Origin of the sequence: Bariatricus sp. HCP28S3_A7, from assembly GCF_052066375.1 — a bacterium.
GTDB lineage: Bacteria > Bacillota > Clostridia > Lachnospirales > Lachnospiraceae > Allocoprococcus.
This window is the reverse complement of record NZ_JBQHSG010000007.1, coordinates 57,672-146,798: the sequence shown is the minus strand read 5'-3', so window position 1 is coordinate 146,798 and position 89,127 is coordinate 57,672. Positions and strand designations below refer to the sequence as shown.

The window sequence follows — 89,127 nt, the reverse complement described above, 5'->3', positions numbered from 1 at the left end:
ACATTATACCAGAAAAAGGGAGGTCAATGCTCTTTTTATTTGCATTCTCCCATAAAATCAAGGTTTTTATTGAATTTTGGGACAAAAAAACAGGTAGTTTTTGACACTACCAAAATATGGAAGGAAGAATGAGAATGAAATACGATGCTACTCTAAAATTTTTTACAGATATCATGGAAAATATGCAGCTTGAAGTCAGGATTTTCAAAAAGCCGTATGGGGAAGTGGAAGAAATGGCAGGCGGAATACGCAAAATTGTGTTTCAGCTGATCGATTATGAAAAATATGCGTATCGTTTTTTCTCTTCCTGCAAGCCAAACACGATTTACAAAGTGTTTGATGAATTTCTGTTTAATTTTATCATCATGCTGCTTCCGGACACCGAAGTGCCGTCTTATATGGTCATCGGACCTTATACGATGAACCCGTGGACCGAAGATGCAATCTTAAATAAAGCGCAGGAATTTCATGTTTCATCCAGTCTCTATCCGGCATTTAAGGACTGTTATGAATCTGTTCCGATCGTGGTGGATTCCAGCACGCTTTTTATGTTGGTAAATGTGTTTGCGGAAAATATCTGGGGATCCAGGGATGCATTTACAATGCAGGAGTTAATCGGAGGAGCGGAGATCCTTCCTGAAGCCGGGAAGAGGGAGAAGGTTTTCATAGCTCCGGATGAACTGCAGATGAAAATGAAGAATCTGGAAGAAAAATATCTGTCAGAAAATGAAATGCTTCAGGCAGTTGCAAAAGGACAGCTCCATAAGATCGAGATGTATCTTGGCCGGATCAACCTGCAGACGGTAGAACAGCGGGTGGCGGACCGGACACGAAATGCCAAGAATTATGCGATCATCACAAACACGCTCTTGAGAAAAACGGTGGAAAATTGCGCGGTACATCCATTCCATATCGACAAAGTCTCAGCGGAGTTCGCAAAGAAAATCGAACTTCAGACTTCCGAAAAAGGGGTGACTTTGCTGATGAAAGAGATGGTGAGAAAATATACACTTCTTGTAAAGAATCATTCTCTTCGGGGATATTCTCCTGTTATAAGAAGGGTGATGATCAATATTGATTCCGATCTGGCCGCGGACTTAAGCCTCAGCAGGCAGGCACAGCTTCTGGAAGTGAATCCCAGTTATCTGTCAACCCTGTTTAAGAAAGAGACCGGTCTCACCCTGACAGAATACGTGACAAGAAAGAGGATTGGCCAGGCAATCTTTCTGCTTAACTCTACCAATATGCAGATTCAGACGGTGGCGGCGTATTGCGGAATTCCGGATCTTTGTTACTTTACGAAAACATTCAAAAAGCTTGTCGGAATGACTCCTACGGAGTACAGAGGGTATGTGATGCGATAGGAAAATGATTCTGGATATGATTGCTTGATCTGATTACTTGATTTGAAAAGAAAGGTTTGTTATCATGAATTTAGAGTTGCATATTCAGTGTGGAAACAGGAAGGAGGAACGTATATGCCAATCGGAATTATTGCCAATTCACTTTCTGTGATCGTTGGCGGTATTGTGGGGATGATAGCGGGAAACAGACTCTCAGCTGATTTCAAAGAAAAGTTAAATATGATCTTCGGCATTTGCGCTATGGGGATGGGCATCAGCTCAATTGCACTGATGGAGAACATGCCCGCAGTTATTTTTGCAGTGATTTTTGGAACATCGTTCGGATTGCTCATACATCTTGGAGAGAAGATTAACAAAGCGTCAAAAGGAATGGAAACGATCATCGGAAAGTTTATGAAATCCGGAAATCATGGGTTATCGGAAAAGGAATTTGAAGATACGCTTGTCACGGTAATCGTTTTGTTCTGCGCCAGCGGAACCGGTATATATGGTTCCATTATTTCAGGTATGAACGGCGATCACAGCATTTTGATAGCAAAATCGATTTTGGATTTTTTCACGGCTTTGATTTTTGCCTGCATTCTGGGAGGCGTGGTGGCCGTTATTGCAATTCCGCAGTTTCTCATTTTCTTTTTGATATTTTTGTTGGCAGGGATCATCTATCCACTGACGACGCCTGCAATGATCAATGATTTCAAGGCCTGCGGCGGATTCCTTCTTCTTGCTACAGGTTTTCGTATGATTAAAGTGAAAATGTTTCCGACAGCGGATATGATACCTGCGATGATACTTGTTATGCCCTGCAGTTGGATATGGGTTACATATATTATGCCGTTTGTCAGTTGATGGCATGGAAAGTGAGGATATGGTATGGCGTTAGCGAGTGAAAAGATCTATACGATTGAAGATATTTACAATTTACCGGAAGGGCAGAGGGCGGAATTGATTGATGGGCAGATTTATATGATGGCGCCTCCGAATAGACAACATCAGGAAATAGTCGGGGAACTATACAGAGAAATTTCAAATTATATACGTTCCAATCATGGATCATGTAAGCCATATATTGCGCCGTTTGCCGTATTTTTGAATGAAAATGATAAAAATTATGTTGAGCCGGATATTGCTGTTATCTGTGATAGAAATAAATTGAACGAAAAAGGCTGCCTGGGAGCACCGGACTGGATTATTGAAGTTGTTTCGCAAGGGAGCCAGCGTATGGATTATATGATAAAATTGTTCAAGTATCGAACGGCTGGGGTCAGGGAATATTGGATCGTTGATAGACAGAGAAACAGAATTACGGTGTACAATTTCCAGAACGATGACGTAAAAGAATTTTCTTTCTCGGATATGGTGAAGGCTGGAATATTTGAAGATTTTGAAATGGATTTTTCGAATGTTATTTGAAATTATCAAATAGGTAAGAAAAAGGGATGCTGCTTTGGGTGAAATGCATCCCTTTTTGATTGTGGTTTTTATTGAAGTTGCTATAAGTTTTTGCTTTTTAAGCCGTTCCCGTAATATGCCTTGCCACATACACCCCGCTTGCGGATGCGTGGGACAGGGAATGGGTCACACCGCTTCCGTCACCGATCACATACAGTCCTTTGTATGGCGTTTCCAGGTTTTCGTCAATATCCACTTCCATGTTATAAAACTTAACTTCTACGCCGTAGAGAAGGGTATCATCATTCGCGGTACCCGGTGCAATCTTATCCAGAGCATAGATCATCTCGATGATTCCGTCAAGGATTCGTTTCGGCAGTACCAGACTCAAATCTCCCGGAGTTGCGGCGAGTGTCGGGCGCACCAGTCCTTCTTCGATTCGTTTCTCATTGCTTCGTCTTCCTCGGATCAGATCCCCGAAACGCTGTACGATCACGCCGCCGCCCAACATATTTGACAGACGGGCAATACTTTCTCCGTATCCGTTGCTGTCTTTAAATGGCTCAGAGAAATGCTTGGAAACAAGCAGGGCGAAGTTTGTGTTCTCTGTCTGCTTTGCGGGATCTTCATAACTGTGTCCGTTTACGGTCACGATTCCTTTTGTATTTTCATTTACGACGATTCCGTTCGGATTCATGCAGAAGGTACGGACATTGTCCTCGAATTTCTCAGTGCGGTATACGATCTTGCTTTCGTAGAGTTCGTCGGTCAGGTGAGAGAAGATTTCAGCCGGAATTTCCACACGCACACCGATATCAACGCGGTTGGAGCTGGTCGGTATTTTCATTTCGCGACAGACTTTTTCCATCCATTTGCTACCGCTTCTACCTACGGATACAATACATTTTTCGCAGTCGTCAAACTGTTCGCCGCAGTATACGCGATAACCTCCGTCTGCCATCTCAAGGCGGTCAACCTGATAATTGAAGCGGAATTCAACCTTATCTTTCAGTTCAGCGTAAAGGTTTTCCAGAACCACATAATTGATGTCGGTTCCCAGATGACGGACAGAAGCATTCAGAAGATTCAGTTTGTTCTGCATGCAGAGCTTTTTGAATCGGGTTCCGGCTGTGGAGTACATACGCGTTCCCTCTCCGCCGTGTGTTACGTTGATTTCATCTACATATTCCATCAACTCGATTGCCTTTTTGCGCCCGATATGTTCGTAGAGTGTACCGCCAAAATCATTGGTAATATTGTATTTTCCATCAGAAAATGCACCTGCACCGCCAAAACCGCTCATGATTGCACACGTTTTGCAGTTTATGCAGGATTTTACTTTTTCGCCGTCGATTGGGCAGCGCCGTTTTTCGAGCGGGTTGCCCAGCTCAAATACGGCAATCTTTAAATCGGCATTCTGCTTTACTAATTCATATGCAGAAAAAATTCCCCCCGGTCCTGCGCCGATAATAATAATGTCATATTTCATAATGATCTCCTTTCGTCATGTGGTCTGTACAACATTTACAGAAGACACTTTTTTATAGGATATGCAGTTTCCCTAATAACATAAGGAACTCGCAGTCTTATTTTGGGGATAAGAATACGAGTTCCGATGTAGTCACTTCTTAACATTTCCTATTTGTCGTATATGTTTTTCTGCTCTTATCATAGCACAATTTATAGAGCGATTCCAGAGAGAAGTTTACACCATCGAAACGATATTGTAAATTGACAATTTGGAAATAAGAAAATAAAATTAAAGGAGAGAATTGCTGCAAACTATCTTAAAATAGCAAGATTAGAAGATAAGAAGAGAGGTAGAAGACGATGGAATTACTGGAACTTATGAGAACAAGACGCAGTGTCAGAAGCTACAAAGACGATGCAGTGTCAGAGGAAGATATCACAAAAATCTTACAGGCAGGTATGCTTTCCGCATCCGGTAAAGCGATCCGTCCATGGGATTTTATCGTAGTTGAAGATAAAGTAGTTCTTCAGAAAATGGCCGGATGCCGTGCAGGCTCTGTTAAAATGCTGAAAGAAGCAGCTTGCGCGATCGTTGTTGTCGGGAACGGTGATGCTTCTGATGTATGGATTGAGGACTGTTCAGCAGTCATGAGCAACATGCACTTGATGGCACATGCCCTCGGACTTGGAAGCTGTTGGGTACAGGGAAGACTCCGTAAAGCAGATGACGGAAGAGATACAGAAGAGTATGTAAGAGATATTCTCGGCTATCCGGAGAATTATAAACTCCTTGCAATCCTGACGGTAGGAGTACCGAACGAAGAAAAAGCAGCATATGAGCTGGATAAACTTCCGGTGGAGAAGATCCACAGAGAAAAATTCTAGAGAGAATATTTGGTAGATGACTTTTCAGAAGATGAGAAGAGTTTCATGAAAGTGAAGGTCTTCTCATCTTTTTTGCCATGCATACGCTAAAATGTGGTGGTAGACTGTTTTAAACGTCGAATTTTATCGAAATATCACTTTATTTATCGATTGGCAAAAGGCTATTGACATCGGTCGTTCTATTTTTTATATTGAATGTAATCAAAAAATCAGGAAAGCATTATTTTAGAGAGTGACATTGCGGAGAAACCAGTATAAAACACAAGAAAGTTTGCAATGAAAGTAACTAATTGTTTTTATTGCGCACGAAAAAAATAGTGTAATATACTGAAAGGAGAAATGGATGCAGGAAGTAAAACTGCAATGGCATTCAGCGTTTACCTCTGCGCTAAGAATTGAACTTGAGGAAAATGTGGATAATCTGCTAATAGAAGAGGAACACCTCCTGGGAAAGAAACCGATGCAGATAGATGTTCTGATTGTCAAAAAGGATGTCGGAATTCGTATTCGTAAGAATATTGGACGAATATTCAGGAAGCACAATATAATTGAATATAAATCGCCGGAAGACTATCTCAGTATTAACGATTTCTATAATGTATTTGGGTATGCCTGTCGTTATCAGGCAGATACGGATAAAGTAATGGAAATAGATCCGGAAGAAATTACAATTACATTTGTTGCCCATTCCTATCCAGGGAAGATGTTAGAACATCTGAAGAAAGTATGGCATATGCACATAGTAAAAAAGGAGGGCGGAATATATTATCTGACAGGAGCAGCGTTCCCGATTCAATTAGTGGTGACAAAGGAATTGTCCGATACAAATAATTTCTGGTTGAAAAGTATAAGGAACGATTATAAAGAAAAAGAAGAATTCATGGAGCTGCTTGACCGGTACGAGATGAAGAAGGAATCGGTTTATTATCAGGCTGTGATGGATATTATTCTTCGGGCAAACAGAAAAGTGATCGAGGAGGAACGGAAAGTTATGTGTGATGCGTTAAGAGAATTGTATGAAGAATGGTTTGCGGATGAATTGGAAATGAAGAGAAAAGCAGCAGTAGCTGAGGGACTTAAACAGGGACTTAAACAGGGAATTGAGCAGGGAATTGAGCAGGGAATTGAGCAGGGAATTGAGCAGGGAATTGAGCAGGGAATTGAGCAGGGAATTGAGCAGGGAATCGAGCAGGGAATCGAGCAGGGAATCGAGCAAGGTGCAGAACTAAGCTTACTTGAATTGATAGCTAAAAAGCTTAAAAAACATAAATCTCCGGAACAGATCGCAGAGGATTTGGAGGAAGATGTATCGGTCATTGAAAGAATTTGTAATGTAATGAAGGACTTCGCGCCGGAATATGATACGATTTCAATTTACAAACATATGCAGAAGATGTGAAATATAACAAGGGAATGCCGCTATATGCGGTGTTCCCTTTGTTATATCGTGAGGATGTACTCTCTGAGGCATGGAAACGAGTAAAAGCTAACAAAGGTTCCAGTGGTGTGGATGGTATCGAAATCGAGGATATTGAAACGATGGGAATCGAGAAATATCTAACAGAAATCAAAGAGGAACTGATGGATGGCAAATATAAACCATCCCCAGTAAGGCGGGTAATGATACCAAAACCAGACGGAAGTAAAAGACCTCTTGGAATACCAACGGTCAAAGCGCTGATATTGAGGAAGTGGAAGAAACGTCAGAAGGTGGATTTGGAGGGGCAACAACAACCATAGTCCGAACAGCCAAAACATCTTTTGAGGCAGCCAAAACAGAGAGCGTAAGCTCTCTGTTTTGCTGTCTGAACCTCACTAACCAAAGAAATTCCATAAAGTAAAAATGAAGAAAGTATCAGCCAAAACTTCCACGGTCCTGCATGGGACAAGTGGAATCTTGGGCGTCCCTTCCCCATCTGTCTAAATCGCTTCTAAAACATTCTCATATTTTTCCATAATATGTTCTTTCAAGGATATAAATGCAGGTATATAACTTTCTATAATAATCTGGACCAGGTTTCTGGCGGCTTCGCCATTATAAATATGTGTCATATCGTTACGTGACTTCAGCATAGAAAGCCATATGTCTTCATCAAGAAAATCATATATGGAATAAGCCGCCTTGATAATTTCCCTGGGTGAACCAGTGAGTGCAATGCTTTTCCCTTCATATCTCAACAGTTCTTTCAGAACTTTCCAACCCAGTTCAAATTGAATAAAGAATTTATCAATGATACCACTGATGATAAATTCATTTGTCAGGTCTTCATTCTGAGCTTTGGAAAGAATATTAAGGTTGGAAATAAAATTATCAAATTTTTTCATAAATAATCCTCCCTTCCTTTTCAATAGAATTTAGTAGTTTTTTGTCGACAGATTTATCTAGATCGACTACATCAAAATCCAACAGTGTCGAAGTCTCCTCCCTTGCTGCAAGTGTAAAACCTATAACATTTCCGCCGTGCACTGCAAGGTCAATGTCACTTGCGCGGTAAAAATCTCCACGTGCTCTGGAACCAAATAAGATGACTTGTTTTATTTGGTATTTTTGTGCAAAATTTATGATTTCTTCTAAAACAACCGGCTTAATACCTGTCTTGCCTATTTCTTTTAGATATTCCATAAAGGCTCCTCTTAATCATCATTTTTGTTATTTTACATTTTATCATTATTGCCCGGTAAAGTCATCTTATTCCGTGAAGATAAATTTCATCGAAACAAAAAAATATTTTTTTCTCACAGAGCAAGCAGAATCAGTGCCATAAAGCAACCAAAAAAGAGAGCAAACGCTCTCTTTTTCGCTGCCGAACACACACTACTATCTGAGGAAATCACAAAGCGTAAAAATGAAGAATTACCAGCCCAAGGTTCCGCCTGTCCCATGCAGGACCGTGGAAAACGCCGGCACTTGCTTGCAGAAGCCGCATTTAGCGGCGCCCCTGCAAGCGTAGTACCGCTGCGTTTTCCCCCGAGCGAAAGCGAGTCCTGCATGGGACAGGTGGAACCTTGGGCGTCCCTCCCCCATTTTCACACAAATTTCCCCTCCTTTTTTCACAAAACCACTTGCAATACCCCACCATATATGTATAATGTAATTTGTTCGGTAATTTTTAAAAAAAAGTATAGTATTATAAAACGGGAGGTATAATTTTGGATATCGGAAAGAAGCTGAAAGAGCTGCGGCTTGCGAATGACCTGACATTAGGTGATCTTGCATCGCGAAGCGAGCTGACGAAGGGATTTCTGTCCCAGGTGGAACGGAATCTTACCACGCCAAGTATCGCAACTCTTGAGGACATTCTGGAGGCGCTTGGAACCAATTTATCCGAGTTTTTTCACGAGGAAGAGGAAAAGCAGATCGTCTTTGGAACTCAGGATTTCTTTGAGGACATCCAGGATGATTACACGATAGAATGGGTTATCCCCAATGCGCTGAGAAATAAGATGGAGCCGATTTTGCTGACGCTTCATCCACATAAAAAAAGTAATGAATTACTGGCACATCAGGGCGAAGAGTTCGGTTATGTATTGAAAGGCAACGTGACGCTGGTTTGCGGTAATAAGAAATATAAGCTGAAAGCGCAGGAGACTTTCTACATGGACGGAACAAAGAGCCACTATTTGTACAATCACGGGAGTAGTGACGCGAAGGTGCTGTGGATCACAACACCACCGATGTTCTAGGAAGGAGAAGGTGATATGGAACAGAAGAAGCTGATTGAGTTTCGCAATATTGTGAAAAACTTTGATGGGCAGATTGTGTTAAAAGGAGTTAACCTTGACATTTATGAAAATGAATTTGTGACGTTATTGGGACCCAGCGGTTGTGGGAAGACGACACTTTTAAGAATCCTCGGAGGCTTTCTGGAAGCTGATGAGGGGAAAGTGATCTTTGATGGTGAGGAGATCAGCCAGAAACCGCCGTATGAACGCGAACTGAATACGGTTTTCCAGAAATACGCGCTGTTTCCACATCTCAGCGTGTATGAGAATATTGCATTTGGCTTGAAAATCAAGAAAATGAGTAAGGACGTTATTGAGCAGAAAGTCATGAAGATGCTCAAATTGATCGGTCTGGAAGGGTATGAGAACAAGAATACGACCCTTCTATCCGGAGGTCAGCAGCAGAGGGTTGCGATTGCAAGAGCGCTGGTAAATGAACCGAAGGTATTGCTTCTTGATGAGCCTCTGGCGGCTTTGGACTTAAAGCTTCGTAAGGAAATGCAGTACGAATTGAAGCGCATCCAGCAGGAAGTAGGGATTACCTTCATCTTTGTAACACATGATCAGGAAGAAGCGCTTACGATGTCGGACAAGATCGTGGTCATGAAAAACGGAGAGATCCAGCAAGTAGGCACGCCGGAAGAGATTTATAATGAACCGGCAAACCGTTATGTGGCAAATTTCATCGGAGAAAGCAATATTCTTCCGGGAGTTATGCTGGAGGATTACAAAGTTCGGTTTGATGATATCACCTTTGATTGTGTGGACTTTGGGTTCCGTGAAAACGAAAAAGTCGATGTTGTCATCCGCCCGGAAGACATTGATATCGTAGATGTAAAAGACGGTAAGATGACAGGTGAAGTCTTAAGTGTTCTCTTCAAAGGCGTACACTATGAAATCATTGTGGAAACGGTTCCGGGTACCAGTGTTACGGTCGATATGCGCGTGATCCATAACCATGATGTGACCAGTGAAGACGGAAAAGAAAAGATCAGTGCCAACAATTTCTATGTGGACGTGGAAGACGTACAGAATCTGGATGACAAGGAAATCGTCGCTCTTTCCAATGCACAGGCATGGAATCCGGAGACCGATGATTATATTTCCATTTCCAAAATTGAATACGATCTGAAAGAGGAAGAAGGACAGTATCCGGTTGTATTCTCTACCTCGAACGGAACCAGTATTGAGCGTACGATTTTCGTAGTCAATCAGCCGTTTGTTAAAAATGAAAAGGCAAATGAAGCGATCATGGCATTCAATTTCCAGAAAACGGTAGATGAGATCTTAGAGTCTCAGGCCCTGGATACGGATATTAAGACATGGGCTAATGCACAGGGCTGGAAACTGAGTGATGAAGATCAGAGCATTGACATCAGCGTGGATTATGATTTTGAACCGGAAAATGTAAAAGAAGGTATCTACAAGATTACATTCTCCACGCCGGGACGTGAATTCAAGATTCACACGACCGATTATTCGGAAGTAGGTCAGGAGGTCGGACTGACATTCTTCCCGGAAGATATTCATGTGATGTCAAGGATGGTATTTTAAATGAAACGCTTTTCACAGCTTGCAATCCCTTATATTGTGTGGGCCGCAATGATGCTGGTGCTTCCTATGGCTCTGATCGCACTTTATTCGATCACGGAACCGGGAAATTCCATCATTTCATTTTCCATCACACTGGATCACTACGTCAAATTTTTCACCGACCAGGATTTTTTGATTATACTTTGGCGTTCCATTTGGATTGCAGTTAAAACAACCATACTTTGTCTTCTTATCGGCTATCCGATTGCATATTTTATCGCGCGGAGCAGCGAAAAGGTCCAGAATATTCTGGTGCTTTGCGTAACGATTCCAATGTGGATCAACATGTTGGTAAGAACCTATGCATGGATCGGTCTTCTCAGTGAAGGTGGTCTGGTTCAGAGAATTGCGAGTTTTCTTGGATTTGGGGGAAAAGAATTGCTGTACACGGAAGGTGCCGTCCTTCTGGGCATGGTATATAACTTCCTTCCCTTCATGATTCTGCAGATCAATACGGCATTATGCAAAATGGACCATTCGCTTCTGGAGGCCAGTGCGGATCTGGGAGCGAACCCGGTACAGACCTTCCGGAGAGTGACGCTTCCGCTTTCACTTCCGGGAGTCATCAACGGAATCACACTGGTGTTTCTTCCGGCGGTCAGCTCTTTCTTTATTCCGAAGCTGCTCGGAGGCGGACAGTACTTCCTGATCGGTAATCTGATCGAGAATCAGTTTATCACCGTCGGAGAATGGAACTTCGGAAGTGCGATTTCCATGATAATGGCAGTGATCATGATGCTTCTGATGATGGTTGTGCGTAAGGTGGAAATCCGGAATCAGGGCGGAAAGGAGGAATAAGTCATCATGAAAAAGAACAACCGTATTTTCGGGAAAATACTTATGGCAGTGATGATCATTTTCTTCTATCTGCCGATCGTATATATGATTATTTTTTCCTTCAATGACGGAAAATCCCTTACTCATTTCACTGGATTTTCTTTGCGATGGTATGAGCATATGCTGGAATCCAGGGATATGATGGAGTCGCTTTATACGACATTTAGCATTGCAATAATAGCTACGGCAATATCAACGGTTGCTGGTACAATTGCAGCGATTGGGCTCAGCAAATCAAAGAAGATCGTGCGGGATGTGATGGAGCAGGTAGACAATCTCCCGCTTATGAATCCGGAGATTGTTACGGCGATTGGCTTTATGCTTTTATTTATCACGTTCAAAGTGGAAAAAGGTTATGTGACCATGCTGCTTGCACACATTGCATTTTGTATTCCCTATGTGATTCTGTCCGTTATGCCTAAGATCCGGTCGCTGGATCCGAATCTGGCAGATGCGGCCATGGATCTGGGAGCAACTCCGTGGCAGGCACTGACAAAAGTCATTGTGCCGCAGATCACACCGGGAATTGTTTCCGGAGCGCTGATTGCATTTACGATGTCTGTAGATGATTTTATCATTTCCTATTTCGTGACCGGAAGTGGTGTGAAGAACTTAAGTATTATGGTGTATACCATGAGTAAACGTGTTAATCCGAGTATCAATGCGATTTCAACATTGGTGGTTGTGATTATTACAATCGCGCTTCTCGTCATTAATGTGGTGCCGATGATTACAGCCCGCAAAGCGAAAAAGGCGGATATCGGACGAAAGAAGATGATGATTCCGGCGATCGGTGCAGTCTGTGTGATTTTGATTGCTGTGGGAATCTTCCGATTCGGCAGACAGGCAGATGCACGTCCGTTTGAAGGTCAGACTCTTTATGTGTACAATTGGGGTGAGTATACGGGCGAAAATATTCTGTCCGATTTCGAGGAAAAAACCGGTGCCAAAGTGGTTATGGAGAATTTTGATTCGAATGAACAGATGTACATCAAGGTGGCAAACGGAGAGGCTTACGATATCCTTGTTCCGAGTGATTACATGATTCAGAGACTGATTGAAGAGGATTATCTCCAGGAGCTGGATTACTCGAAATTGGATTGTCTGGATAATCTCGTTGACGATGTGAAGAATCTGCCATACGATCCGGGCAATAAGTACTCTATTCCATATTTCTGGGGAACAGTCGGCATCGTTTATGACACGACAAAAGTAGACCTGGAAGATCTGGAAAGAGAAGGCTTTAATATTTTCCTTGATGAGAAATATAAAGGAGATATTTATCTTTATGATTCAGAAAGAGATGAATTCATGATCGCTTTAAAGGCTCTCGGATATTCCATGAATACGGAAGATCCGGATGAACTTCAGAAAGCTTACGAATGGCTGGTACAGTGTGTACAGACCATGGAGCCTGAAATCGTTATGGATGAGATCATTGACAACATGGCGCAGGGCAGAAAGGCACTGGGACTTATTTATTCCGGGGATGCGACCTATATCATGTCTGAAAATGAAGATATGGGATATTACCTGCCGGAGAGTGGTACAAACCTGTGGTCTGATGCGATGGTTATCCCGAAAAATGCCAAGAACCCGGAGCTGGCACATGCATTTATCAATCATGTATGTGAGTATGAAGGTGCATATGATAACTCCAGTTATGTCGGATATACTTCGGCAAATAAGGAAGTGCTGGAAGATCTGTCCGGTGAAGGCGGAGATTTTGAAGGAATTGATGCATACATTCCAAGAAGCGGTTATGAACTGGACGAAGTATTCGTTTACAATGAGAATACGAGAAAAGAAATCAGTAATCTGTGGAGTAAGGTGAAGATTGCGGCTAGTAATGCAAATTAAGATAAGGTGTTTTGAAGAAGAGGCGGAGATGTCGCTGATAGCAGCGGCAGCTCCGCTTTTCAAGACGGGGGATACAATACAAAAGCGATTTACAAGTGATATTGGAAATGCTAAAATGTAATAAATGAATCAGATAGAAAGTGAAGTGTATAGATGGGTATATATGTGAATAGTAAAAATGCTTACGCACTATACAAAAAAGAAACGGCTAAACCATACTTTGTGGATAAAACTGTGTTGTTAAAGGAATTGTTCCCTTTAGTGGAAGAAGGAAGTCATTATTTATGCATAACGAGACCGAGGCGTTTTGGAAAAACGGTCATGGCTAATATGGTTGCTTCTTTTTTTTCAAAAGGACACAGAGCAAATGATGTTTTTCAGAATTTGCAGATTTATCAGGACAAAGATTATGAAAAATATCTTAATAAATATACGGTTATTCATATTATGTTTAATGATTTGCCACGAAATTGTAATTCATACAAACAGTATATTGATCGTATTGAAGAAACATTAATCAGGGACTTGAAAAAAGAATATCCGGATATGCCAATAGACGATCAGAATGCAGTGTGGGATACTCTTCTTGAAATATACGCCGAAAAACAAGATATAAATATTGTATTTGTTTTTGATGAGTGGGATTTTATTTTTCATCAGAAATTTGTTACGGAAGATGATAAGTTATCCTATTTACAATTCTTGAGAAATCTTTTGAAGGACAGACCGTACATTGCACTTGTATATATGACAGGAATTTTACCAATTGCCAAATATTCCAGTGGTTCTGAACTGAATATGTTTGCAGAATTTACTATGACGACGGAACAAAGATTTTCTGAATATTTTGGTTTTACAGACGAAGAAGTAGATGTGCTTTATTTGCGTTATATAGAAAATTGCGCATCAACCAAGATGGTTACAAGGGATGATTTACGGGAGTGGTATGATGGTTATCATACACGTAAAGGAGAACGATTGTATAATCCGCGTTCAATCGTGTTATCACTTTCTAATAATAATACAGGCAATTACTGGACAAGTTCAGGACCATATGATGAAATTTTTTATTATATTGAAAACAATATTGCTGATGTAAGAGAAGATTTAGCACTTATGGTATCAGGTATACCGGTACCCGCAAAAATTCAGGAATATGCAGCGACATCTATGAATTTGCAGACAAGAGATGAAATATTTTCTGCGATGGTGGTATATGGATTTTTGACATATGAAAATGGAAAAGTTATGATTCCCAACAAAGAGCTAATGGATAAATTTGCTGATATGTTAAAAAAGGAAGCTTCATTGGGTTATGTGTATCGATTGGCGAAAGAATCGGATCGAATGCTTAGAGCTACATTAGCCGGAGATACGGAAACGATGGCAGAAATTCTGGAGCTTGCACATGATACGGAAATACCGTTATTAAGCTATAATGACGAAACAGAATTAACAGCTGTTGTGAATCTTGTATATTTATCAGCAAGAGACAATTATCGTGTGGAACGAGAAGATAAGTCCGGTGTAGGATATGTGGATTTTATTTTTTATCCGGTAAATCGGGATGCGGATGGGATTATTTTGGAATTAAAGGTAGATCACAGTCCCGATGAAGCAATCAGGCAGATTAAAGATAAAAAATATATTCTACGTTTTACAGGGAAATTGGGTGAAGAACGTAAATGTGCAGGAAGAATTCTTGCGGTTGGAATTAGTTATAATAAAAAGCAGAAGAAACATGCCTGCAAAGTAGAAGTATTAAATTAGTAGGGTAGGATTCATAAGAGAATGCAGAATTAGGCTTGCATTTCCTGTGTGAGTATGATACGATGACGGTAGTTAAAGAAGAGTCCGGTCTACTGACGGAGAAAGCGTGGAGTACCACGGGGGAGCCGGATTCTGGAACGCCGACCGTCTGGGCAGCATATGTATTTTACATGTGTTGCCTTTTTTGTTCCTCTTTAACAGGACGATTTATCTAATATAACAGTAAATTTTATTTTTGGCAGCATTTACCTGCAAATGAAGAAGGGAGAAAAACATGGGATTCAAATCAGATATTGAAATCGCACAGGAATGTCAGATGTCACCGATTACTGAAATTGCAGCAAAGGCAGGCATTGATGACAAGTATTTAGAGCAGTACGGAAAATACAAAGCAAAAATTGATTACAATCTGTTAAAAGAAAGCGATAAAAAGGATGGAAAACTGATCCTTGTTACCGCAATCAACCCGACTCCGGCCGGAGAAGGAAAAACTACGACTACGATCGGACTTGCTGATGGTATGCAGAAGCTTGGCAAGAATGTTATGGTCGCACTTCGTGAGCCATCCCTTGGACCTGTATTTGGAGTAAAAGGCGGGGCAGCCGGCGGCGGATACGCGCAGGTTGTTCCGATGGAGGACATCAACCTTCATTTCACAGGAGATTTCCATGCAATCGGCGCAGCGAATAACCTTCTTGCAGCAATGATCGATAATCATATTTACCAGGGAAATGAATTGAATATTGATCCGAGAAAGATTACCTGGAAACGCTGCGTGGACATGAACGACCGTCAGCTTCGCTATGTGGTAGACGGACTTGGCGGAAAACCGAACGGAACTCCTCGTGAAGACGGATACGACATTACCGTTGCATCTGAGATCATGGCAGTTCTTTGTCTCGCAAAGGATATTACAGATTTAAAAGAACGTCTATCTCGTATCATCATCGGATACACATACGGAAAGATCGCAGACCAGAAGCCGGTAACAGCAGGCGATCTTCATGCAGAGGGAGCTATGGCTGCACTGCTTAAGGATGCTTTGAAACCGAACTTGGTACAGACACTTGAGAAAGTTCCGGCCATTGTACACGGCGGACCATTTGCAAATATTGCTCACGGATGTAACTCTGTAACTGCTACAAGAATGGCAATGAAGCTGGCTGATTATGCAATCACAGAAGCCGGATTTGGTGCGGATCTCGGAGCAGAGAAATTCCTTGATATCAAATGCCGTATGGCAGGAATCAAGCCAAATGCAGTTGTCATTGTAGCAACTGTTCGTGCTTTGAAATACAACGGCGGTGTAGCAAAAGCAGATCTCAATAACGAAAATCTGGAGGCGCTGGAAAAAGGGCTTCCGAACCTGCTGAAGCATGTAAGTAATATTAAAAATGTTTATAAGCTCCCGTGTGTTGTTGCGATCAATGCATTCCCGACCGATACAAAGGCTGAACTGGATCTGGTTGAAGCAAAATGTAAAGAGCTTGGCGTAAATGTTGCACTTTCTGAAGTATGGGCGAAAGGCGGCGAAGGCGGCGTGAAGCTTGCAGAAGAAGTGATTCGTCTCGCAGAAGAACCGAATGATTTCTCTTATTCTTATGAACTTGAGGGAAGTATTGAAGATAAATTAAATCAGATTGTTCAGAAGATTTATGGCGGCAAGCGTGTCGTACTGACGGCCCAGGCACAGAAACAGGCGAAAGAGCTGGAAGCTCTCGGCTTTGGAAACTGCCCGATCTGTGTGGCTAAGACACAGTACAGTCTGACAGATGATCCGACGAAACTTGGCGCTCCGACGGATTTTGAAGTTACGGTTCGTAACCTGAAGATTTCTGCAGGTGCAGGATTTATTGTTGCTCTTACCGGTGAGATCATGACAATGCCGGGGCTTCCGAAAGTTCCGGCAGCAGTAAGAATTGATGTGGATGAGACCGGAAAGATTACGGGGCTGTTCTAGATTAGTGTATGTTATCAAGATGAAAAACGGGCGGAAGATTGAATCTTCCGCCCGGATTTTTACTCGGCCAAAACTCCATCCATAAATGCAATGATTCCTGCTTCAACCTCGTCTTTTATATCCGCATAGTTATGGATCTCATGACGGTATCCGGAATAGAGCTTTGTCTTAACCTGATGTCCGGTTTTGACCAGCCAGTTCGAAACTTCACAGACTCCCTGACCGTATTCGCCGACAGGATCCTGATCTCCGGCGATATTGTAGATCGGGAGTGCAGTCGGTACTTTTTCTGCCCATTCGGTTCCGGTGATCACATCCATCATCTGGGTGAAGTACAGCAGAGACTGGTTATTTGTCGGTTTGGTAAAGGCATCAAACGGATCTTCCGCATGATCATGCTGTACATACGGATCAGCACAGATCCATTCATTTCCGATGCTGACTTCGCCGCATCTTTCGCACATCCATCCCAGAAGTGAACCAACAAATTCGGGGTTACAGCCTTTTCCATTTCCTTCGGCTACAATTTTTTCAAGCCCGGTCTGGGCTTCGGAAGCACCGCGGAAAATACCGGTGGTTCCGCAAATGGTTACACCTGCAAGATCGTCTCCGTATTTGGCGATGTAGTCTCTTGCGATGAAAGAGCCCATACTGTGTCCGAACAGGAAATAAGGCAGGTTCGGGTATTTCTCACAAACCAGTTCTTTCAGTGTGTGTTCATCCTCCATCATCGTGTGGACACCCTTGTCACCCCAGTCGCCCCAGGTATCATTTTCCAAAGCCGTTTTTCCGTGTCCTACATGATCGTCGGCAGCTACTATATAGCCGGCATCCAGAAACTTGACGATCATATGCAGATATCTTCTTGAATGCTCGCCAAAACCATGAATTACCTGGACAATTCCCTTTGGTTTGGCAGCCGGAACATAGATCCAGCCATAGACCTCATCGCGTTCATTGAAGGATTTGAATTTTACCTCGTGTAGTATAATAAACACCTCTTTCTTTTGAAATTATGTTGTTTCACTTATATATTTATCCAGATAACATTTCTGTATGAGTGCGACCAGTTCGGGAGCTTTTCCGCCGACAGGAGTTCCGTTCAGACTTTCTGCACTTACACAAAGCTTTGTTGAACTGGATACAAGTACTTCATCAGCTTCAAATAGCTGCTGCATAGTAAAAGAAGTTTCATCAACGGGGATGTTATTTGCCTTACAAATCTCAATGATATGTTTTCGGGTAATTCCCGGTAAAATATAATGGTCCGTGGGGTGTGTAATAAGTACTCCGTCTTTTATTATACTGATGTTGCTGTGCGCACATTCAGTAACGATATCTCCCCGGTGGAACACACATTCATCGCAACCTGCTTCTTCAGCTTTTTGAGCTGCAATACAATTGACCATCAGATTTAACGTTTTAATATTACAATGAAGAAAACGAGTATCTTCCGTTTCAGTCAAATGTAGTTTGTGTTCTTGATCTTTGAGCTTCATCGGCTTAATGGTAACCCATAAGTTCGCTTTCACATCAGCCTTTGGAAAGATGTGGTTGCGAGGAGCTGTTCCGCGTGTAACCTGCCAGTAAAGCATTTGCTCCGGAGAGTCCACTTTCCGGACTAATTCATTTAGAATTTCTGCCATTTCTGCTTTGGTATAAGGAATAGAGATACGAACCAGTCTGGCACTGTTGTAAAGTCTTTCCAAATGTTCGCTTAAAGCAAAGATTTTATGGTTATTTACCATGGTTGCTTCATAAACTCCATCACCAAAATAGCAGGCTCTGTCGTTGATGGGGATTCGCATCTCCTCGATCGCTGCGATTTCCCCGTTATAATAAGCTAAATCTTTCATTTTATTCAAATCTGCCTTTCATCAGAATTTCACCGTTCCACACGGCTGTTTTGCCTCTTGCAAAAACGCTTTCGATAGCGAGATGATCTCCGAGAACAAGAAGATCGGCGTCAGCCCCTTCCATGACACATCCTTTTTTCTCTTTCTGTCCCAGAACATTTGCCGGAGTAGTGGTAAGAAGTTTCAGTGCTTCCTCCAAAGGCAGCCCTCTGCGTACGAGACTCTGGATTGTCTGGTGCAGATATTTTGGAGAGGCATAGGTAAGTCCGATACATTCCCCGCGTTCATTAAATCTAGGCTGACTTCCAAAAGCATCGCTGGACATCGTTACGTGGTCGGCACTTACACCTTCACGTCCGAGGAGTTCCAGAATGAGTGCCGCATTCTGTTCCATTTCGTCTGGTGTACACCCTGCAGTACAATCCATATATCCACCTCGGCGCACCAGTTCGGCACCATCATCAATCAATTCCGGTGTGCGGAGCATATGGGTCGGAAGCAAGTTTTTAGGAGAAACGTCGGAGTGATCCAGTACGTAGAAAATAGGCTCCAGACGTCCTTTGCCACTTCCCATGTGCATAGTCACAATTCCGGCGGTGTTGCTCAAAAGTCCGGCTCTTCGGGCAGCGGTCGCAAGAGCAATAAGATCTTCTCCAGTCGGGTTGGAACTGCGGTGGTCTGATACAGCAACCTTAACACCAACCATAGGAGGAATCATCATAATATCCTTTTCGACACTTCCGGTCAGCGTTGTCGGCGGATAGCCATATGCACTTGTAAGAGTGTAGGCAGTGATACCTTCATCGTTCAGTGCTCTGGCCTTTGCAACCAGATTTTCAATACTTCGGGTAATACCATCGGTACCAAGAAGTCCGACTACGGTAGTAATACCATTTGTCGTAAATACACTAAGCTGTGATTCTGGAACACGTGAAGCCGGGCCCTGTTCTCCACCTCCGCCTGTAATATGAACATGAAGATCAATGTATCCCGGTGTCAGAATTTTTCCTTCCAGATCAAATGTCTCTACATCAGGAAGTCCTTCGTATCCCGTGATTTTTTCGGCAATTCGACAAATTTTCTCATCTACGATTAATAAATCTTTCTTACCAAGTGGAGTTGGTGCGTATACCTGAGCATTCTTAAATAATTTGATCATGTTTGTTTTACTCCTTTATTACTTCCCAGCCTTTGTGTTATCAAGTTTAGCAATACCGAATCCGGTGAATCCCCAAATCAGTGCAAAAATGAATCCTGTATAACAGAGAATTGCCCATGGCAGGTAGGATAATGTTTCAACTCCCAGTGTTCCCGCCATATATGCGCCTGCTGCAGACCATGGAACCAGTGGTACAAATACGGTTCCGGCATCTTCCAGTGTTCGGGAAAGATTCTTTGCTGCAAGACCACGTTCTTTGTATGCATCACGGAACATTTCACCAGGGATTAAAATGGACAAGTAGGAATTACCGGTTGTAAGTGCCATAACAATACAAGAACCTACGGTGGCTGCGATCAGTGCACCGGTACTCTTTGCGACGCTCAGGATTTTCTGAAGAACAACATCCAGACATCCTGCCCGGCTCATAATACCTGCGAAGCAGAATGCGCAGAATACCAGAAGTGTCGTACTCATAATACCATTCATACCGCCACGGTTAAGCAGCTTTGTGATTTCGGCAGAAGCGGTTGCAGAGTCGAATCCGGATTTGGTTATCATCGTTACATTGAATCCATTTACAGTCGAAGCAAAAATATTCTTCAGAGGCTGTCCCTGGAAGATAAATGCTTCAATTCCGGCAACAACAGTAGAAAGGAGCATGACCGGAAGGGTTGGCTTTTTCAAAAGAGAACCGGCAAGGATAAGTACTACCGGCAGAAGAAGCAGGAGATTCCAGTTATACATCTGATCCAACTGTGCCAACATCGTTGTTACTGCCTCTGAATTCGCTCCGGCAGAAACATTTGCATTCATTCCGGCAATAGCATATACGACCAGAGATACGATCGTAGCAGGAATGGTGGTGTAAAACATATGTCCGATATGTTCATATAATTCGCTTCCGGCTGCGATAGGAGCCAGATTCGTTGTGTCAGAAAGCGGTGACATCTTATCTCCGAAATAGGAACCGGCAATAACTGCACCTGCTGTTGCCGGAAGTGAAACACCAAGTGTACTTGCGATACCCATCAGAGCGACACCCATTGTTGCAACAGATCCCCAGGATGTACCTGTAACGATAGAAACTACTGCTGTGATTAAGAATGCAGTTACCAACAAGAATTTTGGACTTACAATCTGAACACCATAATAAATCATAAGCGGAATAGTTCCGGCAGCCATCCAGGTACCGACTAACGCGCCTACGCAGACCAAAATTAATATGGCAGGCATACCTTTGGCAATTTTGTTACAAATTTCATCCAGCATTTCATCCCAGGTAACACCTACACGGAATGCGATGAATGCAGCGACGCAGGCAACCATGATAAGAAGTGGTTCAGTATTGAATCCATAGATTCCTTTGCCGATGGTCAGGATGATCAACATCGCAATAATAGGAATGATAGATTCTGTAAACGTGGGTTTTCTTTTGAAATGACTTTTTCTCTCTTTTGTTTCTTTACTCATATTTTCTCCTCCTTTAGTTGCGAAAACAGTAAATTTTCTTTACCTGTTTTTGCGAATTGTATTGATATTCATTTTATCATAGATGGGGAATAATGGCAATGAAAGCACTTCTTGTAATGAATGATTTGTGCACAATTCATAAAAAATCCTGCGCCAGTTCTAAAAAGGCCTTCATTTCACGGGTTACCCATTTGTCTTTATGATAGACGATCTGGCGGCAGACTTGCAGATGAAAATCACGGACATCCAGCCTGCTCAGACGACCTTCATCCAGATCTTTTTTTACGATAAATCCGGGCAGAAATGATACTCCCAGATTGTGGCGAAGCTGATTGATGATAAATTCTGTATTTCCTGTTTCGAGAAATGGGTGAAGTTCATACCCTTTTTCAGCAAGTGATTCTTCAAGCAGAAGACGATAACTGGCATCCTTTTCTGTGGAAATAAATGGTTGACAGATCACCTCGTCCAGATTCAGTTCTCTGCGCTTCGAAAGCGGATTCTCAGAAGAAGATACGAAAAAAACCTCTTCCGGTTTTTCCAGTACTTTTACCCATTTTGTGTTATACACAGGTTTATCCAAAAAATAGACGATGTCCAATGTATTCTTATCCATCATATGAAGAAGGATTTCGGGAGAATCTGTGACAATTTTTATATTTACTTTGGGATAACGACGATGATATTCACGCAAAAGGACGGGGAAAACAGACGCGCAGACCGATTCTATGGTCCCCAGGCAGAGCTTTCCTGTCAGCTCATCCGGATTCGATAGAGCATCTTTAGCCTGAGAGATTTCCCTTGTGATATTAGAGGCGTAATTATAAAAAATACGTCCCTGATGTGTAAGAAGCGTCTGTTTTCCGATTCGATCAAAAAGATGAACTCCGAGTTCATTTTCCAGATTTTTAATCTGAATTGTGACGGCAGCCTGAGTATAGCCAAGCTGCTCGGCGGCGCGGGAAAAGCTTTTAAACTTTGCTACTTGCAAAAACGTTGATATTTCGCGGAATTCCATACCGGTTCCTCCTGATTATAATATAAAAAGTATTTAACGATATTATAAAAACATTAAATTTTACATTTGTGATAATTCCATGATACACTGAGATTACGAGAACAGCAAGCTCTTTCTGGGGAGAAAGAGTGGACAAAAATGCGAGAGGAAAAATAGGGATAGCGATACCTGGAGGCAAGAAGAAAAGGAGAAAAAGAAATGTACAAAAACGATGAGAAATACGGAGCCTATGTGAATATTCTGAGAGAAGAACTTGTTCCGGCGATGGGATGTACGGAACCTATTGCACTGGCTTATGCAGCAGCGACTGCTCGCAAAGTTCTGGGAGAATTACCGGACAGAGTAGTAATCGGAGCAAGTGGCAGTATTATTAAAAATGTCAAATCTGTAATCGTACCGAATACGGATCACCTCAAAGGAATTCCGGCAGCTGCTGTGGCGGGAATTATTGCGGGAAAGCCGGAAAAAGAACTTGAGGTAATTGCAGAAGTAACAGCGGAAGAAATAGCCCGGATGAAAGAATATCTGGAAAATGTAGAAATCAAAATCGAGCATATCGACAACGGACTTACATTTGAAATTATTGTGACGCTGTATAAAGGGAAAGAATATGCAAAAGTAAGAATTGCAAACTATCATACGAATATTGTTCTTATTGAGAAAAATGGTGAGGTTTTAAAAGAAGTACCAGTGGATGACGAAAGCGAAGAGGGACTTACAGACAGAAGCTTGTTGAATATGAAAGATATTTTTGATTTTGCCGAAACAGTGGAAATTGAAGATGTGAAAGGGATCCTTGACCGCCAGATTGAATATAACATGGCAATTGCAAAAGAAGGAATCCGGGGAAATTACGGAGCAAATATTGGTTCTGTCCTGCTGGATATTGGGCAAGACAATCTTATGGTAAAAGCGAAGGCAATGGCAGCGGCAGGTTCCGATGCCCGTATGAATGGATGTGAACTTCCGGTTATTATCAATTCCGGAAGCGGCAATCAGGGAATCACGGCATCTGTACCGGTTATTGTATATGCAGAAGGAACACAGTCAGGAAAGGAGAAAATGTACCGTGCGTTGGTGCTCTCTAATCTGACGGCAATTCACCAGAAGACACCGATCGGGCGGCTTTCCGCATACTGTGGAGCAGTCAGTGCAGGAGCCGGAGCAGGTGCAGGTATCGCATATTTGTGCGGCGGTGGATACGAAGAAATTATTCATACAGTAGTAAACGCATTGGCAATTGTTTCCGGGATCGTCTGCGACGGAGCAAAGGCATCCTGTGCTGCGAAGATTGCATCCGCTGTTGAAGCAGGAATTTTCGGATATCAAATGTATGTACACGGACAGGAATTTGTCGGAGGAGACGGAATCGTTACAAATGGTGTTGAAGCGACCCTTCAGAACGTCGGAAGACTTGGAAAACAAGGCATGAAAGAAACAAATGAAGAAATCATCCGGATTATGATTGGGGAGAATTGTTAATCTGTAACTGTTCAGAGCCAAGCAGATTTGTCAAAAAAGGGTGTTGAATGCTTGCATTCGTGAGCACTTTTTTGTACAAATCTATTTGGCGGATACGCCACACTGAGGAAACACGAAGTGTTTTCGAGGTTGGCTCTGAACAGTTACGTTAATCTTATCTTAAGATGAAAAATGATAAAAAGCTGTATGTAAAACAGATGGTCTATCCGTGGTTTGCATACAGCCTTTTCTAATATAAAATAGTGCTATTTCTCATTCTTATCTTTCGGATTCTTCCAGAACCAGAACGCTGCAAGAATACCGGCTATGTATAAAATATTGACAAGGATGGTAGGCACATCCTTCAATAAATAAATGACCGCAACGATTGCAGCCAGAGAGACGGAAAGCTTAAAGGCTGTAAATAACCGCTTCTCTTTTCGTTCTTTTGCTTCCTGAAGCTGTTCAAACCGTTTTTGCTCTAACTTGAGATATTCCATAAGCTGAGAATTATCAATATGAGAAAGAATCCACTCATCTCGTGAAAAATCAGATTTCTTCGAGCGGAATGGAGAAAAAAGCCGTTTCGGCGGTTCTTCCTCTGAGACTGGTTCCATTTCTTTTTCCGCTCTGATCTCAGGATCTGGTGCTTCCGCTACCGGGTCTGGATTCATAATCGTTTCTTCTGTTTCCGTTTTGGAAGTTGGTGTATATTCGGACAAAGATATCCCTCCTGTTTGGCTGTGTGAAAATGAGCTATATGCCATATCATAACAGCTTTTAAGGGGAAATTCAAGGGTGACTGGGGCGGGTGACTCTTGTAGTTTTTACATATTCGTGCTATAGTTCTTTTTAGCAAAAGTTTTGCCGGGGGAGCAAAATCAAAACGCTGACACAAAGGAGGAATGTTTATGAATTATTATGAACGTGCACTGGAATTGAAGGAGGAGACTATAGCGGACCGTCGTTATATTCATACCAATGCAGAAGTGGGGTTGCATATGCCGAAGGCAAAAGCGTATGTGTTGAAGAAACTGACGGAATATGGCCTTGATCCGAAAGAATGCGGAGAAGGTGTTACCGCTACGCTTGGAAAAGGCGGTAAAGTGATTTTGCTTCGAGCTGATATGGATGCGCTTCCGATGCCGGAAGACAGCGGGCTCCCATTTGCCTGTCCTACGGGAACAGAAGGACATTGTTGTGGACACGATCTTCATGCGGCAATGCTTCTTACTGCAGCAAGATTGTTAAAAGAGAATGAGGACGCTCTGGAAGGAACTGTTAAATTCATGTTCCAGCCGGGAGAGGAGAATTTCACGGGAGCAAACAACATGGTTGAGAACGGAATTCTGGAGAATCCGAAACCGGATATCGCGATGGCTTATCATGTCGGTCCTGGAAAGATTCCGATGGGAACTTATATGTATAATGACAGTGGTAAGGCTATTATGTTCTCCATGGACGGATTTGAGATTCATATCAAGGGACGCGGTTCACACGGAGCATATCCACATATGTCTATTGACCCGATCAACATCGGTGTGCATGTGCACCTTGCGCTTCAGGAACTGATTGCGCGTGAGTGCAATCCGAATGATGCCTGTGTTTTGACGATCGGACAGTTCCAGGCTGGTTCCGCACCGAACATTATCCCGGAGAGCGCGGTGCTCAGTGGCACGATCCGTACCAATAGTCCGGATGCACGTAATCTGCTGCTGAAACGTATGAAAGAAGTGAGTGAACGTACGGCAGAAGTTTACGGCGGTACAGCAGAAGTAGTTATGACCGGCGGAGTCGGCCCGCTGATCAGCGATGCTGCGCTGACAAAGGAAATGGTAGGCTACATGAATGAGCTGCCAATCCCCGGACTTATGGGTTATCCGGGAATTACCGCCAGCGCTTCAGAGGATTTCGCTGTAGTTGCAGAGCAGATCCCGAGCGTATTTATGTATATATCCGCAGGATTTCTGGATGAAAGAGGAGCAGTTTCCGCTCACAATCCGAAGGTGTTGTTTAATGAAGACGTGCTTCCGATCGGATCAGCCTGCCTGGCCCACTGTGCAACTGAGTGGCTGAAGAATAATAAGTAGTCTTTAGCCTAAAAAGAAACTAAAATACAACAGAAAAAAAGGAACGGCTTTCACACCACGCTGTCAAGCAGATGACATTGAGGAACAAGGCCGTTCCTCTTTTTGTGTGCAAATGTTTTTTCGCGCGAATGTGCATGTATTGATCGGACGCAAGACTGGTTTTGTCGGCAGAAGAAAAATGTTGGAAAGAACATTGACCATACAAAACATGAATGATATTGTGAATATAGTTTGAGAAAATATATTGTCAAAGATCAAAAAAAGGAAAGGTTAAGCTGAAATTTGCAAATGAACAGAGAATTTATTCAAGTATTGAATGCCTATGAAAATAATTTGAAACATATTTCGATAGATATCCCGAAATATAAGATGACGGTGTTCACCGGTGTTTCAGGTTCAGGGAAATCTTCTTTGGTATTGGATACGATCGCAGCCCAGTCCAGACGGGAGTTGAATGATACATTCCCGGGATTTGTCCAGAATTATCTGCCCAAATACGGGCGGCCGCATGTGGAACGAATCGATAATCTTCCGGTCGCGATCGTGATCGATCAGAAAAAACCGGCACCTAATATGCGCTCTACAGTCGGAACGTATACAGACACTTATACACTTTTGAGACTTCTTTTTTCAAGAGTGGGAGAACCGTTTGTCGGCTATTCGGATACATTTTCATTCAATCATCCGCAGGGAAGCTGTCCGCGCTGCGATGGAATCGGTGAGATTACGGAACTGGATGTACACAAGCTGGTCGATTTTGATAAATGTCTGAATGATCCCGGAGTGATTAATTATGTCGCATTTGAGCCGGGACAGTGGCGATGGATCCGATATGCCAACAGTGGGCTGTTTGACCTGAATAAAAAGATAAAAGATTATTCGGAAGAAGAATTGGAACTGTTTCTGTATTCGCCGCAGATTCGTTTGAAAAACCCACCGGAAGGATGGCCGAAGACGGCAAAGTATGAAGGCCTGGTTCACAGAATGTACCGCAGTGTTCTGAATTCAGAGGAAGGAAAACTGCACAAACAGATCCTGGGTCCCATGACGCACCGCGGAGTATGTCCGGATTGCGGAGGTACCCGCCTGAATCCGAAGGTGCTTTCATGCCGGATAAACGGGAAAAATATTGCCGAAGTGACTGCGATGCCGCTTAAAGAACTGAGCGTATGGTTGAATGAAATAGAGTCACCGTTGGCGGAGGATATTAAGCGAACACTTTCTGCCAGAATACAGGCGCTAATTGATATTGGACTTGATTATCTGACACTGGCGAGGGGACTCGGAACCCTGTCAGGTGGAGAAGCACAGCGATGCAAGATTGCCAAATACATGAATTCATCTCTTACGGATCTGCTGTATATTCTGGATGAACCGAGCGTAGGCCTCCACAGTCATGATATCGACCGGCTTCTGCGGGCGGTGGAAAAGTTACGGGATGCAGGCAATACCGTTCTGATGGTGGAGCACCATAAGGAAATGATCCGGGCAGCGGATCATATCGTTGACATTGGCCCCGGGGCAGGTGCGTCCGGAGGAAATATCCTGTTTCAGGGAAGCTATGCGGAACTTGTGAAAAGCAATACCCGGACAGGGGAAATGCTTCGCAGGAAAAGTGGTTTGAAAACATGTGTCAGAATACCAAAGACCTGGTATGAACTTCAAAATGTGACATACCATAATCTAAAGGATATTTCCGTAAAAATACCGTTGGGCGTGATGACTGTGATCGCAGGAGTTGCCGGATCAGGAAAGAGCTCACTGATGGAACATTTTGCAGAGACATGCCCTGAAAAACCGATTTATATCAGTCAGAAAAACATTGGAATCAGTCTGCGGTCCACTCCTGCAACATACCTTGGAGCGGCAGATGAAATCCGGAAGATTTTTGCCGGAAAATGTGGCGTCAGTGCCGGACTTTTCTCGTTTAATGGAAAAGGGAAATGTCCGGTATGCAAAGGAAAAGGAGTGGTCGTCTCGGATATGGCTTTTATGGATTCCATCGAAACAGTATGTGAAGCATGCGGTGGTCTCCGATATTCCAAAGAGGTGCTGGAATATGAGGTAGACGGATATAACATTGCCCAAGTCATGGATTTTACTGTAAGTAAAGCAGAAGAATGGTTTGCCGGAACAGAGGTGGCAAAAATGCTGCATCCGCTGACGAGGGTGGGACTCTCCTATCTTCATCTGAATCAGTCCCTGTCCACATTATCCGGTGGAGAACTTCAGCGGCTGAAGCTAGCATCGTATCTGAACAGCAGTGGAAAGATTTTTATTCTGGACGAGCCTACCGACGGACTGCACATGGAAGACATTTGTAACATTCTGGAATTGTTTGATGAAATGGTGGATGCCGGGAACTCCCTTTTCCTGATCGAACATAATCTGGAAGTCATAAAAGGATGTGATTATCTGATCGAGCTGGGGCCGGGCGGAGGAAATGAAGGAGGAAATCTGTTGTTTGCAGGTACGCCGGAAGAACTTGTAACAAGTGAAAAATCTGTAACGGCGCCGTATCTCAAAGAAGACTTATAGAATGCATAGATTTTTGTGCAAAAGACGCAGTTGTGTGTGAATTAAAATCATGTTACGATAAGTGGTGTAATAGATAATATGTGACTTAAAGGCTATGACACGTCCACATAGCATATGGAAAAGCAGGGCAAGAGAAGAATAACAGTAGGAGGAACAGGATGCGCAAAACGAAAATCATTTGTACTTTAGGACCATCAACCGATAAAGAAGGGGTACTGGAGACACTGATTCAGGAAGGGATGGATGTTGCCAGATTTAACTTTTCTCACGGAAGTCATCGGGAACAGAAGGAGCGTCTGATCAAACTTCAGGAGATCCGGGAACGGCTCGGAAGACCGGTTGCCGCTCTTCTGGATACGAAGGGACCGGAGATCCGGATTCGTACTTTTAAAGAAGGAAAGGTTGAACTGGTCGAAGGACAGGAATTTACACTGACATCGGAAGACATTGAAGGAACAAACGAAAAGGTATCCGTAACCTACGAAGATTTATATAAAGACTTAAAGCCGGGAGACAGTGTGCTGATCGACGATGGTCTGATCGGTCTGGAAGTCGTAAGTATTGAAGGAAAAGAAATCCACTGTGTTGTAAAAAACGGGGGAATGGTTTCAGACCGTAAAGGCGTGAACCTTCCGGGAGTGGATGTGAATATGCCGTTTATCAGCCCGAAGGATAAAGAAGATATTCTTTTTGGAATTCGAGAAGGATTTGATTTCATTGCAGCTTCTTTTACACGTACAGCAGAAGATGTGGCGGAGATTCGTAAGATTTTATATGAGAACGGTGGAGCTGATATCGGAATCATTGCAAAGATCGAGAACCAGCAGGGCGTGAATAATATCGATCGAATCATCGAAGCTGCCGATGGAATCATGATTGCCAGAGGTGACATGGGTGTAGAAATCCCGCTGGAAGACGTTCCTGTCATCCAGAAGGAAATCATTGCCAAAGTTTACAATGCGGGGAAACAGGTTATCACGGCAACTCAGATGCTGGATTCCATGATAAAAAATCCACGTCCAACTCGTGCGGAGACGACGGACGTGGCAAATGCGATTTACCAGGGAACCAGCGCAATCATGCTGTCCGGAGAAACTGCAGCGGGAAAATATCCGGTGGAGGCACTGAAAACAATGGTTCGTATCGCTGTGCGAACCGAAAGTGACATCCCATATAATGAACTGTTCAGTGTCCGGAAAAAAGAAGAAAAGAAAGATATGACGACGGCGATTTCCCATGCAACCTGTATGACGGCCATTGATATGGACGCCAAGGCCATCATTACCGTGACCAAGTCCGGCCATACTGCGAGAATGGTGTCCAGATTTCGACCGGGATGTCCGATCGTGGGATGTACTTCCGATATGCGTACCTGCCGGAAATTAAATCTGTCTTGGGGTATTTCACCGATTTTGATCAAAGAAGAGTACAGCATGGAGATTTTATTCCTTCATGCGACAGAAGCAGCTGAACGAGAGGGATTTGTACAGGAAGGAGATGTGGCGATCCTGACTGCCGGTGTTCCGGTAGGGCACCCAGGAAAAACGAATCTGATTAAAGCGGCGATTGTCGGAGAGTATTAGGAGGAAAATAAAGTGTTATCGAATCAGATTTTACAGAGAACGATTCATGAAATCGGGGATATTGTGGAATGTAGTTGTTCCATTTGGAATATGGAAGCGGCCATGCTGGCCGCAGTCGGAGCAAAGAAGGGCTGGATCCAGCACGCAGTAGAAGCGTTTATCTCGGAGGTTCAGGAGGTGGGCTGTACGGCAGAACTTGTGACAGATGAGATTGCGGTCTTCCCGGTTTGTGATGAACTGGAGCCGATCTATATTTTTGTGATCGAGCATGAAGACAAACTGAACGGAAGGGTCAGTGGAAAACTCTGTGTGAGTCAGCTGGAAGGCTTGATCCGCATGAACAAGGAGCGGATGGATAAGAACCGTTTCATGCAGAATCTGATTCTGGATAATCTTCTTCTGGTCGATATTTACAATCAGGCAAAGAAATTGTCCATTCCGGTGGAAAAGCGCAGAGTAGTCATTCTGATCGAACCAAAGAATCCGGAGGATACCATCGTCCTCGAGATGGTGAAAGGCATCTATACTTCGGGAACCGGTGATTATGTAACGGCGGTCGATGAAGGACATGTAATCCTGATCAAGGCGCTGGATGAAACAGACAGCACAAGAGAGATCCAGCACAATGCGAAGATGCTGGTCGATATGATCAATACAGAAGCAATGGTAAATGTCCGAGTGGCTTACGGTACCATTGTGGAGGAACTGAAGGATGTTTCCCAGTCTTATAAAGAGGCGCAGATGGCATTGGATGTCGGAAGGATTTTCTATCCGGAAAAAAATATTCTCGCCTACAAGGAACTGGGAATCGGTCGTCTGATCCATCAGCTTCCGCTGTCACTTTGTGACATGTTTCTGGAGGAAGTATTTGCTGGAAAAGCAGTGGATCAGTTTGAAGAAGAAACCTTGTCTACCGTAGACAAATTTTTTGAAAATAACCTGAATATTTCGGAGACGGCAAGGCAGCTCTTCGTACACCGCAATACATTGGTGTACCGTCTGGAGAAGATTCAAAAACAGACAGGGCTGGATGTCAGAGTATTTGAAGATGCACTTACATTTAAAATTGCATTAATGGTTGCTGACCATGTGAAATTTGTCCGCTCAAAGGAATAACAGGTTCAGATAAATACAGCATAAAAGAAAAGGAGTGTTGACAATGGTGAAATTGTATGATGGTGGTGCGTATCTTGTAAATGGTATGGAAATTATTCCGGACGCACCGGATGCTTTGGAGGCAGTAAAAAGTAAGACAGGAACTCAGATCACGAAGCAGGAAGCTGCACAGCAGACCATGGCGTATGGAATACTGAAGGCACACAATACTTCCAGAAATATGGAACGGCTTCAGATTAAGTTTGACAAGCTGACTTCCCACGATATTACATTTGTCGGAATCATTCAGACGGCGCGTGCTTCCGGCCTTGAGAAATTCCCGATTCCGTATGTTCTGACGAACTGCCATAACAGCCTGTGTGCGGTTGGAGGAACGATTAATGAAGATGACCATATGTTTGGCCTTACCTGCGCAAAGAAATACGGCGGTGTCTACGTTCCGCCTCATCAGGCCGTCATCCATCAGTATGCAAGGGAAATGCTTGCAGGCGGCGGTAAGATGATTCTTGGTTCAGACAGTCATACCCGCTACGGAGCGCTTGGTACGATGGCGATGGGCGAAGGCGGACCGGAGCTGGTAAAACAGCTGCTGAATAAGACCTATGATATCAAAATGCCGGGTGTTGTGGCGATTTATCTTGACGGGGAACCAATCAAAGGCGTAGGACCGCAGGATGTTGCACTTGCAATCATCGGCGCGACATTCGGAAATGGCTATGTTAATAATAAAGTGATGGAATTTGTGGGACCGGGAGTTAGCAAACTGAGTGCAGATTTCCGTATTGGAATCGATGTCATGACTACAGAGACCACTTGTCTGTCCTCAATCTGGAGAACCGACGAGAAGATCAAAGAATTCTACGATATTCATGGAAGAGTCGGAGAATACAAAGAACTGAACCCGGGAGCAGTGACCTACTATGACGGACTGGTTTATGTGAATCTGAGCGAAATCCGTCCGATGATCGCGATGCCGTTCCATCCATCCAATGTATATACCATTGATGAGGTCAATGCAAATCTTGCAGACGTGCTTCATGATGTAGAACAGAGAGCCCTTGTAAGTCTTGATGGTGCAGTGGATTATTCACTGCAGAGCAAAGTGGTAGACGGAAAGCTCTATGTAGATCAGGGTATTATTGCAGGATGCGCGGGCGGCGGTTTTGAAAATATCTGCGCTGCAGCAGATATCATCAAAGGAAAATATATTGGTTCTGATGAATTTACATTCAGTGTTTACCCTGCAAGTACACCAATTTACATGGAACTTGTGAAAAATGGAGCAGTTGCGACACTGATGGAAGCAGGAACGATCGTGAAGACCGCATTCTGTGGACCATGTTTCGGCGCAGGAGATACACCTGCCAATAATGCATTCTCCATCCGACACTCTACCAGAAACTTCCCGAACCGTGAAGGAAGCAAGCTGCAGAGCGGACAGATCGCATCCGTAGCACTGATGGATGCACGTTCCATTGCGGCAACCGCAGCAAATAAAGGATTCCTGACACCGGCTACCGCGATGGATGTAGAATATAAGAATCCGACCTATCATTTTGATAAAAACATTTATGCAAACCGTGTATTTGACAGTCACGGCGTTGCAGATCCGTCTGTGGAAATCAAATTCGGCCCGAATATCAAGGACTGGCCGGCGATGAGTGCTCTTCCGGAAAATCTGCTTCTCAAAGTGGTTTCTGAGATTCACGATCCGGTAACGACAACAGACGAACTGATTCCATCCGGAGAGACATCTTCTTACCGTTCTAATCCGCTTGGACTTGCAGAATTTGCACTTTCCAGAAAGGATCCGGCTTATGTGGGAAGGGCAAAAGAAGTTCAGAAGGCACAGAAAGCGATTGAAGCAGGAACCTGCCCGCTGGATGTACTTCCGGAAATGAAGTCTGTTATGGAGAAGGTAAATGTAAAATTCCCGGAGGCAGGCAGAGGAAATCTGGGTGTAGGAAGTACGATTTTTGCTGTAAAACCTGGAGACGGTTCCGCGCGTGAACAGGCGGCATCCTGTCAGAAAGTGCTTGGTGGCTGGGCAAATATCGCCAACGAATATGCTACCAAGAGATACCGCTCAAATCTGATCAACTGGGGTATGCTTCCGTTTATCACAGAAGAAGATCATACCGCACTTTCCTTCAAGAATGGCGATTACATCTTCGTACCAGATGTCAGAAAAGCTGTCGAAGAGAAAGCAGCAGTGATCAAGGCGTATGTTGTCGGTGATGAGTTGAAAGAAATCGAACTGAAGTTAGGAGATCTGACGGATGTAGAAAGAGAGATCATCCTGAAAGGATGTCTGATCAATTACTATAGAGGGTAATACAACTAAAATATAAAGTGAGAGAAGCATTCCATTTATCGGGGTGCTTCTTTTTTCGAAAAAATTTATTTTTCTTGCAACACTTGCCCCTTTTATTTACTCTAATAAATAGAAGTCGACTTTCAAGGGAGGAGGGAGCAGCGGTGATTGATGCGAAGCAATTCACTGAATTATATAAATTAGTTTACAAAGATATGTATCGTTTTGCATTGTGTATGATGAAGAATTCACATGATGCAGAAGATACAGTCAGCGAATCTGTACTTCTGGCATATGAAAACGTACATAAGCTGCGGAAAGAAGAGGCATTTCGCTCGTGGATTTTCCAAATTCTTGCCAATGTATGTAAAAAGAAATTAAAGGCAAAAGAACGTACCGAAGTGCCGATTGAGGAAGAACATGCATCGGAAGATTTTACCGATCAGATAACAGAAGACGTGAGAAAAGCTTTTTTTATACTCTCGGAAGAAGAGCAGTTTATTGTGGCACTTTCCGTTTTTGCCGGATATAACAGTGCAGAAATCGGAAAAATGTATAAACTGAATTCCAGTACGGTGCGATCCAAGAGGAAGAGAGCGCTGGAAAAGATGAGAATCGTATTATGCGGCCCGCCCGACAACAAAGACTGCGTGAAGGCATAAGAATAATAATCGAAGGGAGAAGGCATTATGACAAGACAGGAAAAAGAAATTCTTGATAAAATCAACGATGCGACGAAGGATATAGAAGTTCCGGAAAGCCTGCAGCCGGAGAATATACAAAAACTTTTGGAGAAAAAGAAGGTAAAGAGGTGGAAACGATCTTATACTTATGGACTTGCCGCAGCGAGCGTGGCACTGGTTCTGCTGGCAGGAGCAGTGGTTCATTCCCTGAGTGGATCTGAAAATGGTTTGGGAATCGTTACATCAGGAGAAAGTGCGAGAAAAAACAGTAAAGGAGAATTCCGGATCAATACTGAGATCGCATCGGCGGAAGATTACGATCAAGTGTATGAATATCTGGAGAGTTATAACACAGCTTTAAGAGAAGAAAATGGAAGGTATGATGCTGGTTTCGGTGACGGTGCCGCATGGTATGGTGCGGTCGAGAAATCGAGCAGTACGGACAGTGCAGCCAGTATGGAATCCGACAGGGCGATGCCGGGAGAAGGATACTCCGATACGAATGTGCGGACAGAAGGAGTCGGAGAAGCAGATATTGTCAAGACAGACGGAACCTATCTCTACGCTCTGAAGGACAACGCCATGGAAATAGCGATCGTTGATACCCGGAACGAACAGATGAAAATTGCCGGAACGATAAAAGCGAGAGAAAATACGCAGATCAGTGAGTTCTACGTTGACGGGAATCAGCTTTTTGTACTCGGTAATACTTACGATGTGATAATCGACACAGATGAGACGTTTTACGATACAGAAAAGGCCTATCTGGATACGTATGATATTTCTGATGTAAGCAATCCCAAGCTGAAAGCGAGCCTGGAACAGAGCGGAAGGTATCATAGTTCCAGGTATGTAGATGGCTATCTGTATATCTTCAGTAATTTCTACGCTTACACGGATGGAGGAAAAAATGATAAAGTTGCTTACGTGCCTCAGGTGAATGGAAGCTTTATTGCCGACCAAGATATTTATCTTCCTCCGGCAAAAGCGGCAACCCAGTATCTGGTCGTTTGCTCCGTCAAAGCAGATGATCCGGGAAAAATCGTGGATCAGAAAGCGGTATTGTCCGAATTCAGCGAATGCTATGTGAGCGGAAACAACATCTATGTTTATGAGAATACACGTTCAAGCGTACTTGCAAGGACTGTTTTTGAAAATGTAAATCAGACTATGATCCGAAGAATTTCATACAAAGACGGTGTACTCACCGGCGAGGCTCAGGGCAAAATCAACGGTTACTTGAATGATTCCTTCAGCATCGACGAATATAACGGTAATCTACGTATTGTTGCGACGATTGACGGTGCAACAGAGACAACGAATGCCGTCTATGTTTTAAACAATAAGTTGGAAATCATAGGACAAATTACAGATCTTGCCGAAGGAGAAACCATTTACTCCGCAAGATTCATGGGAGATACCGGATACTTCGTGACCTTCCGCCAGACCGATCCCCTCTTCAGCGTAGACCTCTCCGATCCCGAAAATCCGGAAATCATAGGAACCCTCAAAATCCCGGGATTTTCAGAATACCTGCACTTTTACGGTGACAACCTCCTCCTCGGAATCGGAATGGACGCCGACGAAGAATCCGGAACGACAAACGGCATGAAAATATCCATGTTCGACATCTCCGATCCGAAAGACGTCAAAGAAATACACAAATACACAATGAAAGAGTCCTACTATTCCGACGTCTTCTACGATTACCGCGCAGTCCTCATTGATCACAACAAAAACATGATCGGCTTCTCCGCATACGGCAACCAGGAAATGTACTACATTTTCCAATACGACAAAACCAACGGCTTCAACCTCGAAATGCAAGAAGAAGTCAACGGCAACTCCTGGATGACCGCCCGAGGCATCTACATAAACGACCGCCTCTACATTGTCAAAGGAAACGCCATAGAAAGCTACCAGATCGGAGACTACACCAAAATCGATGACCTGCTGATATAAAATCATCCGGGAGGCGCTCATCAGAGCCGCCCCCGATCACAAACACTCATAAGTCGCTCACCAGAGCCGCCCCCCAAAAATCACAACCTCAAAGTGCGCTCGAAGAGCCGCCACCAAAAAACAAAACCTCCCCCGGTGTGACGCTCGAAGAGTCGTCACACCACACCACCGCCGCGTCAAACCTCAGCCTTCCCCACACAACCCCTACCCCCCAGGGACTAAAGTTGAAAAGCGGGAGCGCAGGAGGGGATGCATTGCGGAAGTTAAGCGGCGGGCCCGGAGAATCGAGACTATCAGAATGTTAAAAAAGACAGGATGCGAGCCACATTTGGCGAACATCCTGCCTTTTTGTTACATTCTGAAGTCCCGAGTCGCAGGGACCAGAGCGTTGGAACAATGCATCCCCTCCTGCGCCCCCCGCGACCACAACCTTATTCCCGACCATCAAAACAATACGTACAAACCTTACAAGCATCCAACCCAATCGATTCGATTAGGTCATCCAGTCTATGATATCTCAGCGAAGTAAAATTCTGAATCCTACAAATCTCATCCAGCATCTTTGCATAGCGGTCACTGTTCGGATCCGCATATTCACTCAGTACATTGACATCATTGTCGCCTTCCCACTCGCGGATAATACGGCGTGTGATCAGATCAAGCTCTGATTTAGAACGTGAGAAATTCAAATATTTACATCCATACAAAAGCGGCGGACACGCCGGACGGACATGTACTTCTTTCGCACCGCTCTGATAAAGGAATTCCGTTGTTTCCCTGAGCTGCGTTCCACGGACGATCGAGTCATCGATCAGAAGTAACTTACGATCTTCGATCAGATCGTGAACCGGAATCAGTTTCATACGCGCGATCAGATCACGCTGTTTTTGATTGGTAGGCATAAAAGAACGCGGCCAAGTTGGGGTATACTTAATAAACGGTCTTGCATATGGAATGCCGGATTCATTTGCATAGCCGATCGCATGTGCAATACCGGAATCCGGAACACCGGCAACGATATCGGGTTCTACTGTTCCGGCATCACGTTTGGCAAGAAGACTTCCGCATTTATAACGCATCTGTTCTACATTTACACCTTCATAAGAAGAGGTCGGATATCCATAGTAAACCCAGAGGAAAGAGCAGATACGCATCTTATCACATGCCGGGCTTACAGTTTCCACACTCTCCGGGGTAATATAAACGATTTCACCGGGGCCTAGTTCCTTGTAATCGGTATAACCAAGATTGATATAAGCAAAACTTTCGAAAGAAACACAATATCCGTCGTCTTTTTTCCCGATTACAACCGGAGTACGTCCGTGAAGATCACGGGCGGCATAGATGCCTTCCGGTGTCATGAGAAGCAGGGTCATAGAGCCATCGACCAGAGACTGGACATAACGGATACCTTCTACATAAGAATCACGCATACTGATTAAGGCTGCAATCAGTTCAGTAGCATTTACCTGCCCGTTCGTCATTTCCTGAAAATGCGCATGCCCTTTTTCGTATACCAGTTTCATAAGCTGATCAGCGTTGTTGATTTTGCCGACAGTCGTAATTGCAAAACTGCCGATATGAGACTGGATCAAAAGCGGCTGTGGCTCAAAATCGGAAATACATCCGATTCCGATATTCCCCTTCATATCGTCTACATCTTTGTCAAATTTTGTTCTGAATGGCGAATTCTCAATATTATGAATTGCACGGTTGAAGCCTTCTTCCCCGTGAGTAGCCATTCCTCCACGTCTTGTCCCCAGGTGAGAATGATAATCTATTCCATAAAACAAATCCAGAGCACATTCAGACTTTGAGGCAACACCAAAAAAACCTCCCATAATTAAGTTCTCCTTTCCTGTTTCAAAAAGACACGTAGGAGTATGTCGAAAATCCTACGAAAACAGTTTAACATGAATTTTACAAAATGAAAAATAAAAAATAGGTGATAACTATAAAAAATACAATAATTGGGAAAAAACATTCTATGATGTTGATAAGCTCTGTGAATTGGAAAACTGTTAAATTTGATAAAAAGTATAAATTGTATGAAAAATAGTGCACAAATAACAAATTATAAATTAACTTAAAAATAATTTCAAAATAGTATTGACAAATATACATTGAGGTGGTATTATTTAATCAATCCAAAAGAAAAGAAGTTCCTGACGAGAAAGGGAATTTCAAAAAAGAATTTTTTACTAATAAATATTTTTTCTTTTACGAATTTATTATACTCGCCAAGAGTATAAAAGAAAATATAAGAGATGAGATTGGAAAAGGATTAAAAGAATAATTAGTATTTGAAGATTTGAAAGTTTTAAGAAAGCGAGTATACATTTTATTTATGAGAGTTTTGTAGGTGGGGTGTATAAAATCTAATTTTTAAAATTGATGATTCATAAATATTAAGAGAAAATTTTAATTTAGCTTCTGATAAAACTTATATTTAATAAAAAACTTACAGTATTCGATGAGTAAAAGAAATTTGTTTTGAAAGTATCAGATATCTTATAAAAATTTTGGACAAAGAGTTGGAAAGGAAGGAGGCTTTGACCGTTGGACAATTCAGAATTTACAACTCAATATGTTAGTGGTATGGCAAATGAAAGTTCCTGTGAGATGAGCCTTTACCATAGATTTTAACCGGCAGAGATAAAAAGAAATGATAAAATATATCGGAGAGATATAGAAGCTGGAATAAAGATTAAAAGATTCAGAATTTGCAGACATATTGAGAAAAATACCACAATAATTTAAAGAGCTATAAGATGTGTAAAGAAACATCAGATAGCAGATATCGATGATTTATAAATAGAAAATGAAAGTAGATATCAGTTATAGACGGAATAATTATCAAATATGAATGATTGAAAAAGGCACCAATAATCATAGATGAAATTATAGATAAGAATAACAAAGGGATATTTATAAAAAAGTAGTTGGAAGTTATAAATCAGGTATGAAAGACGATAGTCCGGAGCTTTAAATTATATAAAATATATAAACATAGGAACAGGAATGAAAGATTGATTCCTCCGATAAAAGAAGATTATAACAACTTAATATAAAAAAACAGCCATTACAAAAAGGTAATGGCTGTTTTTTTATAAATGTTTAAGATTCCTTAGGTTTACTCTATTTTATAGAATGTAGTATAATTACAGTGTTTGAAGTAAAGAGCAGATAGTTTCGGGATAAAGATGGAGGTAAAGAACATAGAAATATGGAAATACAAAGAGTAGCGCTTCTGGGAGCTGGCGCGGTAGGAGCATATTTTATATGGGGACTTTCAGAAAAGATGGGGGATCATTTCTGTGTTATAGCCAGTGACGAACGGAAAGAACGATTGGAAAGAGACGGAATTGTCATAAACGGAAAGAAGTATTCACTGCATGTAAAGGAGCCGGAAGCAGCAAAAGGAGTGGATCTGCTGCTGGTATCATGTAAACAAGATGCGTTGCAGGGGATCCTGGAAGATATTCGGAACATTGTTGATGAACATACCATCGTCATCAGCTTGCTTAATGGGGTGAGCTCTGAAGAAATAATTGGAAAAGTGATAGGTATGGAGCATATGCTGTATGCGGTTATGCGGATTGCATCGGTGAGGGAAGGAAACCGGATCACATTTTCCGAGGAGCATACAGCTGGGGTTTATATTGGAGAGAAAGGGACCAGAGAGCCGACAGAAAGAGTATTGGCTGTGGAACAATTGCTGAAAAGTGCAGGACTTGGCTGCCATGTTATGGAAGATATTGTGCTGGATATGTGGATAAAATATGCAAGCAACATTTCACAGAATCTTCCGCAGGCTATTCTTGGAGTGGGATTCAATGCGTATAAAGACAGTAAAAATGTATATGCGATTGCAGAACGGCTTTGGAAAGAAGTGGCAAATGTAGCTCATGCCAAAGGAATTCCTCTTACAGAGAGATTTGTGCTTTTCCGGGGAGTGAAAGCAGATGCAAGATTTTCTACACTGCAGGATCTGGATGCGGGGCGTCATACAGAAATTGAAATGTTTGCCGGAGAAATGATACGAATGGGCAAAGAATATGGAATAGATGTGCCGTATTGTGAATATACATATTATTTGATTAGAGCGTTGGAAGAAAAAAATGATGGTAAATTTGATTATTAGATATTTTTTGACATTGACTACGCTGTATGTTACACTTAACTGGTAAAAATATATAAACTTACCGAGGAAAAGTAAAAATAATTGTAAGAGGTGAGAAACAGTGGATAAATATGAATATCGCATAAAAACAGAGCAGATGCTCAAATATGCCGAAGAAAAATCCTATAGAAAAGCAATGGAAATTGCGGATACAATTGACTGGCGTAAAGTTAAGAATTCATCCATGCTTTCTACTGTGAGTGAGATATACGAAAATATGGGGGAACTGCAAAAAGCAAAAGAAATTTTGTTTATTGCATATGATAAAGCACCGACAAGCCGCAAGATTGTATATCGTCTTGGACTTTTGTCATTGAAGTCAAATGAGTTAGATGAAGCAATGGACTGCTATGAGGAATTTGTCAAGATGGCTCCAAAGGATCCGAATCAGCATATTTTGAAATATAAGATTCTTAGAGCCCAGAATGCACCGATTACACAGCAGATTGAAGCACTTGAAGATTTCAAGCATGCTGAGTATGTAGAAAAATGGGCTTATGAACTTGCTAAGTTATATCATGAAGCTGGCATGACTGCGGAGTGTCTGGAGGAATGTGATGATCTGATTTTATGGTTCAGTGAAGGCACGTACGTTTATCAGGCAATGGAACTGAAAATGAAGTATAAACCGCTCACACCTTTACAGCAGGAAAAATATGATAGCCGTTTTGCGGGGGAGAAGAAAGAACCTGTAAAAAAGAAACCGATGTTCAAGAAACCGAAGGAACGTCCGGCACCGGATCCAAGGATTGCTCAGAAGATTCGGGAAAATGTACATGTGACGGGAAGCATTGACCTTCCTGATCTTCCTGAGCCGATGGCAGAAATTGTATCACCAGATCTGGAAAGTCTTCCGGATGAGCGTCCGGTACCGCCAAGGCCGAGAACCAAGATCGAGAATACTTCTGAGATTGTGACTACGATCTCCGGCTCTAATTTGGCCGATGTCCTGAAGGCCGGTGTGGCTGTGGCAAGTGGTGTGGATGTTGCTGCACAGCAGCAGAAGCAAGATGATCCTCAGGTGACAGGTCAGATGAAGATTGAAGAGATTCTGGCAAACTGGGAAGTAACCCAGCGCGAAAATGCAAAAATCATTGAAAAAAATGAAGAAGAGAAAAAGCGCAGGAAGGCAGCCAGAAAACAGGAGGAAGAGTCGCTGGGAGATACCAAGACAATCCTGGCGGATGATATCCGGAGATTGATGGAGGAGTTGGAAAATGGAACAGAACCTTCAGAAACGCTGGAAGATGAAGAGAAAGATGGCATCACCGAAGAATATGAGGATGATGACGTTGAGAATATGGGAAATGTTGTAGAATCCTTACAATTGGACGATGATGATGACGAGTACGAAGATGCAGAAGAATACGAAGAAGAGGAGTATGAAGACGCGGAAGAGTACGAGGAAGAAGTAGAAGAGGAAGACGAGTATGAGGACGCGGAAGCATACGAAGAAGAGGAGTATGAGGACGCAGAAGAGTACGAGGAAGAAGTAGAAGAGGAAGACGAGTACGAGGACGCGGAAGAATACGAAGAAGAGGAGTATGAGGACGCAGAAGAGTACGAGGAAGAAGTAGAAGAGGAAGACGAGTACGAGGACGCGGAAGAATACGAAGAAGAGGAGTATGAAGACGCGGAAGAGTACGAGGAAGAAGTAGAAGAGGAAGACGAGTACGAGGACGCGGAAGAATACGAAGAAGAGGAGTATGAAGACGCGGAAGAGTATGAGGATGAAGTAGAGTACGAGGACGACAAGTACGAGGATGCGGAAGAATACGAGGAAGAGGAGTACGAGGACGCAGAAGAGTACGAGGAAGAGGAGTACGAAGACGCAGAAGAGTACGAGGAAGAGGAGTACGAAGACGCGGAAGAATACGAGGAAGAGGAGTATGAAGACGCGGAAGAATACGAGGAAGACGAGTATGAAGATGCGGAAGAGTATGCGGATGAGGAATACGAAGACGACGAGTATGAAGAAGAATACGATGAGCTCGAGGATGAATATCTGGATGAAAAGGATGTCTATGAACTGGATATAGATGCGATACTCGAAGCACAGAAAAAATCAGATTCTGCAGAAGATCCAGAATTTGCGATTAATCCTGATTTTGATATTGAACTGGAATCAGAGACAGATTCAGAGCCGGCTTCGAAGAAAAGACCTCGTTCAAAGCGCCCGGAGCAGAAACAAGAAGTTCTGGAAATTGAAGAACCTTCAGAGGAAGAGATTACTTCCCGTATGAATAAATTTGATACAGGATTTATTGTGCAGGGACGTTATGATCTAAGTGCAACGAGTGAAATTGGTCTGAAAGCCGGTCTTACTGAGGAACAGAAGAAACTGTTTTCTTACTTTGTCCCGATTCGAGGGGTGAGCGAACAGTTGGTAGAAGTTCTGGACAATGACAAGAGATGTAAGAACAGATATGGAACATCCCGCACAGGTAATATTGTTGTTGTAGGTAAAAAGGGCACCGGAAAAACCGTGCTTGCAGTAGACATTGTAAAAGCAATTCAGAAGCAGCGTAAGTTGAAACAGGGTAAAGTAGCGATTATTACCGGTGATTCTCTGAATAAAAAAGAACTTGGCGGAATCATCAGAAAACTGAATGGTGGGGCATTGATTATTGAAAAAGCAGCAAAAATGAATGCCAGAACCGTCAATGAACTGAATGATCTGATGGATGAGCAGACCGGTGAATTGCTGTTTGTTTTGGAAGAGCAGAAAAAACCTTTGGAGAAGCTGTTTGCAGCAAATCCTAATTTCAAAAAGAAGTTTACGTCCAGATTGGAACTTCCGGTGTTTATTAATGATGAACTGGTAACATTTGGACAGACTTATGCAAAGGAAAATGGTTACCGGATCGATGAAATGGGTATCCTTGCACTTTACAGCCGTATTGATATGATGCAGAGAGAAGATCATGCAGTGACTGTGGCGGAAGTGAAAGAGATCATGGATGAAGCGATTGAGCATTCTCAGAAAGCCAATGTGAAGCATCTGATGAAACGTGTATTCGGCAAGAATAAGGACGATTCGGACCGCGTAATTTTGAAAGAAGAGGACTTTAAGCTTTAAATAAGTGCTTTTGCAAAATACAAAGGAAGAAAAAAGAGTTTTGGCATGTGTAAATCAACCAAAACTCTTTCTTTTTTCAACGATTTCTAGTATAATATTCATAATCATTTGAACAAGAAGGCGGGAGGATGGCTGTGAAAGAGAAAACATTAAAAGAATATGAAATAGGCGAACTGGATCAGTATTTATTTGGGCAGGGAACCCATTATGAGATTTATAAGAAATTAGGAGCTCATTTGGTAAATGATGGAAAGAATGACGGTACTTATTTCGCCGTTTGGGCGCCGCATGCAAAATCCGTATCTGTTATAGGAGAGTTTAACAACTGGGATTCTAAAGCGTGTCCGATGGAGCGCAATGACCCACTTGGCATTTATACCGCATTTGTCCCGGAAGCAAAGAAGGGGGATCTATATAAGTTCTGCATTGAGACATTCAGTGGTTCCTTCATTGACAAGGCAGACCCGTTTGCTAACAGTGCAGAGATGCGCCCGGGAACTGCATCCAGAATCACAGATATTTCAAATTTAAAATGGTCGGATGGAAAGTGGATGGAGCACAGAAAGACATGGGATCACCATAAAGAACCCATGGCAATTTATGAGGCGCATATCGGTTCATGGAAGCGCCATCCGGGAGAAGACTATAAAGGATTTTATACATACAGAGAATTCGCCCATGAGGCGGTCAGTTATCTGAAAGAGATGGGGTATACACATATTGAGTTGATGGGAATTGCAGAGTATCCATTTGACGGTTCATGGGGATATCAGGTTACCGGTTATTTCGCACCGACTGCCCGTTATGGAACGCCGGAAGACTTTGCGTATATGATCAATTATTTCCACAAGAATAAGATTGGTGTTATTCTGGACTGGGTACCGGCTCATTTCCCGAGAGATGCCCACGGTCTTGCTGATTTTGACGGAACACCGGTATATGAATACGCGGATCCACGTAAGGGGGAGCATCCGGACTGGGGAACCAAAGTGTTCGACTATGGTAAGAATGAAGTGAAGAATTTCCTGATTTCCAATGCTCTGTTCTGGGTGGAACATTTTCATATTGATGGGCTTCGGGTAGACGCAGTCGCATCCATGCTTTACCTTGATTATGGACGTCAGGATGGGCAATGGGTGGCGAACAAGTATGGCGGCAACCAGAATCTGGAAGCGATTGAGTTCTTCCGTCATATGAATTCCGTTGTACTTAGAAGAAATCCTGGTGTTGTGACGATTGCAGAGGAATCTACAGCCTGGCCGATGGTAACCGGAAAACCGGGAGATGGTGGTCTGGGATTCAGTATGAAGTGGAATATGGGATGGATGCATGATTTTACAGAGTACATGAAACTGGACCCGTATTTTAGAAAAGGCGCTCACAATCTCATGACATTTGCCAGCAGCTATGCGTACAGTGAGAACTACATTCTGGTATTATCGCATGATGAAGTGGTGCATTTGAAGTGCTCTATGCTGAATAAGATGCCGGGACTTGGATTTGATAAGTTTGCAAATCTGAAAGTGGGCTATGCTTTCATGATGGGACATCCCGGAAAGAAGCTGCTTTTCATGGGACAAGAATTTGCGCAGTTACGTGAATGGAGTGAGGCGCGCGAGCTAGACTGGTATCTTCTGAAAGAAGAAGAGCATCAGGCAATTCAGAATTTCTATAAAGATCTTCTGCATCTTTACAGAAAGAATAAGGCGTTATATGAAGAAGACTGTTCACCGGAAGGATTTGAATGGGTGAATGCGGATGACGGATACAGAAGTGTTTATAGTTTTATACGTCATTCGAAAGATAATAAAAAGAATCTACTTTTTGTATGCAATTTTACTCCGATGGAATGGGAAGATTACAGAGTTGGGGTATCGCGTAGAAAGCAGTATAAACTGATCTTGAACAGTGATGAACCTCAGTATGGAGGAAAGGGAGAAGAACGCCCGAAGGTATATAAACCTGAGAAACAAGAATGTGACGGAAGACCATATTCTATACCGTATAAACTGCCGCCATATGGCGCAGCTGTATTTGAGTTCTAAATATAGTAGTAAAATGGAACGAAAGAATCCGACTTGGTACTTTTATAAAGCGCTAAGCCGGATTCTTTTGATTATGGTATGCATTTGGGATTCAGAATATCATGTATTTCCCGAAAAGACTTCCGAAGACATCTCAATTTTCGGTTTATACATGGATTGTCATAAAAGAAGCAGCACATAAAATGCTTTATTTTACATTTTTGTTTCATTTGTGTACGCCTTTTTGTGATCTGTGTTACTTTATATTATGCGTTTTGCGTTCAAAAAATACCTATTGCCGCATGGCAATCAGTTTGTGGATTGGATGTCCCTGTCCGGCAAATTTCTCCTCGTATTCTGTCATAACATTGCCACGGCTGAGAGTTGGATCGTTGTGGAGATCATAGGTTTTTGCGAGAAGAACCCACCCTGCCAGATCGACCTGTTCCAATGAAAAATCAAATAACTCTTTATTATCTGTCTTAAACTCAACAACCCCGTCATAAGCAAGAATCTTATCGTAACGCTCAAAGTACTGACGAGATGTCAGGCGGCGTTTGGCATGTCTGGCCTTTGGCCAAGGATCGGAGAAATTCAGGTAGATCTTATCCACTTCTCCCACGGCAAAGACTTCAGGAAGGTTCTGCGCATCCATACAGATAAAACGGATATTGGAAACATCCTGATATGCTTCATCATGATCGTAACGTTCCAGAGCACGTACCAGGACGCTGGAATAGCGTTCGATGCCGATATAATTAATTTTCGGGTTTTCTTTTGCCAGGGTAAGAAGAAACTGTCCCTTTCCCATGCCAATCTCTATATGAATCGGATTTTCGGGGTGTTCGAAGGTTTCCTTCCAGGTTCCGCGATACCGTGTCTCATTTTTGATTACCAGAGGATGTGCTGTTAAATAGGCATCGGCACCCGGTACGTTTCGTAATCTCATAATTTATTCTCTCCTTATATAGTATAACCTAATTTATTTTACACTATCTGTGTAGAATTTGAAATAGGAAATTAAAGAAAAATAAACGTTCGTACATAGAGGGTAAAAACTGAAAAAAGTATAAATTCGCATGAAAAGATTGACAAAACAGAAATAATGTTATACAACATATAGAACAAGGCGTGGATTGGTTAGAAGAAGAGGGGAGTGGACATATGACATTCTGGAAAATAACAGAGACAAAAATGAATTGCCTGATCACGCAGGAAGAGATAGAAATATTGGGTTACAGCATGGAAGAACTGATGCAGAATCATGAACGGACAAAAGAGTTCCTGAATTTGCTGCTTGAAAAGGGATGTGAGGTTCTCAATATGCAGGTGAGCGGGGATGTAACAAGTTTCTATGGCGCGTTATTGCCGGATCGAAGTCTTCTTCTTTCTATTGCCTGTGAAGAGGAAAAGCAGAAGGCGAATCAGCTGCAACGCGTGAAGGAAGAGCTTACCAGCGAGGATGCTGCAGAATGTTTGTCTTATCAAATCGTATTTCCCGAGTTGGATCACATGATACAGTTCTGTGGGGCATTCGGAGCCGGAAAGGCGGCAGAGAGCAGACTTTATGAGAATGATAGGATGTATTACTTGATGATGGATTTTAATAATACCGAAGAAGGAAGAGACGCGGCACGATCCATCATTGTGGCAGAGGAGTTCGGAGGGCTTGTAGAGCAGAACGCGATATCGGAATTGTTTCTCAATGAACATGAAAAATGTCTGATTAAGGAATGCGCAATAGAGAAATTGTGTGAAATGGATTCATAGGAAAAGCGCAAAAATGCTTCGTCAGAGCATTTTTGCGTAATTCCATCAGTTTGTGGATTTCTGAACGAAAATCAAGCATTATCTTCAGGAGAGGGTTCGGGAAGAGAGGTATAAATATTTTTAACATTTCGTAAAACAAATTGAGTTCGTGTAGAACGAACACCCCTCTGATCTTTGACCCATTTATGTATCTGCTCAAGATGTTCCGAAGAACGGCAGCAAATCTTTACCAGATAATCAAAATCACCTGTTAAATAGTAGCAGGAAATGATGTTAGGGTGTTCCATTATTTTTTCGATAAATGAATCGTTAAAGCGCGGATGAGTGAGACTGATTTCCATCAAGGCCGTTAAGTCGTTACCCATTTTGTGTTCATCCGTAATAATGGTGTATGATTCTATGATGCCGCTGTTTTCAAGTTTGCGTATACGTTCGATGACAGTTGATACGGAAAGATGAATCTCTTTGCTTATATCAGATGCTTTGATTCTTGCATTTTTTTTCAGTATAGATAAAATTTGGTAATCCAGTGAGTCCATAATGCCACTTCCTTTCGCTAACTCAAGTAAGGTCTCACACATTTATTATGATATAAAATGTACAGTTTGTCAAAAGATTTCGATTAATTTTGGTAGGAATTGATAATTGTAATAGTTTTGCGTATAATGGGTTGAAAAAATTTAAAAAAATATAAAAAAACACTTGCATTTTTGCGAAAGGGGTTATATAATAAATCTTGCGTTACGGAAGTGACATAAAGCAAGCGCCTTTAGCTCAGTTGGTAGAGCAGTAGACTCTTAATCTATTTGTCCAGGGTTCGAGTCCCTGAAGGCGCATTTATAAGCACTGTTTTCGATGATTGTATGAGAGACATCGGGGGCGGTGCTTTTTTGTTGTATAAAAAATGATATTAAGAGAAAGGTGTCCATCCATTTTGAAGATCATTCATGTATCCCGCTCTCCCAAAAAGGTACACAATATAAAGAAGAGGGGTGCTTTTGGGGGAATAGCAAAAATGAGGACATTCTTATATATATTGAAGATAACAACAACATATTTTAATTAAATTTTGTTTATATTAGAAAGCCTTGAAAACCGCGTGGTTGAGGGATTCTTAGGGGGATTTTGTGTACCGGAAAGGGGTAGCTTGTTTACCTTTCAGGGTAAAGACGTGTACAATTCAGGGGGGACTTGTGTAGGAATAAGGGGCATGTTGTGTACCTTAAAGGGAATATGAATGACCGGAAAAGTACACAATGATACAAAATCGGATTTTTTTCTTTACAAAATCCTATATCTTGTATATAATTGCTTTATGCAGTGTACCTGTTTGGTACACATAATTTAGAATGCGACGCACCCTTTTGGTACACAAAAAGGAAAGGGGTACCCTGAAAAGTACACGATAAGAAAGAGGATTCCTGAGGGGATGGCGGATTCTGTTTTTTAGTGTAGGAATACCCTTTTTGGTACACGAAAAGAGTGATATATTTTTGAACGTGTTACCCAAAAGGTACACAATAACCCGATTGGTACACAAGTTGTAAGGAAAAGGGTGCAGAGAAGAGTGCTGTGAGGGAATATGGCACCTGAAAGGTACACAAAACAATTTATACACCCAAAAGGTACACGATGACAATGCAAGATAATAAGGGGTTAAAGGAATGGTGGAGACAGGGAAAAAGACGAAAGATAAACAATTGATGGAACGGGACATGGTGTCGCGCTCGAATGTGCTGATTGAGAGTAAGTCCAGTACATCTCTTTTTGAACGGAAGCTTTTGAATATTGCAATTTCGAAGGCATATATTGAAGACGGGGAGCTGATTGCAAAAGTGTCGACGAAGGAGATTAAGAATTATCTGCATATTAGCGGAAATTCAATCTATTCAAGGCTGAAAGAGGTGTCAAAGGAGACTTTGGGACATGTTGTAAGTATTGAGGATGATGAAAAAGAGAATTTTATCATGTTTAATGTTGTGAATAAATGTGAATACCAGGATGGCGTGTTCACAACGCGTTTTACAAAAGAAATGAAGCCTCATATTTATAATCTTAAAAAAGATTATACCCGGATGAGTCTGGATGTACTTTGCTCGTTTAAGTCATTGTTTACGACACGAATCTACGAAATCCTGAGAACACAGTATTACCGGTTTGAGCGTGAACCGGGGGATGTGCTGGTGGTGCCGCGGCCGCCTAAGAAACCGTATTCTGTTGCAGAACTGAAATTTACATTGAATGTGGTGGATGCCAATGCTTCCAAAGCAGTGAAACGCCTGGTAGAGCAGGGAAGATTTGAAGAAGCTCTGGGAGAAATCAAAGATGCGCCATTTGATGACTGGAGAAATTTCCGGAGAAAAGTTATGGAGGTCGCGAAGAAAGAACTGGAAGAATCCGAGTATTCGGAGATCTGTTTTGATTATGAACCGGTCAAGAGCGGAAAAGGCGGAAAAGTGACAGGGATCCGCTTTTTGGTAAAGAAGAACCCGAATTGTACACATCATTCCGATCTGAAGCGTATGCAGGCGGTGGAAGCGGAAATGGAAGAAATAGCACCGGATGTTCTTGCACCTAAGAAAGTAGTTGTGAATGAAAGTATGATTCTTGAAGTGGCTGAAATATTTGGCGAAGAGCCGGTCACGATTCAGGAGATCCGTATGCTGCTCCAGGTATCGGAAAACAGGCCGGATGTGATAAAGAAGGCATTTCAGATGGCACAGGAGCAGAGCTTTGTGCATAATCTGATCGGATGGATGCGAAGATGCATTGAAGAAAAATGGTATGAAACGGAGACGATGCCAAAGTTTAAAGGGAAAACAGTGGAAGAATCTCAGATGACACTTGATTTATATCAGGAGTATCTTAATGAAAGAGATAAGAGTAAAGTTTGTTTATGTAAATAGCAAGCCGATGTAAGGTGTACTTTTTATGACTCACCTCTTTCGATATCATAAATTCAGAACATATGAGAAACATAAAGGTTGGTTTATGAAACGGAGGAGTTTGAGATGAAAAGATTTTTAAACAGCGATTTGTTTATTTTTATATGGGGAGCAGCGCTCCTGATCTACTGGCCGGTGGGAGTGGCCCTTTCTGTACTGGGACTGGTTGGGAGCTGGTATGAAGGAAAGAAAGCCTGTTTCCATAAAATAGCAGAGCAGCATTAAAATAGCTGCTCTAATATTTTTGCATATTCAGCAAGACCTTTGCGGTCATATTCATCAAACCGTCCGATGACGGGACTGTCGATATCAAGGACTCCAATCACCTTCCCGTTGGAATGAAGTGGAATCACGATTTCCGAATTGGAAGCGCAGTCACAGGCAATGTGTCCCGGGAATTCATGTACATTTTTTACGAGCATGATCTCGTCACGGGCAACAGCGGTGCCGCATACTCCGTTCCCTACCTGAATTTTCACGCAGGCGGGTTTGCCAAGGAAAGGACCGAGTATCAAAAAATCTTCGGAAGAATCTGCAGCCGGATTCAGAAAACTGTTCATAAGGTAGAATCCGGCCCAGTTAATATCTGTTAAGGCAAGATTTAGCAGCGCAGATGCATTAGCCAGGGCAGGAAGCCAGTGGGGATTCCCATCAATCAGCCCCAGCAGCCTGGTTTTTATAAGTGGATACAGATGTGATTTGTCTTCCGGATAAGTACTGGTATTTTCAAACATTAATCTATCTCCTTATTTTTGAAACATATTGGAAGCCTTCAGAACTTCCAGCAATTCTTTGATTTCATCGGGATCGATGACGAGAGCCATTCGAACGTAGCCTTCACCTTCGCTGCCGAATGCGCTGCCCGGAGTAACGATCAGTCCGGTGCGTTCCATCAGTTCCATGCAGAAATCCAATGAAGAAGCATAGCCTTCCGGGATGCGTCCCCATACGAACATAGTTCCCTGGCTGTCGGGTATGTTCCATCCGATCTCACGGAGACCGCCGCAGAGGGCACGGTTTCTTTCTTCGTATTTCAGACGCTGCTCTTCGACAAAATCATCAGGACCGGTAAGTGCTGCGATTGCGGCATATTGTACCGGCAGGAAGATGCCGTAGTCGATCTGACTGCGCAGAATTTTGAATTTTTCAACGATTTTTTTATTACCGATCACGAAAGAAATTCTGGCACCGGTCAGATTGTAGGATTTGGAAAGGGAGTAAAACTCTACACCTACATCCTTCGCGCCTTCGAAGGACAAGAAAGAACGTCCCTGCTTACGGGTAAATATAATATCGGAATAAGCATTATCGTGAATGATGATAATATTATTTTTCTTTGCAAAGGCAATCAATCGCTCATAGAATTCATCCGGGGCACAGACGCATACCGGATTCAGAGGATATGATACGATCATATATTTAGCCTGTTTCAGGATTTCTTCCGGTATATGTTCAAGATCCGGAAGGTATCCGTTCTTTTCTTCGATTTTGTAATACTCAATATGGGCACCTGCCATAATCCCGTTCATTTCAAATAATGGATATCCGGGATTCGGTACAAGGATGGTATCGCCCGGGTTGCACAGCGCCATTCCAATATGTGCCATTCCTTCTTGGGAACCGTAGACGGACATGATCTCATCCGGTTCAAGATCTACCTGGAAGCGATGTTTATAGCGATACTGTACGGCTTCTATAAGTTCCGGAATATCACGCAGAGAGTATTTGTAGTTTTCGGGATTCCCACAGGCATCCTGCATAGCTTTCATAATATGCGGCGCCGGTGAAAAATCGGGGGTACCTATTGAGAGGTTGTAAATCTTTCGGCCGCGTCGGATCAGTTCCTCCTTCTTCTCATTTAACATGGCAAAAATGCCGGTCTGGAACTGATTCACCATATCTGAAAATTGAAATTCCATTTTTCAGTACCTCCTTTTATCTTCTGAATAAGGTAATCTTAGCACTGAAAAGCGGCATTTGCAATAGGAGAACAATAGAGACAACTATGGATTATCACTGAAAATAATATATTTTACTTCACAGTTCCGGGTATGTCTGATAAAATGTAATTAACAGATAATATGGGATGAAATACAATAAATTTCAGAAAGAAGGGGTAAAATGGAAGCAATTGTAAAAATGATTCCGGTGTTTGGAATACTGGCGTTGCTGTTTGCAACGTATCTTGCAAGAAAGGTTGCCCGTCAGGAAGAAGGAACAGGGCGTATGAAAGAGATAGCAGGAGCGATCAGTGAAGGGGCCAGAGCATTTCTGATGGCCGAATACCGCATTCTCATTTTCTTTGTTGTCGTGCTGTTTGTCTTAATTGGCATCGGGATCGGTAACTGGGTGACTGCGATCTGCTTTGTCGTAGGAGCGCTCTTTTCTACCATGGCGGGGTATTGTGGAATGAGTGTGGCGACGAAGGCCAATGTCAGAACGGCAAATGCGGCTCGAGTAAGTGGAATGAATAAAGCGCTGTCGGTGGCGTTTTCCGGCGGCGCGGTAATGGGAATGTGCGTGGCAGGTTTTGGTGTCCTGGGAGTGAGTGCGATCTATCTGCTCACCAAAAATGTAGATGTGCTGTCGGGATTCAGCCTGGGGGCGTCTTCGATCGCCTTGTTTGCTCGTGTCGGAGGAGGTATCTATACAAAAGCTGCAGATGTGGGAGCGGATCTTGTGGGTAAGGTAGAGGCAGGAATTCCTGAGGATGATCCCAGAAATCCGGCGGTCATTGCCGACAATGTCGGTGATAATGTCGGTGATATAGCCGGCATGGGAGCAGATCTGTTTGAATCTTATGTGGGGGCTCTGATTTCGGCACTGACATTGGGAATTGTGTATTTTCAGGCGGAAGGGGCAATGTATCCGCTTATGATCTGCGGTTTCGGACTGCTTGCATCCGTGCTTGGTACCTTTTTTGTAAAGGGAGATGAAAAATCAAATCCGCACAAGGCGCTGAAAATGGGTACATATGTAGCGAGTATTGTAGTGGTTCTTGTGTCCGTTACTTTCAGTAAAATGCTGTTTGGAAATTTTAAGGCGGCTGTTGCCGTGGTTTCCGGATTGATCGTAGGACTTCTGATAGGCGCCATTACAGAGATTTATACGTCAGAGGACTATAAGTCGGTAAAAGTGATCGGAGAACAGTCAGAAACAGGAGCGGCCACAACGGTAATCAGCGGTCTGGCTGTGGGAATGAAATCTACAGCGGCTCCGATTCTGCTGATCTGTGCAGGTATTTTTGCGGCGTATCAGGTATGTGGGCTTTATGGAATTGCACTTGCGGCAGTTGGAATGCTCTCAACTACAGCGATTACCGTGGCGGTAGATGCGTACGGCCCGATTGCAGATAATGCAGGTGGTATTGCAGAGATGTCCGGATTGGATAAATCCGTCCGCAACATTACGGACAAACTGGATGCGGTCGGAAATACAACAGCGGCGATCGGAAAAGGATTTGCAATCGGTTCTGCGGCTTTGACCGCACTGGCGCTTTTTATTTCCTATGCAGAGGCGGTACAACTGAAAAGCATTGATATCCTGAATTACAGGGTGATCATAGGACTTTTCATCGGAGGAATGCTTCCGTTTCTCTTTTCGGCGATGACGATGGAATCCGTTTCAAAAGCGGCATATCAGATGATCGAAGAAGTGCGGCGGCAGTTCAGGAGTATTCCGGGAATCATGGAAGGGACGGCAAAGCCTGACTATAAGTCCTGTGTTGCAATCTCCACGACGGCAGCTTTGAAAGAAATGCTGGTTCCGGGGATTATGGCAGTTTTGTCGCCGCTTGCGGTGGGAATTTTACTTGGGCCGGAAGCTCTGGGAGGTTTGCTGACAGGGGCGCTGGTAACGGGTGTGCTGATGGCGATCTTTATGTCTAATGCGGGCGGCGCATGGGATAATGCAAAGAAATATATTGAAAATGATCATCATGGCGGCAAAGGAAGTGAAGCCCATAAGGCGGCAGTAGTCGGAGATACGGTAGGGGATCCGTTTAAGGATACTTCAGGACCTTCCATTAATATCCTGATTAAATTGATGACGATCGTGTCACTGGTATTTGCACCATTGTTCCTGAGAATCGGGGGATTAATTTAAAACTATATTGAGTGTAAAAATCCAGGCCTTCAGAACAAAGACCTGGATTTTTTAACAACCGGAATTAAGGTTCATTATTAACGAAGCGTTTTTAAAGCCTGTGCAAGCTGATCCGGGCAGGATGTTGATTTCATTCCACAGCGGATTCCATCCAGACGGGAAATGGCTTCATCTACCGTCATGCCCTCTACAAGGCGTGCAATGCCTTGTAGATTTCCTGAACATCCCTTTGTAAATGCAACATTGTGAATTCGTTTCTCATCATCTACTTCGATGTGAATTAGCTGCGAACATACGCCATGCGGTTTGTAATCCATGTCATAGACCTCCTGATAATCTTTCTCTGAGTGAATTATAGCAGAGGGAAGAAAAAAAGCTAGGTTTATATTCGGAAATTTGCTATAATACAACCATGTCATAAAATCAGAAGGTATAACAACAGAATTTGGAGGAAATAGAACATGATAGGCATTATCGGTGCAATGGAAGAAGAAGTTGCCCATTTAAAAGAGGCAATGCAGGTGGAGAAAACAGTAGAGCGTGCAGCAATGACCTTTGTTAAGGGAAAGCTGGACGGAAAGGATGTTGTGGTGGTGCGCAGCGGAATCGGGAAAGTAAATGCGGGAATCTGCGCGCAGATTCTGGCCGATCTTTTTGAAGTAGATACGCTCATCAATACAGGAGTTGCGGGATCGCTTGACGCCGCGCTTGATATCGGAGATATTGTAATTTCAACAGATGCTGTACAGCACGATATGGATGTCAGTGCACTGGGAGATCCGGTAGGACAGATCCCGCGTATGGATACATTTGCATTCCCTGCCGATGAGAGACTGGTACAGCTTGCTGTTCAGGCGAATGAGGAGGCGAATCCGGATATTCATACATTTACCGGAAGAGTAGTGAGCGGAGATCAGTTTGTATCGGACGGGGCTGTTAAAGAACGGCTTGTGACACAGTTTCAGGCAAAATGTACGGAGATGGAAGGAGCTGCGATTGCGCAGGCGGCTTACCTCAACAAAATTTCGTGTGTCATTATTCGGGCTATTTCGGACAAAGCTGACAACAGTTCGACGATGGATTATGCTGCATTTGAAAAGCAGGCGATCACCCATACGGTAAGGCTTGTGCGGAATTTGATGGGTAAAGTTTAACAGATGAAGAGGCAGATTCTGACATCTCGGCATTTAGGAATGTCGGAATATGAAGAACGATTATAGAGTCCAATTCCTGAGATTTACGCTATAATGGTGGCAAATCAAAGAAGGAGGACTCTTTTTATGTTAGAGAGGATCGTAACACAGCAAGTGTTTTTCTACTTCGTCGGCGCTGTGATTGCTATTGGAGTTCTTGCAAAGATTATCGCCGGCATTTCGTTAAAACGTCTGGTTAAGGCGGCAAGTAACATGGGAAAGAGTAATCATGCACTGATGAAGCTTGTGAGAGCAAAATTTGAGCATGCATGTATGATCAGTGATAAAGTGCAGAATGTGCGGGCATTTGTGGACAAGTATGTATATGAGTACAAAGTGCTAGGACTCAGACTGCATTCATGGCGTCAGCTTGAGAGAACAGCAATCTGGCTCTGTGGTCTTTTGAGTCTTGCCGGTGCAGGTATGGTATATTATGTGAAAGGACCTGATACGATCATGTATCAGTACATGATTCTTGGCTCTGTCGGTATGCTGGCGTTATTCTTGCTCCATATCACTTCAGATGAACGCTATCAGCTCGAGGCGGCAAAAACTTATATGGTAGATTTCCTGGAAAATACATATGCTCATCGTTATACAAAAGGTCCCCGGAAAGAATTTCAGGTTACCGTACAGCGTGCAATGGAGGAACGGGAAAATGTTCCGCCGCAGAGAGAACCGATTTCAGATCTGGGAAATATGCCCGGACAGATGCCGCGGCAGCCGATACCCGGAGGTGAACCGCGTCCGCAGCCTGTGCACGTAGTTGATCCGCAGCCTGCTCCATACGTCACGCCACAGCCTCAGCAGGTTCCGGTGACGGAGCCGCAGGCATATACCATGACCGGGCAGCAGTCACCGAATGCATCAGAAGAAAATGCAGAAAAGGGGAAGAAAGGGAAAGCACCGTTCGGGCACGGATTAAAGAAGAAAAAGGAAAAAGCAGAGACGGTGGCGGCTTCAGGAAATGCGTACGCGGCGGAGAACTACCCACAGCCGGAATCGCAAAATACAAGGTATGATTACGAACAGTATGGAATGCAGAGTATGAGGAGAGAATATATGCCGGAGCAGGAGCGTGGGTATGCGAAAGCACCGGTGACAAATGAAACAGGAGAGTTGGAGAAGGAGGCGAGAATCCGGGAAATCCTGGAAGAATTCCTCGCTTAATAATAGATTGAAAAAGAGCTGATTGTTCATAAAAAACGATCAGCTCTCTTTGCGTAAACTCAAAGATATTTCAGGTATCGTAAAGATTCGGCACTATAGCCGAATCTGCATAACATCAACTTCAAGTTCCCATAAAAACTTATCCAGATCTTTATAGGACAGGAAAACAGTTGCCGTATTTTCAAGAGGATGAATGCCGCTTGCCCTTGGAATCCCTGAGGAACAGGTTCTTGCACAGGATCCCTTTTGCAGGAAGACCAAGGCGGTCCATATCTTCCATTGTATAAACGGGTTCATGTTCGACAACTTCATACTTAATATTCAATTTTTTTAACATATCATAAATGCGCTGCTTTTGATCTCCCATTGCCATATCTCCTTTGCATTTTATTATCTATCATTATAGGCGAAAGCGTCTGGTATGTGAAGACACACAAAAATCACAATTCTCATGCAAAACTTTCACAGTTATTCCTTATACTGGCTCTTATGCAATCAGAAAAATCCGGTGGTATCCGGGCAGTTTGAAGCATAAGCTGAGAAAGATAGAAAAAAGCTAGGAGGGAACGTGTTGATTGAAGTAAGGAATCTTGTAAAGAGATATGGGACACATCTGGCCGTGGACCATTTGAGTTTTACAGTAGAGAAGGGGCAGATATACGGATTTCTGGGACCGAATGGCGCCGGGAAATCGACCACGATGAACATTATGACAGGATATCTGGGGGCAACCGAAGGGGAAGTCCTGATTAACGGGCATAATATTCTGGAAGAACCGGAAGAGGCGAAGAAATGCATCGGATACTTGCCGGAAATGCCGCCTCTTTATCTGGAGATGCGGGTCCGCGAGTATATGGATTTTGCGGCGGAGCTGAAGAAGATACCGAAGAAAGAGCGGAAAAGTGCAGTGGAACAGGCGATGAAGATGGTGAAACTTACAGATGTAGAGAATCGTCTGATCAAGAACCTGTCAAAAGGATATAAGCAGAGAGTCGGACTGGCACAGGCAATTCTGGGATTCCCGGAAATCATCATTCTGGACGAACCGACGGTCGGACTGGATCCGAAGCAGATCATTGAAATTCGCGAACTGATCCGTGAGTTGGCAAAGGAACATACCGTTATATTAAGTTCCCATATTCTGGCTGAGATTCAGGAAGTGTGTGATTATATCATGATCATCTCCGGAGGAAAGCTTGTGGCGAGTGATACACCGGAAAATCTGGAGAAACTCCTTGAAGGACAGCGGTCGGTTGAAATTCTTGCAAAAGGAACGGAAGATAAGGTAAGGATGATTCTGAAGTCGATTCCTGAGGTGAAAAGCGCAGACGTAAAACCGGGGGAAGAAGGCGGAACGACAAAGGCAAGTGTGATTCCTACAGAAAATCAGGATATCCGTGAGAATGTGTTCCGTGCATTTGCCGGTGCGGATTGCCCGCTCCTGATGCTATATCACAGCAGGACAACACTGGAAGATGTATTCCTTGAATTGACTCAAAAAGAGAGTGCCGCTGCAAAACAGACTGAATCAAAGACAGAGGAAGACGATCTATGGGACGAAGATAACGTATGGGATGATGAAGAACTGTACGAAGGAGAGGAGGAATCGGGCGATGGCGGCGATTTATAAAAGAGAACTAAAATCCTATTTCCAATCCATGACAGGATATGTACTTACCGCATTCATGGTCGTGTTTACCGGGATTTATTTTATGGCGTATAATCTGAATTCGGGGTATCCGTATTTTTCGTATGTTTTGCTGAGTATTAATTATATATTGATTATTATCGTACCGCTTTTGACTATGCGTTCCTTTGCGGAGGAAAGAAAGAGCAGGACAGATCAGATGCTTTTGTCTGCACCGGTGAGTCTGACAGAAGTAGTACTGGGGAAATATCTGGCGATGATTACTGTATTTGCAGTACCATGCGTAATATTCTGCACATTTCCGTTGATTATCAAAAGCTTTGGGACGGCCTATCTGAAAGTGGATTATTTATCAATTTTAATGTTTTTCCTGATGGGATGTGTATACATATCAATCGGAATGTTCCTTTCATCCCTCACAGAGAGCCAGATTATCGCGGCTGTCACAACCTTTGGCGCGCTGCTGCTGGTTTATCTTTGGGGAGGACTGACTAAGTTCCTTCCAACATCCAAGACCAGTGGTATGATCGGGATGGTGATTCTTCTGACGATCGTGGCAGCAGTTATTTATCAGATGACGAAAAACTGGATGATTTCCGGTATTGTAGAAGTTATCGGCGTAGCCATAGTCGTGGCTCTCAGTTTTGTAAAGGCGGAACTGTTTGAGAATCTTCTGGTCAATCTGATGGAGAAATTATATATTACGGAAGTGTTTGAGAATATAGCGGTAAATCGTCTGTTTGATGTAAGTGGACTTGTGATGTATCTGACCGTGATTGCAGTGTTTGTTTTTTTTACGATGCAGTCCATTCAGAAAAGACGTTGGAGTTAGGAGGGGTGAGACATGGAAAAGATTAAGAAAATGTTCAAAAGTGTATCCTCCAAAAATGGTACGTATAGTGTAGGCCTTACCGTACTGGTTCTGGTGATTGCGGTGCTGGTCAATCTTGTGGCCGGTCAGCTTCCGGAAAGTATGAGAAATATTGACATCAGTGACAACGGAATCTACGAGATCAGTGAGGTCTCGGAAGAAATTCTGGACGAACTGGATAAAGAGGTGAAGCTGACGGTCGTGGCGGATCTGGATTCTGTCGATCAAAGAATTGAGACATTTGTAAAGAAATATGCGGCTTTATCGAAGAAGATCGACCTGGAATGGATCGATAGTGTACAGCATCCTTCCGCTTTGCAGAAGTATAATACAGAGGGCGACATCATCAACGTAGAGTGTGAAGAAACAGGAAAGAGCACGCAGATTGCCTTTGACGATATTATCAAATATGATGAATACACATATTATATGTCCGGACAGCTTAGTGAGACGGAATTCGATGGAGAAGGACAACTTACAAGCGCAATCGGATATGTGACCAGTACCGAGACTAAGAAAATCTATCGCACCAGCGGACACGGTGAGGCGACGTTTTCTACATCGGTAAATGAATTGTTTTCCAAGAATAATCTGGAGACATCCGAGATCAATCTGAGTATGAATGCGCAGATTCCGGAGGACTGTGATCTTTTGTTCCTCTATGCGCCATCTTCTGATATTACGGATGATGAAAAGACGCTGATAGAGGATTATCTCGCGGATGGAGGCAACGTGTATCTGATTCTGGGTACGGATGAAGTGGATCTGCCGAACCTGGAAGCGATTATGGCAGATTATGGGCTGGGACGTGCGGATGGTTATATTGCGGATATGCAGAGATGCTATCAGAATAATTATTATGCGATCTTCCCGCAGCTTACATTGACCGGTGACCTGGGGCAGGGAATTAAAAATGAGATGGTTCTGCTCTTGAATTCGCATGGACTGGAAAAACTGGATACAGAAGACGACGCACTGACGGTGTCAACATTTATGGAAACATCAACGCAAAGCTATGCGGTGCGGGAAGACGGAGAGACGGAAGGACAGTACATTCTGGGAGCAGTTGCAAAGAAGACCTGCGATACCGGAGATGAAGATACGAATGAAGATGAGGAGGATGCCGGTTCCGGGGATACAGAAGAATCGGAGGTTTCCCGGTTAACAGTCGTCGCTTCGGATTCTCTGATCAGTTCGGATATTACCGATCAGCTCACAACACTGGATAACCTGACACTGTTTGTGAATTCTGTCATGAACAATTTTGATGATGTGGAAAATGTTGCAATTGAAGCGAAGAGTCTGAGTGTGGAGCAGAACACACCGGTTCATGCAGGAACGATCAGTCTGATCATCATATTTGTGATTCCGATTGCGATTCTTGTGATTGGATTTGTGACATGGATGCGCAGGAGAAAATCATAGGGAGGACTGTATATGAAGAAAAAGCAGAAAACATTTGCAATTCTTACAGGAGTGATTGTGATTCTGTTACTGGCATTCTTTGGAATGAAGTATGTAAATCATGCGAATGAAGAGAAGGAAGAGCAGAAAAAAGAGGAGGAAAAAATCCAGGTTCTGAAGGCAGACGGTCTGAATGCGATGACATATGCAGATGCAGAAGGAAACAGTATGGCATTCGAGAAGGAAGAAGGGGCCTGGAAGTTCAGTGAAGATCCGGTGATCGAGCTTCAGGAGGATGTGATGCTGGATATGGAAAATGCTTTTTCGGACATTCAGGCGATCAAAGAGATCAGCTCGCCCGATGAATTATCAGATTATGGGTTCGATGCGGTGACATACCGCCTTTCCGTCACAGAGGAAGATGGAACGGAACATGAGTATCTGTTTGGAAATACAACAGGGGAGCAGATTTATTTTATGGAGGAGAACGGAGAAAATGTCTACACAGTTTCTTCAGAACTGACTTCCCAGATGTTGTGGAACCTGGCTGATATTGCCGAGAAAGACAGTTTTATTCAGATTATTGCAGATCATTTTGTCAAAGAGGTGATTACGGCACCGGATGGAACACAAACGGTGTATGAAGCAGTGGAAGAAACAGAAGATTCGGAAGATGAGACAGAACAGTCGGATGATGCAGAAGAAAATAATCCGGTTGAGAAAGTTGCAAATGGAATTGCCGGAATGTATTTTACCGATTGTGTCGATTATCATGTGACAGATGAGACAAAAGCCGGGTATGGTCTGGATGAGGCGTCCAGAACGAAGGTGGAAGTGACTTACAAAGACTCGCAGGACGGAGAAAAAGAGAAAACGGTGATCTTCTATGTGGGGAAAGAAGATGAGGACGGCTCATATTATTATGTTCAGCTTGACGGTTCCATCCGGGTAAACCGGGTTCTTTCCGATAGCATTAAGACCATTCTTCCGGAATAGAAATTTATATCGTTTGTTGTAATTCCATTTTAAAACCGCTATACTAAGAACTGGACTTGGTATAGCGGTTTGTTGCGCTATGATATGAGAGGTTGGCGGAACACACAAAAAAGTGGTTCTGCAGGAAATATGGAGGACGCATGAAACGATTATATGACAGATTAGAAGAATACTCCCGGCAGGATTATTATGGCTTTCATATGCCCGGGCATAAAAGAAATACAGAAATTCTGGGAGTGGATCTGCCGTATGCGATTGACATTACCGAGATAGACGGGTTCGACGATCTGCATCATGCCGATGGGATTCTGAAGGAAGCGCAGGAAAGAGCGGCGTCCGTATTTGGGGCGGATGAGACACATTTTCTGGTAAATGGAAGTACAGTGGGAATTCTGAGTGGAATTCTGGGAAGTACAAAGAAGGGCGATAAGATCCTGGTGGCACGTCATTGTCACAAGTCGGTTCATCATGCTATCTATTTAAATGAATTGAGACCGAGGTACCTCTATCCGGATTTTGACGGTGAAAAACACTGGAATGGAGAAATCCGCGTGGAAGATGTCAGAAAAGCACTCGAAGAAGAGCCGGACATACGGGCGGTCGTTGTGGTCTCTCCGAATTATGATGGGGTGGTTTCAGACATCAGGGAGATTGCACGGATCGTGCACGAAAAGGGAATTTCTCTGATTGTGGACGAGGCGCACGGAGCACATTTTGGCTTTCACCCGTATTTCCCGGAGCGGTCAAATGGACTGGGAGCCGATGTGGTGATCCAGAGTCTTCATAAGACGCTGCCATCCTTGACCCAGACGGCACTTCTTCATATGAACGGACCGATTGCAAACAGAGAACGGATACGGCGTTATCTGGATATGCTGCAGAGCAGCAGCCCCTCTTATGTCTTCATGGCGAGTATGGATGCATGCATTGATTTTGTGGCAGGGGAGGAAGGTGCGAGGGCATTTCATATTTATGCCGAACGCCTTGCGGAAACCAGAAATAAACTTGCCTCTTTGCGCTTTCTGAGACTTCTGGAATCCGATCATTATGATCCGTCCAAAATCGTAATTTCGGTTTCAAAAGCGAATCTGACGAGCCATGAGTTATATGAGAAACTTTTGCGTGACTATCATTTGCAAATGGAAATGGTGGCAGGGACGTATTTGATTGCCATGACATCGGTCGCCGATACGAAGGAAGGCCTGGACCGTCTGGTGAAGGCACTATTAGAGATTGACGGGGAATTGGAAGAGCCGAAGTGTTGTGCAGAGATTTCCGGTGAGCTTCCGCGGCAGGAGCAGGTGTTTACACCGTTTGAAATTGCCGAAAAGAACGAACAGGGACTGGGAGAAAGTATTTCCTGGAGACAGAGTGAAGGAAGAGTCTCTATGGAATATGCGTATCTCTATCCGCCGGGAAGTCCGGTCATTGTGCCGGGCGAGCGAATCAGCAGAGAGGCGGTGGAGCTTCTTGCATTTTATGAAGAACAGAAATTTCAGATAGAAGGAATTCAGGAAAAAGGAAGAATCAGGGTGCTGAAAAATGAGTAATATATATTATCTGATGGGAAAAAGTTCATCCGGAAAGGATACCATTTACAAAAGAATCAAAGAATTGCATCCGGAACTGAAAACGGTCACGATTTACACGACCCGCCCGATCCGTGAGGGGGAGAAGAACGGGAAAGAATACTATTTCGTAAATGAAGAGAAATTGCAGCAGTTACTGGATGATGGGAAAGTGATTGAGTTGCGCACCTATGACACCGTTCATGGTCCCTGGAACTATTTTACTGTGGATGACGGACAGTTTGATCAGGATACGGCAGATTATCTTATGATCGGGACACTGGAATCCTATCAGAAGATGAGAGAATATTTTGGCGAAGAAAGAATAGTGCCACTCTATATCGAAGTGGAGGACGGGGAACGTCTGATGCGTGCACTTACCAGAGAGAGAATGCAGAAAGAGCCGAAATATGCGGAAATGTGCAGACGCTTCCTTGCAGATACCGAGGATTTCTCGGAAGAGAATCTGAAAGCGGTGGGAATTACCGAACGGTTTGAAAATCGGGAACTTGAGGAAACGGTAAGAAAAATTTCAGAAAGAATTCAGCAGAAAACAGGCGAATTAGGCTAGGTATTCCGCTGAAATTATGATACAATAACAGGTAGTTACGGGAATTTATACATTAAAGAAGGTGAAGCTATGTCAGGTTTTAAAGATGTCGTTGGACATACTGAGATTATTGAATATATGAAAAATGCAGTGAAGCAGGATAAAGTGTCTCACGCTTATATTTTAAATGGACCGAAAGGGTCAGGAAAGAAGCTGCTGGCGAAGCTTTTTGCCCAGGAACTTCAGTGTGAGAACAATGGGGATGAGCCGTGTAATAAATGTCATTCCTGTCGTCAGGCCATGAGTGGCAATCATCCGGATATTATCCGTGTGACCCATGAAAAACCGAATTCCATCAGTGTAGATGAGATCCGTGTACAGATCAATGAAGATATTCAGGTGAAGCCGTACAACGGGAAATATAAGATTTATATCGTACCGGATGCAGATCTGATGACGGTACAGGCACAGAATGCATTGTTAAAGACGATCGAGGAACCGCCGTCTTATGCGGTGATCTTCCTGCTTACGGAGAATGCAGACAGCCTGCTCCCGACGATCTGTTCCAGATGCGTTATGCTGAAGCTTCGCAATATCAAGGATAAACTGGTGAAAAAGTATCTGATGGAGACGCTGGAGATTCCGGATTACAAAGCGGATGTCTGCACGGCATTTGCACAGGGCAATGTGGGAAGGGCCATTATGCTGGCAAACTCAGAGCATTTTAATGAGATCAAGGAAGAAGCAATCCAGCTTTTGAAGAACATTGATACGATGGAAGTCAGCGACCTGGTCGAGGCGGTTAAGCGGATTACCGCGTATAAGATCGAGATCAATGACTATCTGGATATCCTGATGATCTGGTATCGGGATGTATTGATCTACAAAGCAACGAAGAATATTGACAGAGTGATTTTTAGCGAACAGCTTGATTATATCAAGGAACGCGCGAAGAAAAGCTCCTATGAAGGGATAGAAACGATTTTGAATGCGCTGGAGAAGGCGAAAACACGTCTGAAAGCGAATGTGAACTTTGACCTGGTAATGGAGCTTCTGTTATTGACGATAAAGGAGAATTAGCCGATGACAAAAGTAATAGGAGTCCGTTTCAGGGCTGCAGGGAAAATTTATTTTTTTGCTCCGGGCAAGCTGCAGATTCAGCGCGGGGATCAGGTAATCGTGGAGACGGCACGGGGAGTGGAATTTGGAAATGTCGTGATGGGACCGAAGGAAATCCCCGATGAGGAGATCACCCAGCCGCTCAAGACGGTGATCCGCGTTGCAACAGACGAAGACCGGAGAACCGAAGAGAAGAACCGGAAAAAAGAAAAAGAAGCATTCAACATCTGTCTTGAAAAGATTCAGAAGCATGGACTGGAAATGAAGCTGATCGATGCGGAATACACATTTGACAATAATAAAGTTCTGTTTTATTTTACAGCTGACGGAAGAATCGACTTCCGTGAACTGGTCAAGGATCTGGCGGCGGTGTTCCGTACGAGGATCGAATTAAGACAGATCGGGGTACGTGACGAGACGAAGATCCGCGGAGGAATCGGAATCTGCGGGCGTGAGCTTTGCTGCCACACTTACCTGTCTGAATTTGCACCGGTATCGATTAAGATGGCGAAGGAACAGAATCTGTCGCTGAATCCATCAAAGATCTCAGGCGTATGCGGCAGGCTGATGTGCTGTCTGACGAACGAGGAAGAGACCTACGAAGAACTGAACAGCCGCCTCCCGGCAGTGGGAGATACCGTGACGACCAGTGACGGACTGCGGGGAGAGGTGCACTCATTGAGTGTCTTAAGACAGCAGGTAAAGGTGATTGTAAACCTGGATAACGACGAGAAGGAGATCCGGGATTATAAGGTCAGCGAACTGAAGTTCCGGCCGAGAAAGCGTAAGAATGATGTGAAGCTGACGAAACAGGAGATGAAAGAGCTTGCGGCTCTGGAAAAGGGTGAAGGAGCGTCAAAATTAGATGACAACTAATCTGAAGCAGGGGGAACGGCTCGACGATTTACAGATAAAAGGATATGAGATCATACAGCATCCGGGAAGGTTCTGCTTTGGGATGGATGCGGTTCTTCTCAGTGCATTTGCAAAGATAAAAGCGGGAGAATGTGTTCTTGATCTTGGGACAGGAACGGGAATTCTCCCGATTCTTTTCGCTGCAAAGACAGAAGGCAGGCATTTTACTGGGCTGGAGATCCAGGAGGAGAGTGCGGATATGGCGAGAAGAAGCGTACAGCACAATCACCTGGAAGAACGGGTGGAAATCGTAACCGGTGATATTAAGGAAGCATCGATGATCTTCGGGCCGTCATCGATGGATGTGGTGAGTACAAATCCACCGTATATGATCGGCGGACACGGACTGGCAAATCCGAAAAGCGAGAAAGCGATCGCACGCCACGAGGTACTGTGTACACTGGATGACATTATCCGGGAAAGTACAAAAGTATTGAAACCGGGCGGACGATTTTACATGGTTCACAGGCCGTTTCGGCTTGCTGAGATTCTGTCCAAAATGACAGAAACGGGATTGGAGCCCAAAAGGATGCGTCTGGTATATCCATACATAGATAAGGAACCAAATATGGTTTTGATTGAAGGAATCCGGGGTGCGAAGCCCAGAATGACGATCGAACCGCCGCTGATCGTTTACAAAAAAGATGGAACATATACACAGGAAGTACTGGAACACTATGGAATGGACGGCTTGGGAAATAACGGCAGGTAACGGAAAGGAGAGCGTATGGCGGGAACATTATATTTGTGTGCGACACCCATCGGCAATCTGGAAGATATGACGTTCCGGGTGATCCGGACATTGAAGGAAGTAGATCTGATCGCAGCAGAAGATACGAGGAACAGCATCAAGCTGCTGAATCATTTTGAGATTAAGACACCGATGACCAGTTACCATGAATACAATAAAATCGAAAAGGGACAAAAGCTGGTGGATAAACTGCTGGAAGGACAGAACATAGCATTGATTACAGATGCAGGTACGCCGGGAATCTCGGATCCGGGAGAAGAACTGGTGAAGATGTGCTATGAAGCCGGGATTACAGTGACTTCACTTCCGGGTGCGGCCGCATGTATTACTGCGCTCACGATATCCGGATTGTCAACCAGAAGATTTGCTTTTGAGGCATTTCTGCCATCCGATAAAAAAGAGCGTCAGGAAGTTCTGGCGGAACTGGCAGAAGAAACCAGAACCATGATCATTTACGAGGCACCGCACCGCCTGGTGAAGACCTTGAAGGAACTGGGGCAGGTTCTGGGAGAAGACCGCCGGCTGACTGTATGCAGAGAACTTACGAAGAAGCACGAAACAGCATTTACCACAACATTTGCCGAAGCAGTCTCTTATTATGAAGAAAATGAGCCAAAGGGAGAATGCGTGCTGGTTGCAGAGGGAAAAAGCCGTGAAATGATACGACGTGAAGAACAAGGGAAATGGGAGCAGATGAGCATTCCGGAGCATATGGAGTATTATCTGAACCAGGGAATGGAGAAGAAAGAGGCTATGAAATGCGTCGCAAAGGACAGAGGGATCGGCAAACGTGACGTATATAAGGCACTTTTGTAGTTTCGTCAATTTGTACACCTTGTTTATAAAACTTTGTTCAACCCGAACATAGACCAGAAACGATTTTTTTACTATACTAAATGACAGATAGAGAAAACGGCTGAGCCGTAATAAAAAGTAATCAAAACATTTTAGGAGGAAAGAACCAATGGCAAGTTTATCATTAAAACATATCAACAAAACTTATCCAAACGGATTTGAGGCAGTTAAAGATTTCAACCTTGAAATCGAAGATAAAGAATTTATCATCTTTGTAGGACCGTCAGGATGTGGAAAATCCACAACACTTCGTATGATCGCAGGTCTGGAAGACATCTCAAGCGGTGAATTAAAGATTGGTGATAAAGTAGTGAACGATGTAGAACCAAAAGACAGAGATATCGCAATGGTATTCCAGAACTACGCTCTGTATCCACATATGACTGTATATGATAACATGGCATTTGGTCTTAAATTAAGAAAAGTTCCGAAACCGGAAATTGATAAAATGGTTCGTGAAGCGGCAAGAATCCTTGACCTGGAAAGCCTGCTTGATCGTAAACCGAAAGCATTATCAGGTGGACAGAGACAGCGTGTTGCTATGGGACGTGCTATCGTTCGTAACCCGAAAGTATTCCTTATGGATGAGCCTCTTTCAAACCTGGATGCTAAGCTTCGTGGACAGATGCGTATTGAGATCTCTAAATTACATCAGAGATTAGGTACAACCATCATCTACGTAACACATGACCAGACAGAAGCTATGACACTGGGAACCAGAATCGTAGTTATGAACGCAGGTGTTGTTCAGCAGGTAGATACTCCACAGGTATTATACGATACCCCGTGCAACCTGTTCGTAGCAGGATTCATCGGATCTCCGCAGATGAACTTCGTAGATGCTGTATGTAAAGTAAAAGGCGACAAAGTATACCTTCAGGCTGGTCCTTCTGATATCGAACTTCCGGCTGCAAAAGCTAAAAAGCTTATCGATGGCGGATATGATGGAAAGACAGTTGTTCTCGGAATCCGTCCGGAAGATGTACATGACGAACCAGAATTTATCGCAAAATCTCAGGGTACTCTGATTGAAGCTACAATCCGTGTATACGAAATGCTTGGTGCAGAAGTTTACTTACACTTCGATTACGAAGGAGCAAGCATGACTGCAAGAGTTGATCCTAGAACAACAGCAAGAACAGGCGATACTGTTAAATTTGCTTTGGATGCAGACAAGATTCATGTATTCGATAAAGAAACAGAAAAGACAATCACAAACTAAGAATGTGTAATCCGCAAGAGACATATCCCATTTGAGATATGTCTCTTGTTTTTTGCCATGTGTACGCCAAACAGATCCGGTGGAATTTTTTTAATCTTTCAAATTTCCGAAAATGATTGACAAAATAATAGAATCTGATTATTATAACTAATAAGTAAAAGGGAGTAACCTACGTTTGTCATGAATGCGTTTACGATATCGTCAATACGATGGAACCCATCCGGTATCGTGAGAAAACGGTGAGACTTTTATTGCAGGAAGAAGTATGCAATGAAAGTCTTTTCTTTTTATCTTTTTGCATAGTGTCTTCTGAATTGTAAATACTTGGAAGTAGGAGGAAAACACGATGAAAGAAATTTACCAGCTAACAGCTGCTGAGGTGCAGGAGAGAGTGAACAGCCATCCGGACGGACTATCCAAAACGGAAGTAGAACAAAGTCGTGAGAGATCAGGATGGAACGAACTGACGGAAGGGAAGAGGAAGAGTGTACTGCAGATTTTTCTGGAGCAATACAAAGATTTCCTTGTATTTATATTGATCATATCTGCGATTATATCCGGAATTTTAGGAGATATGGAGAGTGCGATTGTAATTCTGGTGGTCATTACGATCAATGCGATCCTCGGAACGGTACAGACGCTGAAAGCGGAACAGTCCCTGCAAAGCTTGAAGAAACTTTCGGGTCCGGAGGCGAAAGTCATGCGTGACGGCGCGGTCGCCCCGATCCCGGTCCGGGAACTTGTCGTGGGAGATCTCGTGATGCTGGAGGCAGGGGACTATGTCCCGGCGGACGGAAGAATTCTGGAAAATGCAAGCCTCAAGATCGATGAAAGTGCACTCACAGGGGAGAGCCTTGGAGTGGAGAAGCAGGAAGATGTCATTGAAAACGAAGTTCCTCTGGGAGATCGGACCAACATGGTGTTTTCGGGAAGCTATGTCACATACGGGCGTGGAAGCTTTGTCGTGACGGATGTGGGAATGCAGACCGAGGTCGGGAAAATCGCCGGTTTGCTGAAAAATGCTTCCGAGAAAAAGACACCGCTTCAAGTGAATCTGGATCAGTTTGGGCAGAAGCTATCCATTATTATTTTAGTGTTCTGTGCCATTTTATTCGGAATCAGTGTTTTGCGGGGAGAGAATATCGGAAATGCATTTCTCTTTGCCGTTGCACTCGCGGTTGCCGCTATTCCCGAAGCGCTCAGTTCTATTGTAACGATTGTGCTTTCCTTTGGAACACAGAAAATGGCTAAAGAGCATGCAATCATCCGTAAACTTCAGGCAGTTGAAGGATTGGGCAGTGTGTCCGTGATCTGTTCTGATAAAACAGGAACCTTGACACAGAATAAAATGACCGTGGAAGATTATTATGTGGATGCCAGAAGAATCCGCGCTGCAGAGGTGGATCTGAATGATACACTGCAGAGACAGCTTTTGCGGTATAGTATCCTTTGTAATGATTCAACGAATGAAGACGGAATTGAGATTGGCGATCCCACAGAGACAGCGCTCATTAATATAGGAAGTGCACTGGGAATCGAGGCAGCCAAAGAGAGGGCACAGTATCCGAGATTGTCTGAAATTCCGTTTGACAGTGACAGAAAATTGATGTCTACGTTGCATTTGATGGAAAATCAGCAGGGAGAGCAAGTGTACCGCATGGCTGTGAAAGGTGCGGTGGACGTGATCCTTGACCGTGCCAGCCGGATCCAGACGGCAGACGGTGTCCGGGAAATTAATGCCAAGGACATAGAAAAGATTGAAAAACAGAATCGGGATTTCTCCGGAGAGGGACTCCGTGTTCTGGGATTTGCATACCGGGACATTCCGTTAGAAGATGGCGGCAAGTTGGGCGAAAGCCTTGCGAATAAACAGGCTCCGGTATTACAAATGGAAGATGAGCAGGATCTGGTATTTCAGGGAATGATCGCGATGATGGATCCGCCGAGAGAAGAATCCATGGAAGCAGTCGCAGAATGTATCAAAGCAGGGATCCGACCAGTCATGATTACTGGGGATCATAAGATTACTGCAGCGGCAATCGCAAAACGCATCGGCATTTTAAAGGATTTTTCAGAGGCATGTGAGGGTGCAGTGATTGATGGAATGACGGATGAAGAACTGAGAGAATTTGTTCCGCAGATTTCGGTTTACGCCCGCGTTTCACCGGAGCACAAGATAAGGATTGTCCGCGCATGGCAGGAGCGAGGCAATATTGTTGCCATGACCGGTGACGGGGTCAATGACGCACCGGCTCTGAAACAGGCGGATATCGGTGTTGCGATGGGAATAACCGGAACCGAAGTGGCCAAAGATGCGGCGGCGATGGTGCTGACAGATGATAATTTTGCAACCATTGTAAAAGCGGTGGAAAACGGACGGAATGTCTATCGAAACATTAAGAATTCGATTCAGTTCCTCCTGTCCGGCAATTTTGGCGCGATTCTTACCGTACTTTTTGCTTCGCTGGCAGCACTTCCGGTGCCGTTTGAACCGGTTCATCTTCTCTTTATCAACCTGCTGACTGACAGCCTTCCGGCAATCGCATTGGGACTGGAACCGCACAGCAGAGATGTGATGGAAGAAAAGCCTCGCCCGATGAATGAATCCATTTTGACGAAATCTTTTTTACTCAAAATCGGTCTGGAAGGTCTGGTGATCGGAGCGATGACAACGATCGGTTTTTTGATGGGATACCGTCAGGGCGGAGCTGCACTCGGAAGCACCTTCGCATTTGGAACATTGTGCCTGTCAAGGCTCGTTCACGGATTCAACTGTAAATCAGATGATATGATTTTGTTCAGCAAAAAGCTGTTTAACAATAAATATCTGATTGGTGCATTCGGAATCGGTTTTGTTTTCATTACAGCAGTCCTGATGATACCGGGACTTCACAATGTGTTCAAGGTGGTGACGCTGGATGGCGGGCAGTTCCTGACCGTCTGTGGACTGGCGATCCTGAATCTTCCGGTGATTCAGGTGCTGAGGGCAGTGAGAAAAGGTTGGAGAAAGCAGAAATAATAGGAAGAATTACAGAAAGAAATGCAAGAGGAGCGTGGCGTAAATGGATTGGAGTCAGGAAACACTTCGAAAAATAAGAGGATTGATTGTATTTACGATTTTGATTATGGTTGGACTCTGGAATTTCGACAAAGTTTTAGAGATTGTGGGAGTGATATGGGGACTTGTGTTTCCGTTTGTACTTGGAGGTGCAATTGCATTTATCATCAATGTCCCGATGAGCTTCATCGAAGCGAAAATGTTCGGAAAAAATAAGGAAGACAGAGGAAAAGCGGCGAAGAAGCTGGCAAGGCCGGTCAGTCTCGTATTAACAATTGCGATTGTTGTCGGTCTGATCGTACTTGTGATGTTTGTTCTTGTACCGCAGTTGGGGGATACATTTTCCAGCCTGGGAAGCAGCATTGCAGCGTTCATTCCGAAACTGCAGGAATGGGTCGGGAATTTTACGAATAACAATCCGGATGTGATGAAATGGGTGGATCAGATTGAATTTAATCCGGATAAGATGATCAGCTGGCTAATGGGAATGCTTGGAAACGGAGCCGGAAATGTGATGAATACGACATTTAATGCGGTGAGTAATCTTGTCGGTGGCGTGGCCAAATTCTTTATTGCGTTTTCATTTGCCTGTTATGTTCTCTTTCAGAAGGAAAAACTGCATGTACAGGTCAGAAAGGTATTTTTTGCATTTATTCCCAAAAGGAAAGCGGAGGCGGCACTGGAGATATGCTCACTGACCTATAAGATCTTTTCCAATTTTCTGACAGGGCAATGTCTGGAAGCGATCATTCTGGGATGCATGTTTGTGGTGACGATGACGATTCTTAGAATGCCGTATGCACTTCTGATCGGAATTATTATTGCCTTCACCGCACTGATCCCGATTTTTGGTGCATTTATCGGATGTGCCCTGGGAGCTTTTATGATTTTTATGGTAAATCCAAGGCAAGCGGTTGTTTTTGTTATTATGTTCCTGGTGCTTCAGCAGATAGAAGGAAATCTGATCTATCCGCATGTTGTAGGAAATTCTGTGGGACTTCCGTCGATTTGGGTGCTGGCAGCAGTCAGCATCGGTGGAAATCTGATGGGGGTTGTCGGAATGTTGATCTTTATCCCGATTGTTTCGGTTATCTATACATTATTCCGGGAAATTGTGTATCTCAAGCTTAAGAAACAGAAGATCAAAAATGTGACGGCGCAGACTGTGGAGGAATATTCGGAGGAAGAAGTTCAGAAAATGCAGGAGATCTTTGAAGCGGAGCATGCGGAAGATTAAGAAGAAACAATCTGGGTATTTGAAGAAGAAGAACTATAAGTGAAATATTGAAAAGGTTCCGCATATCTATTAGAGAGAAGCTTTTTCAGGTGAAATAAATGCTGAACTATTTATGGGCGGGCATGATTATTATGGGAATCATATTTGCCGCATTTACCGGGAAAATGGCAGATGTCACAAATGCCGCACTGGATTCCTCTAAAGAGGCGGTTACCCTGTGTATCACGATGATGGGAGTGATGTCATTCTGGGTAGGGATCATGGAAATCGCGAAAAAAGGTGGGATCATGGAAGCTGCAGCGAAGAAAATGAGACCACTCATACGGTTTCTGTTCCCAGAATTACCCGAAGGACATCCCGCGGAAGAACATATAACAAGTAACATCATTGCCAATGTCCTCGGCCTCGGTTGGGCCGCGACCCCCGCCGGGCTGAAAGCGATGGAAGCGCTGGCGGATCTGGAAGAAGACAGACGGAGAGGAAGACTTCCGGGACCGGTAAGGAAGAAAGAAATCGCAAGTAATGAGATGTGTACCTTTTTGATTCTGAATATCTCCTCACTTCAGCTGATCCCGGTAAATGTGATCGCCTACAGGAGCCAGTATGGGAGCGTGAACCCGGCGGCGATTGTAGGGGCGGGGATCTTGGCGACGGCGGTGAGTACCGGAGTGGCGGTTGTGTATTGTAAACTTAGAACTTAGGGACGGTTCTTTTGCCTTGCCACGACCAGCGCCCTTTGGCTTCAAATACTATGGTAAGAGAAACATATATGACAATTACAAAAAGCAGCCTTTACGGGAGAATGAGAATAATCTGTAAAGACTGCTTTTCGATTTCGAAGTTGCTATTAGGTTTAAGAATTTAACTTCTTTCGTAATTCCAGGAGTTCCTGTTCTATTTTGGATAACTTTAACCGCTGGGCATCAATCATACCTTTTTGCGAAACAATTGTATCTTTTTGCGAATCAATCATACCTTTTTGCGAATCAATCGTATCTTGTTGGGTATCGATCGTTTTTTTCTGCGAATCAATCGTATCCTGCATTTCATCAATCATATATTGCACAGTATTACGATCCAGTTCTTGTAATTCCTTTGAAAACATTTCCATCACCTTTTCTGTATTGCGACAAATCTGGTATACATCATCATAGAGAGGCTTGAATTCGGGGAAGGCTTCGATTAGTTTCATAATCGTCTCCGGTTCGTCCACACATAGGAAGGTAAGCCAAGCTTCTAACTTGTTATTGATACCTTTATTTTGCAAAGTTTTCTTGAAAATGTCAAGAGCGATAAAGGTATAATCCTGAAGCAGTTCCAGTTTTAAACCAGTATCGGTTTTTTGATTAGAATGATGGATATAAATATCTGGAAATTTGTGAAATTCATATGTGCTTTTTTCGAATAGGATGACAGTATAGACATTTTTGATATCGCGATAGCTGAACCGTTTTTTCTTCTCACTCTTAACTCGCTTGTACTGGCGAAGGAGCAGATCAGCAGAGTAGCAGGCGCATCGCTGCCCGGGAAATGCATACCCAATCTTCTGCACCTCAACATTCGCGATGCTTCCAGTGGATAGCTCAACTACAATATCCATGATCAGTAGTGAACTTTCATCTGCAATGCGGGTAGAATCATTAGGAAGGACTTTCAAAATAGTGACTTTTTGATTTAATACAAGTGATAAGAAATCTTCCAGGCGTTCCGGTATGGTTTCCGGATTCATGATTTCTTTAAAGAAGGAATCATAAAGCATTCGAACTCCCTTGGCTCCAGTACAGAAATTTAAGAATTCTTGTTGCTGTTCTTTTTGCCAGCTTTCGAATTGAGAAAGCAGATGTTTGTGCATATGGATTTCTTGTAAAAGTGCTTCTCGCGTGTGTAAAAATGGGAATAGAGTGTGCAAATTATTTGACATAGGCAAATCCTCCTTGGTAAAAAATAATATTGTTTGTTTCATCATTAGCGGGTTATTGCCTCGAAAGGGAAGCACCGAAAATGAGATGCCTTACGGCGAGAAAAATAGCAGGTAGAATCCTGCTGTGTTTTGATAAAGTTAGAATAGCATGAGTAGATGGAAAGTGCAAGATATACAGAAAAGTAACAGCTGGAAAAATACAGCTCTCCGCATTGAGTGCTTGTGATTCTTTTTCAAGTATGTTACCATTATTTATGGAAAAATCATGAAACACTGGGGCAAGTTTAGAATATGAAATATTTAGCACATATAAATGCCAAACATGATGAGCAATTGTTAAAAGAACATTTAAAGAACACAGCAGAGCTTGCTGGGAAATTTGCAGATAATTTTGGTGCATATGAATGGGGATATTGCTGTGGACTTTTGCATGACATAGGAAAATATTCCCTAAAATTCCAGGAAAGACTTCATGGTAATGAAGAAAAGGTAGACCATTCTACGGCCGGAGCAAAAGTGTGTTGGGATAAAAAAGGAGCACATCAGTTTTTGAGTTATTGTATTGCGGGACATCACGCAGGTTTGCCTGACACGGGTGGCATTAGTGATATGAGTACACAAGGAACAATGCTGGGGAGACTTAAAAAGAGTCTGGAAGATTACCAGAGATTTACGGAAGAAATTGAAATCCCCGAATTAAAGAATTTGTCTTTTCAACCAGTTGAAGGAGAAAATCTGGATTTCTTTGCAAGTATGTTGATAAGAATGATTTATTCCTGTCTTGTTGATGCGGATTATCTTGATACAGAACGATTTATGGATGGGGAAAGTATCAGAAATAATGGGGAGCCTATAGAAAAGTTATTTGAAAAGCTGGAATCACATATTTCCGGATGGCTTGATAACGATGATTTAAACACAATAAACGGGAGAAGAACAGAAATTCTAAAGCATTGTTTAGAGATGGGGAAAGAACAAAAAGGGATTTTTCGGCTTACTGTTCCGACCGGAGGCGGGAAAACGGTTTCTTCGCTTGCGTTTGCTTTAAAGCATGCAAAAGAACATCATATGGAGCGAATCATATATGTGATTCCATATACCAGTATTATTGAGCAAAATGCAAAGATATTTGCCGATATACTGGGACAAGATAATGTATTAGAATGTCATTGTGCCGTTGATTATGAATTGAACGAGGAATTGAAACCGATGCAGCTTGCGACGGAAAATTGGGATAAGCCAGTCATAGTAACTACGAGTGTACAGTTTTTTGAGTCCTTATTTTCAAATAAGCCATCTAAGTGCAGAAAATTACATAACATGACTAACAGTGTTATTATTTTTGATGAAGCGCAAATGATTCCAAATGATTATCTGAAACCATGTATAAGTGTACTGGAACAATTATTGCGTTATTATGGCAGCAGCATTGTATTATGCACAGCAACACAGCCTGCGTTAAAAGAATTATTATCACCGGAAATAAAGATTAGGGAATTGTGTGCGCGAATGGATGAACAATTTTCTTTTTTTAAACGTGTTTCTGTGAAAAATCTCGACAAGATAACGCAAAGCGAATTGATTCAAAGACTGGAACAGGAAAATCAAGCACTCTGTATTCTAAATACAAAAAAACGTGCCCAAAATATTTATCAGCGTATAAAGAGAGAAGGCGTTTATCATCTGTCAACAGCTATGTATCCTGTTCATAGAAAGAAAGTGCTGAATGAAATCAGAGAACGGCTGCAGAAACAGGAAAAATGTATTGTGGTATCTACAAGTCTTGTGGAAGCTGGGGTGGATCTGGATTTTCAGACGGTATACAGACAGCTGGCTGGAGCAGATTCTATTATACAGGCAGCAGGCAGATGTAACCGAGAAGGTAAAAGAACGGAAACAGAATGTTTTACGTATATTTTTAAACTGGATCAACAGGAATATGTGCAAGGGCAGAGACAGCAAATGGAAGTAACAGAAGGTCTGCTTGAAGAAAACAAAAATCTGGAAGAGTTGAATACGATAGAACAGTATTTCGAAATGTTGTATCACTTCCGCGGAGATAGTCTGGATAAAAAAGGAATATTGAAAAAGTTTAGAAAAGGAAATTTTCAGTTTGCTAGTGCCGCCAGAGAATTCAAGTTGATTGAGGAAAAAACAAAATCTATTCTTGTCCCAAAAGAAGAGGCAGCGCAGATACTATTATCACAAATAAGAATCAAAGGCTTCACGAAAGAACTTGTGCGGAAAATGGGACATTATTGTGTCAATGTTTATGAAAATGATTTTAATAAGATGTACGCGTTAGGAATGCTGGGTGAAATAACAGGGGATTCCAAGACGGATTGCTATGTTTTGAATTCTCTGGGAAAATATACAGATGACATGGGGCTTACATTGGATAGTGAATATGGTGAGGCAATATTAATATGATGGAAAGGGAAGTGCAATATGCACTTCCCTTTCCATTAACAGTTAATGATAAATAAAGATATTTCAATCCACAATTGGGAAAAACCAAAAGACTCTTTCACTATATCATATGATATTAAAAAATGAAAGAACAAATAACTTGTCAAATGGTAAAATAGATATTGACAATATTTAGAATTGTATTGTAGTATTATGTTAAATTAAGATGAAAAATCGTATTAAGGAAAGGAGATATTATGATTTTATATCATGGAAGCAAAGAGGTAGTAGAATATCCAGAAATAAGGAAAGCTGTATTTAACAAGGATTTCTATTTTGGCTTTTATTGTACTGAATATAAAATGCAGGCGGAACGGTGGGCAACTAGATATGGAAACAAAGGGTACGTAAATAAGTATGATTATGTACCAAATGCGGAATTGAAATATTTAAAATTTGATACGATGACGGAAGAGTGGTTGGATTTTATTGTTGCATGTAGATTGGGAAAATCACATACCTTTGACATTGTAGAGGGACCAATGGCGGATGATGCAATTTTTAATTATGTTCAAAATTTTATTGATAAAAAAATTTCGCGAGCGGCTTTTTGGGAATTGGCAAGATTTAATCATCCGACCCACCAAATAAGTTTTCATACGATTTCAGCTTTAGATACATTAACGTTTCTTGGAAGTGAGGAAGTATATGGGCGCAAAAAATAATAATAAATTGTTTTATACATGCAGTCTGATTGAATATATAGGAAGAATTCAGAAGAAAAGGAGAGAGGAAATCCTTGACGAACTGGGGCAAAAAACTTTAGAAAGAATTTACGAATATTCAGATATATTACACTGTGAGCCAATAGAAAAGGTCGCATACGAATTTATGAATGAATGTCAGATGACATCAGGAACCTTTGATAATGTCGGAGAATGTAGGTTTCGGATACCGGATTATTGGGCGATAGGAGAAGTCTATGAAAGACTGATTGAGGACAGCTATTCAGATGAGGATATAGTTGAGGGGATCTGGGAAGTATATCATTCGTGGATTGATGAGAAAATTTCTGATTACAACACAGACTTTTATTTTCAGCCACGAGATTATATTGCGGCATGTTATAGAAAAGGGGAGATTTTATAGTAAAAGGAGATGAATGTCCATGGCAAAAGGTGTTAGAGTAAAAGTATGGGGCGACTATGCATTATTCAGTAGACCGGAGATGAAAGTGGAAAGATGTTCTTATGATGTCATGACACCTTCGGCAGCCAGAGGAATTCTGGAAGCAGTCTATTGGCATCCTGGGATGAGATGGATTATTGATAAGATTTATGTAAATAAACCAATACAATTCACAAGTGTCAGAAGGAATGAAGTAAAGAGCAAGGTATCGGCTAATAATGTATTACCAGTGTATAATGGGAGTCCTAAAAGGCTTTATCTTAGCAGTAAAGCAGAAATTGTACAAAGATCTTCCATATTGCTTCGAAATGTGGAATATGTTATTGAAGCACATTTTGAAATGACGGATAAGGCAAATATCAGTGATAATTCTGGGAAATTTAAGGATATTATTATGCGGAGATTAAGGAAAGGGGAGTGTTTTCATACGCCGTATTTTGGATGCAGAGAATTCCCGGTAAGATTTTGCTTGTGCGAAGAAGAGGAAATTCATACAGCTTATTCGGATGAGGATGAACGGGATTTGGGATTTATGCTCTATGATATGGATTATTCGAATCCAGAGAATATCCAGCCTATGTTTTTCAGGGCAATTATGAAAAAAGGAGTGATCGATTTGAAAGACTGTGAGGTGATTCGATGATTCTGCAGGCATTGGTGAATTATTATGAAGCGTTATTGGATAATAACAAAGTCGCAGCACAAGGATGGTGTCAAGCGAAAGTGTCCTATGCTTTGAATCTGGATGTAAATGGAAGAATAAAAGGAGTGATAACTCTAAAACAGGAGATGGAAAGAGGAAAAATAAAGGTACTGGTACCTGTATACAGAACGGTTCCACAGACAGTTTCCCGTTCTTCAGGGGTACTGGCTAATTTCCTTTGTGATAACTCGAAATACATTTTGGGAGTTGACACATCGGGAAATGGGAAAAGAGTGCAGGAATGTTTTGAAGCTTCTAAAGAAAAGCATTTAAAAATATTGAAATCAGTGAGCGGAGAGATGGCAGAAGCCATAAGAAATTTTTTCTGTACATGGAATCCGGAGAATGCAAAAGAGCATGACAAGCTAAAAGAAATATGGGAAGACATTACGGATGGAGGTAATTTGATTTTCGTAATGAATGAAAACGAAGCACAGGATGATGGGGCGATACATACGGCATGGGAAGATTTTCTGAATCAGGAAGAAGGAAAAATGTCGGGGACATGCCTTGTTACAGGAAAAAAAGATGAAATTGCAAGAATCCATTCGACGATAAAAGGTGTACAAGGAGCACAATCCAGTGGAGCGGCGCTGGTATCTTTTAATGCCCCTGCATTTGAATCTTATGGAAAAGAGCAGAGTTACAATGCACCGGTAGGAAGATATGCAGCATTTGCTTATACGACAGCGTTAAATTATCTTTTGGCACAAAGAGATTATGTTTTTCAATTTGGAGATACAACGGTTGTGTTTTGGGCAGAAGATGGAGAAGAGGTATATCAAGATCTGTTATGTGGATTCTTAGAACCACGAGATGATAATCAGGAAATAATAAAAAGTATTTTCAAGAATTTAAAAGAACGACGGGCAATTGATGTAAATGGAATCAAATTGAATATCAATCAAAAATTTTATGTTTTGGGATTGGCGCCTAATGCAGCCAGATTGGCAGTCCGCTTTTTTTATGAGGACAGTTTTGGAAAGATACTGGATCATCTTCAAAAGCATTACAATAGAATGAAATTGGTAAAACCGTCCTGGGAAAAACGGGAATATTTAGGTGTTGGAAGCATGTTAAATGAGACTGTTAATCAAAAAGCTAAAGAGAAAAAGCCGATACCGAATCTTCCGGGAGCGGTTTTAAGAGCAATCCTGGAAAATGGAAGGTATCCTGAAAGTCTATATAACGATATATTGATAAGGGTTAGAGCAGAGCAAGGGAGGATTACATGGGGACGAGCTTCGATTATAAAAGCATATTTAATTCAAAATAAGGCATTAGAAAAGGAGGAGGATTTTGTGGTATTGAATCAGGAGGCAAATGATACGGCATATGTGTTGGGGAGAATTTTTGCAATACTCGAATACATACAGAAGGATGCCAGCCCGGAGATTAATTCAACGATAAAAGATAGATATTTCAATTCAGCTTGTTCAAATCCGGCTTCAGTCTTTCCGATTTTGATGAAACTAAAGAACAGCCATCTTCGAAAAATAGGAAGACAAAAAGAATGGAGAAAGGCATATTTTGAAGGTGTACTGGCAGAACTGCTGGGGAAAATAACAGAATTTCCTAAAAGTCTTACACTAGAAGAACAGGGGCATTTTATTTTAGGATATTATCATCAAGTACAGAAATTATATGAAAAAAAGGAGGAAGAATAAATGAGTGAGGTAATTAAAAACAGACACGAATTTGTAATTTTATTTGATATTGAAAATGGAAATCCAAATGGAGATCCTGATGCGGGCAATATGCCGAGAATAGATCCTGAGACAGGATATGGACTGATTACGGATGTGTGCTTGAAACGTAAAATAAGAAATTATGTTGAGACAGTAAAAGAGGATGAACCAGGTTATAGTATATATATTAAAGAAGATGTTCCCCTTAACAGAAGTGATAATAAAGCTTTTGAATATCTTGGGGTAAATGAAAAGACAGTGAAAGAACTGAAGAAGAAAGATCCCGATGCCGATTTGAAAATCAGGGATTTCATGTGTCGAAATTTTTATGACATTCGAACATTTGGAGCAGTCATGACTACATTTGTAAAGGCTTCATTAAATTGTGGGCAGGTAAGGGGGCCGGTGCAACTTGGATTTGCAAGGAGTATTGATCCGATTGTAAGTCAGGAAGTTACGATAACCAGAGTGGCAATTACTACCGAAAAAGATGCTGAGAATAAAAGTACAGAAATGGGACGTAAAAATATTGTTCCGTATGCTCTGTACAGAGTAGAAGGATATATTTCGGCAAATCTTGCAAGAAAAGTGACAGGATTCTCAGAGGATGATTTAGAACTTTTGTGGGAAGCGATTATTAATATGTTTGAGAACGACCATTCCGCAGCACGGGGAAAGATGGCTGTTCGCGAATTAATTGTGTTTAAGCATAGTAAGGAACTGGGAGATTGCCCGGCATATAAATTGTTCGACTCTGTGGAAGTGAAAAGGAAGGAAGAGGTTGTATATCCGAGAAAATATCAGGATTATACGATCAATATATGCGAAGATATGATACCGGATACAGTGGAATTGATAAGGAAAATATAATGGAATACAGAGAAGATGAATATTTGATGATTTCTGGGATTCAACATTTTAGCTTCTGTAGAAGACAATGGGCCTTGATCCATATTGAACAACAATGGGCAGAAAATGAACATACAGTGATTGGAGAATTAATGCATAAAAAAGCGCATGATCCATACTTGACAGAGAAGAGAAAGGATGTGCTTATTACAAGAGCACTTCCGATTTCTTCACGTTTACTCGGAATAAGTGGAGAATGCGATGTAGTAGAATTTCACAAAAAAGAGCAGGGAGTAAAGTTGTATGGGCATAGAGGATTTTTTGAAATATATCCGATAGAATATAAAAAAGGAAAACCTAAGGAGTCCGAAGAAGATATTTTGCAATTGACGGCACAGACATTGTGTTTGGAGGAAATGTTCTCTACGGATATTTCAGAAGGCGCACTTTTTTATGGAGAAACAAGAAGAAGAGAAATTATTCAATTTACCGGCGAATTAAGGAAACATGTAAAAGATATGGTAAAAGAAATGCATCAATATTATGCAGATAAGTATACACCAAAAGTGAAATATAGTAAAAGGTGTAATTCTTGTTCATTAAAGGATATATGTATGCCCAAAATGGAGAAAGCATCTACAGTAAGTGAGTATATTGAGCAGGCATTGGGGGATTTGCAGTGAAAAAATTGTTGAATACATTGTATATTACATCAGAAGACAGTTATGTGTCTCTTGATGGGGAAAATGTAGTTGTTTCAGAGAACGGGTGTGAGAAAGGAAGAGTTCCACTGCATAACTTAGAAGGAATCGTTTCGTTTGGATATAAAGGGACAAGTCCGGCGCTGATGGGAGCATGTGCAGACAGAAATATTTCTTTATGTTATTTGTCACCTCAGGGGAAATTTTTGGCAAGAGTAAGTGGAAAAGTCAAAGGGAATGTGATTTTACGTGAACAGCAATATAGGAGTTTTCTGAATGATGAAACCAGCTTGAATGTTGCAAAGAATTGTATTATTGGGAAAATATATAATGCCAGATGGGTGTTAGAGAGAGCAACGCGGGATCATGGTTTACAGGTGGATGTTGAGAAAATGAAAAAGGCATCAGAAAATCTGAAGAATTCATTAAATGATGTACGCGATTGTGGGGCAAAGGAACAGTTACGTGGATTTGAAGGGCAGGCGGCTCAAATATATTTTGGCGTTTTTGATGAATTGATTCTTCAACAGAAAAAAGACTTTTTCTTTCAAGGAAGGACAAAGCGGCCTCCTACAGATAACGTAAATGCATTACTTTCATTTGTGTATACGTTATTGACCAATACTATTACTTCTGCATTGGAAACGGTTGGTCTTGATCCATATGTGGGATGTCTTCACACTGAACGCCCCGGACGAGTCTCGTTATCTCTGGATTTGATCGAAGAATTGCGTCCGGTTCTTGCAGACCGGTTTGTAGTATCTTTGATAAATAAAAAAATGATCTCGGGAAAAGGATTCAAGAAAAAGGAGAATGGTGCAGTTTTGATGGATGATGAAACCAGAAAAATTGTATTAGTGGAATGGCAGAATAAAAAGCGTGAGACTCTCACACATCCTTTTCTAAAGGAAAAGGTTGAGTGGGGAATGGTACCTTATGTTCAAGCTATGTTGCTGGCAAGATATTTGAGAGGAGATTTAGATGCGTATCCACCTTTTTTATGGAAGTGAGGGATTAGTTTATGCTGGTATTAATTACGTATGATGTAAACACAGAAACATCTGCGGGTAAAACTAGATTAAGAAAAGTTGCAAAGCAATGTGTGAATTATGGTAGACGTGTACAGAATTCAGTATTTGAATGTGTGCTTGATAATGCCCAATGCATCCAGTTAAAATCAGTGTTGTCGGATATTATTGATCCAGAAGTAGATAGTTTAAGGTTTTACTATTTAGGAAATAAATATAAAGCAAAAGTTGAAAGTATAGGTGTAGAACGCGGAATTGCAATAGACGATGTACTGGTTCTGTAGTTATTAGTTGGTGCGAATTATCAGTGAACAAGAAAATACTAGTTGATTCGCACTTGAAAATGATTGCAAAAAACATATAATTAAGTAGAAAAAGCTATAATTTGTAAGCGTTATTTGCAGATTTTGACAAGATTCACATAATTCCCTGAAAAAATATTGCGAATGTGTGCAATTTTGCTGTCGCTCCCCTCGCGGGAGCGTGGATTGAAATGAGATAATGAAGAAATGCCAAAAAAGGTAAGATAGTCGCTCCCCTCGCGGGAGCGTGGATTGAAATTCAGGAGATATAACAAACAGTGTATATGGACATCGTCGCTCCCCTCGCGGGAGCGTGGATTGAAATATTCCGTGATCAAGAGCTGATGTTGCGGTTGTGTGTCGCTCCCCTCGCGGGAGCGTGGATTGAAATCACTGCATCCATGCGATCGAGAAGCTGCGTGATGTCGCTCCCCTCGCGGGAGCGTGGATTGAAATAACAACAGAGTCACAGAAATATGAGGCCAGCATGAGGTCGCTCCCCTCGCGGGAGCGTGGATTGAAATCTGGATATTCACAATAGCCAGGTAGAGGACAGGGTCGCTCCCCTCGCGGGAGCGTGGATTGAAATCGTGCCGGCGACAAAGATCCTGCATCCCGGATATAGTCGCTCCCCTCGCGGGAGCGTGGATTGAAATTTGATTACAACAATGATGTTTTCGAGTGGTTTCTTCGTCGCTCCCCTCGCGGGAGCGTGGATTGATACAATGAAAGCGAGTACCGCTGTGGTAAGTGTGTATTGTATAATTTAACAAAGAGACATTCATTTTGTTACGATGCTTGGGTTAAAAGCCTTGTATTAAAAAAATGTATTAATTGTTTATAAACATAGCTTTTGACACCAACCCCTGCCACGACCAGCGCCCCTCGGCTTCAGAGCCGTAACTATGTACCCGTCCCCCAGTCATCCTATTGTGATTCTTATTCAAATATGTTACCATGATTTATGGAAAAATCATGAAACACTAAAGGAGATCAAAGAAATGAAGTTTTCACAAATGCCTTATGAGCGCCCGGATCTTGAGGCGGTTAAGGTGCAATTAAATGAGTTTAATGAGCGTCTGGCAAGGGCGGAAAGCTATGAAAGTGCGAAGGCTGTTTTTCTTGAGAGGGAAACGTATGAGAAGCATGTAGATACCATGGAGTCACTGGTATCCATCCGCCATTCTATTGATACCAGGGATGAATTCTATGATGACGAGATGAAGTTCTGGAATACATCGGGACCGGTTCTGGAAGAATACCGTCAGGAATGGAATAAAGCAATGCTGGAAAGCCCGTTCCGTCCACAGTTCGAAGAAGAATACGGTAATGTAATGTTTATAAAAGCAGAAATGGCTAAGAAGACATTTGCACCGGAGATCATCCCGGATCTGCAGAAGGAAAATGAGCTGGCGACGACGTATGAGAAGTTGCTTGCATCAGCGCAGATTCCGTTTGAGGGGGATGTTTATACTCTTTCGCAGATGGCACCGTTTAAAAATGATGCGGACGATGACAGACGTCTTGCAGCATGGAAAGCGGAGGGGCAGTGGTACAAGGATAATCAGAAGGAACTGGATGATCTGTATGATCAGCTTGTTCATGTGCGTGACCAGATTGGAAGGAAGTTGGGATATGACGGATATACCGAACTTGGTTATTATAGAATGCAGAGAAATTGTTATGGGAAAGAAGAGGTTGGTCGATTCCGTGAGGCGGTTGTGAAATATCTTGTGCCGGTAGCGGATGCGGTATGCAGAGAGCAGGCGAAACGTATTGGAAGGGAATATCCACTGAGTTTTGCGGATGCGGCGCTGAAGTTCCGTTCTGGAAATCCAAAGCCGTGCGGGGAGCCGGAAGATATTCTTGCACAAGGCAAGAAATTCTATGATGAACTGTCTCCGGAGACCAGCAGATTTTTCAATACCATGTTGGATCAGGAACTTCTTGATGTATTATCAACGCCCGGTAAAGAAGCCGGAGCTTACTGTTCAAGCATTGCTGACTATGGAGTGCCGTTTATTTTCGCGAACTTTAACGGTACCCAGGGAGATGTGGAAGTCGTGACACATGAGGCGGGACATGCATTTGCCGCATGGATGAATCGCGACCGGGTACCGTACAGCCAGATCTGGCCGGGAATGGAAGCTTGTGAAGTACATTCTATGTCTATGGAATTTTTTGCATGGCCGTGGGCTGACGGATTCTTCGGTGAAGATACCCGCAAATTCAAGTACAGTCATCTCGCCGGCGCATTGACGTTCATTCCATACGGAACGATGGTGGATCATTTCCAGCATATTGTGTTCGAAAAACCGAATATGACACCGAAGGAAAGACATGGAGTATGGAAAGAACTGTTGGGAATCTACATGCCATGGATGAAACTGGATGGCGAGATTCCATTTTACAGTGAAGGAGAAGGATGGCAGAGACAGCACCATATTTATTCGCTTCCATTCTATTATATCGATTATTGTATTGCACAGACGGTGGCTCTGGAGTTCTGGGCAATGATTCAGGAAGACCAGAAGAATGCGTGGGAACACTACATGGCATATACCAGACAGGGAGGAAGCCGTGTGTTTACGGAACTTCTGGAGCATGCGGGAATGGTAAGCCCGTTTGACGAAAACTGCCTGAAGAAAGTGGCGGAAGCTGCAAAGAAATGGCTGAGCGAGTTCGATTTGGGAGGGATTCAATAAAAACAGACATTGCTTTAGCGTGTTTATTTTTGTTTTTCATTGGAGGGTATTCTGCCGGTTTCCCTTTTATAAGCGCGGGAAAAATAACTCTGGCTGTTAAAACCAAGCTTTATTGCGACAGAAGACACACTTTCTCCATCCTGAAGGAGTTCGGAAGCGGTCTTCATTTTGAGTTTGATCAAATACTTATGGACGCCGATTCCCGCAAACTTCTCAAAAATGCGTTTAATTCCTGCTTCGCTGATGTTGCAGAACCTGGCTATTTCTGATATGGACGGCTGGCGATGGATATTGCTGTTCAGGTAACTGATTGCTCTGCTGAAGCATACCGCATCCGGTGCGGAGGAAGTGGAGGATACGACTCCATTTTCGGACAAATGAAGAATCAGTTGCTGAATGTAGGTACTCACTGTCTGAAAGTAAGCGGGGGAGTGAACGAAAGACTCCAGGTAGTCAATGCCTTTAGAATTCGAAGAAGAGAGATTATCTGCCTCGGATCTCATATAAGAGAGCATCCGGCAAATAATCTCTTTTTCGGATTCGGACAGAGCAAATACTTTGTTTTTGAGAAATGAAGTAAGTGATCCTTCGGCAGAAAATGAGAAAATCAGCAGATCGGCACCGGATTCCCCATGAATAAGAAATTTGTGAAATTCCATCGGTTTATGAAATACGATATTACCGCGTGTAAGGTTGTAAACACGCTCATCTCCGGAGACGCAGACTTTGCCGTCTATGACGTAAAGGCATTCCCAGAAATTGTGGGTTTCCCCTTGAAAAGCATACCCATCGTTATAATGCATTTCAAATAATGAATAAAGACTATTTATTATAATTTGCTCTTCAATATGATAGGCCATCCAGACTATGTTTTCTTTTTGCATACCGATATTCTCCCGTATCTGTGTCAGATTCTGCATTTGCATGCTGCGATTTAGTGGTCCCATATTCTTTGTCTATAAAATGATCTAAAAGTACACATATATGAGCTAATGAGCCATAGATATATCTTTTTGATGGTGATATTATAGCATTGTCCAGAGAAATTGAAAAGTGATTCTTATGGAGATAAAGGAGGAGAATGATATGACGGATATCAAGATTGGATTTATTGGACTCGGAAGCAGAGGCGCGAATTTGTTGGAAGACATTGTGCTTGGACAGGGGGAACACGTGACGGCGGTTTGTGATTCTTATGCTGACCGGGCGGAAAATGGAGCGGAACTGGTGAACAAAGCGGGTCAGGACAGACCTCATGTATATACAGATGCGGAGGACGTGATCCGGGATGAAGAAGTGAATACGGTGATCATAGCATCGGCGTGGGAAAGCCATGTGGAGATCGCAATCGCTGCTATGTATGCGGGGAAAGCAGTTGCGATGGAAGTAGGGGGAGCCTATACATTGAATCAGTGCTGGGATCTGGTAAAAGCCTATGAAGAGACAAAGACACCGTTTATGTTTTTGGAAAACTGCTGTTTTGGAAGACGCGAAATGATGGTACTCAATATGGTACAGCAGGGCGTATTTGGCGAGATCGTGCACTGCGCCGGTGGATACCAGCATGATCTCAGGAAGGAAGTTACATTTGGAAAAGAGAACAGGCATTATCGCCTCAGAAATTACCTGTCAAGAAACTGTGACAACTATCCGACACATGATCTGGGACCGATTGCCAAAATATTGAATATCAATCATGGAAATCGTATGCTGACACTGACATCAACGGCTTCAAAGGCGTCCGGACTTCGTGATTACATTTTAAAGAATAAACCTGAAGATGAATTTCTGAAGAACCAGATTTTTACACAGGGAGATGTCGTGACGACGGTCATTAAATGTGCAAAGGGTGAAACGATCGTGCTGACACTGGATACAACCTTGCCGCGATATTATACCCGCAATTTTACAGTACGGGGAACCGCGGGAATGTATGAGGAAGTGACAGATTCTGTATTTCTGGACCGAGAAGAGGATATTGCCCATGATTTTGACTGGGGAAAGACAAATATAAACAATGCTCACCTTTATGAAGAACAGTATGAGCATCCGGTCTGGAAGGAGTATCTTGCCGAAGGAGTTCAGGGAACACATGATGGAATGGACTGGTTGGAATTTAGGACTTTCTTCCGTGCACTTCGAGAAAATGCACCTATGCCAATCGATGTTTACGATGCCGCTTCGTGGATGGCAATTACTGTACTTTCGGAAATGTCTATTGCCAGAGGCGGAGCAGTGGTGGATATTCCGGATTTCACAAATGGAAAGTGGGATAGTGAGATCCTTCCAAGGGAGTAATTGTTACCGGTTTATCATTCTTACGAAAAACAGATTGTATTTTCCTATATTTTTTGTAAAAACGTCAATTGTGCTTTGCTATTATTTTTCTTATAATTGCATTTGTGAATTTTGAAAGAAAGCGGCCGCTCTCCGATAGCACTTGAAAAGCAGGAGGGCGGTCGCTTGAACGATAGCAATATATGAGAAGGGGAGCAAAAGAGCATGGCATTACAGAAAGATATGACAACAGGAAGCCCCGGGAAGATTATTTTTGAATTTACACTCCCGGTTTTTATTGGAAATGTATTTCAACAGTTTTATAATATGGCGGATACGGTGATCGTCGGGAAGTTTGTGGGAACAGGTGCTCTGGCGGCAGTGGGAAGCACCGGAACGATCATGTTTCTGATCCTTGGTTTTGTGATGGGGATGACGGCCGGATTTACGGTGCTTACTGCACAGAAATTCGGAGCCGGTGATATGAAAGCAATGCGCCAGACAGTAGCGAGTGCGACGATACTTTCTACGTTGATGTCTGTACTTCTTACCGTGGTCAGTATGGCATTTATGAAGCCGCTCCTACGGTT

Annotated in this window: 72 protein-coding genes, 1 tRNA gene, 1 pseudogene, 1 CRISPR repeat array and 1 riboswitch (1 of these 76 cut by a window edge); of the genes and pseudogenes, 56 read left to right on the top strand and 18 right to left on the bottom strand. The window is 42.8% G+C overall.

All coding sequences use genetic code 11. From position 1 onward, the window contains the following. Positions 1–134 precede the first annotated feature (134 nt). The 3 genes from ACTNA4_RS07175 to ACTNA4_RS07165 all read left to right on the top strand — a co-directional run bounded on the left by ACTNA4_RS07175 (position 135) and on the right by ACTNA4_RS07165 (position 2,774). A complete protein-coding gene (locus ACTNA4_RS07175) occupies positions 135–1,364 on the top strand; it encodes a helix-turn-helix domain-containing protein (RefSeq protein ID WP_441029324.1) in 1,230 nt (409 codons plus the stop codon). Between the two features lie 114 nt (positions 1,365–1,478). Beyond that, positions 1,479–2,210: a DUF554 domain-containing protein gene (locus tag ACTNA4_RS07170; RefSeq protein WP_427820560.1), complete on the top strand. Its 732-nt coding sequence runs from the start codon at positions 1,479–1,481 to the stop codon at positions 2,208–2,210. Between the two features lie 24 nt (positions 2,211–2,234). Continuing rightward, entirely contained in the window at positions 2,235–2,774 is a 540-nt protein-coding gene (locus tag ACTNA4_RS07165; protein ID WP_427805989.1) for a Uma2 family endonuclease, read from the top strand. A 97-nt stretch (positions 2,775–2,871) separates the two neighbouring features. Here the strand turns inward: ACTNA4_RS07165 and ACTNA4_RS07160 are convergent, their stop codons facing one another. Next, positions 2,872–4,242, bottom strand: a complete 1,371-nt coding sequence (locus ACTNA4_RS07160) for an NAD(P)/FAD-dependent oxidoreductase (protein WP_427820562.1) — start codon at positions 4,240–4,242, stop codon at positions 2,872–2,874. Positions 4,243–4,583: 341 nt separating this feature from the next. Here ACTNA4_RS07160 and ACTNA4_RS07155 point away from each other — a divergent pair, with 341 nt between their 5' ends. The 3 genes from ACTNA4_RS07155 (at position 4,584) to ACTNA4_RS07145 (ending at position 6,848) form a co-directional block, all read left to right on the top strand. After that, a complete protein-coding gene (locus ACTNA4_RS07155) occupies positions 4,584–5,108 on the top strand; it encodes a nitroreductase family protein (protein WP_427805987.1) in 525 nt (174 codons plus the stop codon). Positions 5,109–5,451: 343 nt separating this feature from the next. Then, positions 5,452–6,507, top strand: coding sequence for a 3-isopropylmalate dehydrogenase (locus ACTNA4_RS07150; RefSeq protein ID WP_441029312.1), 1,056 nt, complete (start codon positions 5,452–5,454; stop codon positions 6,505–6,507). Beyond that, on the top strand, positions 6,504–6,848 hold the full coding sequence (locus tag ACTNA4_RS07145; protein WP_441029307.1) for a hypothetical protein: 345 nt from the start codon (positions 6,504–6,506) through the stop codon (positions 6,846–6,848). The genes ACTNA4_RS07150 and ACTNA4_RS07145 overlap by 4 nt, the downstream gene beginning before the upstream one ends. Positions 6,849–7,028: 180 nt before the next feature. On the opposite strand, the gene ACTNA4_RS07140 is transcribed toward ACTNA4_RS07145, so the two are convergent. Together ACTNA4_RS07140 and ACTNA4_RS07135 are read right to left on the bottom strand one after the other, a co-directional pair. Then, complete coding sequence (locus tag ACTNA4_RS07140) at positions 7,029–7,433, bottom strand: HI0074 family nucleotidyltransferase substrate-binding subunit (protein WP_427820566.1); 405 nt, start codon at positions 7,431–7,433, stop codon at positions 7,029–7,031. After that, complete coding sequence (locus ACTNA4_RS07135) at positions 7,420–7,731, bottom strand: nucleotidyltransferase family protein (RefSeq protein ID WP_427805984.1); 312 nt, start codon at positions 7,729–7,731, stop codon at positions 7,420–7,422. Before ACTNA4_RS07135 ends, ACTNA4_RS07140 begins: the two co-directional genes overlap by 14 nt. 527 nt (positions 7,732–8,258) lie before the next feature. Between ACTNA4_RS07135 and ACTNA4_RS07130 the strand changes: the two genes are divergently transcribed. The 6 genes and pseudogenes from ACTNA4_RS07130 to ACTNA4_RS07105 all read left to right on the top strand — a co-directional run bounded on the left by ACTNA4_RS07130 (position 8,259) and on the right by ACTNA4_RS07105 (position 16,851). Next, on the top strand, positions 8,259–8,792 hold the full coding sequence (locus ACTNA4_RS07130) for a helix-turn-helix domain-containing protein (protein WP_427820567.1): 534 nt from the start codon (positions 8,259–8,261) through the stop codon (positions 8,790–8,792). Between the two features lie 15 nt (positions 8,793–8,807). Continuing rightward, positions 8,808–9,881: pseudogene (locus ACTNA4_RS07125) on the top strand (ABC transporter ATP-binding protein); the annotation flags it as partial. 504 nt (positions 9,882–10,385) lie between these two features. Next, the gene (locus tag ACTNA4_RS07120) at positions 10,386–11,222 is read left to right on the top strand and encodes an ABC transporter permease (protein WP_427805982.1); all 837 of its coding nucleotides are present in this window, start codon (positions 10,386–10,388) and stop codon (positions 11,220–11,222) included. Between the two features lie 6 nt (positions 11,223–11,228). Next, positions 11,229–13,121: an extracellular solute-binding protein gene (locus ACTNA4_RS07115; protein ID WP_441029305.1), complete on the top strand. Its 1,893-nt coding sequence runs from the start codon at positions 11,229–11,231 to the stop codon at positions 13,119–13,121. A gap of 153 nt (positions 13,122–13,274) precedes the next feature. Next, the gene (locus ACTNA4_RS07110; protein ID WP_427820569.1) at positions 13,275–14,891 is read left to right on the top strand and encodes an AAA family ATPase; all 1,617 of its coding nucleotides are present in this window, start codon (positions 13,275–13,277) and stop codon (positions 14,889–14,891) included. 78 nt (positions 14,892–14,969) lie between these two features. Further along, positions 14,970–15,052, top strand: a riboswitch (ZMP/ZTP riboswitch). A 113-nt stretch (positions 15,053–15,165) separates the two neighbouring features. After that, the gene (locus ACTNA4_RS07105) at positions 15,166–16,851 is read left to right on the top strand and encodes a formate--tetrahydrofolate ligase (protein ID WP_427805978.1); all 1,686 of its coding nucleotides are present in this window, start codon (positions 15,166–15,168) and stop codon (positions 16,849–16,851) included. A 59-nt stretch (positions 16,852–16,910) separates the two neighbouring features. On the opposite strand, the gene ACTNA4_RS07100 is transcribed toward ACTNA4_RS07105, so the two are convergent. The 5 genes from ACTNA4_RS07100 to ACTNA4_RS07080 all read right to left on the bottom strand — a co-directional run bounded on the left by ACTNA4_RS07100 (position 16,911) and on the right by ACTNA4_RS07080 (position 22,357). Further along, on the bottom strand, positions 16,911–17,840 hold the full coding sequence (locus tag ACTNA4_RS07100; RefSeq protein ID WP_441029332.1) for an alpha/beta fold hydrolase: 930 nt from the start codon (positions 17,838–17,840) through the stop codon (positions 16,911–16,913). A gap of 24 nt (positions 17,841–17,864) precedes the next feature. Continuing rightward, on the bottom strand, positions 17,865–18,707 hold the full coding sequence (locus ACTNA4_RS07095) for a D-amino acid aminotransferase (RefSeq protein WP_427820572.1): 843 nt from the start codon (positions 18,705–18,707) through the stop codon (positions 17,865–17,867). A gap of 1 nt (position 18,708) precedes the next feature. Beyond that, on the bottom strand, positions 18,709–19,866 hold the full coding sequence (gene iadA / locus ACTNA4_RS07090; RefSeq protein WP_441029303.1) for a beta-aspartyl-peptidase: 1,158 nt from the start codon (positions 19,864–19,866) through the stop codon (positions 18,709–18,711). An 18-nt stretch (positions 19,867–19,884) separates the two neighbouring features. Then, entirely contained in the window at positions 19,885–21,339 is a 1,455-nt protein-coding gene (gene nhaC / locus ACTNA4_RS07085) for a Na+/H+ antiporter NhaC (protein WP_427820574.1), read from the bottom strand. A 136-nt stretch (positions 21,340–21,475) separates the two neighbouring features. Next, positions 21,476–22,357 (bottom strand): LysR family transcriptional regulator, encoded by an 882-nt coding sequence (locus tag ACTNA4_RS07080; RefSeq protein ID WP_427820575.1) that lies wholly within the window; start codon positions 22,355–22,357, stop codon positions 21,476–21,478. Positions 22,358–22,555: 198 nt separating this feature from the next. Between ACTNA4_RS07080 and ACTNA4_RS07075 the strand changes: the two genes are divergently transcribed. Further along, the gene (locus ACTNA4_RS07075; RefSeq protein ID WP_427820576.1) at positions 22,556–23,839 is read left to right on the top strand and encodes a serine dehydratase subunit alpha family protein; all 1,284 of its coding nucleotides are present in this window, start codon (positions 22,556–22,558) and stop codon (positions 23,837–23,839) included. A 245-nt stretch (positions 23,840–24,084) separates the two neighbouring features. Here the strand turns inward: ACTNA4_RS07075 and ACTNA4_RS07070 are convergent, their stop codons facing one another. Continuing rightward, the gene (locus tag ACTNA4_RS07070; RefSeq protein WP_427820577.1) at positions 24,085–24,540 is read right to left on the bottom strand and encodes a hypothetical protein; all 456 of its coding nucleotides are present in this window, start codon (positions 24,538–24,540) and stop codon (positions 24,085–24,087) included. 189 nt (positions 24,541–24,729) lie between these two features. On the opposite strand from ACTNA4_RS07070, the gene ACTNA4_RS07065 reads away from it, so the two are divergent. The 7 genes from ACTNA4_RS07065 to ACTNA4_RS07035 all read left to right on the top strand — a co-directional run bounded on the left by ACTNA4_RS07065 (position 24,730) and on the right by ACTNA4_RS07035 (position 36,104). Continuing rightward, positions 24,730–25,908, top strand: coding sequence for a M20 family metallopeptidase (locus ACTNA4_RS07065; RefSeq protein WP_441029300.1), 1,179 nt, complete (start codon positions 24,730–24,732; stop codon positions 25,906–25,908). Between the two features lie 288 nt (positions 25,909–26,196). Next, positions 26,197–28,446 carry an ATP-binding cassette domain-containing protein gene (locus tag ACTNA4_RS07060; protein WP_441029298.1) on the top strand — a complete coding sequence of 750 codons (2,250 nt, stop codon included), beginning with the start codon at positions 26,197–26,199 and terminating at the stop codon, positions 28,444–28,446. Positions 28,447–28,604: 158 nt separating this feature from the next. Further along, positions 28,605–30,029 carry a pyruvate kinase gene (gene pyk, locus ACTNA4_RS07055; protein ID WP_441029296.1) on the top strand — a complete coding sequence of 475 codons (1,425 nt, stop codon included), beginning with the start codon at positions 28,605–28,607 and terminating at the stop codon, positions 30,027–30,029. A gap of 12 nt (positions 30,030–30,041) precedes the next feature. Next, positions 30,042–31,145: a PucR family transcriptional regulator gene (locus ACTNA4_RS07050; protein WP_427805970.1), complete on the top strand. Its 1,104-nt coding sequence runs from the start codon at positions 30,042–30,044 to the stop codon at positions 31,143–31,145. A gap of 43 nt (positions 31,146–31,188) precedes the next feature. Continuing rightward, complete coding sequence (locus ACTNA4_RS07045; RefSeq protein ID WP_441029294.1) at positions 31,189–33,480, top strand: hydratase; 2,292 nt, start codon at positions 31,189–31,191, stop codon at positions 33,478–33,480. 194 nt (positions 33,481–33,674) lie between these two features. Continuing rightward, positions 33,675–34,121 (top strand): RNA polymerase sigma factor, encoded by a 447-nt coding sequence (locus ACTNA4_RS07040; RefSeq protein WP_441025009.1) that lies wholly within the window; start codon positions 33,675–33,677, stop codon positions 34,119–34,121. Positions 34,122–34,148: 27 nt separating this feature from the next. Continuing rightward, entirely contained in the window at positions 34,149–36,104 is a 1,956-nt protein-coding gene (locus tag ACTNA4_RS07035) for a beta-propeller domain-containing protein (protein WP_441029292.1), read from the top strand. A gap of 431 nt (positions 36,105–36,535) precedes the next feature. On the opposite strand, the gene ACTNA4_RS07030 is transcribed toward ACTNA4_RS07035, so the two are convergent. Next, entirely contained in the window at positions 36,536–37,945 is a 1,410-nt protein-coding gene (locus tag ACTNA4_RS07030; RefSeq protein WP_427805967.1) for an amidophosphoribosyltransferase, read from the bottom strand. 1,385 nt (positions 37,946–39,330) lie between these two features. Between ACTNA4_RS07030 and ACTNA4_RS07025 the strand changes: the two genes are divergently transcribed. The 3 genes from ACTNA4_RS07025 (at position 39,331) to glgB (ending at position 45,411) form a co-directional block, all read left to right on the top strand. After that, on the top strand, positions 39,331–40,248 hold the full coding sequence (locus ACTNA4_RS07025; RefSeq protein WP_427805966.1) for a ketopantoate reductase family protein: 918 nt from the start codon (positions 39,331–39,333) through the stop codon (positions 40,246–40,248). Positions 40,249–40,348: 100 nt separating this feature from the next. After that, on the top strand, positions 40,349–43,366 hold the full coding sequence (locus ACTNA4_RS07020) for a hypothetical protein (protein ID WP_441029290.1): 3,018 nt from the start codon (positions 40,349–40,351) through the stop codon (positions 43,364–43,366). 128 nt (positions 43,367–43,494) lie between these two features. Then, entirely contained in the window at positions 43,495–45,411 is a 1,917-nt protein-coding gene (gene glgB / locus ACTNA4_RS07015) for a 1,4-alpha-glucan branching protein GlgB (protein WP_441029288.1), read from the top strand. A 271-nt stretch (positions 45,412–45,682) separates the two neighbouring features. Here glgB and trmB read toward each other — a convergent pair whose 3' ends face one another. Continuing rightward, on the bottom strand, positions 45,683–46,339 hold the full coding sequence (gene trmB / locus ACTNA4_RS07010) for a tRNA (guanosine(46)-N7)-methyltransferase TrmB (RefSeq protein WP_427805963.1): 657 nt from the start codon (positions 46,337–46,339) through the stop codon (positions 45,683–45,685). Positions 46,340–46,554: 215 nt separating this feature from the next. Here trmB and ACTNA4_RS07005 point away from each other — a divergent pair, with 215 nt between their 5' ends. Beyond that, complete coding sequence (locus ACTNA4_RS07005; protein ID WP_427805962.1) at positions 46,555–47,160, top strand: adaptor protein MecA; 606 nt, start codon at positions 46,555–46,557, stop codon at positions 47,158–47,160. 71 nt (positions 47,161–47,231) lie between these two features. On the opposite strand, the gene ACTNA4_RS07000 is transcribed toward ACTNA4_RS07005, so the two are convergent. Next, the gene (locus ACTNA4_RS07000; RefSeq protein WP_427805961.1) at positions 47,232–47,699 is read right to left on the bottom strand and encodes an Lrp/AsnC family transcriptional regulator; all 468 of its coding nucleotides are present in this window, start codon (positions 47,697–47,699) and stop codon (positions 47,232–47,234) included. Positions 47,700–47,923: 224 nt separating this feature from the next. On the opposite strand from ACTNA4_RS07000, the gene ACTNA4_RS06995 reads away from it, so the two are divergent. The 3 genes from ACTNA4_RS06995 to ACTNA4_RS06985 all read left to right on the top strand — a co-directional run bounded on the left by ACTNA4_RS06995 (position 47,924) and on the right by ACTNA4_RS06985 (position 50,330). Continuing rightward, a tRNA-Lys gene (locus ACTNA4_RS06995) sits at positions 47,924–47,996 on the top strand. An 828-nt stretch (positions 47,997–48,824) separates the two neighbouring features. Then, on the top strand, positions 48,825–50,066 hold the full coding sequence (locus tag ACTNA4_RS06990) for a replication initiation protein (protein ID WP_427805960.1): 1,242 nt from the start codon (positions 48,825–48,827) through the stop codon (positions 50,064–50,066). Between the two features lie 105 nt (positions 50,067–50,171). Beyond that, positions 50,172–50,330: a hypothetical protein gene (locus ACTNA4_RS06985; RefSeq protein WP_427805959.1), complete on the top strand. Its 159-nt coding sequence runs from the start codon at positions 50,172–50,174 to the stop codon at positions 50,328–50,330. Here ACTNA4_RS06985 and ACTNA4_RS06980 read toward each other — a convergent pair. Both ACTNA4_RS06980 and ACTNA4_RS06975 read right to left on the bottom strand, forming a co-directional pair. Next, on the bottom strand, positions 50,327–50,839 hold the full coding sequence (locus tag ACTNA4_RS06980) for a GAF domain-containing protein (RefSeq protein WP_441029286.1): 513 nt from the start codon (positions 50,837–50,839) through the stop codon (positions 50,327–50,329). The genes ACTNA4_RS06985 and ACTNA4_RS06980 overlap by 4 nt on opposite strands. Before the next feature lie 12 nt (positions 50,840–50,851). Continuing rightward, complete coding sequence (locus tag ACTNA4_RS06975) at positions 50,852–52,024, bottom strand: aminotransferase class I/II-fold pyridoxal phosphate-dependent enzyme (protein WP_427805957.1); 1,173 nt, start codon at positions 52,022–52,024, stop codon at positions 50,852–50,854. A 202-nt stretch (positions 52,025–52,226) separates the two neighbouring features. Here ACTNA4_RS06975 and ACTNA4_RS06970 point away from each other — a divergent pair, with 202 nt between their 5' ends. Beyond that, on the top strand, positions 52,227–54,209 hold the full coding sequence (locus ACTNA4_RS06970; RefSeq protein ID WP_427805956.1) for a sodium-translocating pyrophosphatase: 1,983 nt from the start codon (positions 52,227–52,229) through the stop codon (positions 54,207–54,209). A gap of 77 nt (positions 54,210–54,286) precedes the next feature. Here the strand turns inward: ACTNA4_RS06970 and ACTNA4_RS06965 are convergent, their stop codons facing one another. Beyond that, complete coding sequence (locus ACTNA4_RS06965) at positions 54,287–54,526, bottom strand: TIGR03905 family TSCPD domain-containing protein (RefSeq protein WP_427820581.1); 240 nt, start codon at positions 54,524–54,526, stop codon at positions 54,287–54,289. Between the two features lie 144 nt (positions 54,527–54,670). On the opposite strand from ACTNA4_RS06965, the gene ACTNA4_RS06960 reads away from it, so the two are divergent. Further along, positions 54,671–55,363 carry a 5'-methylthioadenosine/adenosylhomocysteine nucleosidase gene (locus ACTNA4_RS06960; protein ID WP_427805954.1) on the top strand — a complete coding sequence of 231 codons (693 nt, stop codon included), beginning with the start codon at positions 54,671–54,673 and terminating at the stop codon, positions 55,361–55,363. A 126-nt stretch (positions 55,364–55,489) separates the two neighbouring features. Then, entirely contained in the window at positions 55,490–56,572 is a 1,083-nt protein-coding gene (locus ACTNA4_RS06955; RefSeq protein WP_441029283.1) for a hypothetical protein, read from the top strand. 181 nt (positions 56,573–56,753) lie between these two features. Here ACTNA4_RS06955 and ACTNA4_RS06950 read toward each other — a convergent pair whose 3' ends face one another. Further along, a complete protein-coding gene (locus ACTNA4_RS06950; protein ID WP_427805952.1) occupies positions 56,754–56,939 on the bottom strand; it encodes a hypothetical protein in 186 nt (61 codons plus the stop codon). A 204-nt stretch (positions 56,940–57,143) separates the two neighbouring features. Here ACTNA4_RS06950 and ACTNA4_RS06945 point away from each other — a divergent pair, with 204 nt between their 5' ends. The 14 genes from ACTNA4_RS06945 to ACTNA4_RS06880 all read left to right on the top strand — a co-directional run bounded on the left by ACTNA4_RS06945 (position 57,144) and on the right by ACTNA4_RS06880 (position 73,467). Next, on the top strand, positions 57,144–58,202 hold the full coding sequence (locus ACTNA4_RS06945) for an ABC transporter ATP-binding protein (protein ID WP_441029281.1): 1,059 nt from the start codon (positions 57,144–57,146) through the stop codon (positions 58,200–58,202). Further along, the gene (locus ACTNA4_RS06940; RefSeq protein ID WP_441029279.1) at positions 58,186–59,052 is read left to right on the top strand and encodes an ABC transporter permease; all 867 of its coding nucleotides are present in this window, start codon (positions 58,186–58,188) and stop codon (positions 59,050–59,052) included. The genes ACTNA4_RS06945 and ACTNA4_RS06940 overlap by 17 nt, the downstream gene beginning before the upstream one ends. A gap of 12 nt (positions 59,053–59,064) precedes the next feature. Further along, complete coding sequence (locus ACTNA4_RS06935; RefSeq protein ID WP_441024972.1) at positions 59,065–60,516, top strand: Gldg family protein; 1,452 nt, start codon at positions 59,065–59,067, stop codon at positions 60,514–60,516. Positions 60,517–60,528: 12 nt separating this feature from the next. Then, positions 60,529–61,491, top strand: a complete 963-nt coding sequence (locus tag ACTNA4_RS06930; protein ID WP_441029277.1) for a DUF4340 domain-containing protein — start codon at positions 60,529–60,531, stop codon at positions 61,489–61,491. Between the two features lie 140 nt (positions 61,492–61,631). After that, positions 61,632–63,041, top strand: a complete 1,410-nt coding sequence (locus ACTNA4_RS06925; RefSeq protein WP_441029275.1) for an aminotransferase class I/II-fold pyridoxal phosphate-dependent enzyme — start codon at positions 61,632–61,634, stop codon at positions 63,039–63,041. Continuing rightward, positions 63,034–63,630, top strand: coding sequence for a guanylate kinase (locus tag ACTNA4_RS06920; protein ID WP_427805946.1), 597 nt, complete (start codon positions 63,034–63,036; stop codon positions 63,628–63,630). Before ACTNA4_RS06925 ends, ACTNA4_RS06920 begins: the two co-directional genes overlap by 8 nt. A 69-nt stretch (positions 63,631–63,699) precedes the next feature. After that, on the top strand, positions 63,700–64,689 hold the full coding sequence (gene holB / locus ACTNA4_RS06915; protein WP_427805945.1) for a DNA polymerase III subunit delta': 990 nt from the start codon (positions 63,700–63,702) through the stop codon (positions 64,687–64,689). Positions 64,690–64,692: 3 nt separating this feature from the next. Beyond that, positions 64,693–65,604, top strand: coding sequence for a PSP1 domain-containing protein (locus tag ACTNA4_RS06910; protein ID WP_427820651.1), 912 nt, complete (start codon positions 64,693–64,695; stop codon positions 65,602–65,604). Continuing rightward, positions 65,594–66,355, top strand: a complete 762-nt coding sequence (locus tag ACTNA4_RS06905) for a tRNA1(Val) (adenine(37)-N6)-methyltransferase (RefSeq protein WP_427805943.1) — start codon at positions 65,594–65,596, stop codon at positions 66,353–66,355. Before ACTNA4_RS06910 ends, ACTNA4_RS06905 begins: the two co-directional genes overlap by 11 nt. Positions 66,356–66,370: 15 nt before the next feature. After that, the gene (rsmI, locus tag ACTNA4_RS06900; protein WP_427805942.1) at positions 66,371–67,210 is read left to right on the top strand and encodes a 16S rRNA (cytidine(1402)-2'-O)-methyltransferase; all 840 of its coding nucleotides are present in this window, start codon (positions 66,371–66,373) and stop codon (positions 67,208–67,210) included. A gap of 148 nt (positions 67,211–67,358) precedes the next feature. Further along, on the top strand, positions 67,359–68,471 hold the full coding sequence (locus tag ACTNA4_RS06895) for an ABC transporter ATP-binding protein (RefSeq protein WP_427820652.1): 1,113 nt from the start codon (positions 67,359–67,361) through the stop codon (positions 68,469–68,471). Between the two features lie 346 nt (positions 68,472–68,817). Beyond that, entirely contained in the window at positions 68,818–71,490 is a 2,673-nt protein-coding gene (locus ACTNA4_RS06890) for a cation-translocating P-type ATPase (protein ID WP_441029273.1), read from the top strand. Between the two features lie 43 nt (positions 71,491–71,533). After that, complete coding sequence (locus ACTNA4_RS06885) at positions 71,534–72,766, top strand: AI-2E family transporter (protein ID WP_320812949.1); 1,233 nt, start codon at positions 71,534–71,536, stop codon at positions 72,764–72,766. A 98-nt stretch (positions 72,767–72,864) separates the two neighbouring features. Next, entirely contained in the window at positions 72,865–73,467 is a 603-nt protein-coding gene (locus tag ACTNA4_RS06880; protein WP_441029271.1) for a nucleoside recognition protein, read from the top strand. A gap of 152 nt (positions 73,468–73,619) precedes the next feature. Here the strand turns inward: ACTNA4_RS06880 and ACTNA4_RS06875 are convergent, their stop codons facing one another. Continuing rightward, a complete protein-coding gene (locus tag ACTNA4_RS06875) occupies positions 73,620–74,687 on the bottom strand; it encodes a PD-(D/E)XK nuclease family transposase (RefSeq protein ID WP_441029269.1) in 1,068 nt (355 codons plus the stop codon). A gap of 291 nt (positions 74,688–74,978) precedes the next feature. Here ACTNA4_RS06875 and cas3 point away from each other — a divergent pair, with 291 nt between their 5' ends. From cas3 to ACTNA4_RS06825, 10 genes are all read left to right on the top strand, one after another. Next, on the top strand, positions 74,979–77,117 hold the full coding sequence (gene cas3, locus ACTNA4_RS06870; RefSeq protein ID WP_441029267.1) for a CRISPR-associated helicase Cas3': 2,139 nt from the start codon (positions 74,979–74,981) through the stop codon (positions 77,115–77,117). A gap of 236 nt (positions 77,118–77,353) precedes the next feature. Next, positions 77,354–77,821 (top strand): DUF3990 domain-containing protein, encoded by a 468-nt coding sequence (locus ACTNA4_RS06865; protein WP_427820657.1) that lies wholly within the window; start codon positions 77,354–77,356, stop codon positions 77,819–77,821. After that, positions 77,805–78,245, top strand: a complete 441-nt coding sequence (locus ACTNA4_RS06860) for a hypothetical protein (protein WP_427820658.1) — start codon at positions 77,805–77,807, stop codon at positions 78,243–78,245. Before ACTNA4_RS06865 ends, ACTNA4_RS06860 begins: the two co-directional genes overlap by 17 nt. A 19-nt stretch (positions 78,246–78,264) precedes the next feature. Next, the gene (gene cas5c / locus ACTNA4_RS06855; protein WP_427820659.1) at positions 78,265–78,927 is read left to right on the top strand and encodes a type I-C CRISPR-associated protein Cas5c; all 663 of its coding nucleotides are present in this window, start codon (positions 78,265–78,267) and stop codon (positions 78,925–78,927) included. Continuing rightward, the gene (gene cas8c, locus ACTNA4_RS06850; RefSeq protein ID WP_427820660.1) at positions 78,924–80,654 is read left to right on the top strand and encodes a type I-C CRISPR-associated protein Cas8c/Csd1; all 1,731 of its coding nucleotides are present in this window, start codon (positions 78,924–78,926) and stop codon (positions 80,652–80,654) included. Before cas5c ends, cas8c begins: the two co-directional genes overlap by 4 nt. Beyond that, complete coding sequence (gene cas7c, locus ACTNA4_RS06845; RefSeq protein WP_427820661.1) at positions 80,655–81,545, top strand: type I-C CRISPR-associated protein Cas7/Csd2; 891 nt, start codon at positions 80,655–80,657, stop codon at positions 81,543–81,545. Then, complete coding sequence (gene cas4, locus ACTNA4_RS06840) at positions 81,545–82,207, top strand: CRISPR-associated protein Cas4 (protein ID WP_427820662.1); 663 nt, start codon at positions 81,545–81,547, stop codon at positions 82,205–82,207. The genes cas7c and cas4 overlap by 1 nt, the downstream gene beginning before the upstream one ends. Next, positions 82,204–83,235 carry a type I-C CRISPR-associated endonuclease Cas1c gene (gene cas1c, locus ACTNA4_RS06835; protein ID WP_427820663.1) on the top strand — a complete coding sequence of 344 codons (1,032 nt, stop codon included), beginning with the start codon at positions 82,204–82,206 and terminating at the stop codon, positions 83,233–83,235. The genes cas4 and cas1c overlap by 4 nt, the downstream gene beginning before the upstream one ends. Before the next feature lie 11 nt (positions 83,236–83,246). Beyond that, positions 83,247–83,537, top strand: a complete 291-nt coding sequence (cas2, locus tag ACTNA4_RS06830) for a CRISPR-associated endonuclease Cas2 (protein WP_427820664.1) — start codon at positions 83,247–83,249, stop codon at positions 83,535–83,537. A 179-nt stretch (positions 83,538–83,716) separates the two neighbouring features. Then, a CRISPR array of direct repeats spans positions 83,717–84,279; the repeat unit is 32 nt; unit sequence GTCGCTCCCCTCGCGGGAGCGTGGATTGAAAT. A 277-nt stretch (positions 84,280–84,556) separates the two neighbouring features. Further along, positions 84,557–86,260 carry a M3 family oligoendopeptidase gene (locus ACTNA4_RS06825; RefSeq protein WP_441029265.1) on the top strand — a complete coding sequence of 568 codons (1,704 nt, stop codon included), beginning with the start codon at positions 84,557–84,559 and terminating at the stop codon, positions 86,258–86,260. Positions 86,261–86,283: 23 nt separating this feature from the next. Here ACTNA4_RS06825 and ACTNA4_RS06820 read toward each other — a convergent pair whose 3' ends face one another. Then, a complete protein-coding gene (locus ACTNA4_RS06820) occupies positions 86,284–87,144 on the bottom strand; it encodes an AraC family transcriptional regulator (protein ID WP_441029263.1) in 861 nt (286 codons plus the stop codon). Between the two features lie 202 nt (positions 87,145–87,346). On the opposite strand from ACTNA4_RS06820, the gene ACTNA4_RS06815 reads away from it, so the two are divergent. Further along, on the top strand, positions 87,347–88,558 hold the full coding sequence (locus tag ACTNA4_RS06815) for a Gfo/Idh/MocA family protein (protein ID WP_441029261.1): 1,212 nt from the start codon (positions 87,347–87,349) through the stop codon (positions 88,556–88,558). Positions 88,559–88,762: 204 nt separating this feature from the next. After that, a protein-coding gene (locus ACTNA4_RS06810; protein ID WP_441029259.1) for an MATE family efflux transporter crosses the window boundary here: on the top strand, positions 88,763–89,127 show its 5' portion. 994 nt of this gene lie beyond the right edge of the window; only the first 365 of its 1,359 coding nucleotides appear in the window; its start codon is at positions 88,763–88,765; its stop codon lies beyond the right edge, outside the window.

Excerpts from the sequence above, each read along its gene's own strand:
- ACTNA4_RS07175 (WP_441029324.1), top strand. The coding sequence starts at position 135 with ATGAAATACGATGCTACTCTAAAATTTTTTACAGATATCATGGAAAAT.
- ACTNA4_RS07170 (WP_427820560.1), top strand. The coding sequence starts at position 1,479 with ATGCCAATCGGAATTATTGCCAATTCACTTTCTGTGATCGTTGGCGGT.
- ACTNA4_RS07165 (WP_427805989.1), top strand. The coding sequence starts at position 2,235 with ATGGCGTTAGCGAGTGAAAAGATCTATACGATTGAAGATATTTACAAT.
- ACTNA4_RS07160 (WP_427820562.1), bottom strand. The coding sequence starts at position 4,242 with ATGAAATATGACATTATTATTATCGGCGCAGGACCGGGGGGAATTTTT.
- ACTNA4_RS07155 (WP_427805987.1), top strand. The coding sequence starts at position 4,584 with ATGGAATTACTGGAACTTATGAGAACAAGACGCAGTGTCAGAAGCTAC.
- ACTNA4_RS07150 (WP_441029312.1), top strand. The coding sequence starts at position 5,452 with ATGCAGGAAGTAAAACTGCAATGGCATTCAGCGTTTACCTCTGCGCTA.
- ACTNA4_RS07140 (WP_427820566.1), bottom strand. The coding sequence starts at position 7,433 with ATGAAAAAATTTGATAATTTTATTTCCAACCTTAATATTCTTTCCAAA.
- ACTNA4_RS07135 (WP_427805984.1), bottom strand. The coding sequence starts at position 7,731 with ATGGAATATCTAAAAGAAATAGGCAAGACAGGTATTAAGCCGGTTGTT.
- ACTNA4_RS07120 (WP_427805982.1), top strand. The coding sequence starts at position 10,386 with ATGAAACGCTTTTCACAGCTTGCAATCCCTTATATTGTGTGGGCCGCA.
- ACTNA4_RS07115 (WP_441029305.1), top strand. The coding sequence starts at position 11,229 with ATGAAAAAGAACAACCGTATTTTCGGGAAAATACTTATGGCAGTGATG.
- ACTNA4_RS07110 (WP_427820569.1), top strand. The coding sequence starts at position 13,275 with ATGGGTATATATGTGAATAGTAAAAATGCTTACGCACTATACAAAAAA.
- ACTNA4_RS07105 (WP_427805978.1), top strand. The coding sequence starts at position 15,166 with ATGGGATTCAAATCAGATATTGAAATCGCACAGGAATGTCAGATGTCA.
- ACTNA4_RS07095 (WP_427820572.1), bottom strand. The coding sequence starts at position 18,707 with ATGAAAGATTTAGCTTATTATAACGGGGAAATCGCAGCGATCGAGGAG.
- iadA (WP_441029303.1), bottom strand. The coding sequence starts at position 19,866 with ATGATCAAATTATTTAAGAATGCTCAGGTATACGCACCAACTCCACTT.
- nhaC (WP_427820574.1), bottom strand. The coding sequence starts at position 21,339 with ATGAGTAAAGAAACAAAAGAGAGAAAAAGTCATTTCAAAAGAAAACCC.
- ACTNA4_RS07080 (WP_427820575.1), bottom strand. The coding sequence starts at position 22,357 with ATGGAATTCCGCGAAATATCAACGTTTTTGCAAGTAGCAAAGTTTAAA.
- ACTNA4_RS07075 (WP_427820576.1), top strand. The coding sequence starts at position 22,556 with ATGTACAAAAACGATGAGAAATACGGAGCCTATGTGAATATTCTGAGA.
- ACTNA4_RS07065 (WP_441029300.1), top strand. The coding sequence starts at position 24,730 with ATGAATTATTATGAACGTGCACTGGAATTGAAGGAGGAGACTATAGCG.
- ACTNA4_RS07060 (WP_441029298.1), top strand. The coding sequence starts at position 26,197 with ATGAACAGAGAATTTATTCAAGTATTGAATGCCTATGAAAATAATTTG.
- pyk (WP_441029296.1), top strand. The coding sequence starts at position 28,605 with ATGCGCAAAACGAAAATCATTTGTACTTTAGGACCATCAACCGATAAA.
- ACTNA4_RS07045 (WP_441029294.1), top strand. The coding sequence starts at position 31,189 with ATGGTGAAATTGTATGATGGTGGTGCGTATCTTGTAAATGGTATGGAA.
- ACTNA4_RS07040 (WP_441025009.1), top strand. The coding sequence starts at position 33,675 with ATGTATCGTTTTGCATTGTGTATGATGAAGAATTCACATGATGCAGAA.
- ACTNA4_RS07035 (WP_441029292.1), top strand. The coding sequence starts at position 34,149 with ATGACAAGACAGGAAAAAGAAATTCTTGATAAAATCAACGATGCGACG.
- ACTNA4_RS07030 (WP_427805967.1), bottom strand. The coding sequence starts at position 37,945 with ATGGGAGGTTTTTTTGGTGTTGCCTCAAAGTCTGAATGTGCTCTGGAT.
- ACTNA4_RS07025 (WP_427805966.1), top strand. The coding sequence starts at position 39,331 with ATGGAAATACAAAGAGTAGCGCTTCTGGGAGCTGGCGCGGTAGGAGCA.
- glgB (WP_441029288.1), top strand. The coding sequence starts at position 43,495 with ATGGCTGTGAAAGAGAAAACATTAAAAGAATATGAAATAGGCGAACTG.
- trmB (WP_427805963.1), bottom strand. The coding sequence starts at position 46,339 with ATGAGATTACGAAACGTACCGGGTGCCGATGCCTATTTAACAGCACAT.
- ACTNA4_RS07005 (WP_427805962.1), top strand. The coding sequence starts at position 46,555 with ATGACATTCTGGAAAATAACAGAGACAAAAATGAATTGCCTGATCACG.
- ACTNA4_RS07000 (WP_427805961.1), bottom strand. The coding sequence starts at position 47,699 with ATGGACTCACTGGATTACCAAATTTTATCTATACTGAAAAAAAATGCA.
- ACTNA4_RS06990 (WP_427805960.1), top strand. The coding sequence starts at position 48,825 with ATGGTGGAGACAGGGAAAAAGACGAAAGATAAACAATTGATGGAACGG.
- ACTNA4_RS06985 (WP_427805959.1), top strand. The coding sequence starts at position 50,172 with ATGAAAAGATTTTTAAACAGCGATTTGTTTATTTTTATATGGGGAGCA.
- ACTNA4_RS06980 (WP_441029286.1), bottom strand. The coding sequence starts at position 50,839 with ATGTTTGAAAATACCAGTACTTATCCGGAAGACAAATCACATCTGTAT.
- ACTNA4_RS06975 (WP_427805957.1), bottom strand. The coding sequence starts at position 52,024 with ATGGAATTTCAATTTTCAGATATGGTGAATCAGTTCCAGACCGGCATT.
- ACTNA4_RS06970 (WP_427805956.1), top strand. The coding sequence starts at position 52,227 with ATGGAAGCAATTGTAAAAATGATTCCGGTGTTTGGAATACTGGCGTTG.
- ACTNA4_RS06965 (WP_427820581.1), bottom strand. The coding sequence starts at position 54,526 with ATGGATTACAAACCGCATGGCGTATGTTCGCAGCTAATTCACATCGAA.
- ACTNA4_RS06960 (WP_427805954.1), top strand. The coding sequence starts at position 54,671 with ATGATAGGCATTATCGGTGCAATGGAAGAAGAAGTTGCCCATTTAAAA.
- ACTNA4_RS06955 (WP_441029283.1), top strand. The coding sequence starts at position 55,490 with ATGTTAGAGAGGATCGTAACACAGCAAGTGTTTTTCTACTTCGTCGGC.
- ACTNA4_RS06950 (WP_427805952.1), bottom strand. The coding sequence starts at position 56,939 with ATGGGAGATCAAAAGCAGCGCATTTATGATATGTTAAAAAAATTGAAT.
- ACTNA4_RS06940 (WP_441029279.1), top strand. The coding sequence starts at position 58,186 with ATGGCGGCGATTTATAAAAGAGAACTAAAATCCTATTTCCAATCCATG.
- ACTNA4_RS06935 (WP_441024972.1), top strand. The coding sequence starts at position 59,065 with ATGGAAAAGATTAAGAAAATGTTCAAAAGTGTATCCTCCAAAAATGGT.
- ACTNA4_RS06930 (WP_441029277.1), top strand. The coding sequence starts at position 60,529 with ATGAAGAAAAAGCAGAAAACATTTGCAATTCTTACAGGAGTGATTGTG.
- ACTNA4_RS06925 (WP_441029275.1), top strand. The coding sequence starts at position 61,632 with ATGAAACGATTATATGACAGATTAGAAGAATACTCCCGGCAGGATTAT.
- ACTNA4_RS06920 (WP_427805946.1), top strand. The coding sequence starts at position 63,034 with ATGAGTAATATATATTATCTGATGGGAAAAAGTTCATCCGGAAAGGAT.
- holB (WP_427805945.1), top strand. The coding sequence starts at position 63,700 with ATGTCAGGTTTTAAAGATGTCGTTGGACATACTGAGATTATTGAATAT.
- ACTNA4_RS06910 (WP_427820651.1), top strand. The coding sequence starts at position 64,693 with ATGACAAAAGTAATAGGAGTCCGTTTCAGGGCTGCAGGGAAAATTTAT.
- ACTNA4_RS06905 (WP_427805943.1), top strand. The coding sequence starts at position 65,594 with ATGACAACTAATCTGAAGCAGGGGGAACGGCTCGACGATTTACAGATA.
- rsmI (WP_427805942.1), top strand. The coding sequence starts at position 66,371 with ATGGCGGGAACATTATATTTGTGTGCGACACCCATCGGCAATCTGGAA.
- ACTNA4_RS06895 (WP_427820652.1), top strand. The coding sequence starts at position 67,359 with ATGGCAAGTTTATCATTAAAACATATCAACAAAACTTATCCAAACGGA.
- ACTNA4_RS06890 (WP_441029273.1), top strand. The coding sequence starts at position 68,818 with ATGAAAGAAATTTACCAGCTAACAGCTGCTGAGGTGCAGGAGAGAGTG.
- ACTNA4_RS06885 (WP_320812949.1), top strand. The coding sequence starts at position 71,534 with ATGGATTGGAGTCAGGAAACACTTCGAAAAATAAGAGGATTGATTGTA.
- ACTNA4_RS06880 (WP_441029271.1), top strand. The coding sequence starts at position 72,865 with ATGCTGAACTATTTATGGGCGGGCATGATTATTATGGGAATCATATTT.
- ACTNA4_RS06875 (WP_441029269.1), bottom strand. The coding sequence starts at position 74,687 with ATGTCAAATAATTTGCACACTCTATTCCCATTTTTACACACGCGAGAA.
- cas3 (WP_441029267.1), top strand. The coding sequence starts at position 74,979 with ATGAAATATTTAGCACATATAAATGCCAAACATGATGAGCAATTGTTA.
- ACTNA4_RS06865 (WP_427820657.1), top strand. The coding sequence starts at position 77,354 with ATGATTTTATATCATGGAAGCAAAGAGGTAGTAGAATATCCAGAAATA.
- ACTNA4_RS06860 (WP_427820658.1), top strand. The coding sequence starts at position 77,805 with ATGGGCGCAAAAAATAATAATAAATTGTTTTATACATGCAGTCTGATT.
- cas5c (WP_427820659.1), top strand. The coding sequence starts at position 78,265 with ATGGCAAAAGGTGTTAGAGTAAAAGTATGGGGCGACTATGCATTATTC.
- cas8c (WP_427820660.1), top strand. The coding sequence starts at position 78,924 with ATGATTCTGCAGGCATTGGTGAATTATTATGAAGCGTTATTGGATAAT.
- cas7c (WP_427820661.1), top strand. The coding sequence starts at position 80,655 with ATGAGTGAGGTAATTAAAAACAGACACGAATTTGTAATTTTATTTGAT.
- cas4 (WP_427820662.1), top strand. The coding sequence starts at position 81,545 with ATGGAATACAGAGAAGATGAATATTTGATGATTTCTGGGATTCAACAT.
- cas2 (WP_427820664.1), top strand. The coding sequence starts at position 83,247 with ATGCTGGTATTAATTACGTATGATGTAAACACAGAAACATCTGCGGGT.
- ACTNA4_RS06825 (WP_441029265.1), top strand. The coding sequence starts at position 84,557 with ATGAAGTTTTCACAAATGCCTTATGAGCGCCCGGATCTTGAGGCGGTT.
- ACTNA4_RS06820 (WP_441029263.1), bottom strand. The coding sequence starts at position 87,144 with ATGCAAAAAGAAAACATAGTCTGGATGGCCTATCATATTGAAGAGCAA.
- ACTNA4_RS06815 (WP_441029261.1), top strand. The coding sequence starts at position 87,347 with ATGACGGATATCAAGATTGGATTTATTGGACTCGGAAGCAGAGGCGCG.